This window comes from Polaromonas sp. P3_B1 (assembly GCF_056402935.1).
The window spans coordinates 1-111,904 of the sequence record NZ_JBFUGK010000009.1; the positions used below are offsets into that span (position 1 = coordinate 1).

Genomic DNA, 111,904 nt, shown 5'->3' on the forward strand with positions numbered 1-111,904 from the left:
CCCATGGGCCTGCGTGTGATTCGCAAGGTTGAAGCCATCGTGCGCGAGGAAATGAACCGCGCCGGCGCCGTGGAGATGACCATGCCCGTGATCCAGCCGGCCGAGCTCTGGCAGGAAACCGGCCGCTTTGAAAAAATGGGCCCCGAGCTGCTGCGCATCAAGGACCGCCACGGCCGCGACTTCGTGGTCCAGCCGACCAGCGAAGAAGTCGTCACCGACGTGATGCGCCAGGACATCAAGAGCTACAAGCAGCTGCCCAAGAACCTGTACCAGATCCAGACCAAATTCCGCGACGAACGCCGGCCGCGCTTTGGCCTGATGCGCGGACGCGAGTTCATCATGAAGGACGCCTACAGCTTCGACCGCGACCAGGCCGGCGCCAAGGCCAGCTACCAGGCCATGGCGGCGGCGTACCGCAAGATTTTCGACCGCTTCGGCCTGAGCTACCGCGCGGTGGCCGCCGACAGCGGCGCCATAGGCGGCGACCTGAGCGAGGAATTCCAGGTGATCGCCGCGACGGGCGAAGACGCCATCGTCTACTGCCCCGGCAGCGACTACGCCGCCAACATGGAAAAAGCCGAGGCGCTGCCGCCCCAGGGCGCGCGCAAGCCGGCATCGAAGGCCATGGCCAAAACACCGACACCCGGCAAGGCCACCTGCGCCGCCGTGGCCGAACTGTTGGGCATCCCGCTGGACACCACCGTCAAATCACTGGTGCTGGCCACCGACGAACTCGACGATGCGGGCAAGGTCGTCAAATCACAGGTCTGGCTGCTGCTGCTGCGCGGCGACCACGAAATGAATGAAGTCAAGGTCGGCAAGGTGCCGGGCCTGGCGGATTTCCGCTTCGCGACCCTGCCCGAGATTGAAGAGCATTTCGGCTGCAAGCCGGGCTACCTCGGCCCGTTGAACATGCTCAAACCGGTCAAGCTGGTGGTGGACCGCGAAGCCGCCGCGCTGGCCGACTGGGTATGCGGCGCCAACGAAGTCGACTTTCACTTCACCGGCGTCAACTGGGGCCGCGACCTGCCCGAACCCGAACTGGTGGTCGACCTCCGCAACGTGGTGGCGGGCGACCCATCGCCGGACGGCAAAGGCGCGCTGGCGATTGAGCGGGGCATCGAAATCGGCCACGTTTTCTACCTCGGCACCAAATACAGCCGGGCCATGAACGCCACCTTCCTGGGCGAGAACGGCAAACCGCAATTCATGGAGATGGGTTGCTACGGCATCGGCATCACACGCCTGCCGGCTGCGGCGATTGAACAGAACCACGACGAGCGCGGCATCATCTGGCCCGACGCCATCGCTCCCTTTACCGTCGTGCTGTGCCCCATCAGCCCTGACCGCTTCCCTGAGGTCGACGCGGCTGCCAACAAACTCTACGGCGAGTTGCTCGCGGCCGGCGTGGACGTGATCCTGGACGACCGGGGCGAGCGGCCCGGCGCCATGTTTGCCGACTGGGAACTGATAGGCGTGCCGCATCGCGTTACCATCGGCGACCGCGGCCTCAAGGACGGCCAGCTCGAATACCAGCACCGCCGCGATGCAGCTTCCAGCAAGATTGACGCAGCAACCGCCTTCGACTTTCTCAAGGGAAAGCTGGCGCTTTGACGCTTCCATGGTTCCCGTGCGTTCATTGACCATGTCCGCATCCAGCACCGTACCGGCAAAGGCGCAAGGACTCTCCCGGCGAAGTTGCCTGCAGGCCCTGCCGATTGCGCTCAGCCCGTTGCTGATGGCACAGCAGGCGCATGCCGGTGCGCAGGTCGAAGAACCGCTGGTTGATTCTGTGCGCACAGCACTCAGTTCGGCCGTCGCCAACCAGGCGCCTCCCGTTCCGGAATTCAAAGACACGGAGAGCCGGCTGGCTTACCTGCGCTGGCTGGGCGCCATGGGCGATCGCCTCAAAAAGAAAAAGCCGGAATTCCAGGTTCGCAAGGAATTTTTGCAAACCGTCTGGTATGAAAGCAAACGCGCCGGCCTGGACACCACGCTGGTGCTGGGCCTGATCCAGGTCGAGAGCAACTTCCGCAAGTTCGCGGTCAGCAACGTGGGAGCGCGCGGCTACATGCAGGTCATGCCCTTCTGGACGCGCGTGATCGGGGACGGTGACCCCGGCAAGCTCTTCCACATGCAGACCAACCTGCGCTTTGGCTGCGTGATTTTGCGCCACTACCTGGACAGGGAACGCGGCGATCTCTTCATGGGCCTGGGACGTTACAACGGCTCACGCGGGAAGTCGCCCTACCCCGATGCGGTGCTGGGTGCCAGCAAGAATTGGGTATTTGCCGGCTAAGCGGCCCTGAGGAGGCAGTAAAAAATCAGCAGGGCGCGCCGGCGAAACCGCGCTCCTCGGCAAACCAGGCCAGCACCGGGACCGTGCCCGGCAAGACGGGCTGCACGCTGACCGGCAACGATTGCCAGGCAAAAGACTGGCCTTCATGCATTTGCAGTTCGCCGGTCCACTCGAACACCTTGCAGAAGTTCAGGCGCACCAGCGCATGCGGGTAGTCGACCATCTCGACCTTCCAGGGATGGACCGTGCCTATGGTCACGCCGATTTCTTCCTGCAGTTCGCGGCGCAGCGCGGCTTCGACGCTTTCGCCCTGCTCCAGCTTGCCGCCCGGAAATTCCCAGTAGCCTTCGTAGACCTTGCCGGGCGGGCGGGATGTCAGCAGGAAATCGCCGTCAGGGCGGACCAGCACGCCCACCGCGACATCGACCACCTTGCGGTCCGCGCCGCCCTCGCGCGGCCGTTCACCGTCGGCGACCAGCACGCTCATGTCGAGTGGTCTGGGGCCTGGTCGGCCTGCTCAGGCGACGCAGCGGCGGCAGCGCCCGGCCGCTCGTAGGCCGCAATGGGCGCCGCCGCCACAGGCCGGCTGGCCGTGTCGCGGCCGGCGTAGTCGCGGGCAAACTGGTAGGCCACGCGGCCGCTGCGCGAACCGCGCTCCAGCGCCCAAACCAAGGACGCCGGTTTTGCCGCGGCAATCGCATCCTGGCCCACGCCGAAGGACGACAACCACTGCGCGACGATGGTCAGGTATTCGTCCTGGCTGAAAGGGTAAAAACTGACCCAGAGGCCGAAGCGTTCGGACAGCGAAATCTTCTCTTCGACCACCTCCCCGGGATGCACCTCGCCATCGTCCCCGTGGGTATAGGTAAGGTTCTCCGTCATGTACTCGGGCAGCAGGTGGCGCCGGTTGCTGGTGGCGTAGATCAGCACATTGGGCGTGGCCGCCGCGACCGAACCATCCAGGATGGACTTGAGGGCCTTGTAGCCCGGCTCGCCCTCCTCAAAGCTCAGGTCGTCACAAAAGACGATGAATTTCTCGGGCAGGCCGGACACCACGTCGACGATGTCCGGCAGGTCGGTCAGGTCGGCCTTGTCGACTTCAATCAGGCGCAGGCCGCGCGACGCATATTCGTTCAGGCAAGCCTTGATCAGCGAGGACTTGCCGGTGCCGCGCGCGCCCGTCAGCAGCACGTTGTTGGCGGGCTTGCCCAGCACGAACTGCTCTGTGTTGCGCCTGATCTTCTCCTTCTGGTCCTCGATTTCCTTGAGGTCGCCCAGGCGCATGTTGCCGATGTGCCGCACCGGCTCCAGCGAGCCGTGACCGGAGCTGCGCTTGCGGTAGCGGTAGGCGATCGAAGCGGTCCAGTCCGGCGCGGCTAACGGCTGCGGCAGCACGGATTCGATCCGCGCCATCAGGGATTCGACGCGGGCGATCAGGCGCTCAAACTGCTCGTTCATGCAAGGCTCAGCTTCTGTAGTCGGCGTTGATCTTGACGTAGTCGTAGGAGAAATCGCAGGTCCAGACGGTGTCGCTTGCCGTGCCGCGGCCCAGGACCACGCGCACCGTGATCTCGCTTTGTTTCATCACGCGCTGGCCGTCGGCTTCAACGTAGCCGGGATGGCGGCCGCCGTTCTTGGCCACCAGCACCTCATCGAGGTACAAGTCGATTTTGGTCTGGTCCAGGTCATCGATGCCGGCATAACCGACGGCCGCGAGAATACGGCCGAGGTTGGGGTCGCTGGCGAAGAAGGCGGTTTTCACCAGCGGCGAATGGGCGATCGCGTAAGCCACCTTGCGGCATTCCTCGCCGGTCTTGCCACCTTCGACCTGGATGGTCATGAACTTGGTGGCGCCTTCGCCGTCGCGCACGATGGCCTGCGCCAGTTGCCGGGCGATATCCATCATGGCGGCGCGCAAAGCCTTGCCGTCGGCACTGTCCAGCGAGGTCACGGGCGCGTGAGCGGCCTTGTTGGTGGCGACCACCACAAAGGAGTCGTTGGTCGAGGTGTCGCCGTCCACCGTCACACGATTGAACGAACCCTCAGCCAGCTCCCTGGCCAGTTGGGCCATGAGCGGCTGGGCCACGCAGGCATCGGTCGCCATGAAACCCAGCATGGTGGCCATATTCGGCCGTATCATGCCGGCGCCCTTGCTGATGCCGGTGATGGTGACTTCAGCGCCCGCGATCTTGATGCGTTTGGAAAACGCCTTGGCTACGGTGTCGGTGGTCATGATGGCTTCGGCCGCATTGCCCCAGTTGTTTTCCTTCGCGTCGGCCAGCGCGGCCGGCAGGCCCGCCGCAATGCGGTCGTTGGGCAGCGGCTCCATGATCACGCCGGTGGAAAAGGGCAGGACCTGCTCGGGCGCGAGTTCCAGCAGGCGGGCCAGCGCGATGCAAGTGGCGTGCGCGCGGCTCAGGCCGTCGTCGCCGGTGCCGGCATTGGCATTGCCGGTGTTGATGACCATGGCACGTATGCCCGCCGTCATGCCGCCGTTTTTCGCGAGGTGTTCGCGGCAGATCTGCACGGGCGCCGCGCAAAAGCGGTTCTGCGTGAAGACCGCCCCTACCGACGCGCCCTCGTCGAGCAATAGCACGGACAGGTCCTTGCGATTGGCCTTGCGTATGCCCGCTTCAGTGATGCCCCAGCGCACGCCGGGAACAGGGTGGAGGTCCGCGGCGGGCGTGGCGACCAGATTGACGGGCATGTGTTGACTCCGGAAAACCAGTGGGGGGGCTTGGAAAACGTTCAGTTCGGGCCGGCGCTCAATTCAACTGGCCGTGGCAGTTCTTGTATTTTTTACCCGAGCCGCAAGGGCACGGGTCGTTGCGGCCCACGCGGGGCACGTCGCCGACCGGCACGGCCGGTGCGCGGCGCTGGGACTCCTCATCCACCGTCGTTTCCACGCCGCCGGTTTCGGTGGGCGCCGTGTAGGTGACGTTGGCGATGTTTTCAGCGCGGCTTTCCATTTCCTCGGCCGCCTGTTCGAGCTGTTCGCCCGACTGGATCTTGACCGTCATCAGGACCTTGGTAACTTCGTTCTTCACGCTGTCGAGGAGCTGGCCGAAGAGTTCGAAAGCCTCGCGCTTGTATTCCTGCTTGGGCTGCTTCTGGGCATAGCCACGCAGGTGTATGCCCTGACGCAGGTAGTCGAGGGCGCTCAAGTGCTCGCGCCAATGGCTGTCGATGCTCTGCAGCAGGACCACGCGCTCGAACTGCGTAAAGTTTTCCTCGCCGATTTTTTCAACCTTGTCGGCGAAGGCGGCGTTGGCGGCCGCGATGACCTTCTCGACCACTTCTTCATCGGTGATGGCCGTGGCGGCTTCCACTTCCTTGCGCAGCGGCAGTTCAATCTGCCATTCTTCACGCAACACGTTTTCAAGGCTTGCGATGTCCCACTGCTCTTCAACGCTTTCAGCGGGCACATACTGCCGCGCCAGGTCGGTGAAACAACCTTCGCGCAGCGAGGCGATCTGCGCCTGCAGGCTGGCGGCGTCCATGATGTCGTTTCGCTGCTGGTAGATCACCTTGCGCTGGTCGTTGGCGACGTCGTCGTATTCGAGCAGCTGTTTGCGGATGTCGAAGTTGCGCGCCTCGACCTTGCGCTGGGCCGATTCGATGCTGCGGGTCACAATGCCCGCCTCGATTGCCTCGCCGTCGGGCATCTTGAGCCGCTCCATGATGGCCTTGACGCGGTCGCCCGCGAAGATGCGCATCAGCGGGTCATCCAGGCTCAGGTAAAAGCGCGACGAACCGGGGTCGCCCTGGCGACCGGAACGACCGCGCAGCTGGTTGTCGATACGGCGCGATTCGTGGCGCTCGGTCGCGATGATGCGCAAGCCGCCCAATCCGGTGACCTGTTCATGTTCCTGCTTCCATACCGCGCGCAGGCGGGCGATTTCCGCCTCTTTCGCGGCGGCATCCAGTGCCTCGTCGGCTTCAATGGCTTCGATCAGCTTTTCAACATTGCCGCCCAGCACGATGTCCGTGCCGCGGCCGGCCATGTTGGTGGCGATGGTGATCATCTTCGGACGCCCCGCCTGGGCGATGATGTCGGCTTCGCGGGCATGCTGCTTGGCGTTGAGCACCTGGTGCGGCAGGTTTTCCTTGACCAGCAGCTGGTCGATGATTTCGGAATTTTCGATGGAGGTCGTGCCGACCAGCACGGGTTGGCCGCGCTCGTAGCATTCGCGGATGTCCTTGATGGCGGCTTCGTATTTTTCGCGCGTCGTTTTGTAGACGCGGTCGAGCTGGTCGTCGCGGCGGCTCACGCGATTGGGCGGGATCACCGTGGTTTCGAGGCCGTAAATCTCCTGGAACTCGTAAGCCTCGGTGTCGGCGGTTCCGGTCATGCCGGACAGCTTGGTATAGAGGCGGAAATAGTTCTGGAAGGTGATGGAGGCCAGGGTCTGGTTCTCGGCCTGGATCTGCACGCCTTCCTTGGCTTCGACGGCCTGGTGCAATCCATCGCTCCAGCGCCGGCCCGACATGAGGCGGCCGGTGAACTCATCAACGATCACGACTTCACCGTCCTGCACCACGTAATGCTGGTCGCGGTGGTACAGGAGGTTGGCACGCAGCGCCGCATACAGGTGATGCATCAGCGAAATGTTGGCCGGGTCGTACAGCGTGGCGCCCTCGGGGATCAGGCCCAGGTTGAACAGCAGGCGCTCGGCGTTCTCATGGCCTTGCTCGGTCAGGAACACCTGGTGGCTCTTCTCGTCGATGGTGAAGTCGCCGGGCTTGGTCACACCTTCGCCGGTGCGCGGGTCGGCCTCGCCCTCCTGGCGCGTCAGCATGGGGACGACCTTGTTCATCGCCAGGTACATCTCAGTGTGGTCTTCGGCCTGGCCGCTGATGATGAGCGGCGTGCGCGCTTCGTCGATCAGGATGGAGTCCACCTCGTCGACGATCGCGTAGTTCAGGCCGCGCTGCACGCGGTCCGCCACTTCGTAGACCATGTTGTCGCGCAGGTAGTCGAAACCGTATTCGTTGTTGGTGCCGTAGGTGATGTCGGAGCCGTAGGCCGCCTGCTTTTCCTCGCGCGACATATTGGGCAGGTTGATGCCCACCGTCAGGCCCAGGAAGTTGTAGAGCTTGCCCATCCAGCGCGCGTCGCGGCTGGCCAGGTAGTCGTTGACCGTCACCACGTGCACGCCCTTGCCGGTCAAGGCATTGAGGTACACCGGCAGCGTAGCCGTCAGGGTCTTGCCCTCACCCGTGCGCATTTCGGAGATCTTGCCGTTGTGCAACGACATGCCGCCCAGCATCTGCACGTCGAAGTGGCGCATCTTCATGACGCGCTTGCTGCCTTCCCGAACCACCGCGAATGCCTCGGGAAGAATCGCATCGAGTTCTTCGCCCGCAGCTACCCGGTCCTTGAACTCCTGGGTTTTGGCGCGAAGCTGGTCGTCGTCGAGCTTCTCGTACTGGGTCTCCAGCGCATTGATGCGTTCTACGGTTTTGCGGTAAGTTTTGAGCAGCCTGTCGTTGCGGCTGCCGAAAATTTTGGTCAGGATGTTGGAAGCCATAAATGCGAGGCCGCCTTGACCGCTCCCCATGAGCTGGCAATGCGGCCGAAATCCCTTATTGAGTACGGAACCTAGGTGTGGGCGCCATCAGTGAGTTCAACTGGGCCCAAACTTCTGATTTTAGCGCTGCGAAGGGGGCAGCATGGCTGTCCGGGATAAAACCGTCATCGGGTGCCAAAAGCCATGCACAGGCATGGCAGTTTCACCCGCTCAGTGAGGGCGTGGCGGTTGCGGGGCCTGCGAAGGCGTGGCAGCCGGAGGTCGCGCGCCTGCGGAGGCCACCATGGGCCCAGGCAGCTTTTGCCCTGCGGTCAGGAACTTCTGCGGATCCTGGAAAACGCCCTGGACCAGCACCTCAAAATGCAGGTGTGGACCTGTCGACCGGCCTGTGGTGCCGACTTCCGCGATCTTCTGCCCGCGCTTGACCAGGTCGCCCTTTTTGACCAGCACGCGTGAGGCGTGGGCATAACGCGTGACGAGTTCATTGCCGTGATCGACTTCCACCATATTGCCGTAAGCCGGGTGGTATTCCTGCGTGACGACAACGCCGCCCGCTGCGGCCAGGATGGCCGTGCCCGGTTCGGACGGAAAATCGAGCCCGGTGTGCAGCGCTGAACGGCCGTTCAACGGGTCTATACGCCAGCCGAAAGGCGAGCCGAGGTTGCCCCCGGCGACAGGCTCCTGCGTAGGAACCATCATTTTCTTGATCTTCTGGTCAAACAGGCGCGACTCCATCACGGTCATGAGGTCGACACGCTGGTCGGTGAGTTTATCCAGGTCCGCCAGAGTGGCCTGCAACTCTTGCATCGTGAGTGAGGGGCCCGCCACCAGCGCACCACCGCGGCCGGGCGTGACCTTGATGTCGTTGGGATTGACGCCTGCAAGGCCCGATACCCGCTCGCCGAGTGCTTCAAGCTGCATCATCTTGGCCTGCATTTCGCCGACCCGCTTGGCCATCACGTCGAGGTTTTCTCGCATGAACCGGTCACGCTGGTCGAATTCATCCTTGACCATCAGCTTGACCAGCGAGCCTACGACCGGCCAGCCTTCGCGAGCGCCCTTGAGAAACACCCAGTGGTAGAGGCCTGCCGCTACAAGCATGAGCGCCAGTGCGGCGACAAAGCCCGCAAGAACCAGTTTTGTCCCGCTTAAGTAAATGGCCCGGCTTTTCGCCAGCCACGCATCCGTGATAATCAAATGCACTTGTCTACCTCTTTAAAAGCTCGCGCTCATCAGGCCGCGCACCGTACATCATGACTTCCGACCGGCGCCTTCCGCAGGCGCTCTCTGCTTACCAGGCCGCCGGGAATTCCCCCTCCCTGGCGCGGTTGACCGAACTTGTCCGGGAGTCCAGCGACAGACTCAAGGCCATTGAATCGCTGCTGCCCGAAGCACTGCGCCCGGCGGTTCAGGCTGGGCCTATCGACGGCGAAACCTGGTGCCTGCTGGTCAGCGGCAACGCAGCGGCCGCCAAAATCCGGCAACTACTCCCCTTGATCCAAGCCCGCCTTATAGGCAAGGGTTGGAAGGTTACCTCAATCCGCCTCAAAATTCTAATAAGCAAAAAGTAATAGCCAGCACCACCAATAACGGCAAGAGGGCATAAAGATAACGCCTTGCCTGCTGGTTCGCTACGAAATTGGTAGCGTATGGTACCCATGTTGCATGGGGAAGGCAAGGATTGAGGAAATGGTGCCGCTTGTCGGAATCGAACTGACGACCTACCGCTTACAAGGCGGTTGCTCTACCAACTGAGCTAAAGCGGCACGGGGGTATTTTACTTGACCCGTTTCAGCGAAGGCCGCGCACGCGGCGGCTTGGGTGGCTCGGGGCTATCCGGGCCGCCGTCTTCCGCATCGGACGCAGCGCTGTCGGGCACCAGCTGCATGATCTTGCCCTCGGGCCCATCCGCCGCGCTGTGCTGCACCGGCGCGGAAGCTGGCGACGCCGCAGCGACCGTGGGGCCGGCGTCGATTCCCTCTTCCGAAACGGGCACCGGACCCGCGGCTGCGGGGGCCGCCATGGGGAATGCCATGCCTTGGCCGTTTTCACGCGCGTAGATGGCGATCACATGGCTGATAGGCACCATGATCTCCCGGGCGCTGCCGGCAAAACGGGCCTTGAACTCGATGAAATCATTGCCCAGCTTGAGCGACGAGGTCGCATCAAAGCTGATGTTGAGCACGATCTCATTGTTTTTCACATACTCGCGCGGCACCTGCACGGAGTCATCCACCGAAACGGCCACATAAGGCGTGAAACCGTTGTCGGTGCACCATTCATAGAGCGCCCTTATCAGATAGGGTCGCGTCGACGTGGCATCCAGGGCGTTCATGAATTCAGCCAAGCTGCTTGTCCGGGAAATCGAATCCGTGGATTATTTCCGCATCACTTTTTCGGATGGCGTCAGTGCTTCAATGTAAGCCGGACGCGAAAAAATGCGTTCAGCGTACTTGAGCAGCGGGGCGGCATTCTTCGACAAATCGATGTCGTAGTAATCCAGGCGCCACAGCAAGGGAGCGATCGCCACGTCCAGCATGGAGAAGTTGTCGCCCAGCATGAACTTGTTCTTCAGGAAGATGGGCGCAAGCTGCGTCAGCCGGTCGCGGATGTGCGAGCGGGCCTTTTCCAGGGCCTTTTCGTTGCCCTTGGACGCGCGCGATTCGAGCGTGCTGACGTGGACGAACAGCTCTTTTTCGAAGTTCAGCAAAAAGAGGCGGACGCGAGCGCGATCAACCGGGTCGCCGGGCATCAGTTGCGGATGCGGAAAGCGCTCGTCGATGTATTCGTTGATGATGTTCGACTCATACAGGATCAGGTCGCGCTCGACCAGGATGGGCACCTGGCCGTAGGGATTCATCACGTTGATGTCTTCGGGCTTGTTGTACAGATCGACGTCGCGGATTTCGAAGTCCATGCCTTTTTCAAACAGCACAAAGCGGCAGCGGTGCGAGAAGGGGCAGGTCGTGCCTGAATAAAGGACCATCATGGTGCGGAACTCCTAAATGCAAAGGAGTGGATACATCTAAAAAGCATCCACTCCAGAAGGTGCCGGGAGCCAGGTCCCGGCGAGAAAATTACTTGACGTCTTTCCAGAACGCCGCATTCAGGCGCCAGGCGACGAAGGTCAAGCCGAGAAGGAAAATCAGCACCCAGACGCCGACGCGAATGCGGGTGTTCTGGGCCGGCTCGCCCATCCACTGCAGGTAACCCACGAGGTCACCCATGGCTTGGTCATATTGCAGCGGCGTCATGGTGCCGGGAGTGATTTGCTTCCAGCCCTTGAAGACCGGGACTTTGTGGCCGTGCTCTTCCTTGTAATCGTACTGAGGCTCGCGCGCGCCCTGCAGTTCCCACAGCACATGAGGCATTGCCACGCTCGGAAAGGCCAGGTTGTTCCAGCCCGTCGCCTTGGTTTCGTCGCGGTAGTAAGTGCGCAGGTAGGTGTAGAGGTAATCGGCGCCGGTGCCGCCGTGGCCGGCACGCGAGCGTGCGATCACGGTCAGGTCGGGAGGATTGCCGCCGAACCATTCCTTGGCCTGTTTCGGGTCAATCGCGGCTTTCATGGTGTCGCCCACTTTTTCAGTGGTGAACAGCAGGTTGTCCTTGATTTCCTTGTCGGTCAGGCCGATGTCTTTCAGGCGGTTGAAGCGCATGAAAGAAGCGGAGTGGCAGTTCAGGCAATAGTTGACGAACAGCTTGGCGCCGTTYTGCAGGGAGCCCAGGTCGTTGGTCCGGTCGGGGGCTTTATCCCAGGCAATGCCGCCTTCGGAGGCCTGTGCGCCGGCCGCCAGGCCAAAGGCGGTGATCAGGGCAAAAATAAATTTTTTCATCGTTTTTATCTCCAACTCTCAGTGACCGTGGAAAACAGGACGGTCCGGCGGTGTTTTGGGGGTGCCGACACGGCTCCACCACGGCATCAGGATGAAGAAGCCAAAGTAAAACAGCGTGCCGACCTGGGAGACGCGCTCACCGACAGGCGACGGCGGCTGAACACCGAGGTAGCCCAGCACCAGGAAGTTGATGACAAAAATGCCGTAGAGGTATTTGTGCCAGTCTGGACGATAGCGGATCGACTTGACCGGGCTGTGATCGAGCCAGGGCAGGAAGAACAGGATCACCACGGCACCGCCCATCACGACCACACCCCAGAACTTGGCGTCGATGGACAGCAACAGGGCCGAGCCCACGACGGCTGCGCCGACGATGACCGCCTTCAGCACCACCGGCATGCGGAATTTCACGACGCTGAAACCGGCCGCAACGACCACGCAGGCGATCAGCGCATAAAGCATCTCGCTGGTGATGGCGCGCAGCATGGAGTAGTAAGGCGTGAAGTACCAGACCGGGGCGATGTGCGCCGGCGTCTTCAGCGGATCGGCCGGGATAAAGTTGTTGTATTCGAGGAAATAGCCGCCGAACTCGGGAGCGAAGAAGATGATCGCCGAGAAGATCATCAGGAAGACGCTCACGCCGAAAATGTCGTGCACCGTGTAATACGGATGGAAGGGGATGCCGTCCAGCGGGTGGCCCTGCGCGTCCTTGGGCGCATTCGGACCCTTGATTTCGACGCCGTCGGGGTTGTTGGAGCCGACTTCATGCAGCGCGATGATGTGCGCTGCCACCAGGCCCAGCAGCACCAGCGGCACGGCGATCACGTGGAACGCGAAGAAGCGGTTCAGGGTGGCATCGCCCACCACGTAGTCACCGCGGATCAGCAGCGCCAGGTCCGGGCCGATAAAAGGAATCGCGGCGAACAGGTTGACGATCACCTGGGCGCCCCAGTAGCTCATCTGGCCCCACGGCAGCAGGTAGCCCATGAAGGCCTCGGCCATCAGGCACAGGAAAATGGCGCAGCCGAAAATCCAGACCAGCTCGCGTGGCTTGCGGTAGCTGCCGTAGAGCAGGCCGCGAAACATGTGCAGGTAGACCACCACGAAGAAGGCGGAAGCGCCYGTCGAGTGCATGTAGCGGATCAGCCAGCCCCAGGGCACGTCGCGCATGATGTACTCAACCGAGCCGAATGCCAGGGCGGCATCAGGCTTGTAGTTCATCGTCAGGAAAATGCCGGTCACGATCTGGATGACCAGCACCAGCATGGCCAGCGAGCCGAAGATGTACCAGAAGTTGAAGTTCTTCGGAGCGTAGTACTCGCTCATGTGCTCCTTGTAGAGCTTGCTGGCGGGAAACCGGTTGTCGACCCAGTTCATCGCCTTTGCGGCGAGCGGGGCATCGGGGGAAATTTCTTTGAATTCAGCCATAACTGATCCTGGTTCGGTGGGGTTCTTTGGCAAGCGCCGGATACGCGCGTCTAGGTTTCGGCGTGTATCTGGCGCTGGCTACAGGGTCTTGTGAAGGAGCTTGGAAATGAAGCGCCTTCAGGCCTTCTTGTCTTCACCAATCAGCAACCGGGTGTCTGACAGGTACATATGCGGAGGAACTTCGAGGTTGTCCGGTGCGGGCTTGTTCTTGTAGACGCGGCCGGCCATGTCGAAGGTCGAGCCATGGCAGGGGCACAGGAAGCCGCCGGCCCAGTTGTCGGGCAGCGAAGGCTGGGCGCCGGGCTGGAACTTGTCGGAAGGCGAGCAACCCAGGTGCGAGCAAATACCAACCACCACCAGCGTTTCAGGCTTGATGGAGCGGTTTTCGTTGCGGGCATAAACGGGGGTCAGTTCGTCGGGCTTGCGCTCGGACTTGGGGTCGGCCAGCAAGGCATCGACCTTGGGGAGCTCGGCGAGCTGCGCGGGCGTGCGCTTGATGATCCAGACCGGCTTGCCGCGCCATTCCACCGTGATTTTTTCACCGGGCTTGACGTCGGAAATATCGACTTCGACGGCGGCGCCGGCGGCTTTGGCTTTTTCGGAGGGCTGGAACGTGCTGACAAAGGGAACAGCGGTGGCGATGGCGCCTGCGCCGCCCACCGCACAGGTGGTCACCAGCCAGTTTCTTTTATCTTTGTCTACGGGAGCGCCGTGGGGCGCGCCATTCACGCTTGCTTCGCTTGCTTGGGTCATGAGAGTCCTTCAAGAACTGGCTTGAAATAGGCATAGTGGGGTCAACCCGCGATTGTAGCGGAGCGCGATATCGTTTTTCAAGGCGAGGGGCCGCATCCCGGTGGCCCGGGCCATCCCCAAGGCCGGGAGTTTGCCTGTTTTTTGAGCACAGGCCGGATTGCACATACTTTGTTTCAAGCCGGGCCCGCGCGCGGGCCGCAGCGGCAGGCCCAGCCTTGATAATGTTTTGTCCAAAACAAGAGGAGAAACTTCATGGGAATGGTGCAGGAATTCAAGGAATTTGCCGTCAAGGGCAACGTGATCGACCTGGCCGTCGGCGTGATCATCGGCGCGGCCTTCGGCAAGATCGTGGACTCGGTCGTCAGCGACCTGATCCTTCCCCTGGTCGGCGCCCTCTTCGGCAAGCTGGATTTTTCCAACCTCTTTGTGGTGCTGGGGACAGTGCCGCCCGGCACGGCCACCACGCTGGACGCGCTGAAGAAGGCGGGCGTGCCGGTCTTCGCCTACGGCAACTTCATCACCGTCGCTGTCAACTTCATCATCCTGGCCTTCATCATTTTCCTGATGGTCAAGCAGATCAACCGGCTCAAGCGCGACCAGCCGGCGCCCGCTCCCGCCGCACCGCCTGAAGACATTGCGCTGCTGCGCGAGATACGCGACAGCCTCAAGAAATAAGCACCCCCCTGTTGCCCGCTCACTTCGTGTAGCGGGCCTCTCCCCTGCAGGGGACGGCGCCTGGCGGCTGGCAAAGCCAGACCGCGGCCCCCGCTTGCAAACGCATGGTCGATTGCTATCTAATTAATAGCAGCCAGGGCCGATTTCGCTTAAATTCTCGCGCCCTTCACCGCGCCGCAAGCCTGCGCGCCATGCGCACGGCGGCCAGCAGGCTGGACGCGTCGGCGCGCCCGCTGCCTGCGATGTCGAAGGCCGTCCCGTGATCGGGGCTGGTGCGTACCAGCGGCAAGCCCAGCGTGACGTTGACGCCCTGCTCCACCCCCAGGTACTTGACCGGAATCAGCCCCTGGTCGTGGTACATCGCGACCACCACATCAAATTCACCGCGCTTGCCAATAGCCTCGCGGGCCCGCATGAACACGGTATCGGGTGCGAAGGGGCCGCTCACATCCAGGCCCTCGGCGCGTGCCGCGGCGATGGCCGGGGCGATGATGGTCTGCTCTTCGCTGCCGAACAGCCCGCCTTCGCCGGCATGGGGATTGAGCCCCGCCACAGCGATGCGCGGCGCACGCCCCAGGGCTGCGCCCACGGCATCGTGCGTGATGCGCAGGGTTTGCCGCACATTGCCCACGGTGACGGCCTCGATGGCCAGCCTGAGCGACATGTGAATGCTGACCAGCACCGTGCGCAACTCGTCATTGGCCAGCATCATGCGCACCGGCACCTCGCTCACAGGCTTGCCCAGAAAAGCGGCCGCCTCGGCCTGCAACATTTCGGTGTGGCCCGGAAACGCCGCCGCCCAGCCGCCAGCCGCTGCCAGGGCCTCCTTGTGGATGGGCGCGGTGACCAGCGCCGCGGCCTCATCGGCCAGCACGCGGCGCGCCGCCCAGACGATGCAGTCGGCCGCGGCCTGGCCGGCCACGCCGCTGACCTCTCCATAAGGCACCAGGCCCGGCAGCGCGCATTGCTGCAGCACCGGAATGCACTGCGGGGGCACGCCGTGCAGCCCGGCCAGGCTGGCCAGTTGCGCCACCGGCAATGCCAGCGGGGAAGCCACCAGCGCGGCAGCGCGGCGCAAAGTGGCCACATCCCCCACCACGGCGCAGCCGGCCAGCTCGGCCGGCGCCTCGCAAAAAGCCTTGGCGATGATTTCCGGCCCTATGCCGGCCGCATCGCCCATGGTGATGAGCAGCGGCTTAGCCACGGAGCTCCTCTCGCGGCGTGGGGACAATTTCCAGGGGGACAGTGCATTTCGCGGGCGGACGGACCATAATCGCGAAAAAATGGGTAGGCCTGCGGTCGGCATAAGACCGCGACAGGCCAAAAAACACGAGGGGTTCGGGCAGATGCATTCTTGCGGTATTTTGGCGCAAACCACAGCGCAGCGGCCGGCAGGCCCTTGCACAGCGCTGAGCCGGCCATGAATGCAGCCGCCTATCCCCTGATGTCCGGGGCCGAGATGATGCTCTGGAGCGCGTCCGCCGGCGCGCTCGGCCTGGTGGTCCTGCTGGCCCTGGCCGACGCCCTTTACAGCCGCACGCGCGCCGCCTCGCAAACGCTGGCTTACCTGGCCCTGTGCTGGGCAGTCGTCCTGCTGCTGAGCGGGCTGCCGGGCGCCCTCTGGCCGGTCGCGCACGACGAGCTGGCCACGGCGCAACTCCTCGTCGGGCCGCTGTGTGCAGCCATGGGCAGCTACGGCGCCAGCAAATGGCTGTCGGCCCACCAACGCGACCACGTGATGAAAGTCAGCCTGCTGGCAATGACCGTGGTGTGCCTGGCCGGCATGCCGCTGTGCCTGGTGCTCGCCCCTGAATGGCGCCTGCCGGTTTCGGGGGCGCTGGCGATTGCCAACCTGTCCGTGGTGCTCTGGCTTTCGGTGCGCGCCACGCAGCTGGGCGACAGGATGGCCTGGGGCCTGGCCCTGGGTTGCCTGCTGACCCTGCCGGCGCAAATCGGCCTCTACGGACTGGCACTGAACACCAGCCGGCCGCCGCTGCTGCTGCAGGCCGGCGTGGCTCTGGCGGCCCTGCTGAGTGTGGTCATCACCGCGGCGATGCTGTGGCTGCGCAACCACCAGACCCGGCAAATGATGGATGGCGAGGTCTCGCGCCGCGACCCCATCACCCAGCTTTACGACGGCGTGGCCATGATCCAGAAGATCATCCGGGCGCAGAGCCGCCGCCAGCGCACGCGGCGCGACGGCGCCCTGATGGCCGTGCTGCTGTTTGAGCCGGAGCGCCTGGTGCCCTTGATCGGCCAGGCCGGCCTCAACGACCTCTACATCCAGCTGGCGCGACGCATGCAGCGCCACACCGGGACCGTCAATCCGGCCGGCCGCTACTACGACCGCTGTTTTATGGTGCTGCTGGAGACCATGCATTCACCGCGCTGGATACGCACGCTGGGCCTGCGTGTGGCCTCCAGCCTGCGCCGTCCCCTGGACTTGCGTTCGCTGGACGGGCGCCGCATACGGATTTCACCCGACATCGCGGTCGGCATTGTTCACCTGTCGGCGGCGGGCAAGGACGTGGACCAGTTGCTGCACGAAGCACAGTCGGTGGCGCAGGCCGCGCGCGCAATGCGCTCCCGCGCGGCCTTGCTGGACCCGGAGAGCCGCACCGCCGTTCCGGTCGAGCATGCCGACCTGGGCTCCAACTGGGGAGCCCTGCGTAACGCGGTGCCGGCCACGCCTTCACGGCCCAAGTCCTCGTCCAAACCAGCCAAAAACGCCGCCAAAGCCCCCCGGACGGCCCGGCCGCGCCACAAGCCGGCTTAGACAGGCTCAAGCCGGGTTGTCGATATCGATGAACTCGTGGGCCAGGCCCAGTTGCGCCGCGACCTGCCCCGCCACGGCCGGCGCGCCATAACGCTCCGATGCATGGTGGCCGCAGGCGATAAAGGCCACACCCATTTCGCGCGCGTAATGGGCTTGCGGCTCGGAAATCTCACCCGTGATAAAGGCATCCGCGCCCGCTGCGATCGCGGCCTCAAAGTAGCCCTGCGCGCCACCCGTGCACCAAGCGATGTTGTGGATGGCTTTTTGGGAGGGCCCAGCCTGGACCACAGGCCGCTTCAACACCTGCTGCACATGCGCAGCCAGGGCGGCGGCGTCGGCAAACCGGCCGCCGTCGCTTCGGCCGCCGATAAAGCCCAGATCCTGCTCGCCAAAGCGTGCGCTCGCAGCCAGGCCCAGTTGCAGGCCCAGCTGCGCGTTGTTGCCGAGTTCGGGATGCGCATCCAGCGGCAGGTGGTAGGCAAAGAGGTTGATGTCCTGCGCCAGCAGCAGTGCCAGGCGCTGCTTCATCCAGCCCGTGACGCGGCCGTCCTGGCCGCGCCAGAACAGGCCGTGGTGCACAAAGATGGCGTCGGCTCGCGCGGCCACCGCCGCCTCGATCAGCGCCAGGCTGGCCGTGACGCCGGAAACGATTTTGCGAACCTCGGGCCGGCCCTCGACCTGCAGGCCGTTGGGGCCGTAGTCCTTGAAGCGCGCGGGCTGCAAAAGCGCGTCAAAGGCCTGCAGCAAGTCCTGTCGGGTGGTGCTCATGCCCCCATTGTCTCAGGGCGTTCAGCTTTTCTCGATACCCAGCAGCGCGTCTTTCAGCATGAAGTCGGCCGGTGCGGCGCCCAGCCAGATGCCCAGCACCATCCGGAAGAACTCCGCGTCGCCGACCGGCGCGCCCTGGAGCTGCTCAACGATGAAAAAGCTGGTTCCTTTGCCCGGCACAAACTCCATCGCGAAGGAGTCGCCGGGCATCAGCTTGCTGCGACCCGAGAAGATGTCGATCAGCCGGTTGCTTGACACCGAATGGCGGCTCACCGCATCGCGGGTGGAGTTGTCGGCCATGCCGCGCAGAAAGAGACGGCCGAGGTCGGTGCCCGAGACCTCCCGCAGCGCCACGAAAGACAGGCGGATGGGCGTGCCCAGCTTCATCGCCTCGTCGGCCGACGTCACCTTGCGGCTGGTGTACATGGCCATGTCGTAGACCTGGAAGATCGCCTTGAAGCGCGTGCCGGCGCCGTTGAGCTGCAGCGCAGTACCCTGCACCACCAGGCTCGCCGGGAATTTCGTCGTGGTGGGTGCGGCCAGGGCCGGCGCCGCCAGCCCCGCCGAACCCGCCGCCATTGCGGCCGCGCCGCGCGCGAGCCAGGCCCGCCTTGAGTACTGATGCATGATTGTCGCCTCCGTTATGGTTGTGAATCCCCGGGCGGCTTGAAGCCCCCGAAAACATGGTACCGGAGCAAAGCGGCATGCTTCCTTACAGCGGCCCGGGACCCAAAGCGATAAACTTCAACACCCGGCCGCGCCCCACCCAGCCAGCGCCGCAGGGTCTCACCCTAGTGGTTTTTCCTCATTCCGCCGCGCACACCGCCATCCATCGCTTCATGAAACGTACCTGGCTTCTCTTTTCCCAAACGGTGACCGTCCTGCTGGCGGCGTACTTTGTGGTGGCCACACTCAAGCCGCAATGGCTGGACCGCGGCAACACGCCCGGTGTCTCGGTGATCGAAGCGCCGGCCGGCAGTGCGCCGCGCAGCCCGGGAGCCGCCGGCGGTTTTGCCTCGGCAGCCAAAACGGCGTCCGCAGCCGTCGTCAGCATCAACACGAGCAAGGCCGCGGCCAGGAACCCGCATGCCGAAGACCCCTGGTTCAAGTTCTTCTTCGGCGACCAGAGCCCGAACGAGCCGCAGGGCGGCCTGGGCAGCGGCGTCATCATCAGCGCCAGCGGCTACATCCTGACCAACAACCATGTCGTCGAGGGCGCCGACGACATCGAAGTCATTCTCAACGACACGCGCAAGGCCAAGGCCCAGGTCATAGGCACGGATCCCGACACCGACCTCGCCATCCTCAAGATCGACCTGGACAAGCTTCCGGTCATCGTGCTGGGCAATTCCGACGCACTGCAGGTGGGCGACCCCGTGCTGGCCATCGGCAACCCCTTCGGCGTGGGCCAGACCGTCACCGGGGGCATCGTCAGCGCACTGGGGCGAAACCAGCTGGGCATCAATACTTTTGAAAACTTCATCCAGACCGACGCGGCCATCAACCCCGGCAATTCGGGCGGCGCGCTGGTCGACGTGAACGGCCACCTCATGGGCATCAACACCGCGATCTACTCGCGCTCGGGCGGCTCCATGGGCATAGGCTTCGCCATTCCGGTGTCCACCGCCAAGCAGGTGCTCGACGGCATCGTGAAGGACGGTCAGGTAACGCGCGGCTGGATAGGTGTGGAGCCGCAGGACCTCAACCCTGAACTGGCCGAGACCTTTGGCCTCAAGCCCGCGGCGGCCAGCGACGGCGGCGTCATCATCACCGGTGTGCTGCAAAACGGCCCGGCCGCGCAAGCCGGCATACAACCCGGCGACGTGATCACCGCGGTGGACGGCAAGAGCGTGCGCAACGTGAGCCAGCTGCTAACCGCCGTGGCGGCCCTCAAGCCCGGCACTCCCACACCGCTGACGGTGCTGCGCAAGGACAAACAAACCGAAATTGCCGTCACGCCCGGCAAGCGCCAGCGGCCCAAGGTGCAGCAGCGCTAGGAATCAGGCAGCCGAGGCTCAGGGCTTGGCCGCTTCGGCCTCGCTGTCGTCTTCAGGCTTTTTGGTGTGCTTGACGAACAGCTGCGCGGCGACGATGCCCACCTCATAGAGCCCGCCGACCACGCCCAGCAACATGATCATGGAACCCGCATCAGGCGGCGTCACCAATGCGGTGCCGACGGCCGCGGCCACCCAGAAGTAACCGCGGTATTCGCGTAGCTGGGCCACGCTGAGTACACCCATGCGCACCAGCAGGATCACCGCGATGGGCACCTCAAAGGCCAGCCCGAAGGCCAGGAACATGCCGAGCACAAAACTCAGGTATTCCTCGATGTCCGGCGTGGCGATGATGGACTTGGGCGCAAAACTCTGGATGAAGTGGAAGACCTGGCCGAACACGACGAAATAACAGAAAGCCACGCCGACAAAAAACAGCACGGTGCTCGAAATCACCAGCGGCATGACGAGTTTTTTCTCGTGCGAATAAAGGCCGGGCGCGACAAAGGCCCACACCTGGTAAAGCACCACCGGCAGCGCGATCATGAAGGCCGCCATGAACAAAATCTTGATCGGCACCACAAAGGGGGTGATCACGCTGATGGCGATCAGTTTGGAGCCCTCGGGCAGGGTTGCCACCAGCGGCGCGGCCATCAGGTCATACAGGGCACTGGCCCCCGGATAAAAGGCCAGCACGGCCGCCGCGACGCCAATGGCGATCACCGCCCTGATCATCCGGTCGCGCAGCTCCATGAGATGCTGCACAAAAGGCTGCTCGGTACCCGCGAGTTCGTCGGGCTTGTCGGTATTGGGATCGCTCATGACGGAAGTTTGCGCTGTATGGATGGCGCCGGGAAGTGCGCAAGGAACAAAAGCAAAAGATCAGCAGGAAAGCTCAAGACAGGCGGCCCGGCTGCGGGCGGAACCGCGCCACACGCGCCGCGCCCGACTGCGCGCGGGTGCGCACGCCGGTACGGGCCTTGTACCACTGGGGCGTCGCACCTTGTTTGAGGCGCCACTTCTTTTTCGGGTGCTTATATTCGGGGAAGATTTCCATGCCGGGAAGGCCGGCTGAAGAGGAGGAATCGCCCGTAGCCTCGGCCCAGGATTTTTCAAAATCGCTGGCGTTGGTCTGGATGGAGTTCTCGACATCCCGGGCCGCGCCCTCGACGGTTTCCTTCATCTTCTTGAGTTCATCCAGTTCCATGGAGCGGTTGACCTCGTTTTTGACGTCTGCCACATAGCGCTGCGCCTTGCCCAGCAGCGTGCCCACGGTGCGTGCCACGCGCGGCAATTTTTCCGGACCGATGACGATCAGCGCCACGGCGCCTATCAGCGCCATTTTGGAAATGCCGAGATCAATCACGGGGTGTCAGGCCGGATCAGGATTTTTGGCGGGCTTCGACGTCGATCGTCGTCTTGTCCGAAGCTTGAGCGTTCGTGACACTGGCGGGCGGCACCGGAGTTTCGGCGGGAGGCTGGTTGCCGTCCTTCATGCCGTCCTTGAAGCCCTTGACCGCGCCGCCGAGGTCGCTGCCCATGTTTTTGAGCTTTTTGGTGCCGAAAACCATCACCACGATCAACAGCACGATCAACCAGTGCCAAATGGAAAGTCCACCCATGATTTACTCCTAGTCTGGAATTGAGATGTGTAAGTGCAGGTAAATGCGGAATTGCCGGTTTACACGGAACTGGCTTGATTCTAAAGGCCCGGCCTGCCAGGACACGAATTACACACATTGGCCTACCGGGTTAGTGTGCCAGCGCGGCCCGGGGTTCCCTGTGGCTCTTAACCCTTCAACCAGGGACGCGGACCGCCGATCACGTGGAAATGCAAGTGGTGCACCTCCTGCCCGCCCTCCGCGCCGGTGTTGGTCACGATGCGGTAACCGCCGGCCGGGTAGGGGTTGCAGCCCTGCTCCATCGCCAGCTTGGGGGCCAGCACCATCATGCGGCCCATCAGCGCCGCATGTTCGGGCCCCACCTGCGCCATGGACGGGATATGGTCCTTGGGGATGATCAAAAAATGCACGGGTGCCCAGGGGTTGATGTCGTGGAAGGCGAACAATTCGTCGTCTTCATACACCTTGCGGCTGGGAATGGCGCCCGCGGCGATTTTGCAGAAAATGCAGTTGTCTGAGTGGCTCATGGCTTGGTCGGTTTGAAAGGGCTCAAGTCGGGCGGTGGCTGTTGAAGCGCATCCAGCCCCGCACGCAGCGGTACAAGTACCAGATCCACACGACGCCATAGGCAATGAAGCCCGGCAGCACCAACAGCAGCCACAGTGGCGACAGCAGCACCAGCCAGCCCAGCGTCCACCAGAAGGTGCGGATCATGTAGTTGTGGTGGTCGATGTACAGCGCATCGGACTCGTCGGCACGGCGTATGTAGTTGACGATCACGGCGATCACCGCGAACACGCCGCCGCTGAACCAGGCCAGCGTATGCAGGCCATACAACACATGCATCACAAGGCGGTCGTTGGGGTTCTTGACCTCGAATTCGGCCAGATCGGTTTCCATGGGGGGTTCAGGTTCCTGTCACAGTGAAATCAAAATGAAAATCGGCGGCCGGGGCGCTCACGGTTTTTCGGCCGCGTCGCGGTGCTGGGCTTTGCGCAGCGCTTTTTCCTCGATGCCGCTGGTGCCTTCCCGGCGCTCCAGCTCGGCAATCACCTCGGCCGGGCTGAGCCCGTAGTGTGCCAGCGCGATCAGGCTGTGAAACCACAGGTCGGCGACCTCCCCGACCAGCTTGCCTTTAAGCTCGGCCGTCGCACCGCCCTGGGCCAGCGCGCAATCGATGTCCTTGGCGGCCATCACGGTTTCGGTGGCTTCCTCGCCGATCTTTTTCAGGAAGGCGTCGGGGCCCTTGTGCAGCAGCCGCGCCACATAGCTTTTTTCAGGGTCGCCGCCGTTGGCCGCCTTGCGGCTTTCGATGACCTGCGCCAGGCGCTGGAGGGAATCATTCGTGCTCATGTTTGCCCGGAGTCTGTTTGTACATGGTGGTCGGGTCTTTCAGGACCGGCTCGGTCACCACCCACTGGCCGTCTTTATACACACTGAAAAAGCAGCTATGGCGACCGGTGTGGCAGGCGATGCCCGGCGTGTGGCCGAGCTGCGTCACCTTGAGCAAGATCACATCGTTGTCGCAGTCCAGGCGAATTTCATGCACCGTTTGCTGGTTTCCCGATTCCTCGCCCTTGTGCCACAGACGCCCGCGCGAGCGGCTGTAGTAGACCGCCTGACCCAGCTCGGCGGTTTTTTGCAGCGCCTCACGATTCATCCAGGCAAACATGAGCACATCGCCGCTGGAGGCTTCCTGTGCAATGACCGGGATCAGGCCCTTGTCGTCCCAGCTAACGTCGTCTAACCAGTTCATGGGCATATTGTGAGAGATTTGGGCATTACAGCCGATTGCAACATAAAACCAGCAGGGTAAGGCGCGATGGCGCGCCGTGCGTGAGTCCTGCGGGCCTTACGTCAACCTCATGGGTATGCCGCGCGCTGCCATATGCTGCTTGGCCTGCTGCACCGTGTATTCGCCGTAATGGAAGATGCTGGCCGCCAGCACCGCGTCAGCGCCGCCCGTCTGCACGCCGTCGGCCAGGTGCTCCAGGTTACCGACACCGCCCGAAGCGATCACCGGCACGCTGACGGCGTCGCTCACCGCGCGGGTCAGGGCCAGGTCAAAGCCCGATTTGGTGCCGTCTCGGTCCATGCTGGTCAGCAAGATCTCGCCGGCGCCGCGCCGCGCCATCTCGGTGGCCCAGGCCACAGCGTCCATACCGGTGTTTTTGCGACCGCCGTGGCTGTAGACATCCCAGCCAGGACCGCGCGTTTTGGCGTCTTCCTCGCTGCGGCGCTTGGCATCTATCGCCACCACGATGCACTGCGAGCCGTATTTGGCCGATGCGTCTTCAATCACCTGCGGATTGGCGATGGCGGCCGAATTAAAGCTGGTTTTGTCGGCGCCTGAATTGAGCAGACGGCGCACATCTTCGACGGTGCGCACGCCGCCGCCCACCGTCAGCGGAATAAAAACCTGGGAGGCCACCGCCTCGATAATGGGCAGGATCAGGTCGCGCCCGTCGCTGGTGGCGGTGATGTCGAGGAAGGTGAGTTCATCGGCGCCCTGCTCGTTGTAGCGCGCGGCGATTTCCACCGGGTCGCCCGCGTCGCGCAGCTGGGTGAAGTTGACGCCTTTGACCACGCGGCCACCGGTGACGTCCAAGCAGGGGATTATTCTTTTGGCGAGCATTTGGATTCAGTGGATCTGACGATGGTTGAAGATGCCTCTAGGAGTGCCCAGAAATCCGATTGTCGGGATGCAGGGCAAGGCGCCCGGAGCACAGGAACCGGAATGCACTTGCGGTGCATGAGGATTCCGAGCACCGCGCAACGCCGCCATGCGCCCGAAAATCGGATTTATGGGCGCTCCTAGCCGTTGAGCTCGTCGGCGCGGGCTTGCGCCTTTTCGAAATCCAGGTCGCCGCTGTAAATCGAGCGGCCGCAGATCACGCCTTCCACGCCTTCCTCCTCTACTTCGCACAGCTTTTCGATGTCGGCCATGTTCGACAGGCCGCCGGAGGCGATCACGGGAATGGTCAGGGCCTGGGCCAGCTTGACGGTGGCGTCGATGTTGATGCCGGTCAGCATGCCGTCGCGGCCTATGTCGGTGTAGATGATGGATTCGACGCCGTAGTCCTGGAACTTCTTGCCCAGGTCGATGACCTCGTGGCCGGTCATCTTGCTCCAGCCGTCGGTGGCGACCTTGCCGTCCTTGGCGTCCAGGCCGACGATGATGTGGCCGCCGAAGGCCGTGCAGGCGTCCTGCAGGAAACCCGGGTTCTTCACAGCGGCCGTGCCGATGATGACGTAGCGCAGGCCGGCGTCCAGGTAGCGCTCAATCGTGTCCAGGTCGCGGATGCCGCCGCCAAGTTGCACGTCGATTTCGCTGCCGACTTCCGCCAGGATCTGCTTGATGGCCTGCTCGTTCTTGGGCTTGCCCGCGAAAGCGCCATTCAGGTCCACCAGGTGCAGGCGGCGCGCGCCCTTGTCGACCCAACTGCGCGCCATGGCGGCCGGGTCTTCACTGAAGATGGTGGATTGATCCATGTCGCCCTGTTTGAGGCGAACGCAGTGACCGTCTTTCAGGTCAATCGCGGGGATGAGTAGCATGTGGCGGTAAAAAAGACGGTAAAAAAAGAAATCGGATGGTCAGGGTAACAAAAACTCCAGCGTCCCGGTACCGGGTCTGACCCAAGTCGGATATTGGGTGCTACGGGTTCCAGTGCAGGAAGTTGCGGTACAGGGCCAGTCCGTGCTCGGCGCTTTTTTCGGGGTGGAACTGGGTGGCAAAAATATTATCGCGTGCAATCGCCGCTGCAAAGCGCGCACCGTATTCCGCTTCGCCGGCAGTGTGGCGTGCGTCCGACGGGCGGGCATAAAAGCTGTGCACGAAATAAAAGTAAGCACCGTCGGGCACGCCGCCCCAGACTGGATGAGCCTTGGCCGTGCCCGCACCATTTTGGTAGACCTGGTTCCAGCCCATCTGCGGCACCTTGTAGCGGCTGCCGTCGGGCTGCGTCCTGCCCGCCAGCTCGAACCTGACGACCTCGCCGGGAATCAGCCCCAAGCCGTCGGTGCCGGCCCCGCCGTCGCCGGGCTGGCCTTCGTCGCTGTGGCTCAGCAGCATCTGCATGCCCACGCAGACGCCGAACAGCGGCTTGTGGGCCGCCGCGTGCAGCACCGACTCCAGCATGCCGGAATCGGCCAGCTCGCGCATGCAGTCGGCAATCGCGCCCTGTCCGGGCAGCACGATGCGCTCGGCGCTCATGACGTCCTCGGCCTTGGAAGTGACCACCACCTCAAAGCCGCTGCCCGAGGCCACGTGACGCACGGCCTGCGACACGGAATGCAGGTTGCCCATGCCGTAGTCGACCACGGCCACTGTTTTGGGTTTTGCCATCAGGGATTCAAGAAGGGTTGACTGTGAATTTAAGGGCTGCCGGCGCCCATTTGTAGGGGGTAAAGCCAAAAATGGAGATGGAATCCCGCACGGCGGCTGTGAGGACTGGCTTAAAGCGAGCCCTTGGTCGAGGGGATCACACCGGCCGCGCGCGGGTCTATCTCCAGCGCCATGCGCAGCGCGCGGGCGAAGGCCTTGAACACGGTCTCTGCCTGGTGATGGGCGTTTTCACCCTTGAGGTTGTCGATGTGCAGGGTCACGAAAGCGTGGTTCACAAAACCCTGGAAAAACTCGTAAGCCAGCTGGCTGTCAAAGGTGCCTATCATGCCGCTCTTGAAGGGCACGTGCATCTCCAGGCCCGGGCGGCCCGAAAAATCGACCACCACACGCGACAGCGCCTCGTCCAGCGGCACATAGGCGTGGCCGTAGCGGCGCAGGCCCTTTTTGTCGCCCACGGCCTTGGCCACCGCCTGGCCCAGCGTGATGCCCACGTCCTCGACCGTGTGGTGGCCGTCAATGTGCAAGTCCCCTTTGGCCTGGATGTCCAGGTCGATCAGTCCATGGCGGGCGATCTGGTCCAGCATGTGGTCGAAAAAGCCTATGCCCGTGGACAGGTTGGCCCTGCCGGTGCCGTCGAGGTTGAGCTTGACGGTGATCTGGGTTTCGGCGGTGTTGCGCGAAACCTCGGCGGTTCTCGGTGCAGAAGGAGCGAGGGTGGGGGTAGTCATAGGGATTTTTCAAGCGCCGCCAGCATTTGCGCGTTCTCGTCCGCGGTGCCGACCGTCAGGCGCAAACAATTGGCCAGCAATGGATGCATTTTAGAAACGTTTTTGACCAGCACCTTGTGGGATTTCATGCCCTCAAAGGTTTTGGCCGCATCGGGCACGCGCACCAGGATCATGTTGGCATCGCTTTTCCAGGCTTTGACGCCCTTGGCCGCCATACCGGCCAGCGCGTCCATCAGCACGGCGCGCTGGGCCACCAGCTCGTTTGCCTGGGCGGCGAATTCGTCCTGGTGCTCCAGCGCGAACAGCGCGCACTCGTAGTTGAGCACACTGATGTTGTAGGGCGGGCGCACCTTGTCGACCTCGGCGATCAGAGCCTTGGGGCCCATCATGTAGCCGAGGCGCACGCCGGCCAGGCCGAACTTGCTCAGGGTGCGCATCAGCAGCACGTGGCCGTGCCCGGCGATGCGGTCTATATAGCTTTTGCTTGAAAACGGCTGGTAGGCCTCGTCCATCACCACCAGCCCGGGCGCCGCCTCGATGATTTTTTCGATCACCGCGTCGTCCCACAGGTTGGCCGTGGGGTTGTTGGGATAGGCCAGGTAGATGATGGAAGGCTGGTGCTCTTTGATCGCGGCCAGCATGGCGGCTTCGTCGAGTTCAAAGTCGGCCGTCAGCGGCACGCCGATAAATTTGAGGCCCTGCAGCTGCGCGCTCATGGCGTACATCACAAAACCCGGCAGCGGCGCCAGGATGGAGCCGCCCTCCACGTCGCAGGCCATGGCCAGCAGCGAGATCAGCTCGTCCGAGCCGTTGCCCAGCATGATGTCGAAGCCTTCGGGCATACGCGCGTAGTCGGCCAGTGAGCGGCGCAGCTCGTTGACCCGGCCGTCGGGATAACGGTTCAGCGCCAACGCGCCCAGGCGCTGGCCCAGCTTGGCCTGCAGCGCCATGGGCAGGCGGTGCGGGTTCTCCATGGCATCGAGCTTGACCATGCCGGCCGAGTCCTGGATGGCGTAGGCGTGCATGGACTGCACATCCTGGCGTATCAGTTTCTTGAGTTTGCTGTCCAGTGAAGGGGCAGGCAGGGTCATGCAAGGGTCTCCAACAGTTCGATGCCGGTTTTAAAAGGATTGATCACCTGGACACCACCGTAGTGCTGCTCATGCGCCAGGTCTTCGCTGAGCAGGTAACGGCAGGCCAGATGCTGGGCCGCGGCCACAACCAGGCAATCCCTGTAATGCAGGCCGTAGCGGCTTTCCACCGCCCAGGCGGATTCGACGGTCGCGTGGTCGGTTTGCCAGGGCTGCCAGAGCTCGTAGCGACGCACTTCGGCGCGCGCATCGCCGGCCGGCATGGGCGGCTGGATCTTGCGCGTAGCCAGCAGGTAGAACTCATTGAGCACCTGGGTGCTGGTGCGGCCCAGCCCGCGCCGCCACAGCACGGTCAGCCAGGCCAGGGCGGCCTGCTGTTTAGCCCGGTCGGCGCCGTCTTCGCTGTGAAGCAGGATGCTGGCGTCCACAAAAACGCCGGTGGATGCCTCGCTCATGCGCCGCGCTCGTCCAACTCAAGGCGCGTGGGATAAGGCTGTCCGTTGGATACCCACAGCCTGTCCTTGTTTTGCCAGTCATGCAGGGCGCGCTGGTAGGCGTCTGTGCGCTGCATCTTCTCAGCCAGCATCTCGCCCACCAGGCGCGAGACGCTGGTATTGCGCCGCGCCGCCTCGATGCGCACCCATTCCAGGGCCGCATCGTCCACGGTGATGGTCACGTTCTTCATAGCCTGAAGTTTACACGAATTTCGTGTTGCACGAAATTCGTGTAATTTGAGGCCTTATTTCAGCCGCATCTCGGCCGCACGCGCATGCGCCTGCAGGCCTTCGCCATAAGCCAGTTCGGCGGCAATCTTCCCCAGCACTTGGGCGCCGGCTTCGCTGACCTCGATCAGGCTGGAGCGTTTCTGGAAATCGTAGACACCCAGCGGGCTCGAAAAGCGCGCGGTGCCGCTGGTGGGCAGCACGTGGTTGGGACCGGCGCAGTAATCGCCCAGCGATTCGCTGGTGTAGGCGCCCAGGAAGATGGCGCCGGCGTGCCTGAGCAGCGGCTCCCACTTGTGCGGCTCGCGGCTGGAGACTTCCAGATGTTCGGGCGCGATGCGGTTGCTGATTTCGCAGGCTTCTTCCATGCTGCGCGTGTGGATCAGCGCGCCGCGGCCAGTGAGGGACTTGGCGATGATCTCGGCGCGCGGCATTTCGAGCAGCAGGCGGTCAATCGCGGCTTGCACCTGGTCGAGGTAGGCGGCGTCGGGGCACAGCAAAATGCTTTGCGCGAGTTCGTCGTGCTCGGCCTGGCTGAACAGATCCATGGCCACCCAATCGGCTGGCGTGCTGCCATCGGCCAGCACGAGGATTTCCGACGGGCCGGCGATCATGTCGATGCCCACCGTGCCGAAGACGCGTTTCTTGGCGCTGGCGACATAGGCATTGCCGGGACCGGTGATCTTGTCGACCTTGGGCACGGTCTGCGTACCGTAGGCCAGCGCGGCCACAGCTTGCGCGCCGCCGATCGTGAAGGCGCGGGTCACGCCGGCCACATAGGCGGCGGCCAGCACCAGGGCGTTTTTCTCGCCCTTGGGCGTGGGCACGACCATGATGATTTCGCCGACGCCGGCCACATGGGCGGGGATGGCGTTCATCAGCACCGACGACGGGTAGGCCGCCTTGCCGCCGGGCACATAGATGCCGACGCGGTCCAGCGGCGTGACCTTCTGGCCGAGCAGGGTACCGTCTTCGTCGCGGTAGCTCCAGCTTTCGCCGCTGGCCTTCTTCTGGGCCTCGTGGTAGCTGCGCACGCGGCGCGCGGCGGCTTCGAGCGCATCGCGTTGGGCCGCGGGAATGGTGTCAAACGCGGCCTTCAATTCGGCCTGCGTGAGCTCAAGTTCGCCCATGGCGGCAACGTTGAGCCTGTCAAAGCGTGCCGTGTATTCGAGCACCGCCGCATCGCCGCGCTGCTGCACATCGGCCAGGATGTCGGCCACGCGCTGCTCGATCGCCGCGTCGGTGTCGGCGGACCAGTGCAGGCGCGCCTTGAATTCGGCCTCGAAGGTGGCGGAAACCGTGGATAGGCGGGCGGGCGCGGCGGTCAGTTTCATGGCTCAGGATTTTCGCGAGGAGGCCGTGGCGGCCGAAAGGGCATCTATCAATTGGCGTATGGGCGCCTGCTTGAGCTTGAGCGCGGTCTGGTTGACCACCAGGTGCGAGCTGATGTCCATGATGCGCTCGACTTCGACCAGGTGGTTGGCCCTGAGCGTGCTGCCGGTGGATACCAGGTCGACGATGGCGTCGGCCAGACCGGTGAGCGGCGCCAGTTCCATGCTGCCGTAGAGCTTGATCAGGTCAACGTGCACGCCCTTGGTGGCAAAGAAGTCGCGCGCGATCGCCACGTATTTGGTGGCGACTTTGAGGCGCGAGCCCTGGCGCACGGCCGCGGCGTAGTCAAAGCCTTCGCGCACGGCCACGCTGATGCGGCACTTGGCGATCTGCAAATCAAGCGGCTGGTACAGGCCCTGGCTGCCGGATTCGAGCAGGGTGTCCTTGCCGACCACACCGAGGTCGGCGCCGCCGTACTGCACATAGGTGGGCACATCGGTGGCGCGCACCAGCACCACGCGCACGCCGGGCTGGTTGGTGTCCAGGATCAGCTTGCGGGATTTTTCGGGATCGTCCAGCACCTCGATGCCGGCTGTTTTCAGCAGCGGCAGGATGTCGTCGAAGATGCGGCCTTTGGAGAGTGCGAGCGTGATCATGCTTTCACCCGCTCGATATCGGCGCCGATTCCGCGCAGCTTGGCTTCCATCTGGTCGTAGCCGCGGTCCAGGTGGTAGATGCGGTCCACCAGGGTTTCGCCTTCGGCCACCAGGCCGGCGATGACCAGGCTGGCGGAGGCACGCAGGTCGGTTGCCATGACGGTGGCACCGGAGAGCTTTTCGACGCCTTCCATGACGGCGATCTTGCCGTCGATCTGGATCTTGGCGCCCAGGCGCACCATCTCGTTGACGTGCATGAAGCGGTTCTCAAAAATCGTCTCGGTCACCGTGCTGCTGCCCAGCGCGATGGCATTGAGCGCCATGAACTGGGCCTGCATGTCGGTCGGGAAACCGGGGTACTCGGTGGTGCGGAAGGACTGCGCCTTCATACGGCCGCTGGCCTGGATGCGGATAAAACCTTCGCCTGCCGTCACGGTCGCGCCGGCTTCGCGCAACTTGTCAATCACGGCGTCGAGGTGGTCGGCGCGGCCGTGCTTCAAAACGACGTCACCGCCAGCGGCCGCTACCGCGCACAGAAAGGTGCCGGTTTCGATGCGGTCAGCCACCACCTGGTGGGTGCACCCGTACAGGCGCTCCACACCCTGGATACGGATGCGGCGCGTGCCGTGGCCTTCAATCTTCGCGCCCATCTTGATGAGCATTTCGGCCAGGTCGCCGATCTCGGGCTCCTGCGCGGCGTTTTCCAGGATGGTCTCACCTTCGGCCAGGCTGGCGGCCATCAGGAAGTTTTCGGTGCCGGTGACGGTGACCATGTCGGTGGTGATGCTGGCGCCCTTCAGGCGTTTCTGCCCGGCTGGCAGCTTGGCGATCATGTAGCCGTGTTCGACCACGATCTCGGCGCCCATGGCCTGCAGTCCCTTGATGTGCTGGTCCACAGGGCGCGAGCCGATGGCGCAACCGCCCGGCAGCGACACCGTGGCTTCGCCGAAGCGCGCCAACAGCGGCCCCAGGGCCAGCACGGAGGCGCGCATGGTCTTGACCAGTTCATAGGGCGCCTCGGGCGAGCTCAGCGGCCCGGCGTTGATACGCACCGTGCCGTCGTCGCCACGCTCGGCTTCCACACCCATGTTGCGGATCAGCTTGAGCATGGTGGCCACGTCCTGCAGGCGCGGCACGTTGCGCAGCGTCACCTCGTCGGCCGTCAGCAGCGCAGCGCAAAGCTCGGGCAGCGCGGCATTCTTGGCGCCGGAAATTTCGACCGTGCCGGCCAGCGGCTTGCCGCCCTTGATGAGTAATTTGTCCATGTTCTTTTCAGTTCGCGTTGCCGTTGTTGGTGTTGGCCCATTCGGTGGGCGTGTAGGTTTTCATCGACAGCGCATGCACCTCGTCGGTCTGCATGCGGCCGCCCAGCGTGGCGTAGACCTTCTGGTGGCGCTGGATCAGGCGCTGGCCTTCAAAGGCGCTGGACACCACAGTGGCATACCAGTGCCGGCCGTCACCCGACAGCTCGATGTGCTCGCAGGGCAGGCCCGCGGCGATGATGGATTGCAGTTCTTCGCTGGTCATGTCTAGTGTCTTATTTTGTAGCCGGTGCGCAGCAGGTTGACGGCCACGGCGCTGACGGCCAGCAAGGCCGTCGCGACAATGCCCAGGCTCAGCCAGGGTGAGACGTCGCTGACGCCGAAAAAGCCGTAACGGAAACCGTCGATCATGTAGAAGAAGGGGTTCAGGTGGCTGACCTTCTGCCAGAAGGGCGGCAGCGAGTGAATCGAATAAAACACGCCGCTCAGGAAAGTCATGGGCATGATGACGAAGTTCTGGAAGGCCGCCATCTGGTCGAACTTCTCGGACCACAGCCCGGCGATCACACCCAGCGCGCCCAGCATGGCGGCGCCCAGCACCGCGAACAGCACGATCCACAGCGGCGCCACAAAAGCCGGCTGGCCGAAAAACACGGTGACGGCGAACACGCCCACACCGACCAGCAGGCCGCGCGCGACCGAGGAGCCCACATAGGCGAAAAACCAGTGCCAGTGCGACAGCGGCGTGAGCAGCACAAACACCAGGCTGCCCATGATCTTGCTCTGGATCAGCGAAGAGGAGCTGTTGGCGAAAGCGTTCTGCAGCACGCTCATCATCACCAGGCCGGGCACCAGGAAAGCGGTGTAGCTGACCTGGTTGTAAACCTTCACCTGGTCTTGCAGCACGTGGCCGAAGATCAGCATGTAGAGCACGGCGGTCAGCACCGGTGCGCCCACGGTCTGGAAGCCTACCTTCCAGAAGCGCAGGGTTTCCTTGTAGAGCAGTGTTTGCCAGCCGGTCATGTTGCTACTTTCGCGAGATCTACCGCCACGGCCGCAGTGTCGTCAGCCGGTTTTTTGTTCATGACGTCCAGAAAGACGTCTTCCAGGTCGGCCTTGCGGATTTCCACGTCCTCGGCCACCAGGCCCGCCTCGCGGATTGCCGCGAGGTATTGCTCGATCTCATGGGCGTTGTGCGCAGGGAACTGCACGATGCGGCCGGTGATGCGGGCCTGCACGGCCAGGTGCGCGGGCAGCTCGCTGTCGATCTTGAAGCGCAGCACATTGGACGACGCCGCCTTGAGCAACTCGGAGGTTTGCGCCAGCGCCACCACCCGCCCCTGCTTGAGCATGGCGATGCGGCTGCACAGCGCCTCGGCTTCTTCGAGGTAGTGCGTGGTCAGCAACACGGTGCTGCCTTGCTTGTTGAGTTTGGCGATGAATTGCCAGAGGGTCTGGCGCAGTTCCACGTCGACGCCGGCGGTGGGTTCGTCCAGCACGATGACCTGCGGCTTGTGCACCAGGGCCTGCGCCACCAGCACGCGGCGTTTCATGCCGCCCGAGAGCTGGCGCATGTTGGCGTTGGCCTTGTCGGCCAGGCCCAGGTTCAACAGCAACTCGTCGATCCAGTCGTCGTTGTGCTTGATGCCGAAATAGCCGGACTGGATGCGCAGCGCCTCGCGCACCGAGAAAAAGGGATCAAACACCAGCTCCTGCGGCACCACGCCGAGCTTGCGCCGGGCGCTGGCGTAGTCGCCCAGCACGTCGCTGCCGTGCACCTTGACGGTACCGCTGCTGGCACGCGACAGGCCGGCCAGTATGCTGATGAGGGAGGTTTTTCCAGCGCCGTTGGGACCCAGCAAGCCAAAAAATTCGCCCTGCTGGATATCGAAACTGACGTCGTCAAGCGCCTTGACGACCGGGCCCGTTTGATTTCGCGAGGAGGAGTAGGTTTTGGAGACGGACTGGAATGAGATCGCTGGCATGAGCCCGCCATTTTAAGGGCGGATGCCGTTTTGGCCGGGCCCAGCCGTGGAATGCCCCGTACGGGCCACTTCAGGCTGCGGCGGCCGGAATCAGTTCCGCCACGCCGTACAGGCCCGCGAGCTGGCGCAGGCGGGGCGGCAGGCCCGCGATAGCGAAATCCTTGCCGGCGGCGAGCGCTTCACGCCGGCAGTCCAGCAGCACGGCTAAAGCAGAGGAGTCAAATTCCTTGAGCGCGCCGGCGTCTACCACCACCCCGGCCGGCTGGGACTGCACGGCCTGCTTGAGGCCAAGGGCAAAGCCTGCGGCCTCGGCATGCGTAAGGATGGGAGGTAGCGTCAGCACCGGCAAGTCGCCTATTCGCCTGCTCAGGACTTCTTGGCGACGCCGCCGTTGGACTGGTTGCGCTGCACCAGGGAGGCAATCAGGCCGTCAACACCTTTGGTGCTGATTTCCTGGGCGAACTGAGTGCGGTAGGTTTCCACCAGCCACACGCCCAATACGTTGAGGTCGTAAATCTTCCAGCCCGTGGGAGTTTTTTCCATGCGGTAGTCAAGCTGGACGGGCTCGCCGCGGCCCAGGACTTCCGTACGCACTACGACCTCGGTGTCGGCAGCCTCCGCACGCAGCGGCTTGACGTTGACGGTCTGGTCGCTGACTTGGGCCAAAGCGCCGGAATAGGTGCGGATCAACAGGGTCTTGAACTCGTCCTGCAGCTTCTTTTGCTGCTCGGGCGTGGCCTGGCGCCAGTTGCGGCCGACGGCGGCGGCCGTCATGCGCGTGAAGTTCACGTTAGGCATGATCTTGCTGTCGACCAGCGCCAGCACTTTGGTGAGGTCGCCGGCTTTGACGGCTTTGTCGGTCTTGATGTTGTCCAGCACTTCGGCCGACACGCGTTTGATCAAGGCGTCGGGCGCCTCATCGGCGGCGCGCACAAACGGCGTGACACCCAGCAAGGCGAGGCTGAGGGTGGCGGTCAACAAATGGCCAAGGGTTCTGCGTTTCATGATGTTCCTTCGTGTCGAAACAGAGGGCCCAGTGCTGCGGGCATCGGAACTGATGCATGGCGCGCTGAAAACCGGTGTTTCAAGGGTATTTTGCGGGATGGTTTCCGGACTGGGGATGAAGTTATGCGGCAGTCTTGTAAATATTGGCACTGCCAGGCCTTCACAAGAGCGGGTTTGCCCCTGCAAAAGCCTGTTTCAACTGCTTACTTGGTTGCCGGCGCAGCTGCGGGCTTAGGCTGCGCGCCTTCAGGCAGATCAAAGCGTTCTTCCTTTTCCACGGGCGCATTGCCGATCAGGCTGTTGCGGCGCTGCTGATAGATCTCGCGGGTAAAGCTGTATTTGTCCAGCGCCGCCTGGTCCAGCACGTCGCCGGCGCCCAGCAGGTTGGCACGGACATTGACCGCGCGCAGCGTCGTCAGGGAATTGCGGACACGGACATTGCTGGCCTGTGTGACCGCGTCCATCTGGGAGTCCACCAGCAAGCCGGCGGTATCGCGCACCGAAGAGGAGCCCAGCACAGGCAGCACCAGGTAAGGACCCGAGCCCACACCCCAAACACCCAGGGTCTGTCCGAAGTCTTCCGAATGCTTCGGAATCTTCATTTCAGTGGCCACGTCAAAAATGCCGCCCAAACCCCAGAGGGTGTTGGTGGTGACGCGGAACAGGCTGTCAGCGGCTGCCTCGCCCTTGCCCTGCAGCAGGTTGTTGACCGTAGCCCAGACATCGGAAATGTTGCCGAAGAAGCTGGTGACACCGGTACGCACGGGCTGGGGCGTGACGTCGCGGTAGGCGGTAGCCACCGGTTTGAGGACGGCACGGTCCAGGCCTTCGTTGAAGCCGAACATCGCCCGGTTAAACGGTTCCAGCGGGTCACCCGGAGTGGCTCCGGGCCCGGTTGCGCATCCCTGAAGCAGCGCCACTGCGAGAACGGCACCGGCCCACCCTGCTGATTTTTTCATCGTATTGCTTCTCATTTTTTTTCTGTCGTCGCTGGTGGCGGCGCAGACCCTGATCCGGAACTGCTGTCCGCCGCTTTACTGTATAAAAACTGGCTGATCAGATTCTCGAGCACCACGGCGGATTGGGTATTTTTGATCACGTCCCCCGCAGCGAAATTTTTCTCGTCCCCGCCGGCCTCCACGCCGATGTATTGCTCGCCGAGCAGGCCGCTGGTCAAAATCTTCAGCGAGCTGTCCTTGGGGAAAACATAACGGCTTTCCATGGCCAGGCTCACGCTGGCCTGGTAGGACTTGTCGTCGAAAGTGATATTTTCAACCCGCCCGACCACCACGCCGGCGCTTTTGACCGCGGCACGCGGTTTCAGCCCGCCAATGTTGTCGAATTTCGCCGTGATCTTGTAAGAAGTATCGAAATTCAGTGAGAGAAGGTTAGCGGACTTCAGCGCCAGGAACAGGATGGCTACGCCCCCAATCAGGACAAACAGGCCAACCCAGAGATCATTTTTGGAACGTTGCATTGTTTTCTTTCAGTGGCCCCGCAAGACGGACCGGCTTGCACCGGTGGCTTGAGCCTTGCGCCATCCCTTGAAGGCAGACACTGGAATGGCGGATTTTCTCATGGACAAATTAAAAATGTTTGAAGGCGGTTATGCGGCCATACGTCTAGAGGCTGAACATGGACGCGGTCAGCAGGAAATCCAGCCCCAGCACGGCCAGCGAAGCCACCACCACGGTGCGCGTGGTGGCGCGTGAAACGCCCTCGGGCGTGGGCTGGGCTTCAAATCCCTGGTAAAGGGCGACGAAAGTAACAGTCACGCCGAACACAAAACTCTTGATGATGCCGTTGCCCACGTCGCGCCAGACGTCCACGCCCGATTGCATCTGGCTCCAGAAGGAGCCGGCGTCTATGCCTATCATGACCACGCCGACCAGCCAGCCGCCCAGGATGCCCACGGCGCTGAACACCGCGGCCAGCAGGGGCATGGCGATGATGCCGCCCCAAAAGCGCGGCGCCAGGATGCGTCGCACCGGGTCCACCGCCATCATTTCCATCGCCGACAACTGCTCGCCGGCCTTCATCAGGCCGATTTCGGCCGTCAGGGCCGTGCCGGCGCGGCCGGCGAACAGCAGCGCCGTGACCACCGGCCCGAGCTCGCGCACCAGGCTGAGCGCCACCAGCAGGCCCAGCGCTTCCGCCGAACCGTAGCGCTGCAGCGTGTAGTAACCCTGCAGGCCCAGCACAAAACCCACAAAGAGGCCGGACACCGCGATGATGGCCAGCGAATAGTTGCCCAGAAAGAAGATCTGGTCGCGCACCAGGCCGAAGCGGGCCAGGGCCGGGCCGGCCATGGCCACCAGGCGTGACATCAGCCGCGCGGCGTAGCCCATGTCGGCCAGTTGCCTGCGCACCGCAAAACCGAGGTCGGACACCAGACCAAGGGGGCTGTAGCGGCTCATGTGCGCTCCTTTTTGGCCGCATCGGCATGGCCGAAGTCGGCCTCCACGTCCGGTCCGGGGTAATGGAACTTCACGGGGCCTTCGCTCTCTGCGTTGACGAACTGGTGCACCAGCGGGTCGGTGGAGCGCCTGACTTCGTCGGGCGTGCCCTGGGCCGCGATGCTGCCGTTGGCCAGGATGATGACCTTGTCGGCGATGCGGAAGGTTTCCTCGAGGTCGTGCGAGACCACGATGCTGGTGATACCCAGGGTGTCGTTGAGCTGGCGTATGAGCTGCGCGGCGGTCCCCAGCGAGATAGGGTCCAGCCCGGAGAAAGGCTCGTCGTACATGATGAGTTCGGGGTCCAGCACGATGGCGCGCGCCAGCGCCACGCGCCTGGCCATGCCGCCCGAAATTTCACTGGGCATCAGGTCGCGCGCGCCACGCAGGCCCACGGCGTTGAGCTTCATCAGCACGATGTCGCGGATCAGGCGCTCATTGAGCGCGGTGTGCTCGCGCAGCGGAAAGGCCACGTTGTCGAACACGCTCAGGTCGGTGAACAGTGCACCGAACTGGAACAGCATGCCCATGCGCCTGCGTGCGGCGTAGAGCTCTTCCTGCACCAGCCGGCCGACGTCCTTGCCGTCAAACAGGACGGCGCCACTGGTGGCCTTTTGCTGCCCGCCTATGAGGCGCAGCACGGTCGTCTTGCCGCCACCCGAGGCCCCCATCAGCGCGGTGACCTTGCCGCGCGGCACGGACAGGCTGACCTTGTCCAGAATCACGCGGTCGCCCGCGGAACCCGGGTAGGAGAAGGTCACATCCTTGAATTCAACCAGTGATGAAGCGGGGGTGTCGGCCATGGAGGAAGAAAAGGCCGGCGAGCGCGCCAGCGAGCTAGGGAATTCCCCTAATGATACGGGGTTTGGCCCCGCCTCATTCCGGGAAGTAATACCAGCCGGTAATACCGTGGGGTCTCCACCCCCTCCCCTGGCGATCTGCCGCCGCACCCCAAGCGCAGCTTGGGGCGGCTTACAAAGGCGCGGCGCTTAGCGGGGCAAGTCGCTGTAACCCATCAAAAACTCGTCGACGGCACGCGCGGCCTGGCGGCCTTCGCGAATCGCCCATACCACCAGGCTCTGGCCGCGGCGGATATCGCCGGCGGCAAACACCTTGGGCACATTGGTGGCATAGCCGCCCGTGAAATCCGTGCTGGCCTTGGCGTTGCCGCGGTTGTCTTTTTCGACACCGAAAGCTTCCAGCACGGAAGCCACCGGCGAGACAAAGCCCATGGCCAGCAGCACCAGGTCGGCCTTGAGGGTCTGCTCGGAGCCGGGCACCTCGACCATCTTGCCGTCTTTCCACTCGACGCGAACCGTCTTCAGGCCGGTGACCTTGCCTTTTTCACCGATCAGCTCCTTGGTGGAGATGGCGAACTCGCGCTCGCAGCCTTCCTCATGCGAGGAAGAGGTGCGCAGCTTGATGGGCCAGTAAGGCCAGGTCAGGGGGCGGTTTTCTTCTTCGGGTGGCTGGGGCATCAACTCAAACTGGGTGACGCTGACGGCGCCATGGCGGTTGCTGGTGCCCACGCAGTCGGAACCGGTGTCGCCGCCGCCGATCACGATGACGTGCTTGCCATCAGCGCGCAACTGGCCCTTGACCTTGTCGCCGGCATTGACTTTGTTTTGCTGGGGCAAAAATTCCATCGCGAAATGCACACCGTCCAGGTCGCGGCCAGGCACGGGCAGGTCGCGCGACTGCTCGGCGCCGCCGGTCAGGATCACAGCGTCAAAATCTTTTTGCAGCTGCTCGGGGCTGATGCTTTCCTTGGCCCAGTTGGTGACTTTAGAGTCCTTGGGCAAGGCGCCGACCATCACGCCGGTGCGGAAGATCACGCCCTCGGCTTTCATCTGCTCGACGCGGCGGTCAATGTGGCCTTTTTCCATTTTGAAGTCGGGAATGCCGTAGCGCAGCAGGCCGCCAATGCGGTCGTTCTTCTCGAACAGGGTGACCTCGTGGCCGGCGCGCGCCAGCTGCTGGGCCGCGGCCATGCCGGCGGGGCCGGAGCCAACGACGGCGACCTTCTTGCCGGTCTTGTGTTTGGGCATCACGGGCTTGACCCAGCCTTCGGACCAGGCGCGGTCGATGATGGCGTGCTCGATGGACTTGATGCCGACGGCATCGTCGTTGACGTTCAGCGTGCAGGCGGCTTCACAGGGCGCCGGGCAGATGCGGCCGGTGAACTCGGGGAAGTTGTTGGTGCTGTGCAGCGTGTCGATGGCGTTTTTCCAGTCGGCGCGAAACACCATGTCGTTGAAGTCGGGAATGATGTTGTTGACCGGGCAGCCGTTGTTGCAAAACGGCGTGCCGCAGTCCATGCAGCGGGCGGCCTGCTTGTTGGCCTGCGCGTCGTCCAGCCCGATGACAAATTCGCGGTAGTTCTTCAGGCGCTCCGGCACGGGCTTGTAGCCCTCTTCGATGCGCTCGTATTCCATGAAGCCGGTGATTTTTCCCATGATGAGGTCCTGTGCGATTCTTTTTAAGCTTTTCCGGCTGCCGGCCCGTCCCCATAAGGCGAGGGCGCTGGCAGTTCCGGTTTTATTGCATGCGTGGGGTGAGGCGGCCTATTTGGCGGCCACCGCTTCCTGGTTGGTGGCGACCTGGGCCCGGGTGGTCTCTGTCGCTGCCTCCAGCCGGCGCTCCTTGCGCTCGATCAGGGCCCGCTTGTACTCGTTCGGGAAGACCTTCACGAACTTCAGGCGCGACTCGCTCCAGTTGTCCAGCAGTTCGCGCGCGCGCTTGCTGCCGGTCCAGCGGTTGTGGTCCTGCAGCAGGCGCTTGAGCAGTTCCTCATCGCTTTCGCCCGCGTGCCAGTCGGCCTTGTCATGGGTGTGCTGTTCAGCCGTGGTGACGATGCGGTCCATGGAAACCATGGAGGTGTTGCAGCGCGTGGCGAACAAGCCGTCTTCGTCGTACACGTAGGCCACGCCGCCGCTCATGCCTGCGGCGAAGTTACGGCCTGTCTTGCCCAGCACCGCGACCGTGCCGCCCGTCATGTATTCGCAGCCGTGGTCGCCCGTGCCTTCAACGACCGCCGTGGCACCCGACAGGCGCACGGCAAAACGCTCACCGGCCACGCCGCTGAAGAAAGCCTCGCCGGTGGTCGCGCCGTAGAGCACGGTGTTGCCGACGATGGTGTTCTTCACCGCGTCGCCGCGGAAATCAATGCTGGGGCGCACCACGATGCGGCCGCCGGACAGGCCCTTGCCGGTGTAGTCGTTGGCGTCGCCTATCAGGTACATGGTGATGCCCTTGGCCAGGAAGGCGCCGAAAGACTGGCCGCCCGTGCCCTCGAGCTGGATACGCAGGGTATCGTCGGGCAAGCCTTGCGGATGGTGGCGCGTCAGCTCGCCCGACAGCATGGCGCCGACGGTGCGGTTGACGTTGCGCGCGACTTCGATGAACTGGACTTTTTCGCCCTTTTCAATCGCGGCCTTGGATTTTTCGATCAGGCGCACGTCCAGCGCTTTTGCCAGCGCATGGTCCTGCTCCATGACGTGCAGGCGCGGCACGTCGGCGGGCACATTGGGCTGGTAGAACAAACGGCTGAAATCCAGGCCGCTGGCTTTCCAGTGTTCAATACCTTTTTGCGTGTCCAGCAGGTCGGCGCGGCCGATGAGCTCGTCGAACTTGCGCACGCCGAGCTGCGCCATGAGCTGGCGAGCCTCTTCGGCGACGAAGAAGAAGTAGTTGACGACATGCTCGGGCTTGCCGCTGAATTTCTGGCGCAGCACCGGGTCCTGCGTGGCCACGCCGACCGGGCAGGTGTTGAGGTGGCATTTGCGCATCATGATGCAGCCCTCAACCACCAGCGGTGCGGTGGCGAAGCCGAACTCGTCGGCGCCCAGCAACGCGCCGATGATGACGTCGCGGCCGGTTTTCATCTGGCCGTCGGCCTGCACGCGGATGCGGCCGCGCAGGCGGTTGAGCACCAGGGTCTGCTGGGTTTCGGCCAGGCCGATTTCCCAGGGCGATCCTGCATGCTTGATGGACGACCAGGGCGAAGCGCCCGTGCCGCCGTCATGGCCGGCGATCACCACGTGGTCGGACTTGGCCTTGGCCACGCCGGCCGCGATGGTGCCGACCCCGACTTCGCTGACCAGCTTGACGCTGATGCTGGCGCGCGGGTTGACGTTCTTCAGGTCGTGGATCAGCTGGGCCAGATCCTCGATCGAATAGATGTCGTGGTGCGGCGGCGGCGAGATCAAACCGACGCCCGGCACCGAGTAGCGCAACTGGCCGATGTATTCGCTGACCTTGCCGCCGGGCAGCTGGCCGCCCTCGCCGGGCTTGGCGCCCTGGGCCATCTTGATCTGGATCTGGTCGGCCGACACCAGGTATTCGGCCGTGACGCCGAAGCGGCCCGAGGCCACCTGCTTGATGCGCGAGCGCAGCGAGTCGCCGTCCTGCAAAGGCAGGTCGACCTCGACCTGTTTCGGGCCGATCACGCTTTTCAGCGTCTCGCCCTTTTTGATCGGGATGCCCTTGAGCTCTTGCCGGTAACGGTTCGGGTCTTCACCGCCCTCGCCCGTGTTGCTCTTGCCGCCTATGCGGTTCATGGCCACGGCCAGGGTGGCGTGGGCCTCGGTGCTGATGGAGCCCAGCGACATGGCGCCGGTGGCGAAGCGCTTGACGATTTCCTTGGCCGGCTCGACCTCGTCAATCGGAATCGCCTTGGAAGGGTCGATCTTGAACTCGAACAGGCCGCGCAGCGTCATGTGGCGGCGGTTCTGGTCGTTGATCAGCTGGGCGTATTCCTTGTAGGTGTTCCAGTTGTTGGAACGCGTGGAATGCTGCAGCTTGGCGATCGCGTCGGGCGTCCACATATGGTCTTCGCCGCGCACGCGCCAGGCGTACTCGCCGCCGGCGTCCAGCATGTTGGCCAGCACCGGATCGTTGCCAAAGGCGGCGCGGTGCATGCGCAGCGCTTCCTCGGCGATCTCGAACACGCCCATGCCCTCGACCTGGCTGGCGGTGCCGGTGAAGAACTTGGCCACGGTGTCGCGGTTCAGGCCTATGGCCTCGAACAGCTGGGCGCCGCAGTAGCTCATATAAGTGGACACGCCCATCTTGGACATGATCTTGGACAGGCCCTTGCCGATGGCCTTGGTGTAGTTGTAGACGGCCTTGTCGGTGCTGAGGTCGCCCGGCAGGCCTTTGGACAGTTCGGCCAGGGTTTCCATCGCGAGGTAGGGATGCACGGCTTCAGCACCGTAGCCGGCCAGCACGGCGAAGTGATGCACCTCACGGGCAGAGCCGGTTTCCACCACCAGGCCGGCTGTCGTGCGCAGGCCTTCTTTCACCAGGTGCTGGTGGATGGCGGACAGGGCCAGCAGGGCCGGAATGGCAACCTGCGTGGCGGTGATGCCGCGGTCGCTGACGATCAGGATGTTTTTGCCGTCCTTGATCGCGTCAACCGCCTCGGCGCACAGCGAGGCCAGCTTGGCCTCGACACCTTCGTGGCCCCAGGCCAGCGGGTAGGTGATGTCCAGGGTGTAGCTCTTGAACTTGCCCTGGGTGTGCGCCTCGATGTCGCGCAGCTTTTGCATGTCGGCCACGTTGAGCACAGGCTGGCTGACTTCCAGCCGCATGGGCGGGTTGACCTGGTTGATGTCCAGCAGGTTGGGCTTGGGGCCGATGAAGGACACCAGCGACATCACGATGGCTTCGCGTATCGGGTCGATGGGCGGGTTGGTCACCTGCGCAAACAGCTGCTTGAAGTAGTTGTAGAGCGGCTTGTCCTTGTTGGACAGCACGGCCAGCGGGCTGTCGTTGCCCATGGAGCCGGTGGCTTCCTCGCCGTTGGCGGCCATGGGGGACATCAGGAACTTGATGTCCTCCTGGGTATAGCCGAAGGCCTGCTGGCGGTCCAGCAGCGGGATGTCGGAGACAGGCGCGGCGGCCGCGGCGGGTTTGGCCGTTTTCGCGGTTTTGCCGGCCACGTCGTCGAGCTTGATGCGCAGGTTCTCGATCCACTGCTTGTAGGGCTTGCTGTGCGCCAGCGTGGCCTTGATTTCCTCGTCATCGACCATGCGGCCCTGTTCCAGGTCGATCAGGAACATTTTGCCGGGCTGCAAACGCCATTTGCGCACGATCTTGTGCTCGGGGATGGGCAGCACGCCCGATTCCGAGGCCATGATGACCAGGTCGTCGTCGGTCACGCAGTAGCGCGAGGGACGCAGGCCGTTGCGGTCCAGCGTGGCGCCGATCTGGCGGCCGTCGGTGAAGACGATGGAGGCCGGGCCGTCCCAGGGTTCCAGCATGGCAGCGTGGTATTCATAAAAGGCCTTGCGGCGCTCATCCATGGTGGTGTGCTGTTCCCAGGGTTCGGGAATCATCATCATCACGGCCTGGCTGATCGGGTAGCCAGCCATGGTCAGCAGTTCCAGGCAGTTGTCAAAAGTGGCGGTGTCGGATTGGCTAGCGAAGCTGATCGGGTAGAGCTTTTGCAGGTCGGCGCCCAGCACCGGCGAGGACATCACACCTTCGCGTGCCTTCATCCAGTTGTAGTTGCCCTTGACGGTGTTGATCTCGCCGTTATGCGCGACATAGCGGTAGGGGTGGGCCAGCGGCCACTCGGGGAAGGTGTTGGTGGAAAAGCGTTGGTGTACCAGGCCCAGAGCCGAGACGCAGCGCGTGTCGGTCAGGTCGCGGTAGTAAGTACCCACCTGGTCGGCCAGCAGCAGGCCTTTGTAGACCACCGTGCGGCTGGACATGCTGGGCACGTAATACTCTTTGCTGTGTGTCAGGCGCAGGTTCTGGATGGCGGCGCTGGCGGTCTTGCRGATCACATACAGCTTGCGTTCCAGCGCGTCCTGCACGATCACGTCATTGCCGCGGCCGATAAAGATCTGGCGCAGGATGGGTTCTTTTTCGCGCACGGTGGGCGACATGGGCATGTCGCGGTTGACCGGCACGTCGCGCCAGCCCAACAGCACCTGGCCTTCGGCCTTTACGGCGCGCTCCAGGGCCTGCTCGCAAGCCAGGCGCGAGGCATGCTCTTTGGGCAGGAAGACCATGCCCACGCCGTATTCGCCCGGTGGCGGCAACTGGACGCCCTGCGCGGCCATTTCTTCGCGGTACAGCGCGTCGGGCAGCTGAATCAGGATGCCGGCGCCGTCGCCCATGAGCTTGTCAGCACCCACTGCGCCACGGTGGTCAAGGTTTTCGAGGATCTTGAGGCCTTGCTGGACGATGGCGTGGCTTTTGTGCCCCTTGATATGCGCCACAAAACCGACGCCGCAGGCATCGTGTTCGTTCGCACCGGAGTACAAACCGTTTTCTTCAAAATGCTTGATTTCAGCAGCCGTGGTCATGGCAATTCCTCGTCGGGGTGGGATGGGGGCGTTGAAACGCTACCCGTAAAGGGCCACGCAACGCACCCACCCGCAGTTTCATAATTTTTCGCAGGGAATCGGGAGCATAGTGCAGCGCAACAACAATGCCAAGAAGTTTAAATAGGGTCAGATTCGAATTAAATATCGATAAATTTAATCAACATTTAATTGGGGACATATTATATTTGAACGTAAAAAGCCTAAAACGGCAGCGTTCAAGCGGATGGCAAATCTTCTTTGGGTGCCATGGCCGGTCGCCCGGCCTGGTTTTTCGTCACGCGGCGCTCTGTGCGCTTTTGCAGCTCGGCCAGGAAATCGCTCCCGCCCAATGCCCAGCCGCTCAAGGCCGAACGGGTCAGCAGGTCTTGCTGCTCCGGTGTGATGCCGGCACGCACCAATGAGGCGTAGGCCGCTTCGCGGGCAAAGGGGGTGTTGCCCAGCGCCCAGACAAGGGGATGTGGCGTCAGCAGGCTGTCGACGCGCAAACCCGCGTAGTGCCCGTGGCTGGACCAGGGATAGTCTCTGGCCTCGGCCGCCAGCCCCGCGCGGACCGGGTTCAGGTCCATATAGGCCATGCAGGCCAGCAGGTAGCGCTCCGCCTCGATCACGGTGGCGCGGTAACGCCCTTCCCACAGGGTGCCGGAACGCCCCTGGCTGTCGTTGAAATAGCGCACGTAACGCCTTCCGGCGGCCTGCATCATTTGCGGCAGGCCGTCCGCCGTGCCGGGCGTGGCCAGCAGGTGGAAGTGGTTGTCCATCAGCACGTAGGCATGCAGGGCAACACCGAATTTGCGCGCGCTTTCGTCAAGAAGCCGCAGCAGCATCTGGTGATCGGCAGCCGAGGAAAAAACGGCTTGACGGTTATTACCGCGCTGGACGATGTGATGGGGGTAACCGGGAAGCGTCAGACGGGGAAGGCGGGCCATGGAATGCAATACCTGGAGTTTGCACCATGATATTGGAACCTGACCCTAATTCTCGACACCCCCTCGCCTCTCTCAAGAAGCATGGGAGCCGCTGTCGCTCAGCGGACGACTTTGCCGTCTGGCGTGATGGTGACAAGGTCGATTGCACGCACCGACTCGTATTTCTTGGCACGCAGATTCACGCGGAAACCGCCCACGTCGTAATCCGTCATGGATTCAAACGCCTTTTGCAGGCCGGCACGGTCAGGCTTGCCGCTGCCCGCCGCGCTGCGGCGCACGCCTTCAGCGAAAGTTTTGGCGGCGATGTAGCCTTCCACGCTCTCATAGCTGGGCGTCTGGTCGGTCTGGTTCAGCACGTCGAGGTATTCCTTGATGATCGGCATGCCGGTGCTGCGTGGCGACGGCACGACCTGGGAAATCACGACACCGCCGATTTCCTTGCCCAGGGCGCTGAAAAGCGGATCGATACCCACCACGGAAAAATTCAGGAACTGCCCGCCATAGCCGGCCTGGCGCATCTTCCGGATAAAAGCCGCCGATGAATTGAACAGGCTGACCTGGATGACGGCCTGGGGCTGCACTTTCATCAGGGCGGCCACGGCGGCGTCGACCTTGTCGCTGTTGACCGGCGACAGGACGCTGCCGACGATGGCTGGCCGCTTCAGGTCGATCAAAGCCTGGTTGACGGCCGCGAGGCCACCACGGCCCATGGCGTCGTCTTCGGCAAACACCGCGATGCGATCCTGGTTCAGCGTCGCGCAGTGGCGGGCGATCTTGTAGGCTTCATCGGCCAGCGCGGGGCGCACATGGAACACGTTGCTCAGCGAAGGATCATGCAATGCATCAGAAGCGGCAAAAGGTGCAAAGAACAAGGTGTTGGACGCTTTGGCCGCGGCGAAAGCAGCGTCGCAACTGGCGGTACCCGTGAAGCCGAAAAGCGCGTCGACGTCCTCGTCAATCAGGTGCTTGGCGTTGGCTGCGGCCTTGGCCGGGGCGTAGCCGTCATCAAGCGCCTTGACTTCGATCTTGTAGCCGCCCGCTCCGCTCTTGGAATTGATCGCGTCGAAATAGATCTTGGCGCCATTGAGATACGCCAGGCCGATCTGGTCGGCCGCGCCGGTCAGCGGCACCGATTGCCCCACGACGATTTTGCGCGCGGCCTTGCCTTGCGCCCACAGAGCAGGACTTGCGACCCCAGCGCCCGCCGACACACCACCGAAAACAAACTGACGCCGATTGAAGCTCATGACAACACCTTTGGAAACGGGAATAGCCAAAGCAGGTTTAATGCCTGCCCCTTAGCATGCGCTCACTGTTCCGAAAATATGTCACAAAGTGTGCGCAAAGACTGAGCGTAAACCGTACGGACCGAAAAAGACACAGGAGAAAATGCCGACACGTCATAAGCCTATGCGCCGTCCGCGCCTGGCCTGCAGCAATGCGCGGTGTGCGCCTGGAACGCTAGCCCTGCATCGCTCGCGAAGCCAGCAAGCGGTGCAGCTGTACCGCCAGGACCAACCCCAGAGCCGAACTGGCTGCCGTGACCCAGCCTGTCCATTGCCAGCCCCCTGCCACGGCGGCAACCCAGGCCACCAGCGGCGGGCCGGCGAACTGGCCGAGCGCGGACCATTGCTGCATCCACCCCACGGTAGTCGACACCGTGTCAGCGCTGGGCGCCAGCCGGATGGCCAGGCTGAACAGAGTGGCGGGAACCAGGCCGCCCACCATCGAAAAACCCAGGATCGCGGCGTATTGCAGCCCGGGGGATACCGGACCCGAGAACGCCATCAAAGCACCACCCGCCATCGCGAGAAAACCCGCACCCAGCAAGACCAAGGGCGGCATGCCGCGACCCAGCAAGCGCCCAGCCGCAACGTTGCCGGCGATGTTGACGGCCGCGGCAAGCGCCGTCAGCGGCCCGGCCCAGCTACCGGCCACACCGGCCTGGGCATAGATGGACGGCAGAAAGCCCACCACTGCAAGCCACTGCCCCGAGTACATCGCAAAAGCCATGGCCATGAGCCAGGCGGCGCGCGAACGCAAGGTCACCCCGATGAGCCGGCCGCTGCGAGGCCGCCCGACGGGAGCCGCCGACCCCGATGGCTCTGCCGGGACGCGCCACACGAGCAAAACAGCCAGCGCCGCAGCCAGCGCGGCCAACAGCCACCACAGGATGCGCCATCCCCACTGCGGCCCACCCCAAGCGATCACAAAAGGCCCGGCCAGCAAAGCCAGCGAAGCCCCCAAGGGCATATAGGCGCCCCACATCCCCAGCATGCCGCTGAGTTTTTCCGGCGCGACCAAGCGTCGCACCAAAGCCGGCGCCGGCAGCACCACCCACAAAAACCCAAGGCCTTCCAGCGCGCGCGTCGCCAGCAGGGCGTGAACACCGGGCGCCATGGCACCCAATGCGCTGGACGATGCCAGTACCCACAGGCCGGCGACCATGCTTCGCTTGAGCCCTACGCGTTGCACGGCCAGGCCGGTCACCAAGCCGAGCGTCATCCCGGCGAGTTGCACCAGCGAAAGCAAAAACCCGGCTTGAACCAGCGAAACGCCCAGCACCTGCCCCAGAACCGGCAAGGCGGGCGGCAGCTTGCCGACATGCAGCGCGGCCACCACGCCGGCCGCGATCACGAACCACGCGGCTCGAACGCCAGCGGCGCTCCCGGGTTTGGGCTCGGGTTCAGTCACACGCTGCGTAGACGAGAGGGTGCGACTCAGGCCGCGAAGGCGGCCCGCCCCTTCAGGCGCTCATGCTCTTTGGCGGCGAAACGGTCCGTCATGCCGGCAATGTAGTCGGCCACCACCCGCTCAGGCTTGGCGCCTGCAGAGTGCGGCGCGTCGACGCCGTCAAAACGATCGCTATGGGCCTGCGGCATCTGGGCGGGGTCGGCCATATAGGCCTCGAACAGATCGCGCACCACCTGCTTTGCGGCTTGCGTGGTTTCAACCACCTTGGGATGGCGGTAGAGGTTTTGCAGCAGGAAGCGCTTGAGCGACGCGGACTGCCGCGCCATCTCCGGCGTGAAGCAGACCAACGCCGGGTGCTGGCGCACTTCATCGGCATTCGCGGGGGCCGCCTTGTGCACGGCGGCCCATGTCGCGTCCATCACGTTGTAGACCTGGGCGCTGAGCATGCGGCGTATGGTTTCAAACAGCAGCCTGCGGCCTTGCACACCCGGATGGGCCAGCCGCGTTTCACGGCAGTACTGGCTGAAGAGCTCGACGTCCTCCAACTGCTCCAGCGTCAGCAGGCCCGAACGCACACCGTCGTCGATGTCATGCGCGTTGTAGGCGATCTCGTCGGCAAGGTTGGCGAGCTGGGCTTCCAGGCTGGGCTGTTGCCAGCGCGGGCCGCCGGCCGGCTGGTCCACAAAACGGCGCGCCACGCCGTCCGGTTCGCGCGATTCGATACGGCGCGCATTGCGCTTTGAGCAATGCTTGAGGATGCCCTCGCGTGTCTCGAAACTGAGGTTCAGGCCGTTGTAGGCGGGGTAGCGTTCTTCCAGCGTATCGACCACGCGCAAGCTCTGCAGGTTGTGCTCGAAGCCGGCGCTTTCAGGGTGGCCGTCTTTGAGGCAGGCGTTCAGGGCATCCTGTCCGGCATGGCCGAAGGGGGTGTGGCCGAGGTCGTGCGCCAGCGCGATGGCTTCCACAAGATCTTCATTGAGCTGAAGCGTGCGGGCGATGGAGCGCCCCAGCTGCGCCACTTCCAGCGAATGGGTCAGGCGGGTGCGGAACAGGTCGCCTTCGTGATTCAGGAAAACCTGGGTCTTGTAGACCAGCCGGCGAAAAGCTGTGGAATGCACGATGCGGTCGCGGTCGCGCTGGAAGTCGGAGCGCGTGGGTGCGGCCGGCTCGGTATAGCGGCGGCCCCGCGACAGCGCGGGGTCACAGGCATAGGGCGCCAAGGTCATGTTCAGACACTCCAGGACATCAAGCTACGCGCAGCACAGATCGATCACACCGCGCACCAACGCGTCGGGCGCACTGCGAAGCGCCGCTTTGCCTGGGCCGTCGATCACGATAAAACGTATCTCGCCGGCCTCGGACTTTTTGTCCACGCGCATCAGTTCCAGGTAGCGCCCGGCATTGTCATCGGCGGACAGCACCGGCGCCTTGACCGGAAGCCCGGCTCGTTTGATCAGCCGCGTCAGCCGCTCGACAAAAGACATGTCCACCAGACCCAGGCGTTCGGACAGGTGCGCCGCCATCACCATGCCGCAACCCACGCCTTCACCGTGCAGCCATTCACCATAACCCAGGCCGGATTCAATCGCGTGGCCGAAAGTGTGGCCGAAATTCAGGATGGCCCGCAAGCCGGCTTCGCGCTCGTCCTGGCCGACAACCCAGGCCTTGATTTCACAGCTGCGTTTGATCGCATGTGCCATGGCATTGGGCTGCCTGGCGAGCAGGCCCTCGAGATTGGCCTCTATCCATTCGAGGAAGTCCATATCCGCAATCGGCCCGTATTTGATGATCTCGGCCAGGCCCGCACTCAACTCGCGCGGCGGCAAGGTTGCAAGGGCGCCCAGGTCGCAAACCACCAGCAAAGGCTGGTAGAACGCACCGATCATGTTCTTGCCCAGAGGGTGGTTGATCGCCGTCTTGCCGCCCACCGAAGAATCCACCTGCGCCAGCAGAGTCGTTGGCACCTGCACAAAAGGAACGCCGCGCATATAGCTGGCGGCGGCAAAGCCGGTCATGTCGCCCACCACCCCACCGCCCAGCGCGAACATCACGGTTTTGCGGTCGCAGCCGTTTTCAAGCAAGGCGTCGAAAATCAGCTGCAGCGTTGGCCAGTCCTTGTGGGCTTCGCCGTCGGGCAAGGCGACCAGCAACACCTTGCCATAACGTTGCCGCAACGCCGTGATCAGCCGCTCCGCATACAGGGGGGCCACCGTGGTGTTCGACACCACGAGCGCGGTGGCGGCTTTCGGAAGCTCCTGGTAGGTCAGCGCATTGCCCAGCAGGCCGTCGCCAATGTCGATTGAGTAACTGCGCTCGCCCAGATCGATCTGGACCCGCGCCGCCGCGGAGGAGGATTTTGCGTGCATAAGTGGGAGTGTAGAGGCACTGCGCCACTCTGGCCCGGCGACCGTCCCGCCGCGCGCGATCAGGGCGACGGCAGCAATCCGGCCAGCTCCAGCTGCATGAAGATCATGTTGACGAGGGTGGACACTGAAGGACGGCCGGTCTCGATGACGAAGTGAGCGGTTTCCCGGTACAGCGGGTCGCGGGCGGCATAGAGGTCCCTGAGCCTGGCCAGCGGATCGGCAACCTGAAGCAGCGGCCGGTTCTGGTCGTGCCGCAGGCGGCGAAATACCTCTTCCGGGATGGAATGCAAATACACCACCTGCGCGCGCTCACGAAGGTGCTGGCGATTGGCAGGACGCAGCACGGTACCGCCGCCGCTGGACAGCACGCAGGACTGGCCCTGAGTGAGCTCATCGATGACCTGCTGCTCGATGTCCCGGAAGGCGTTCTCGCCCTCCCGCTCGAAAAACTCACGGATGGAGCAGGCGATGCGCTGCTCGATCACCTGATCCGAATCAATGAAGCGAAGACCTATCTTGCGGGCCAGGTGCCGCCCGACAGTGGACTTTCCCGAACCCGGCAGGCCCACGCAGGCGATTCTCAACGGGTTTGCATTCAATGGAGTCTGGAGGCTTCGCCCCGGGATGCGTGAATAGAGGATGGATGAAATGGGCCGGTACACAAACGCGACAGGCCCCAAAGGGCCCGCCGTTACCTGCATTTTCCCACCAAACCGGCCCCGCCTCGCGGCGCTGCCGGCCCCGCCGGCTCAGCGCAGCGCCGAGCCGTTGGTCAGCATCCTGGGGGTGATGAACACCAGCAGTTCAGACTTGGTGGCCGAGCGCGTCTTCTGCTTGAAGAGGTTGCCGACACCGGGCAGGTCGCCCAGGAACGGAACCTTGGTTTCGTTGTCGCGGTCGTTCTGCTCAAAAATACCGCCAATCACCACGGTCCCGCCGTTTTCCACCAGAACCTGGGTCTGGATGTGTTTGGTGTCGATCGCGAAGCCGTTGGCGGTTTCGCGACCCACGCTGTCCTTGTTCACGTCCACGTTCAGGATGATGTTGCCTTCAGGCGTGATCTGCGGCGTGACCTCGAGCTTCAGGTTGGCTTTGCGAAAGCTGATGGCGGTGGCACCGCTGGAAGTCGCCTGCTGGTAAGGGAGTTCCGTGCCCTGCTCAATCAGCGCCTTCACCTGGTCGGCCGTGACGATACGTGGACTGGAGACGATCTTGGACTTGCCGTCGGCTTCAGACGCCGAAATTTCAAGATTCAACAGACGAGTCATTGACGAGTTGAAAAGCGACACGGCAAAGGTGGCAGCCGGGAAGCCATTCTGGCCAACAGCCGGCATACTCAAGAAATCGCCTGCATTGGTGCCCACATTGCCGCCGAGTGACGGTGCCGTACCCGCTGGAACATTGGGCGCTATATAGGTATTGCCGACCATGATGTTGTTGGTGGTATTAAACGGGCGACCACCGAGTCGGACACCAAGGGATTTCCCAAACGAGTCCGAAGCCTCAACAATGCGCGCTTCAATCAACACTTGGCGAACCGCCACGTCCAGCTTGGTGATCAAGCCCTGTACCTGCTCCAGCTTCGAGGGAATGTCGGTCACAAACAGCTGGTTGGTGCGAGGTTCGGCAATGACGCTGCCGCGCTGGGACAGGATACGGGCACTCGCCGGACCGCTGCCGCCGGCGGTGATTTGCACCGCGAGGTCCGCAGCCTTGGCATAGTTGATCTGGAAGGACTGGGTACGAACGGGTTCAAGGCTCTGGATGGCATTGCGCGATTCGAGGTCGAGCTTGTCCTTGGCAGCCAGTTCATCCTTGGGCGCGATGACCAGCACGTTGCCGTTTTTGCGCATGCCGAGACCTTTGGACTGGAGAATGATGTCCAGCGCCTGGTCCCAAGGCACATCCTTCAGCCTCAGCGTGACGCTACCCGTCACGGAGTCGGAGGTGACGATGTTGAAGTTGGTGAAGTCGGCGATCACCTGCAGCAGGGACCGGATTTCAATGTTCTGGAAATTCAGCGACAGTTTTTCACCGGTGAAGCCCTGGCCTTGCGTCAATTTGGTCGGATCGACCTTCAACGGGCGGACCTCCAGCACGAACTGGTTGTCGCTTTGGTAGGCGCTGTGCTCCCACGCACCTTTGGGCTCCACCACCATCCGGACCTTGTCACCGGTCTGGAAGGTCGTGACGGTCTGCACCGGTGTGCCGAAGTCGGCCACATCCAGCTTGCGGCGCAGGCCTTCGGGCAAGGTCGTCTTCAGGAATTCCACCACCAGGGTCTGCCCCTGCTGGCGTATGTCAACGCCCACCTCATTGTTGGACAGGCCCACGACGATGCGTCCGGCGCTGTCGGTCCCACGGCGGAAATCCACATCCTTGAGCGGGAGGACATCGCGATTGCGGCTTTCGGCAAATACCGGCGCCGGGGCGGGCGACGCCGCCGCGCTGGCGACGGCCGTGGAGTCCAAAGTGATCACCAGCGATTTACCCTGGATTTCGGCTTTGTACGTCGAGGGCGCCTTGAGATTCAGCACCACGCGGGTCCGCTCGCCGGCCTGCACCACGTTGGCCGAACGCAGGTTTCCCAGATTCATGTCCACAGTGGACCGTCCCATGGCGTTGCTGACACCGGGGAAGTCCAGGGCGATGCGCGCGGGCGCCTGAATACTGAAGCCCGTGGGAACGGCGGCCAAAGGCTCAGCCATGTCGATGCGGATGATTTCAGTGCCGCCCTGAACGGAACCTGTCACCGACTGGATTGCGTTTTGCGCCTGCGCGGTTGCCGGCAGCGCTGCCACCAGCATCGACAGGGCCATGCCGAACGAAGCGCTGCGCAACACACGTTCAAGCAAACGCTTCAGGCCGCCTCCCGTACCTTCTGCTTCCAATGCCCATGTCTGCTTGTTCATTTTGATCCCTCTAATAGCTGTAAAGTCGCCGTCCGCTCAATCCATTCACCTGCAGCGTCTTGCACGATCTCGCGCAAGGAAAGGCTTGTTTCGCCCACTTGCGTGATACGGCCGTAGTTCTGCCCAAGGTAGTTGCCGACCCGAACCTGGTAGATCAGGTTGTCGACCTTGACCAAGGCCACCGGCTGGCCCATCTTGACCAGGCTCCCGACCATGAAGGTCGCGTCCAGCGGGAACGCTTCCAGGGGCTCCTTGCGCCGGCTCAATTCCGGTGCGATCAGCGCCGCGTTCGCCGTCGCCTGGCTGGACTCGCGTTTGAGCGCCTGCGTCAATTTCTGGTTGCTGAAAGGCTCGATGGCGCCTTCCTGGTTATAGGCCTGGGGCGAAAACTTGGTTGGCTCCGGCAGCGGATCGACTTTGGGCCGGGTTGCATTTCGCTGCTCCGTCATCCATTGCTGCAATTCCTCCTGTTCGGAGGAGCCGCAACCGGCCAGGGTCAGCAGCGTCAGCGCCAGGCTGCCTGTCAGCACATAGTTGTTAAGCCTCATTTTTTGGCTCCCGGGGCGCTCTTGCGCTGCAGGGCCACTTCCTCGGGATCGAGGTAGCGGAATGTCTTGGCCGTGGTGTCCATAACGAGGCTGCCGTCTTTGGCCGGTACCAGGCTCAGGTTGTTCAAGGTCACGATTCGGGAGAGATTGGCGATGTCCGCCGCGAAGGCGCCGATGTCGTGGTAACGGCCCGTGACGCGCACTGCGATGGGCAGCTCGGCGTAATACTCTTTAACACTCACTTGCCCCGGCCGGAACAGTTCGAACTGCAGGCTGCGGCCCAGGCCGGCCTGGTTGATATCGGACAGCAAGGCGTCCATTTCAGCCTTGCTTGGGAGCTGCTTTTCCAGCTGGGTCACATATTGCTGCACTTGCTCGCGCTGCTTTTTCAGGGCGTCAAGATTCACCGCCTGGACCAGCTTCTTTTTGTAGTCTTCCCGGAGCTGGACTTCCTTGGCCTGCTCAGCCGTCAGTTCCTCATCCGAGGAACTCAGCCAGACAAACCACAGGGCGACCACCACGAGGACCGTGACGCCGACGCAAAGAAGATAACGCGGAAGCGCCGGCCAGGAAGGCGGGTCATTGGGATCAAGCCCGGAGAACTGCGCCTTCAGGCTATTTTGGATCGCCGAAAAATCGACGTTGATTTTTGGAGTTTTTGCCATGATCTTCAACCTGCTTCAGGCTTTGGCCGGGATCGCCGCAGTTGCCGGCGCAGCACCAGGGGCCGACGCGGGCGCCTTGGGCGCGGTGGCGCGCTGGAGCCCGACACGCATGGAAAAATTGGAAACGCGCCGCTGGTCGCGCGGCGTCAATGCCACCGTGCTGGCCGTGATTTCGACCAACTCCGGCCGGGTCAGCCAGGGGCTGTTGTTGGCCAGGTTGCGCAGCAGTTCGGACACGCGCTCGTTGGACTGGGCCACGCCGGTGATGAATACCGTCTGGTTGTCCTGCCTCATGCTGTTGATGTACACGCCGTCAGGCAGCTGCTTGACCAGTTCGCTGAGCAGATAAACCGGCAGGTTGCGGTTGCCTTGCAGGTCTTCCACCGCGTTCTGGCGCGCCCTCAGCGCGGCGATTTCCGCCTGCAAGGTGGAAATCTCCTTGATTTGATTTTCAAGGCGCGTGATTTCGGTTTTCAGAAAGTTGTTCTTGCTGCGCTGGTTTTCAATCTGGGCGAGGTACCAGGAGTACACGGCGCCGCAAATCAGGCCGCCCACCAGGGCCGCCACGCCAAGCGTTGCAAAAAAGGTTTCGCGCCTGCGCTTGCGCGCGGCTTCCCGGTGCGGGAGCAGATTGACCAGAATCACTGCAGGAACCTCCGCAAAGCCAGACCGCAGGAGGTCAGGTATGACGATGCCTCACGGCGCATTTTTTTCTCCCGCACGCCCTCGCCAAGCTCCATTCCCTCGAAGGGATTGGCCAGGAGGCAGGCGAACGAGGTCTGCTGCGTGACGGAGTCGGTCAGCCCAGGCAGGGCGGACGACCCGCCGGCCAGCATGACGTAGTCCACTTTGTTGTGCGGGGTGCTGGTAAAGAAGAATTGCAGGGCGCGGCCGATTTCCTGGGCCATGCTTTCCACAAACGGTTTCAGGACGCCTGAGCCGTAGTCTTCGGGCAAATCGCCGCTTCGCTTCTTGCTCTCGGCTTCTTCAGGCGAAAACCCGTATTGGCGCACGATCAATTGCGTCAGCTGCGCACCGCCAAAGGCCTGGTCGCGCTCGTACAGCACTTCGTCGTTCTTGATGACCTGCATGCTGGTGGTCAAAGCGCCCACCTCGAACAGGGCGACCATGGTGTCCACCCCCTTGTTGGGCAGATTCTCGATCAGGCGGGCGGTTGCCAGGCGTGAGGCGTAGGACTCCACATCGACAACGATGGGTTTGAGGCCCGCGGCTTCCGCCAGGCCTTCCCGGTCCTGGACCTTTTCCTTGCGCGAAGCGGCAATCAGCACCTCAACGTCGCCGCTGGAGGTAGCGCTGGGGCCCACCACGCAGAAGTCAAGGCTGACTTCATCCAGGGAGAAGGGAATATATTGGTTGGCTTCGGATTCGACCTGGGTTTCCAGTTCGGCGTCCGTCATGCCGCCAGGGAGAATGATTTTTTTGGTGATGACCGCCGAAGCAGGCAGCGCCATGGCAACGTTTTTGGTGCGGGTTCCGCTCTTTTTGACCAGGCGGCGCACGGCATCGGCAACTTCGTCGAATTTCTCGACATTGCCGTCCGTGATCCAGCCGCGTTCCAGGGGCTCGATCGCGCAGCGATCCAGCACCAGGTTACCGGCCTTGTCACGGCTCAACTCCACCAGCTTGACGCTGGACGAACTGATATCCAAACCCAACAAAGCGGGTTCTTGGCGGTTGAATAACGACCCCAGAGAGATCAAGGCAGTCCCCAAATGACGGCTAATATGTAGCCCTGCATACTTAAGAAATCACTTGAATAGTAGCAGTAAGCTCTTTGTGCAGTAAGGATTTTTCCTGTTCTGCGCATCCAGAACGTTGTCAAAAGCCGACGCTTGTAACTGAGTGCAAGCGACTCAGTTCCGGCAAAACGGTGTCTGCAAACGTAAAAGTGTGACGTTTCGCAACCACCCCGATACGCCCCGGTTTCCAGGATTTTTATAATAGTGACGCGACTTTACGATTGCCTACATGCCCTCCACGCCCACCCCTCCTGATTCAAACTCCGGCCCGTCCACGTCAAGCTCTCCAGGCAAGTCCTGGCTGCCGCGCTGGCTGGTCAAGTTCCTTTTGTGGAGCACCGGCCTGTTGCTGGCAGGCGTCGTCAGCGTCCTGCTGTTTGTGGCCGTGGCCCTGTCAGTCGCCTATCCCAACCTGCCCGACATTTCCGACCTGGTGGACTACCGGCCCAAGCTGCCGCTGCGTGTTTATTCCGCCGACGGGGTGGTGATCGGCGAGTTCGGCGAAGAACGGCGCAGCCTCACCCCCATCCAGGACATCCCCCAGGTCATGAAGGACGCGGTACTTGCGATTGAAGACGCGCGCTTTTTCTCCCACGGCGGTGTGGACTACCTGGGCGTGATCCGCGCCGGTTTCGCCAACGTAGGCCGCGCCAAGAGCCAGGGCGCCTCCACCATCACCATGCAGGTGGCCCGCAATGTGTACCTCTCGGCGGAAAAAAGCTACACCCGCAAGATCTATGAAATCCTGCTGACCTTCAAGCTGGAGCATCTGATGACCAAGGACCAGATCCTTGAGATTTATATGAACCAGATCTTCCTGGGCAACCGGGCCTATGGCTTTGCCGCCGCTTCGGAGGCCTATTTCGGCAAGCCGCTCAAGAACATCACGATCTCCGAGGCGGCCATGCTGGCCGGCCTGCCCAAGGCGCCGTCGGCCTACAACCCCATCATCAACCCCAAGCGCGCCCGCGCCCGCCAGCTCTACATCATTGAGCGCATGGAGGAAAACGGCTTTATCACGGCAGAACAGGCCAAAGCCGCCAAAGAAGAGCCGCTGAAGGTCAAAACCGGTCCCGACGCCGGCCGGGTGCATGCCGAGTACGTGGCCGAAACCGTGCGCCAGCTGGTTTACAACCAGTACGGCGACGAGACCTACACCCGCGGCCTGAACGTCTACACCACCTTGCGCGCCACCGACCAGACCGTGGCCTACAAGGCGCTGCGCAAAGGCATCATGGATTACGAGCGCCGCCAGATTTACCGCGGGCCCGAAAAATTCATAGACCTGCCCGCCAACCCGCAGGAAACGGAAGACGCCATCGACGACGCACTGACCGACAACCCCGACAACGGCGACGTGATGTCGGCCGTGGTGCTGGAGGCCAACCCCAAGCGCATCCTGGCCATGCGTCAGAACAGCGAAACCGTCGAAATCACCGGCGACGGCCTCAAACCCGCGCAGTCCGGCCTCGCCGACAAGGCCGGCCCCAACATCAAGATACGCCGCGGCGCCCTGATCCGCGTGGCGAAAACGCCGAAAAACACCTGGGAAATCACCCAGCTGCCTGAGGTCGAGGGCGCATTCGTGGCGCTGGACCCGCGCGACGGCTCCATACGCGCGCTGGTGGGCGGTTTTGACTTTGAGAAAAACAAGTTCAACCACGTGACCCAGGCCTGGCGCCAGCCCGGCTCCAGCTTCAAGCCCTTTATCTACTCGGCCGCGCTGGAAAAAGGCTTTACCCCCGCCACCGTGGTCAACGACGCCCCCCTGTTCTTCGACGCGGGTGTAACCGGCGGCCAGCCCTGGGAGCCGAAGAACTACGACGGCAATTTCGAAGGCCCGATGAGCCTGCGGACCGGCCTGAAGAAATCCAAGAACATGATTTCCATCCGCATCCTGCAGGCCATTGGCGCACCCTACGCCCAGGACTGGATCACCCACTTCGGCTTTGAAGCAGAGAAACACCCTGCCTACCTGACCATGGCGCTGGGCGCCGGCTCGGTCACCCCCATGCAGATGGTGACGGCCTATTCGGTGTTCGCCAACGGTGGCTACCGTGTCAATCCCTACCTGGTCACCAAGATAACCGACCAGCGCGGCAAGGTCCTGCTGGAAACCAAGCCCCCCGCGCTGGATGAATCGGCCCGCGGCATTGAGGCACGCAATGCCTTCATCATGGACAGCTTGCTGCAGGAAGTGGCGCGCTCAGGTACGGCGGCCAAGGCGCAAGCCACGCTCAAGCGGCCCGATCTCTTCGGCAAGACCGGCACGACCAACGACTCCATAGACACCTGGTTTGTGGGTTTCCAGCCTACGCTGGCTGCAGCGGTCTGGATGGGTTACGACACCCCCAAGAAGCTGGGCGACCGTGAAACCGGCGGCGGCCTCAGCCTTCCGATCTGGATCAATTACATGGAATACGCCCTCAAAGGCGTGCCGGTCACGGAATACCCGCCGCCGGAAGGTGTCGTCAATGTCGGAGGCGAGTGGTACTACAGCGAATACGCAAGGGGCTCAGGCGTCAGCACCGTAGGCGTCCAGCAGGATCCGGCGGCGGCCAACTCCGGCCAGGCGGCCAGCGCGGCTGCATCAGGAGGCGCGATCCAGGTTCTTCCACCCTCGGATGAGAAAAAGCGCATCCTGGACCTGTTCAAAAACTGAGCGGGTCGGCGCACCGATCAATAAAAACGGCCCATAGGGGCCGTTTTTATTTGCGCTGCCTCTGCGGGAAAGTCAGTCCTGCATCTTGAACACCAGCGGCTGTCCGGCCTGTTCGCTCGCATAGCGCGACAAGCCGGCGAAGAATTCGCTCGAATCCTTGGTATCGGCCCAACGGCCATTGCTGTATTTATAGTGAAAGCCGCCGGCTTTGGCCGCCATCCAGATTTCCTGCAGGGGCTTTTGCAGGTTGATGATGATCTGGCTGCGGTTGGCAAAAGTCAGCGTGATCATGCCGCCAGTCCGCTGGTTGTCGATGTCCGCATCGGTTTCGTCGTTGATCCGGTCGCAGGCCGCTTCCACCGCCTGGAGCGCGCGCTCGGCCAGATCCTGGTATTCAAGGTCCGTCATTACAATCCCGTCATGGTTTCTTCAGTTCAAATTTTAGGCCGCAGCCGCAATCCCGCCTTTCGGCATGGCCTTGCCGCGATTGTGGCCGCCTCCGCCCTGTTGGCGGGTTGCGGGCAGAAAGGCCCGCTGTATCTCCCGGTGCCGCCGAGGGTCCCGGTTGCAGCACCTGCGCTGTCCACCCCGCCCGCCACCACCCTTCCCGAGGCACCAGCCGCCGCCACGCCGGCCCTGCCGGCTTCCGCCGCCCGCTAAGCAACCGTCATCCACCCGCTTTGACAAGCTCCAGGCCGGCCCCGGCCTGAACCTTCAAATCCAAGGCGGCGGCTGAAAGACACCTTGAATCGGCCATGGCGCCAAAGCCGGGCGCTCCTTAAGATACCTCGAACCCTCACAGTCACTCCATCCCATGACCCGCCCACTTCTCCCTGGCCATCCGCATTTCGCCTACCGCGAGAGCGAACTTTTTGTTGAAGACCTCAGCCTGCGCGAGCTCGCCGCCGCGCACGGCACGCCGCTCTTTGTGTATTCCAAGGCCGCGATGCTGTCGGCACTGGCCGCCTACCAGCGCGGTTTTGCGGGTCGCGATGCGCAAATCTGCTACGCCATGAAGGCCAATTCATCCCTGGGCGTGCTGCAGGTGTTCGCCCGCGCAGGCTGCGGCTTTGACATCGTCTCGGGCGGCGAGCTGGACCGCGTGCTGGCCGCGGGCGGCGAAGCCGGCAAGATCATTTTTTCGGGTGTAGGCAAAACCCGCGCCGAGATGCGCAAAGCACTGGCCGCCGGCATAGGCTGCTTCAACGTCGAAAGCGAGGCCGAACTGGAGGTGCTGTCGGAGGTGGCCCTGGCGCAGGGCCTGCGCGCACCCGTCAGCATCCGCGTCAACCCCAACGTCGATCCCAAGACGCACCCCTATATTTCCACGGGCCTGAAGGACAACAAGTTCGGCGTGGCGCATGAAGAGGCGCTGCGCATCTACCGGCATGCGGCTTCGCTCAAGGGGCTGCGGGTGGTCGGCATCGACTGCCACATCGGCTCGCAAATCACCGAGGCCACGCCCTACCTCGACGCCATGGACCGGGTGCTGGACCTGGTGGCCGCCATCGAAGCCGCCGACATCACGCTGGAACACATCGACTTCGGCGGAGGCCTCGGCATCAACTACAACAACGACACCCCGCCCGAGGCCGACGCCTTGTGGCAGCAGCTGCTGGCCAGGCTGGACGCGCGTGGCTACGGCGGCAAAAAGCTCATGATCGAGCCCGGCCGTTCGCTGGTCGGCAATGCGGGTGTGTGCCTGGCCGAGGTGCTCTACGTCAAGCCCGGCGAGCACAAGAATTTCTGCATCATCGATGCGGCCATGAACGACCTGCCGCGCCCCGCGATGTACCAGGCTTTCCACGCGATCGTGCCCCTGTCGGCCACTGCTACCCGAAGCGCGTCCGAAATGACCTATGACGTAGTCGGGCCGGTCTGCGAAAGCGGCGACTGGATAGGCCGCGACCGCAAGCTTGCAGTGGTGGCGGGCGACCAGTTGGCCGTGATGTCGGCGGGCGCGTATTGCATGAGCATGGCCAGCAACTACAACACGCGCGGCCGCGCCGCCGAAGTGCTGGTGGACGGCGGCCAGGCGCACCTCATTCGCCGGCGGGAAAACGCGGAAGACCAGATGCGGCAGGAGCAACTGGTAGGCGGCAGCTGAAAGAGCCCTGAAGGCTGCCGCTAGGACAGCTTGCCGCGAACGCCGTAAGCGGGCTGCGGCTTCTTTTTCCTGAGGAACTGCTGCACACGCCAGCCCAGCAGCACCGCGATGATCGCGGCGTAGACAAACACCTCGGCGAAATTGTTCTTGCCCGCGCGCATCCAGAAGAAGTGCAGCAACCCCAGGCCGGCGATGAGATAAACCAGCTTGTGCAACCACTGCCAGCGCTTGGCGCCCATGGCCTTGATGGCGGCGTTAAACGAGGTAGCCGCCAGCGGCGTCAGCAGCACAAAAGCCGTAAACCCCACCAGGATGAATGGCCGCTTGGCGATGTCCTTGGCGATGTCGGCAAAGTCAAAGCCCATGTCAAACCAGCTGTAGCTCAGCAGGTGAACGACCACATAGAAGTACGCAAACAGCCCCAGCATGCGCCGAAAGCGTGCCAACGCCGGCGTGCCGCTGATGACCCGAAGCGGCGTGACCGCCAGCACGATGCAGATAAAACGCAGCGTCCAGTCGCCGGTGGCACGTATCAGCGCCTCGGCGGGGTTGGCCCCAAGCTGGTTGGTGAAAGCGCCGTAGAACAGCCAGGCAAATGGCAGCAGGCAGATGATGAACAGCACCGGTTTGGCTGCGGGGTGCAGCAACCACTTCTGCGTTGCCGCTTTAAGCGTGGCCATCAGAAGTTCTTCTTGAGGTCCATGCCCGCGTAGAGCTGGCCCACCTGGGCTTCATAGCCGTTGAACATCAGGGTCTTGCGCTTCTTGGCGAACAGGCCGTCCTCGCCGATACGGCGTTCGGTGGCCTGGCTCCAGCGCGGGTGATCCACCTCGGGGTTCACATTCGAATAAAAGCCGTACTCCTGCGCCGCGGCCTTGTTCCAGGCCGTGCGCGGCTCCTTGTCGGTGAAGCGAATCTTGACGATGCTCTTGCCGCTCTTGAAGCCGTACTTCCAGGGCAGCACCATGCGCACCGGCGCGCCATTCTGGTTGGGCAGCACTTCGCCGTACATACCGAAAGCCAGCAGTGCCAGCGGGTGCATGGCTTCGTCCAGGCGAAGGGCTTCCACATACGGCCAGTCCAGCACGCGCGAACCCACAAAAGGCATGGTTTTGGGATCGGCCAGGGTGATGAACTCGACGTACTTCGCGTTGCCCAGCGGCTCGACCTTCTTGATGAGTTCGGACAGCGAATAGCCGACCCAGGGAATCACCATGGACCAGCCTTCCACGCAGCGCAGGCGGTAAATGCGCTCTTCCTGCGGGGCCAGCTTGATCAGGTCTTCGAGTGTGAAGGTCTTGGGCTGCTTGACCAGGCCTTCAACGGCCACCGACCAGGGCTTGGTCACCAGCGTGTGGGCGTTTTTGGCGGGATCGGACTTGTCGGTGCCGAACTCGTAGTAGTTGTTATAAGTGCTGGCGTCTTTGTAGTCGGTGACCTTCTCCATGGTCACCGCACCGGCCACCACCGATTTGCCGCCGGGCAGAGCCGCGAGTTTGCCGGGTTTTTGCACCGTCTGCGCCATCGCCTGGCGCCCCGCCCAGCCGGCCATGGCCGCGCCCGCGGCACCCGTGGCCATCAGCTTGATCAGGTCGCGGCGGCCGTGGTAAATGCCCTGCGGCGTGATCTCGCTGGGAACAGGGTGGTCGAAACCGCTGGCGTGGGTTTTGATGAGCATGGAGGCGTCCTTGATAAATCCGTTATGGCTTAGTCTGAATACGCGTCAGGTTCTTACACGGATTCAGCCGGGGTAGAGCCTGTTTACGCTCTAAGCAAAGACCCCCGGCCGGCTACAAGGTTCCGTAGCTGTGCAGGCCCGAGAGGAACATGTTGACGCCCAGGAAGGCAAACGAGGTGACCGCCAGCCCCACCAGGGCCCACCAGGCGGCGACCGTGCCGCGCAGGCCCTTCATGAGCCGCATGTGCAGCCAGGCCGCGTAGTTGAGCCAGACGATCAGCGCCCAGGTCTCCTTGGGATCCCAGCTCCAGTAGCCGCCCCAGGCCTCGGCGGCCCAGAGGGCACCCAGCACCGTGGCGATGGTGAAGAAGGCAAAGCCGACGGCAATCGCCTTGTACATCACGTCGTCCAGCACCTCAAAGCTGGGCAGGCGCGCCGCGATGCGCTTGCGGCCCAGCAGGATGCCGGCGGCGATCAGCCCCGATACCGCGAGGTAGCCGACCCAGTAGTAGCTGCCGCCCACTTCGGCCGGCGACTTGCTGCGAAACACGATGGGCACAAAACACAGCACCACGCCCAGTAGCCACAGCGGCGTGAGCCGGTACCACTGCTTTTCATCGGCTTGCTGCTTGATCAGGTAAGACAGCGACACCATGGCGGCCAGCGAGAACATGCCATAGCCGATGAAGTTGGCCGGCACATGCAGCTTCATCCACCAGCTCTTGAGGGCGGGCACCAGCGGCTGGATCTCATGGGCTTCGCGCACCACGGTGTACCAGAGCAAAAAGCCGACCGCGGCGCTGACCACCAGCATCACGAAAGCGCCGAGCGCGCGGGTGTTGTACTGCGATTCAAAGTAGAGGTAGAAGGCCGCCGTCATCCAGCAAAACAGCACGAAGACTTCATACAGGTTGCTCACGGGAATGTGGCCGACGTCGGCGCCTATCAGGTAGCTCTCATACCAGCGCACCAGCGTGCCGATCAGCGCCATGCCGACGGCAACCCAGGCGATTTTGGAACCCAGCGACTCCAGCGTGCCGCTCTGGCCCTTGGCGAACATCCCCAGCCAGTAAAAAATCGTGCTCATGAAAAACAGCACACTCATCCACAGGATCGCCGACTGACTGGAAAGAAAGTACTTGAGCCAGAACACCTGATCGGCCCGCGCGAGATCACCCTGGTAAGACGCAATGCCCAGCAGCGCGAAGACGCTCACCACCACCATGAGCACCCGCAGCGGCCGCCAGAACCAGCCCATCGCGATGGCGGCCGGAATGGCGGCCAGCAGGATGCCTTTTTCATAGACGTCCATGAAAGCGCCGTAGCGCGCGAAGGCGTAAAGAAAGCCGCCGGCGACCAGCGCGGCGAACACCCAGTCCAGCACGTTGCGCCGGGCGAAATAGCCTTCGTTGAGACTGAGCGTGCTGTCGCCGCCGGCCTTCAGCGTGGTGGTGTTCACCGCCGTGGTGTTGATGGTGGAGGTATTCATAAGGGCGCCTGCAACAGTTTCGTTTTCAACATCTCGAACTCCTTGTCGCCATCCATCGTTTTGCGGTTGGTGGACAAGGCCATGGTGGCCTGGCTGCTTACAGCTGATTCTGGCATTGAACCCGCGGCATTGCCAGCCTCGCCCCGGCCGCCCGGCGCCAGCCAGACCCAGACGCGGCGCTCGCGCACGTAGAGCATGGCGAACACGCCCAGGATGAGCAAGGCGCAGCCCAGATAAACAACGGTCTTGCCCGGCGCACGCGCCACCTGGAACACGCTGGCCTGGACCTGGGTGAACTCCTTGAGCTCAAACGCCATGGGCGCGGGATAGAAATGCGCGTCCGACAGGCTGAGCACCATTTGCGACATGAAGGCAAGGGTTTTTTCGTCCTGCGCCATGGGCTTGAGCCCCGCCTGCTCCCTCGTCATCTGGGCCAGTTCGAACAGCGCGCCGTTGAGAATGCGGACCAGCACTTCGCCGGCACGGTTGCGCTCGGCCTCGGGGACATTGGCTTCCATGAAATCCGAAATCGCCTGAAGGCCGGCCGTGGTTTTGCCATCGCCGTTGGCGGCACCAGTCCCGCTTCCGGCAAACAGCGCCAGCGCGCGCGAGGCCGAGGCGGCCAGCTGTTGCGCCAATTCAGGCCGGTCGCGGCCTATGGCCTGGCTGGCATAGCGCTTGACGGCCAGTTCGCGTTGGGCGGGGTCGGCCAGCGCGGCGCGTAACCGCAAAAAAGTCTCCATGCCGCCTTCCGCATCCACAGGGATGCGGAGGTACTGGAAAGGAGCCGAGGGTGTCTCGCGCACGCCCAGCAGGTAGACCGCCGGGCTGTTTTCGCCAGGATCGGTCTTGACCGGCAGCATGTAGTTGTGGAATTCGCGGGCCTGGCCGGCTGCGTCGCGCAGCTTGTAGCTCACGCTGGGGCCGACGTTGCGAAGCTCTTTTTGCGTGACCGTCTTGTTCGCCGCGCCCAGGCGCGAATCGATAGCCTGGTGCAAATCGACCTTGCGCACATCGGCGCCCGATCCCATGTTGCCGCCCGCGGCGAAGTTTTCGACGTTGATGACGCGCAGCGCGGTGTACTCGAGCGTGAGCTTTTCAGCGCCCTCGCCTTTGCCATTGCTCAGGCTGCTGGTGCCGCCAATCGTGCCCTGGATTTCAAATGGTTTGGTGGCCGCCGCCATGGGGATGGCCTTGAGCGTGACGCTGGAGCCGCCGTCATCAAAGCTCGATTGATAAATTTCGATGCCCCTGTGGCGCGCCGGATGGTTGACCTCTACGCGCGCCGGGATTTTCTCGCCGGTTTCCTTGTCGTGGATGATGATGTCGCTGGCAAACAGCTTGGGCATGCCGGTCGAGTAGTACTCGACGATGAATTTTTTCAGCTCGATGGAAAACGGCAGTTCCTGCAACAGCACGCCGCCGGGCTGATTCAGGATGGCGGTGCTGGACTGCGTGCCTTCGGACACCAGCAGGTTGGCGCGGAAAGTCGGGTTGCTGTCGCTCAGCCGGTACTGGAGCGGCACGTCGGCGATGAGGCCGCCGCCTGTATAAATGGATTTCCCATTGAGCCACATTTGCGCGCGCACGATCATGTCGCCGTCCAGCAAGCCGCCCACACACACCAGCACGATGGCGCTGTGCGCCGCGATGTAACCCAGCTTGTTGGCCGCGCCCTTCTTGGCCGCCACCATCCAGCCGCCGCCTTCGGGTGTCTGGCGCTGTTGCAGTTTGACCTTCCAGCCGCTTTGCACCAGGGTCTGGCCGATACGGCGCGCGGCCGATTCAGGCGCCTCTGCCAGTGCGGCCTCGGCGCGGTGGCCGAAGGCCTTGAGGCTTTGCTCGCGGACGTTTTCCTTGAGCTGGTTCAGGTCCGCCAGGATTTTCGGCGTGTTGCGCGCGATGCACAGCGAAGTCGAAATGACCAGAAAAGCCAGGATCAGCAGGAACCACCAGGCGCTGTAGACGGTGTTCAGGCTCAGCAGGCTGAAGGCCTGCGCCCAGAACGGGCCGAACTGGTTCACGTAGTTGACCAGCGGCTCCGCCTGCTTGAGCACCGTGCCGATGATGGACGCGATGCAGATGACCGTCAGCAGCGAAATGGAGAACCGCATGGACGACAGCAGCTCCACCGACGCCCGCAAGCTGCGGGAGCCCCAATTGACTTTCATACCCTGGGTGGAAACTGTCATGCTTGAAATGGAATCGGGAGCGGCGAGTACTGCAACCCCGAAGTAGCGAAACAAAATGAAAGCGGTGGATTCGTGCCCAGGGCAAGGCGCAAGCCGTAGCGAAGGCTGGACGCCTTCGCAAGGATTGCAACGCCGCCATGGGTGCGAAGACGCGCTTTCATGTTTCGATACTTTGGGGTTGCAGTACTAATGGCAGCCGGAAAAGGGAAAAAGAAAAAGGCGGGCTTTCATCAGAAAGACCCGCCTTGGTGTGATTGGTTTTAGCGGCTTGGGTTCAACAATACTGCAGCCAGCCTGCGTGTATTTTCAGCGAAAAGCCCGCATCGCAGCAGGCCCCGGCTCAGCGCAGGCCGGCAATGTAGTCGGCCAGGGCGCGGATTTCGCGGTCGTTGAGCTTGGCGGCGACCTGGGTCATGGGGACGCTGTTCTTGCGGCCGCCGTCACGGAAAGCCGTCAGTTGCGTCACGGTGTAGTCGGCATGCTGGCCGCTCAGGCGCGGGTATTGGGAAGGAATGCCGGCGCCGGTCGGGCTGTGGCAACCCGCACAGGCGGCGATCTGGCGATCCTGCACGCCGCCGCGATAAATGCGCTCACCGAGGGCGACCAGTTCCTTGTCCTTCGCAAAACCGGCCTTGGCTTTTTGCGAGGTGACCCAGTAGGCGATGTTTTTCATGTCGTCATCGGAGAGTGCCGAGGCGAAGCCCTGCATGATGGGGCTCTTGCGCTTGCCCGCCTTGAACTCCTGCAGTTGCTTGACGAGGTATTCAGGGTGCTGCTGCGCCAGCTTGGGGTTGGCGGGAACGCCGGAATTGCCGTCGGCACCGTGGCAGCTCGCGCACACGGCGCCGAAGCTGGCACCACCCTTGACCAGGTCGGGCTTGGCAACCTTGGCCGGGGCCGCTGCGGCGGCCGGGGCGGCAGCGTCGTGCGCGGGTGCGGCTTCGCCGGCGGCGAAGGACGATACGGCGGGCACGGCCAGCAAAGCGGCCAGGAGGGAAGTAACGAACAGCTTCATATCGGGGGTTTTAATTGGTTGGCGCACAAAACGTATAACTTTCTGATTTTACAATGGCTTCAGGGCACCCCCGATTATTCGGGGTCTTGCCGCGGCAAGCCACCAGGGCCCTCCTGCCGGCTCATGGCCTCCCAGGCCCCGCCCACTGGGGCTTTGGCCCCATTTACGCATGCCGCCGGCATGCAAACGACCTTCAGGGACCGCCCGACCATGACCTCCGCACCGCCGCCCAAAACAGCTCCCGCAGCATCGGACACCCCCGATCCCAAAATCGCCATGGGCTGGCTGCACACGGCCAAATTCCTGACCACCGCGCCCGAACTCAAGCACCTGCCGCGCGTCGACGTGCCTGAAATCGCCTTCGTGGGCCGCTCCAATGCGGGCAAATCCACCTGCATCAATACCCTGACGCAGCAGCACCGGCTGGCTTTTGCCTCGAAAACGCCCGGCCGTACGCAAAGCATCAACCTGTTCAGCCTGGGCAAGCAGGGCGTTATGGACGCGGTGCTGGCCGACCTGCCGGGCTACGGCTATGCGGCCGTGCCCAAGGAAGCCAAATACCGCTGGCAGCAGGTGATGGGCAATTATTTGCAGACGCGCGACAACCTCAAGGCCGTGGTGCTGCTGTGCGACCCGCGCCTGGGCCTGACCGAACTCGACGAAATCCTGCTCGACGTGATCCGTCCCCGCGTCGAGGAGGGCCTGAAGTTCCTGGTGCTGCTGACCAAGTCCGACAAGCTCAACAAGGCCGAGGCGGCCAGGGCGCTGTCCATTGTGCGACTGCAGGCCGGCGGCGGAGACGTCAAACTCTTTTCTTCCCTGAAGCGCCGCGGCGTCGAGGAAGTCGCCCAGCACCTGTGGGACTGGGCCCATCCGGCTGAAAGGCCGGCCAGGCCCGCCAAGGCCGCGCCCGAAGACTTGCCAGAGATCAACGATTGAGGCCGCCGGCGCTTTTCGCATCGACACAAAAGCGTAGCGCCCATGATTGAAACCAGTTTGCAGGCCCTGCCCCACGGCATCACCCTGTCGTGCCGCGCCAGGGGCGAAAAAGGCCGGCCGGTACTGATGTTTTTGCACGGCTTTCCCGAAGCCGCATTTGTCTGGGACGGCCTGCTCGAGCACTTTGCCCGGCCTGAAAACGGCGGTTATCGCTGCATCGCGCCCAACCTGCGCGGCTTTGAACACTCCAGCGCACCCACGGAGGCCGCCGCCTACCGGCCCAAACACCTGGTGCAGGACATCGCCGCGCTGATCGCGCTTGAGGGCGGTCAACTGGAATGCCTTGTTGCCCACGACTGGGGCGGCGCCGTGGCCTGGAACCTGGCGGCCGGCCACCCGGCCTTGATGAAAAAACTGGCCGTCATCAACTCACCGCATCCCGGCACTTTCTTGCGGGAATTGCAGCACTCGCCGCAACAACAGGCCGCCAGCGCCTATATGAATTTCCTGATCCGTCCCGACGCCGAAGCGGGGCTCGCCGAGGACGACTTTCGCCGCCTCTGGGAGTTTTTCACCAACATGGGTGCCGTCGACGGCCCGCATGCCTGGCTTACCGATGCGCTGCGCGAGCAGTACCGCAGCATCTGGCGGCAGGGACTGACCGGGCCCTGCAACTACTACCGCGCCTCTCCGCTGCGCCCTCCCCGGCCGGGCCCGCCGCATAACGATCCGGCCGCGGCGGCCGTGACGATTCCGCGCGAGATGCTGGAAGTCCATTTGCCGACGCTGGTGCTATGGGCCATGAACGACTCCGCGCTGCCGGCTGCCCTGCTGGAGGGGCTGGACGACTATGTGCCGCAAATGACATTGCGGCGCATCGAAGGCGCAACCCACTGGATAGTCCACGAACAGCCGATGCTCGTGGCGGCGTATCTGCGGGAGTTTTTGCGCTAGCGGCTTTGGCGCAGGGCGCGCCCCATTCAATACAGCGAAGGATCGCCTTCAGGCCGGGTCTTGAAGCGCTTGTGCACCCAGTAGTACTGCGCCGGCATGGCTTCGATGTAGTCGCTCAGCCGCGCGTTCATGAGCGCGGTGTCGGCCACCGGATCTTCGCTGGGGTAATTTGCCCAGGCCGGGAGCACCTGCACCTCGTAGCCGGTGGCGGTGATGCGCGGCAGCAGGGGTAGCACCTTGGCACGGCCCAGCCTGGCGAAACGCGAGAGCGAAGGAACCGTGGCGGTCGGCACGCCGAAAAAGGGCACAAACACCGAGTCGTCGGGGCCGAAATCCATGTCGGGCAGCAAATACAGCGGCTGGCCCTCACGCAGCGCCGCGACGATGGGCTTGACGCCGGCCGCACGGCCGAACAGCCGCAGGTTGCCGAAGCGACGGCGCCCGCGCAGTATCCAGCGGTCCACCAGCTTGTTGGACTGGTCGGTGTAAATCGTGGTGGATGGCCGCGGCATTTGCAGCGCCACCGCGGTCCAGGCCGCATCCAGGCCCACAAAATGCGGCAAAAAAATCACCGTGGGCGCGTTGCCCGCGAGCTCTTCAATGGCGCCGGTCAGGTGCACGCGGCGCTGCACCCAGGCCTTGGGCGCATGCCACAGCCATGCGCGGTCCAGCCAGGCCTGGGCGAAATACACAAAGGTCTGCACATTCAGCCGGCGCCGTTCATCCGCGGAAAGCGCCGGAAAGCACAGAGCCAGGTTGGTATCTACCACGCGCCGGCGGGCACCGACCACGGCATACAGCACCCAGCCAAGCAGCACGCCCAGCGCACGCGTCCACGAAAGCGGCACCAGGGCCAGCAATTGCATAAAGAGAATGCCGCCGCGGGTTACGAGCCGGCTGGCCATCTGGCGGGCGGTCTTCAAAGCGGGGCTTCCTTGCGTGGTGTCTTGTAGCGTGCGTAGCCCCACAGGTACTGGCCGGGCTGGCTCAGCACGATGGCTTCAATCGCGCGATTGATCTGCGTCACGGCCTGCAGCAGTTCGGCGCGTGGCTTGCCGGCGTCGTCGGGCTCAACCCCCTGGACCGCCGGCCATATCTTGAGGAAGTAGCCACTGCCATGCGGCAGGCGCTCGCAGCTTACCGGCAACAGCACGGCCCCGCTTTGCAGCGCCAGCCGCGCCGCCAGGGTCATGGTGTAAGCCGGCTTGCCGAAGAACGGGGCCCAGACCCCCAAGCCCTCCGGCGGCACCTGGTCGGTCAGCAAGGCCACGGCGTGGTTGGCTTTCAGGGTTTTGTGCATGAGGCGGATGCCGCTCAGCGATGCCGGAACAACGGTGAGTTGAGGGCGGTCGCGCGCCAGCCGCTCCAGCCGCGCCAGCCAGGCCTTGCGCGCGGGGCGGTAGATGGCGGTGATGGGCCCGTAGAGTTCGGCAAGCGCCTGAGGGCCCAGTTCAAAACTGCCGCAATGCGGGCCGAAAAAAATCACGCCGCGGCCCTGGGCGAATGCCTGCTCCGCGTTGGCCTGGCCTTCCACGCGCACATTGCCCAGGCAAGACTCCGCAGCGGGTCGCATCCACAACTTGGGCAGCTCGGCGATAAAACGGCCGGCCTCGGCGATCGCCGGGCGTGCCAGCTCGAACGGCAGGCCGGCCTGCGCCACATGCGCGCGGAACTGCGCGCGGTAGCGCGGGCTCAGCGCCCAGACCAGCCAGCCCAGCCCGGCGCCCAGCGCGTGCAGGGCGGCCAGCGGCCAGAGGGCGAAGAATCGGAACAACCAGGGCATTGATCGGGCAAAAAGTGACGGAGTAAAAGGGGTATTGAAGGGCCGGTCCGGCCAAAAAAAGGCCGTCATATAATGGGCGCTGTCGCCGAGTTACTGAACAACTTGCAGGGCGACATTAAACCAAACTGCTAAAGCGTTCGCCGAAGCACCCCAGCCGGCAACGCGCCGACAAACTTTATGGAGTGTACGCAATGGCGAACGATTTTCTCTTTACTTCCGAATCCGTCTCCGAAGGCCATCCCGACAAGGTCGCCGACCAGATTTCCGACGCGATTCTCGATGCCATCTTCAAGCAGGACCCCCGCAGCCGCGTCGCAGCCGAGACCCTGACCAACACCGGCCTGGTCGTGCTGGCCGGTGAGATCACCACCAACGCCCACGTCGACTACATCCAGGTCGCGCGCGACACCATCAAGCGCATCGGCTACGACAACACCGAATACGGCATCGACTACAAGGGCTGCGCCGTCATGGTCTGCTATGACAAGCAGTCCAACGACATCGCCCAGGGCGTGGACCACGCATCCGACGATCACCTGAACATCGGCGCCGGCGACCAGGGCCTGATGTTCGGCTACGCCTGCGACGAAACGCCCGACCTGATGCCCGCGCCGATTTACTACGCGCACCGCCTCGTCGAGCGCCAGGCCCAGCTGCGCAAGGACGGCCGGCTGCCTTTCCTGCGACCCGACGCGAAAAGCCAGGTCACCATGCGCTACGTGGACGGCAAGCCGCACAGCATCGACACCGTGGTGCTGTCCACCCAGCACAGCCCCGACCAGAGCGAAACCGCCAACAAGATGAAGGCATCGTTCAACGAAGCCATCATCGAGGAAATCATCAAGCCGGTGCTGCCCAAGGGTATGCTGACCAAAGACACCCGCTACCTGATCAACCCGACCGGCCGTTTCGTCATCGGCGGCCCGCAAGGCGACTGCGGCCTGACCGGCCGCAAGATCATCGTCGACACCTACGGCGGCGCCTGCCCGCACGGCGGCGGCGCTTTCAGCGGCAAGGACCCCAGCAAGGTGGACCGTTCGGCCGCCTACGCCGCCCGCTACGTCGCCAAGAACATCGTGGCGGCCGGCCTGGCCCGCCAGTGCCAGATCCAGGTGGCGTACGCCATCGGTGTGGCCAAGCCCATGAATGTGACGATCTATACCGAAGGCACGGGCGTGATCTCCGACGAAAAGCTCTCGGCCCTGGTCAACGAACACTTCGACCTGCGCCCCAAGGGCATCATCCAGATGCTGGACCTGCTGCGCCCCATCTACGAAAAGACGGCAGCCTACGGCCACTTCGGCCGCGACGAGCCAGAATTCACGTGGGAGAAGACAGACAAGGCAGCGGCGCTCCGCGCAGCTGCGGGCCTGTAAGGCCCCCGCGCGAAGCGCGCTTGTCTGACTTTCAGCGCAGGCTAACTTCGCGCAGCGAAGTTAAGGGCTGAAAGCCCGCGCCGGAGCTAAAAGACGGACAAGGCCGCTGCACGGCGGCAAGGCGCGGCGTCCTACGCCGCAGCCTGCAAAATGACAGCAATATAGAGCCACCTCCGGGTGGCTTTTTTCATGCTTTGACTCAATAGAGGCCTGCGCCCGGCCGGTGGCGCCATTTCAGGAATTCCAGGAAAGCTCCCATGCGAAGCACCCCCCACAAAATGGCCGTCAACGTCGCCTGCGCCTTGATCGCCGTGCTCACGCTGATCGGCATCAGCGAGCTGTCGTATGACAAATCCCGGGCCGCGATGGACGAGCTCGCGCAAGCCCATCTCACACGCAGCCATGTCCAGCGGCTGCTGCGTGACGTGCTCGACGCGGAGACCGGGCAGCGCGGCTACCTGTTGACGGGCGACACCATGTACCTGGAGCCCTATAAAGCCGCCATCGCGGACATCGGCCAGACACAGGACCAGTTGCGCGAGCTGCTCGCCTCGCGGGGGGACCAGACGGGCACACTGGCATTGCTGGGGCGGACGGTGCAGCGCAAGCTGGCCGAAATGGATTTGTCCATCCGCATGAAAAACGAGGGTAAAGACGACGCCTGGCGTTTTGTGCTGACCACCGAGGTGGGCAAGGAGCAAATGGACGTCATACGCGACAGCGCCGGCAAGCTCATCGAGGAAACCAACCAGGACACCGCCAGCGGTTACGCGGAAGTGCGGCGCTCCCTGCTGCTGGCGCGCATGGGAATTACCTTCGTGGCGACCATTGCTTTTGCGGCCTTCTGGCTGTATTTGCGCCAGACCGCCGCGTTGGAGCAGGCCGGGCAGCGCCAGCAATCGGCCTTGCAGGCCGAGCGCGACCGGCTCAACGTCCAGGTCAGGGAGCGCACCAGCCGCCTGACCGAACTGGCGACCCACCTGCAGCAGGTCCGGGAACAGGAAAGAGAACATCTGGCGCGCGAGCTTCATGACGAGCTCGGCGCGCTGCTGACGGCAGCCAAGCTGGACATCACACGCATCAAAGCCAAACTGTCAGGCGACAACGGCGACCTCCCCGCCCGCATCGAGCACCTGATTGAAACGCTCAACAGCGGCATCGCCCTGAAGCGGCGCATTATTGAAGACCTGCGTCCGTCCTCCCTGTCCAATTTCGGGCTGGTGCCGGCCCTGGAGATCCTGACGCGTGAGTTCGCGCAGCGTTCGGGCTTGAGCATCGTCACCAACCTTGAGCCGGCGGATCTGGACGACACCATACAGCTCACCGTCTACAGGCTGGTCCAGGAGGCCCTGACCAATATCGCCCGGTATGCGCAGGCGCAGAACGTGGAAATCACGCTGCTGAGCTACAAGGATTACGTCATCGTCACCGTGCACGACGACGGCCGGGGTTTCGATCCACGCACCGTGAGGGCTTCGAGCCACGGCCTGCAGGGCATGCGCCATCGGGTGGAGGCCTCGGGCGGCCACCTGGACATCAACACCACCCACGGCACGACTATCTCGGCTACTCTGCCGCTGGTGGTGCGGCGGAGTGCGGCGGCCCATGTGGCGGGCGGTGTGAATGAAACCTCGCCTCAGCCGCGCGTGTAAGGCGTCTTGCCGATATGCCGGGTATTACCCAGTTCTTCGGAGGGCTCGTTGTCGGCTTTGGGTTCGGCAATGGTCTTGTTCGTGCCCTCCCTGCCGAATTCATCGGAGAGGTTTTTGCCGGGCTTGCCCACGGGCTTTTTCGGGCCGCCGCCATGGCGACTTGGCGGCTGCGCACTGGTTTTTGCGTTCATCTCCCTCTCCTTCTTTGCTCACGGATCGACGGAACCCGCGTAAATCCATCAAGTGACAAAACTGCTGCCGGCCGCGCCGGGCCCGGCTGCGCCTGCTTGCGGCCCCGAGGGCGGCTTGGGCAGGCCGAAATGCTTGCCGGACACCGGAAACGGCCAGGGATGGCGGGAGCGGACCGGTTCAATCACCGGCTCACGTGCCGGGCGCATGGCGCGGCTATCCTGCGCTTCCTCGCGTGGAAAACTGTCTAGAAACATCTTGCTAGCCCGTTGGGGCTCGGAGTGGATGAACTTCGACTTTAGGGGCCGGCATGGGTGACAAGCCGTCAGCGGGAGAGGAATTCCGTGTAGGACAAGCTCGAATCGGCCCCCAGCACCCATCCTGGCATCTCAGCCCGAAAGGCAGGACATCAGCCTGTCGTAATCGACCGGCTTGACCAGGTGGTGGTCAAACCCCGCCAGGCTGGCGCGGGTTTTGTCGGTCGACTGGCCCCATCCGGTGACGGCGATGAGAATGACTTTTTCATTCCCCGGCTGCTGGCGTATCAGACGCGCCGCGTCGTAGCCGTTCATGCCGGGCATGCCGATGTCCATGACCACCACGTCCGGCCGGTCGGCCCCGGCGGCGGCCACGGCGGCGACGCCGTCGTAGGCCGTGGTGACGGTGAACCCGTCCATGCCGAGCAAGGCCTCCAGTGTGTTGGCCGCGTCCACGTTGTCGTCCACCACGAGGATTTTTTTGGTGCCGGCGGGTGGGGCGGCGACCTCGGCTTGCGGGGGCGGCTCAGGCTGCTCGCCCTCCAGCACCACCGGCAATGCCAGTACGAACTCGCTGCCGCGGCCCAGGCCTTCACTGGTCGCCCGCAGAGTTCCGCCGTGCATCTCGGCGAACTGCCTGGCCAGGCTCAGGCCTATGCCCAGGCCAGTGGGCGCTTCGCCGGGTACGGGCGTCTGGGCGAACAGGTCGAAGATTCTCCCGAGCGAGGCCGCTTCCAGCCCTACGCCGTTGTCCTTCACGCGGAAAGTCACCACCGGCCCCGCGACGTCCGCACGCAGCACGATATGCCCGCCAGCGGGCGTGAATTTGGCGGCATTGACCAGCAGGTTGGCCACGCTTTGCACGAGGCGCGCATGGTCGGCGTCCAGGACATGGACGCCATCCGGCTCCAGCACCTCCAGCCTGTGCCGCTTGCTCTCCATGGCGGAGCCGGAAATCTCCACCGCGTGGTTGATCACCGACTGCAGCGTGATCCGCCCTTTTTTGAGCATCACCTTGCCGCTGGTGATGCGGGCCACGTCCAGCAGGTCGTCCACCAGCCGCGTCAGGTGAGCGACCTGGCGGTCCACCACATTGCGCAGTTGCGTCACCTGGCCCGAATCCGGGTGCAGGTGCTTGAGGATGCCCATGGAGGTGCGGATCGGCGCGAGCGGGTTGCGCAGTTCATGCGCCAGCGTGGCGAGGAACTCGTCCTTGCGCTTGTCGGCGTCGCGCACCTGGTACTGCCTTTCACGAGCGCGCACGGCCGAGCGCGTGGCCGTGATCAGCGCGATGGTGCGCACCGGCCGCTCCACCAGCGTCACGTTGCCCAGGTGCTCCACGGCCCGCTGCACGTCCAGCGAATCGGCACCGCTGCGGGTCAGCAGCAGGATGGGAATGTCCGACCAGGTGGGCTGCGAGGCCACATAATCCGCCAGCGGCCGCATGGCCGCGCCGCTGACGACCTCCTCGACCAGCAGCAGGGCGCCGGCACCCAGCGGCAGTTGCCGCATGAGTTCCTCACTGGTCGGGCAAACGATGCTGTGGATGCCCACGGACTGCAGCACTCTGGCGGTCAGCGCCGCATCCCGCCCGGTGGGCGCGCAAATGACGATACGCCGCTCCACTACTTCGCTGCGCGGGAGGCGCCCAGTTCAGGATCACTGCCGGTGTAGACGGGCACCCCCGTGAGGATGCCGCGGAAACCGCGCAGCGGCGCGCCCACGTGGATGCCGCCGCGGGACATGGAAAACTCGCGGATGGTGCGCTCGTGCAGGCTGCCTCGCTTTTTAAATACCGAGACGGCCTGCTTGACCTCGCCGTCGTGCTCGAAGTAACGCAGCATCAGCACGTTGTCCGCCAGGTAGCTGGCGTCCACCGTGGTAGACATCTGGCCGCCCAGCATGCCCTGCTGCACGCCCACCAGGATGGTCACGACACCGCGCTGGCCCAGATAGGTCAGCAACTCGTGCAAATGCGTGGTCAGGAAGCGCTCGTCCGGCATGGCGTTAAGGTAGCCGTTGATGCTGTCGATGACGACGATCTTGCAGCCGCGGTCGGCGGCCTGGCACACCACCGTGGAAAATTCGCCAGGCGACAACTCGGCGGGATCGATCTGCTGAATCGTCAGCATGCCGCTCTCGTAGGGTTGGCGAATGTCCATGCCCAGGCCGTCCGCGCGGTTCAGCAAGTTGTTGGCGGCTTCCTCGAACAGGAACATGGCGCTGCTCTGCCCACGCTTGGCGGCCGCCGTGACGAACTGTGCCGCCAGCGAGGACTTGCCGGTGCCAGGGGGGCCGGCGATCAGGGTGCTGGTGCCCTCCTCCAGGCCGCCGCCCAGCAGTGTGTCGAGCTCGGGCAGGCCGCTATTCAGTTGCACGCGTTTTCCCATCACGCGCGACTCTGCCGCCACCAGGCGCGGGTACACGCACAGGCCCCCGTACTGGATGTCGTAGTCGTGCAGGCCGCCGCGAAAGGCGATGCCGCGGTACTTCACCACGCGCACGCGGCGGCGCTCGGCGCCGTAGTCTTTCACCGACTGGTCCAGCGTGATCACGCCGTGGGCGATGCTGCGCACCTGAAGGTCTATGCCGGCGGCCGTGCGGTCGTCCAGCAGCATCACCGTGCAGGAGCGGCTGGCAAAAAACTGCTTGAGCGCCAGCACCTGGCGGCGGTAGCGCAAGGGGGTGTCGGCCAGCAGCTGCAACTCGGACAGGGAATCGATGACCACGCGGGTCGGCTTCTGTTTTTCGATCACCGACAGGATCATCTGCGTGGTCGTGCCCATTTCCACCTCCGACGGGTGGAACATGGTGTATTCGGCCTCCGGCATCAGCAGGTTCTCGGAAGGCAGCACTTCGTGGATATGGATGCCGTCCAGCGCCCAGCCGTGGGATTCGGCTACGCCGGCGAGCTCCGCGGCGGTTTCGGCCAGCGTGATGTAGACAACGGACTCGCCGCGCTTGGCGCCGTCCACCAGGAACTGCAGGCCGGTGGTGGTCTTGCCGGTGCCCGGCTCGCCTTCGATCAGGTAGATGCGGTCCTTGATAAGGCCCCCTCCCAGGATGTTGTCCAGGCCGGGGATGCCGGTTGATAGAAAAATCTTGTCGGACGGTTTTTGAAGCGTCATGATTACGAACTCTTAATGCGGTTGTGAAAGCCTGCCGGCCTGACACGCACAATCCGCAACACCCCGTTAAAGAACGAAGCGGCTTGTAACACCCGAATAAATAGTAGCCAGAGGACCCCTGAATCGCGGGTTTTCGGCAGCGGTGTTGTGCGTAGGACCAGACGCCATCCCGTTGTCAGCCGTCGTTTGAGCCACTATTCACGCGGGGAAGGGTCCGGGCGTCGAATGGCCGACTGAGCCTTGGCCCATGACGCGACGCGAAAAGTACCAAAACCTGAGCTTTCGGCCCCGGCGCCTTGAAAACCGGCCCAATTGCCCCTATGATTAGCACTCGATGGTATTGAGTGCTAACAAAGCCTTATCAATCCACCAAAGTTAACAAGCACTCACTTTTACGTGTGTGTTTTTTGATTCCCAAAACCCAGTGTTCTCAAACAAGGAGCTCTCATGAAACTTCGTCCTTTGCACGACCGCGTGATCGTCAAACGCGTGGAAAACGAAACCAAAACCGCTTCCGGCATCGTCATCCCCGACAGCGCCGCTGAAAAGCCTGATCAAGGCGAAGTGCTGGCCGTTGGCCCAGGCAAGAAGAACGACAAGGGCGAACTGAGCCCCGTGGGCGTGAAAGTGGGCGACCGCGTGCTGTTCGGCAAATACAGCGGCCAGACCGTCAAGGTCGATGGCGACGAACTGCTCGTCATGAAAGAAGAAGATTTGTTTGCAGTGGTCGAGAAATAAATCTCCGCCGCACCAAACCCTTAATTAACTGAATCTGGAGAATTAAACATGGCAGCAAAAGACGTCATTTTCGGCGGCGAAGCCCGCGCACGTATGGTCGAGGGTGTGAACATCCTGGCCAACGCCGTCAAGGTAACCCTGGGCCCCAAAGGCCGTAACGTGGTTCTGGAACGCTCCTTCGGCGCCCCCACGGTGACCAAGGACGGTGTGTCCGTCGCCAAGGAAATCGAACTGAAGGACAAGCTGCAGAACATGGGCGCGCAGATGGTCAAGGAAGTCGCTTCCAAGACCTCCGACAACGCCGGCGACGGCACCACCACCGCCACCGTTCTGGCCCAGGCCATCGTCCGCGAAGGCATGAAGTACGTTGCCGCCGGCATGAACCCCATGGATCTGAAGCGCGGTATCGACAAGGCCGTGCTGGCCCTGACTGAAGAGCTCAAGAAGGCCTCCAAGCCCACCACCACCTCCAAAGAAATCGCCCAGGTCGGCTCGATTTCCGCCAACTCCGACGAATCCATCGGCAAGATCATTGCTGACGCAATGGACAAGGTCGGCAAGGAAGGCGTGATCACCGTGGAAGACGGCAAGTCCCTGCAGAACGAACTTGACGTCGTCGAAGGCATGCAGTTCGACCGCGGCTACCTCTCCCCCTACTTCATCAACAACCCTGAAAAGCAGTCCGCACTGCTGGACAACCCCTTCGTTCTGCTCTACGACAAGAAGATCAGCAACATCCGTGACCTGCTGCCCACCCTGGAGCAAGTCGCCAAGGCCGGCCGTCCGCTGCTGATCATCGCCGAAGAAGTCGAGGGCGAAGCCCTGGCTACGCTGGTGGTCAACACCCTGCGCGGCATCCTGAAGGTTGTGGCTGTGAAGGCCCCCGGCTTCGGCGACCGCCGCAAGGCCATGCTGGAAGACATCGCCGTCCTGACCGGCGGCAAGGTCATCGCTGAAGAAGTCGGCATGTCGCTCGAAAAAGTGACGCTGGCCGACCTCGGCCAGGCCAAGCGCATCGAAGTGGGCAAGGAAAACACCATCATCATCGACGGCGCCGGCGCCGCTGCCGACATCGAAGCACGCGTCAAGCAAGTGCGTGTCCAGATCGAAGAAGCGACCAGCGACTACGACCGTGAAAAGCTGCAAGAGCGCGTGGCCAAGCTGGCCGGCGGTGTTGCCGTGATCAAGGTCGGCGCTGCCACCGAAGTCGAAATGAAGGAAAAGAAGGCCCGCGTGGAAGACGCGCTGCACGCCACCCGCGCAGCCGTGGAAGAAGGCATTGTGGCCGGCGGCGGCGTGGCTTTGCTGCGTGCCAAGCAGGCTGCCGGCGTCATCAAGGGCGACAACGCCGACCAGGAAGCCGGTATCAAGCTGGTGCTGCGCGCCATTGAAGCCCCCCTGCGCGAAATCGTTTACAACGCAGGCGGCGAAGCCTCTGTGGTGGTCAACGCGGTTCTCGGCGGCAAGGGCAACTACGGCTTCAATGCGGCCAACGACACCTACGGCGACATGATCGAAATGGGTATCCTGGATCCCACCAAGGTCACCCGCACCGCGCTGCAGAACGCCGCTTCCGTGGCATCGCTGATGCTGACGACCGAAGCCATGGTGGCCGAGTCTCCAAAGGACGACGCAGCTGCCGGCGGCGGCATGCCTGGCGGCATGGGTGGCATGGGCGGCATGGGCGACATGGGCATGTAATGCCTGCCTGAGCACCTGCTCCATGAAAAAGGGCCGCATCAGCGGCCCTTTTTTTATGCTTGTTTTTTCTATTGCTCGCCGGCTGGGTAGGCGCCCCCCGACGTTTTCTTCATAGCACTACAGCAGCAGACCGATCAGCAGCAGCCGGTCTTGTCGATGTCATGCAGGCGGCGCGCACCCACCGCGATTCCCGGCAGCAGCATTGCCGGGGCGGCGACGCCGTGCAGGACTACCGCGGCGCCCCGAGGGACCGGCACGGCGGCCGGTTTGGCCGGCCAAAAGCGCATTGCGCGCATCCGTACAAACCTTGTACGAAGAACGTTTTCAATCGATAAAACCCGTTGCGTCTGCGCTTCATCGCCCGGACAAAACCCCTATGCAGGCCTGCGCGCACCGGCGCTTGCGGCTACCATGACCATTGACATCGATCCCCTGGATGAACCTCCAACAGCTTAAAACAGTCACCCAGCCACATCACCGGACTCGCCCCATGACGCTTTCCAGACACCACCTGATCGCCGCGGCCATCATGGCCTCGTCTACCCTCCCCGTTTTTGCGCAGCAGGCAGGCACCTGGTCCCTGTCGGCCGGCGTCACCCGGATCAAGCCTTCTGTGGACAGCGGTACGCTCAGCGGCAACATACCGAATGTGCGTGTGGGGGTCAGCAACGATACGCGGGTGACGGGCGCGGTGAACTACATGGCGACCGACCATCTCAACCTGCACCTGCCGCTGGGGCTTGGTTTCCGGCATGACGTCACCGGCGACGGTGTGCTGGCGGGCTTCGGCAAGGTGGCCGAAACCAAGGCCCTGCCCATCACGCTGATAGGCCAGTACCGCTTCTTCGAGGCCGACGCCCGGTTTCGGCCCTACCTGGGCGCAGGCCTGTCGTATGTGCGCTTTTACAAGGAGCAGGGAAGCGCGCTGCTGACCGCGCTGACCAACCCCGGCGGCCCGCCCACCGGCGTGTCCTTCAAGTCCAAGCTGGCCCCGTCTTTCCAGCTGGGCGCCGTCTACAACCTCAATGACAAATGGTTTGTGGAAGGCAGCTACACCAAGACCCTGCTGAAAACCCGCGGCACCCTGAGCACGGGCCAGACGATTGATGTGGTGCTGGATCCGAACTGCTTCACCTTGCAGCTGGGGTACAAGTTCTGATTCCGCAACTACAACCCAAGGCAAGGCGCGCATGGGATGCACGCTCCTCGTCAAGGGCGTGAGACTCTGTTAAACCGCAGCTGGGAAGTGGGGCACTACTCGTCCCCCCGCGCGAGAGCGGCGCGAACGGCGTGCAGCGTCGGCGGATCAGCACCTTCGCGAGTGCAATTAAGCGCGGCGGCCATGACGGCGAAGCGCATGACTTCGCGCCATGCGCTGTCGCCCAGTTCGGCGAGCTGGGCAGGGTGCTCAACACCCTGCGCCAACAACGAGACCGAGAGTCCGGCCGTAAAAGTGTCGCCCGCGCCAATGGTGTCGACCACCTCGACACGGGGCGCCGGCACGGCAAGCGCCTCGTGCCCCGCTCGCCAGAGCGTGGCGCCGCCGGCACCCCGCGTGACGATCACCGCAATCGCACCGGCTTGCAGGCAATCCGCGGCCAAGGCACCGGCAGGCCGGCCAGGCGCCAGCAGCTCCGCGTCCTCGTCACTGAGCTTGACCAGGTCCGCCATCGCGACCCAGGCCATGGCGCGCGCGCGGTAGGCCGCCATATCGGGAATCAGGCTGGACCGCACGTTGGGATCGAAAACGATCACGCGGCGCCCGGCGTTGGCCGCCATCAGGGCGGTGATGCGCGTGGCGGCAGGTTCCTGCAAGAGTGAGATGGAGCCAAAGTGAAGAAAGCGGCATTCCGCCGGCAACTGCGGCAAGGGCGCGGGCGCCCAGGTGGCGTCGGCGCTGCCCTGCGTGTAGAAGGCATAGCGGTTGGTACTGGGGCTGCGCTCGACGAAGGCCAGGGTTGACGGCGCGTCGCTGCGCAAGATGAAACGGGTGTCTACACCGTTTCGCTCCAAAAATCGCATCAGGCGTTCGCCGAACAAGTCGGTCGACAGCTGCGTGAGGAAACCGGTGGGCTCGCCAAGGCGCGCACAGGCGACGGCCGTGTTGAGCGGCGAGCCCCCCTCGTGTCCCAGGAACGCCAGCGTACCGGCTTCGCTGGCGGTGAAATCGATCAGGGCCTCGCCCGTGAGTGCAATGCGCATGCTGGATTCTCTGTCAATCCAAGGCCGGACCGGCGTCAAGGCGCGGGCCGGCCGCGGCGCTATTTGCGTGCGACGGCCGTGGCCGGCACCAGCGTGAGCGGCCCGTAGAAGGCCTGCAGCTGACCTTCATTTTTTTCGCCTTCGGTGAAAACCGCGAAGCTCAGCAAGGCGCCCGGGTCTTCCCCAAAGGCCCGGCGGTAGTCGGCCCGGATATCACGCTCGTAGCTGAGCCACTCGTTGTAGCCATGGTCGCCTGAGTCAACGACGATTTTGCGTATGCGATCTGTGCGTTCATTGACGAGGACTTCGCCGGGCTGGCTGACTCGCGACCACGAGTAAACCAGCGTTGCGAACGGCATCTCTTCGCCGGTCAGCAAGCGGCTCAACTCCGACAGCAAAGAGTTTTTCATCGACAGCCGTGAGCGGTCTCCTTCGAAGGCGAGCACCACCCGCACCGGTACATCCTCAAGCTGCGGCAGCTTCAGGTTGGCGCCCGCCCCCGCGTTCGGCACGTTCCAGGAAAAGCGCACGAGGCCGAGTTGCTCGGGTTCAATACGGTGGCGGTGGCGCAGGATGCTGCCGGAGGAATCGACCTTGGCGAGCACCGCGTCACGGCCGTCGTGGCGCACGTAGCTATAGCTGGCCGGCTGCTTGCCGGGCACCCGGAATATCTCCCACTTCAGGTCGTCCGGCTTGAGCTCTCCCGCTTTAGGCGGCGCCGACATCTGGGCCCAGGCCGTGCCGGTCACCCCTTCCGCCAGGCCTACGGTGCCGCCCTGGCTGGCTGGCTCTTCGGTATCCGAATCTTCATCCGCCGTTGGGCGCGTTGCGCAGCCGGTGGCCAGAGCAAGTGCGAGGAGCGCGGCGGCGAGCACTAAAAAACGGGAAAAAACACGGGAAGGAAGAGCGGGTGCAACCATGATGCAAAGTCGTCAAAAAATCGGTGAAGCGGCAAGTTGACCACGCATGCGCACGGTCCCGCAATGGAAAAAACGCACGGCTTTGCGCAAATTAACCGGTAATTTTGCGCAGCAGGCCGGCCGTTGAGCCGTCAAGCCCGGAGACATCCCCGCTTCGCAGGCGGGGCTCAATGTCTTTGGCCAGGACTTTCCCGAGCTCGACCCCCCACTGGTCGAAGCTGTTGATGCCCCAGATCGCGCCACTGACAAACACGCGGTGTTCCTGCAACGCAACCAGGGCGCCAAGGCTGGCGGGCGTGAGCCGCTCCAGCAGCAAAAAAGTGCTGGGCCGATTGCCGGGGAAATGCTTGTGGCCGCCGTTGTCTTCCTTGCCTTGCATGAGCGCCTGCGCTTGCGCCAGCACATTGGCCAGCAGCGTGGCATGGTGGCCCGGCAGGCTGTGGCCGGCCTGCTTGACGGCCACAAATTCGACGGGAACCACCGAACTGCCCTGGTGCAGCATCTGGAAGTAGGCATGCTGGCCGTTGGTGCCGGGCTCGCCCCACAGAACGGGTGACGTGGCGAAAGGCAGCGCTTGGCCCTCTGCGTCGACTCGCTTGCCGTTGCTTTCCATTTCAAGCTGCTGCAAATAGGCCGGCAGGCGTCGCAAGGCGCTGCTGTAGGGCGCGATGCTGCGGCTGCTGAAGCCGTAAAAATTGCGGTACCAGACGTCGAGCAAACCCAGCCGCGCCGGCAGGTTGCGCGCCAGCGGGGCCGTGCGGAAATGCTCGTCCATGGCATGCGCCCCGGCCAGCAGTTCGCGGAAACCCGCCGCGCCTATGGCGATGGCAATCGGCAAGCCTATGGCGGACCACAGCGAATATCGCCCACCCACCCAGTCCCAAAAGCCAAAAGTGGTTTTGATGCCGAAAGCATTCGCCGCCGCGACATGGGTCGTGAGCGCCGCGAAGTGCCGCGCGACGTCCCTACCGCCCTGCGACTCAAACCAGCGCCTGGCCGAATGCGCGTTGGTCATGGTCTCGGTGGTGGTGAAGGTCTTGGACGCGACCAGGAACAGCGTGCTTTGCGGCTTCAGGCCCTGCAGCACGCCTGCCAATTCACCGCCGTCGACATTGGAGACAAAGTGAAAGCGCTTGCCGGGTATGGCGAATTCGGCCAGCGCCAATACCGCCATCTGCGGGCCGAGGTCGGAGCCGCCTATGCCGATGTTGACGACGTCGGTGATGGCGGGATCGGCGCGCAATTGCTCGGCGTAGGCCAGCATGGCGTCCAGCGTCTCATGCACCCGCGCGAGATCGCCGCTCATGCCTGCGGCTGCCGGGTTCCGCAACAAAAAATGCATCACGGCGCGTTGCTCGGTGCCGTTGATCAGTTCGCCGGCAAACATGGCATCGCGGTGCTGCTCAAGCCGGCATTGCGCGGCCAGTTCCAGAAGCAGCGCTTCGCTACCGCCATCGATCAGGTTTTTGGAGAGGTCGGCAAAGACGTGCGGGGCCTGCTGGCTGAAATGCGCAAAGCGCTCCCCATCGGCCGCGAAAGCCTGGCGCAGGTCGAAGGACTTCCCATGGGCGTCAAAGCGGGCCTGCAGCGCCGACCAGGCGGGCGCACGGTCGCAGCGGGGTCTGGACTGCACGGCCATGCTCAGGCCGCCAGCATCAGTTGCTCGAGCTTCACGGCATCGGCCGCGAATGCGCGTATGCCCTCGGCGAGCTTCTCGGTGGCCATGGCGTCTTCGTTGAGCGCATAACGGAAACCAGCCTCGTCATAGTTGACGGCGGGCAGGTCCAGCGCGGCGGCGGCCTTGGCATCAAGAGCGCGCGACAGCGGCGCATCGGAGGCCGCGAGCTGCCCGAGCAACTCGGGGCTGATGGTCAGCAGGTCGCAACCGGCCAGCGCGGTGATCTGGCCCACATTGCGAAAGCTCGCGCCCATGACCTCGGTGGCGATGCCGAAGTGTTTGTAGTGGTTGTAAATCTCGCGCACGGATTTGACGCCCGGGTCGTTGGCGCCGGCCATCGCGGCTTCGTCCCAGGCCGCGCCCGCGGATTTTTTGTACCAGTCGTAAATGCGCCCGACAAAGGGCGAAATCAGCTGCACCTTGGCCTGGCCGCAGGCCACGGCCTGTGCGAAGGAAAACAGCAGTGTGAGGTTGGTGTGGATGCCGCGCTGCTCCAATTTTTCCGCCGCCTGTATGCCTTCCCAGGTGGCGGCGACCTTGATCAGCACACGGTCTATGTGAATGCCTTCGGCCTGGTAAAGCTCGACGATGCGCTCGCCACGTGTGTAGGTGGCATTGGCGTCAAAGCTGAGGCGGGCGTCGACCTCGGTGGAAACGCGGCCGGGGATGATGGACAGGATTTCGCAGCCGAAGCGCACGAGCAGGCGGTCCATGACTTCGTCGAGGGCGCGCCCCTTGAAGCGCGCCACGGTGTCCTTGAGCAGGGGCTGGTAGTCGGCCTTTTGCACGGCCTTGAGGATCAGCGAGGGGTTGGTGGTTGCGTCCTGCGGCTTGAACTGCCCCAGTTGCTTGAAGTCGCCGGTGTCGGCAACGACGGTGGTGAACTGTTTGAGGGCGTCAAGTTTGGTCATGGCGGGGATGCTGGGAAAAACGCAAAGTGGCCTGGATGAAACATCCGCGATGCGCCTGGCGGCGTGGATCGCGCGGGTTCAGGGTCGAGTTACCATTATGCCAATAGAATATGAAACTTAATTACCAAGACACTTTTTTACCATGAGTTTTGACCTTATCCTCTTCGGCGGCACCGGCGACCTGGTGTGGCGCAAGATCATGCCGGCGCTGTTCCAGGCCTTTCGCCACGGCTCCTTGCCGGAAGGCGGACGCATCGTGGGGGTGGCGCGTGACGACCTGTCCGATGACCAGTACCGCGCGCTGATCAAATCGCGGTTCGACAACGTCGAGCTCGCCAAACGCCCCAGTGAAGAAGAGTTCTCGCGCTTTGCCGCAATGCTGGCTTATCTGCGCATGGACCTGTCCAACCCGGCCGATTACGCCGCGCTGGCCGCCAAGCTGCAGCAACGCCCCGCCGATGTGGTGGTCATGTATGTGGCTACGGCGCCCAGCCTGTTCACCACGGTCTGCGAGCAGATCGCCGCTGCCGGCCTGAACGGCCCGCAAACCCGCGTGGTGCTGGAAAAACCACTGGGCCATGACCTGGCCTCCAACCGCGCCATCAACAAGACGGTACGCAGCGTGCTCAGCGAGCAGCAGATCTTTCGCATTGACCATTACCTGGGCAAGCCTTCGGTGCAGAACCTGTTCGCGCTGCGCTTCGGCAATTCGCTGTTCGAGCCGCTGTGGCGCCGCGAAACCATTGCCAACATCCAGATCACGATCGCCGAGGACCTGGGCGTAGAAAAGCGCGGCGCCTTTTACGACAGCACAGGCGCGCTGCGCGACATGGTGCAGAACCATGCGCTGCAGCTGCTGTGCGCCATCGGCATGGAGCCGCCGATCAATTCGCATGCCGACGCCATCCGCGACGAAAAGCTCAAGGTGCTGCGCTCGCTCAAGGCCTGGACGCCTGAAACGCTGAGCCAGCACGTGGTGCGCGGCCAGTACGCGGCCGGCAACATCGACGGCGAGGCCGTGCCCGGCTACCGCGACGAAAAAGGTGTGCCTCCGGACAGCCGGACCGAAACCTTTGTCGCGCTGCGCACCGAAATCGCCAACTGGCGCTGGGCCGGTGTTCCGTTTTACATACGCACCGGCAAGCGCCTGGCCGGCCGCGATGCGCATATCGAAGTCAACTTCCGGCCGGCGCCGCACGCGATTTTCAAGAGTTCCACGGCAGGCTCCAACGTAGCCAACCGGCTGGTCATCAATCTCCAGCCCAAGGACGGGCTGGAGCTGCATCTGCTGGCCCAGGGCGCCGACCAGCGCTCCAGCAACGGCCACAGCCGCGGGACCCCTTCGCTGGCGCCGGTGCAGCTGGACCTGGATTTCGACAAGCGCTTCGGCTCCGAACGCGTGGGCGCCTATGAGCGGCTGTTGCTGGACGTGATCGACGGGCGGCTCAACCTGTTTGTGCGCAGCGACGAACAGGAAGAGGCCTGGCGCTGGGTGGAGCCCATCCTTGACAGCTGGAGCAACGATTCCGGCGCACCGCGGCCCTACGCCGCCGGTAGCTGGGGGCCGAGTGCCTCAAGCGCGATGATCGCCCGCGACGGCTACTGTTGGTCGGAAGAATGTTAGCCCCCACGCTCCCCACTGCGTGTGGTTCGCTGCCCCCCGAGGGGGCCGCTGCGCCTGCGGCCCGGCAAAGCCGGTTCCGCGGCCCCTTCTGGCTGGTAGAGATGCCAGGCCTCGTTGGAGACATGCTCTGTGCTTGATCGAATTAAAGCTTCGTTACCTTCACTCGCCCCCGCCGAGCAACGCGTGGGCCGCCTGGTGCTGAGCGACCCTCGGGCCTTTGCCAACCTGCCCATCACCGAGCTGGCCAGCCGCTCGCATGTGAGCAAACCCACCGTGGTGCGCTTTTGCCGCAGCATGGGTTACGACGGCCTGTCGGACTTCAAGCTCAAGCTGGCGGGCAGTGTGAGTGAGGGCGTACCCTTCATCCACCGCAGCGTGGACGCCGACGATAAGACCGCCGACGTGATGGTCAAAGTGATAGACAACACCGTGGCGGCGTTTTTGAAATACCGCAATGACGCAAGTTCTGTGGCCGTGGAAAGGGCCGCCGACGCGCTGCTGGCGACCTACAACACCGGCCGGCGCATCGAGTTTTTCGGCGTGGGCAACTCAGGCATCGTGGCGCAGGATGCGCAGCACAAGTTCTTTCGCCTGGGTATCACCAGCATTGCCTACAGCGACGGCCACATGCAGGTCATGAGCGCCTCGCTGCTGGGCCCGGGCGACTGCGTGGTGGTGATTTCGAATTCGGGCCGCACGCGCGACCTGATGGACGCTTGCGACATCGCGCGCAAAAACGGCGCCACCACCATCGTCATTACCGTCACTGGTTCACCGCTGGCCGCAGCCGGCAACATCCACCTGGCGGCCGACCATCCCGAAGGTTATGACCGCTACAGCCCCATGGTGTCGCGCCTCATGCACCTGATGATCATCGACATCCTGGCGACCTGCGTGGCACTGCGCATAGGCAGCAAGCTGCAGCCGGTGCTCAAGGAAATGAAAAACAATTTGCGCAACAAGCGCTACGCCTGAGAACAGCTGATGGCGCGGCGCGCCGGACCTCAGGCCATCGGCAGCGAGCGCTCCACAATGCCCGCGAACAGGGCCGAGCCCAGTGGCAGCACGCTGTCGTTGAAGTCGTAGCAGCTGTTGTGCAGAAAGCGGCTGCCCACTCCGCCCGTGGTGCCGCCCTTGCCGTCGGGCAGTTGTTCGCCCTGGCCGAGGCGCAGGTAAGCGCCCGGCTTGACGCGCAGCATGAAGGAAAAATCCTCCGACCCCATGCTGGGTTCGAGGTTGCTCACCACGTTTTCCGCGCCGACGAGCTGGTCCGCCACAGCGGTGGCCAGCGCGTATTCGGCCGGTGAATTGATGGTGGCCGGGTAGATGCGTTCGTACTTCACGGTGGCGGTGGCGCCGAAGCCCTGGGCCACGGCCGCGCACAACTCCTTGAGGCGGCGCTCAACCAGGTCCTGCACCTCGGGCTTGAAGGTGCGTACGGTACCCACCAGCAAGGCCGTTTCGGGCACCACGCTCATGGCGCCCAGGTCGCCCGCCTGGACGGCGCAGATGCTGATCACGGCGTTGTCCATGGCCTTGACGTTGCGCGACACAATGCCTTGCACCGCGGTGATGATGTGAGCGGCCACCAGCACTGGATCCACTGTCAGGTAGGCATGCGCGCCGTGGCCACCCTTGCCGGTCACCTCAATGGTGATGCGGTCGGCCGCAGCCATCATGGGGCCGGGGTTGATGCCTATGGTGCCAGGCCGCATTGCGGGCCAGTTGTGCATGGCGTAGATCGCCTGCACAGGGAAGCGCTCGAACAGGCCATCCTTGATCATGGCGTCGGCCCCGCCGCGGCCCTCTTCCGCCGGCTGGAACACCAGCACGGCGTCGCCGGCGAAGTTGCGTGTCTCGGCCAGGTAGCGAGCCGCCCCCACCAACATGGTGGTATGGCCGTCGTGTCCGCAACCGTGCATCAAGCCGGTCTTGGAAGACTTCCAGCCGAACTCATTGTGCTCGGTCATGGGTAGCGCATCCATGTCGGCGCGCAGGCCCACCATCGGTCTTGCACCTGCCTTGGCGGTCTGCTGTCCCTTGATGACGGCCACCACACCGGTTTTGCCGATGCCGGTATGCACCTCATCGACGCCGCACAATTTGAGCGCATGCACAACGCGGCTGGAAGTGTAGACCTCTTCAAAACCGAGCTCGGGGTGGGCATGCAGGTCACGACGGAAAGCTGTCAGTTCAGGGTGGTACTGCACGATCTGCGCGAAGGCACGGCCGCTGGCGCGCAATTGGGGTGGTCGGTCGGAGCCGTCTGCACTGTCTGCGCTGTCAATCACAGCAGATGGGAGGGAGGAGGCAGCTGTAAGGCTTGGAAGGGTGGCCGGAGCGCGCATGTCAGAGTGGTCCCGAGTTCAGCACAATTTAAATATTAGTCTTGAAGGGATGGCGGAGCAAACACAGGGCTTTGCGAAAGCCTGGCCGATGCGGCGCTCATGGCGGGGACCGCTGCGGGAAGCAGGGGCTTGTTCACGAGGCTGACGGGACCATACCAGGCACTGGTTTTTTGCCGGGTGTTGTCGCTGTCGGTCATGATGGCGATGCCGACCAGCGCGCCCGGCGCTTCGCCGAAAGCTTTTTCATAGTCGGCACGAATGTCGCGCTCATAGTCAAGCCAGCGGTCCAGCCGCGCGGGCCCGGATTCAATCACCACCTTGCGAATGCGATCGGTACGGGTATTGATCAGCACGCTTTCGGGTGCGCTGTGGTTGCCCCACACATACATGAGGGTCGCATAGGGCATAGGCTCACCCGTCAACGCCAATGCCAACTCCGACAGCATGGCGTTTTTGGCGGAAAACTTCGAGCGGTCGCCTTCAAAAGCCAGCACCACGCGCACGGGTGAATCGTCGCCGTCGCGCTGCGTCATGTCGGCGCCGGCGATCATCCTGGGTACTTTCCAGGAAAAACTCAATTTGCCCAGCTCCGAAGGTTCAACGCGGAGATACTGCCGCAACATGCTGGCGGCGCTGTCCGATTCGCCCAGAACCGCATCGCGCCCGTCCAACCGCACGGCGCGATAGCGTGTGGATTTTTTGCCCGGAAATGCGCAGTGTTGCCATTTGACGGTATCTGGGATCGACGAAGAGCTTGCGCTCGAACTTGCAGGCGAAGCCGATGTCCATTGCACGTCCTGGCCGGTTGCGGGCGCGCTTGTTTCTATCCCCGCACAGGCTGCCAGCAGCGACAGGCAGGTGGCGGCGACGAATGTACGCAACGCTGTCAAAGAAAAATGATGGGGCAATGTGTGCATGAAGAAGATAGCGAGCATTCGCATCAACAGGCCGGGCTTAACGCCTTCGCGCGCATGCGGGAAACAAGGAAGCCAATAACTCAACGCGGCGCGTGCGGAAAGGTTTCAGTTGTCTACAAGATTTTTTGCATAAAAAAAGCCGCCTCGGGTTTCCCCGGGGCGGCTTTTAGATTCTCATAAGAAACTGGCGTTAAGCCAGCTTCAAATTAGAACGTGTGGCGAATGCCAGCTGCGTACGTGGTGGTACGGGTGATGCTGCTGGTAGGAGCGATCGCCATCGTGTTGCTAGCCACGTTCGAGTAGTTCTTCGTGCTGACGGCACCCGTGTACAGGGTGGTACGCTTGCTCAAAGAGTACAGAGCCTGGACGCCCCAGCCAGTGCTGGAACCCAGATCGTCACCCTTGGAGCGTGCATAGCCAGCGCTCAGGGTCGTTGCGCCCAGAGGCACTGCAACGCTCAGGCTGTACTCTTTTTGTGCTGCCAGTTCGTGGGCAGCAGTTGCAACGCCATTTGCACCGAAGGTGGTGATGACGTCCTTGAACTTGGCGCGGTTGGCACCGAAGCCGACCTTGGCAACGCCGAAGTCATAAGAAACGTTCAGCAGCGTGTTGGTCAGAGCAGGCTTGGTCGTGGCGGTGCGAGCTGCACCTTCGGACTGGTAGCCGCCGGAAACAACCAGAGGGCCGTTTGCGTACTTCAGGTTGGCAGAAACCGTGTTGCTTGCGCTGACAGCTGCAGTCTTGTCTTCGCCGAAGGCGTACATGAACGAGCCGGTGAAGCCGCCGAAGTTAGGCGAAACGTACTTGACGCTGTTGTTGAAGCGGGTGTTGAAACCAACCCAGGTCACGTGAGCGCCAGAGCCGGTGCCGTTGTGGTTCAGCAGAACAGCGTTGCCAGCCAGGGTACCGATAGCAGCAGCTTGAGCGGTGCTGAAGCCGTTGTTGGTGTTGGAAGGATCGAACAGGGTAGCGCCCATCATGGCGTGGTCAGCAGACACGTCATCGTAGGAGCTGGAGTTACGACCGATGGTCACGGTACCGAAGCCGCTGGAGATACCAACGTTGGCACGACGACCGAACAGCAGGCCACCTTGAGCGGAGGAACCAGCGTCGATGTTGAAACCGCTTTCGAGGTTACCGATGACAGCCATGCCGCCGCCGACGTCTTCGCTGAAGCGAATGCCCCAACGCGAACCGTTCAGGCCGCCGGAGTCGATTTTGGCCTGGCTCAGGCCGGAGATTGCGGCGCCGCTGACCTGGTTGGTCTTGTAGCTACCGATGTTTGCGTCGAGCAGACCATAGATGGTCACGGTCGACTGAGCTTGTGCTGCACCAGCCATCGCGCCGAGTGCGGCCAAAGCGATAAGGGTCTTTTTCATTGAGAGTTTCTCCAAGGTTAAACATAGGGCTCCGGCACGGGGACCAATTCGGACTTGCGTCTTCATGGCTCCACCAGAGACCCGGGCCAACCCCCTTTCGGGAAGTTGGCTCTATTGCACCAGACTGGCCTCCAATTCGCAAAGGAATGCCCGAAAAAACAGTCAACCCGTTGTGCTCAAACCACAAACAAAGGGCGGAGAGTGGAAAAGAAACAACGCCCGCCCCAACCCGCGATTCCGGCTCGTAAAAACCCGGTTTTGGCTGATATTCGCCCGGCCAATGAAAAAAGCCGCTTCCGGGAAGCGGCTTTCCACGCAACCCCGCGCAAAGGCGGGGCTGGAACTCAGGCCAAAACCGGATCAGAACGTGTGGCGAATGCCGACGCCGTAGGTGCTGGTCTTGCGCTCAGTCGCGCCGCCGGTTTCCTTGCCGGTCTGAATGCCAGCGTACAGGTTCGAACGCTTGGACAAGGCATACAGGGCAGCCACGCCATAGCCGGTGCGCTTCAGGTCGGGAGCCCCGGCCAGCAAGGTGCTCTTGGAGCGTGCATAGCCGCCGGACAGCGTCAGGGCGCTGGTGACAGGGAAATCCAGGCCGATCTGGTATTCCTTCGTCTTGTCTGCCGCCACGCCGGTGATTGGGGTGGTGCCGTTCTTCACGTTGCCGTAAGCGCCCAGCAGCTTGACGACGCCGAAGTCATAGGAACCGTTCAACTGCGTGTACTTGACGGCGGTAGCGGCGGAAGTGGCTTTCTCGCTCTGGTAAGCCAGGGAAGCGCCGATAGGGCCGTTCGCGTAAGCGACGTTCATGCTGATGATTTTGCCGGCGCCGACAGCGGCCGTCTTGTTCTCACCGAAGCTGTACATACCGGCAGCGGAGAAGCCGCCGAAGTTGGGGGTCTCGTAGTAAATCGAGTTGCCGGGACGGTCGGAGTAGTTGTTGCTGGCCCAGACGCTGGTGGAAGGCGCGAACAGCAGCGAGTCGAAGCCGGCAGCGCCAGAACCCTTGACCATGTCGTACGGGGTCCACATCTTGCCGAGCTTCAGTTCACCGAAGCCGCCGGACAAGCCAACCCACGACTGACGACCGAAGATCGCGGTGGAGGTCGCGCCGGTGTAGGGGTTGGTGTAGTTGTTGGCCGCGCCGGTGCTGGGGTCAAAGCCGGCTTCCAGCAGGAAGTTGGCTTTCAGGCCGCCGCCGAGGTCTTCAGAGCCCTTCAGGCCGAAACGGCTGGTCTGCAGGCCGCCGCCGCTACCGGAAAAAGGGTGTGGAACGTTCACGCCGGTGCGGCTGAGGTTGTTGTCCTTGACGGTACCGACCCATGCGTCCACGAGGCCGTAGATGGTCACGGTGGACTGCGCAGATGCCACGCCGGAAACGGCCAGCACTGCCAGTGCAACTAGGCTTTTCTTCATCATTAAAAATCTCCAAAAAGGTGGAAAACACATAAACACATGATTGCGAACATTTAAAGGGCTTTTCTGACTACCCCAGGTCGATTTAAATCGATCTGTCACAAATCACACAAAGCCCTTGTCGCTCCATTAGCAACTTTCACGCCCGATTGTTGGTGCCTCGCGACACATCAGGCCTTGCGCCTGCTACGGGAGCATCACTTCGGCCACGTATGCCTTTTGATGCGGCGCAAACACACCAAAATGGCGCTTTTTCCGCCGGATGCATCGTTTTGGTGAAACGTGCCGAATTCCGTGTGCTTCGTTGCGCCATGTCAATTGAATCGACAACGCGGCAATGATTTTGCTGATGAAGTTGGCAGGATGGGAAGCCGGAATGTGGCTCACTTACCACGCGCTGTGCAAAATAGAGGCCCAGCCCTAAGACAGGCTCACGCATCACCCGCAGGGGCTTCCCGCCTGCCCGCGCCAAGGCGCTAGAGCCGCCGCGCCAGAGGGAAAGGACGGGAAATGAGGGGCGCGCCCGCTGTTTTTTCGGACTTTGCACCGGCGGCAAAAACATCGGGTTTTCCCCTGTCGCGAAAGTGATACCCCCCGTAATGGCACTCTTTACGGCTCAGGGCATCACCATTAATCTTGCCTTCACAAAGACAGCCCGCAGGGTAAGACGGGCGTCAAAACTTCCGCCATTTCACCGCTTTTTAAATACAACTCCTGGAGACTCCATGAAAAAACTGACCCTCGTTGCAACTGCGATCATGGGACTTCTGTCCACCTCGGCCGCCATGGCGCAAAGCACCGTGACCGTCTACGGCATTCTTGATGCGGGCTACAACCACGTTAGCGGCCTGCGCCAAGGCTCCGTAAGCACCATCGCCAGCGGCATCATGGAAGGTTCACGTTTCGGCCTCCGCGGCTCGGAAGACATCGGCGGCGGCTACAAGGCCATCTTCACCCTTGAAAACCGCCTGGAACTCGACACCGGTTCCGTCCAGAACCGCCCAAACTCCGGCACTCAAATGCCTGACCGCGTCTCCACCTCGGTGGCGGCCAGTTTGACGGGTGTTCCCATCCCCGTCGCAACCCGCGACGCGTTGATTACCGGCGTGAACACCACGCTCGCCACCGGCGGATTCGGCGTGAACCTGGCCAACAACCTGTTTGACCGCCAGGCTTATGTCGGCCTGGTGACCCCCTTCGGCGCCTTTACGGTCGGTCGCCAATACACGCCCGGCTACCTGGTGGCTGCACAGTTTGATGCATCGCAGACCCAGTCCAGTCTGGCTGCCGGCCAGGTCGCCAGCCTGCCCGCCGCATTCGACATCCGCCTGAGCAACACGCTGCAGTACGCGATCCAGACCGGCGGCCTCACCGCCTTGCTGATGTACGGCGCAGGCGAAGTCGCCGGCAGCAATTCCGCAAGCAGGTTCTGGGGTGGCATGGCCACTTACAAGGGCGACGGTTTCTCCGTGGGCTACGGCCATAACGGCAAGAACAATGAGTTGGGCCAAAAATCCCTGACCAATGACCTCATCGGCGCCACAGTCGACATCGGTCCCGGCACCCTGTACGGCGAGTACGCCACCATCAAGGACGACAACCCAAGCGGCATCTCCACGATTGCATCTTCGGTCACGACCTCCACGGGCAGCGCGGTTATCGGCGCGGCATTCCAGAACGCCTACAACGCGGCTTTCCGCCAGGATGCACGCCTGATGCACATCGGCTACCGCCTCACCACCGGCCCACACACCTGGGTTGTGGCTTTCAACCGCCTGGATGACAAGCGCACGGTGAATGCCGATACCGACTCCTACGGTTTCACTTACACCTACGCACTGTCCAAGCGCACCAACCTGAATGCCGTGTTGACCCGTTTCAACAACAAAGGCCAGGGCCAGGTTGCCCCAGGCGGCAACGGCTTCCTCGGCGGCGTGACCTCGGCAGCCGGCGTCGGCTCCACCAACATCGCCCTGGGCATTCGCCACACGTTCTAACCAGGACCTCTGCCCGGCTTCAAACCGGGCCGTTCATGCAAAAAGCCTCCTCACGGGGGCTTTTTTCATGGGCGTTCCCACGGAGCAGTCCCGGCGCTAACATGAGGCCATGACCACCCCGCTCGACACCGCGCTGAATGCCGCCGACGGCGCACTGCGCACCCTTTTCGCCACCCCACGCGCCAGCCGCGCCTGCCCTACTGTGCCCGGTGAAAAAACCGAGCTGGCGTTGCAGGACAAGGCCTTGTCAGGCGCACTGATGCGAGTCAACCATGTAGGAGAGGTCTGCGCGCAGGCCCTGTATGCAGCCCAGGCGCTGGGCACGCGCGACCCGGAACTGCGCGAGCACTTCCTGCAAGCCAGCCGCGAGGAAGGCGACCACCTGGCCTGGACCAAGGCCCGGCTGGACGAACTGGGCGCGCGCCCTTCCCTTCTCAATCCTCTCTGGTACGCCGGCGCCTTCGGCCTGGGGCTGGTCGCGAGCCGGCTGGGTGACCGCCTGAGCCTGGGTTTTGTGGTTGAAACGGAGCGCCAGGTCGAAGCCCATCTGGCCGGCCACCTGGAGCGCTTGCCCCAGGGCGACCATGAATCGCGCGCCATCGTGGCGCAGATGAAAGACGACGAGGCCTTGCATGCGCGAGAGGCCGAACAGGCCGGCGCCCTGCAGTTGCCTGAGCCGGTCAAGGCGCTGATGCGCTCGGCGGCGCGCGTCATGACGACGACGGCGCATTACCTTTAACGCCGCAGGCCGGGTCTTATCCGGCTTTTAAACCTCCAGCACCTCGAAGCTGGTGGTGATGTCCGCGGTCTTTGCCAGCATGATGGTGGCCGAGCAGTACTTGTCGTGGCTCATGGCGACGGCGCGCTCCACCGCGCTGGCGGACAAGCCCTTGCCCGTCACGACGAAGTGCATGTGGATCCTGGTGAACACCTTGGGGTCCACGGGCGCCCTTTCGGCGCTCAGTTTGACGGAGCAACCGCGCACATCCTGCCGGCCGCGTTTGAGAATCAACACCACGTCGTAGGCCGTGCAACCGCCGGTGCCGGCCAGCACCGTCTCCATGGGCCGGGGCGCGAGGTTGGCGCCGCCGTTTTCAGGTTTGTCCGCATCGGGCGCGCCGTCCATCACCAGGGTATGGCCGCTACCGGTTTCTGCGAGGAAGCTCATGTTGGACCGTGACCCCGTATTTGCGCTGTTGCCCGTCCAGCTCACCGTGCATTCCATAAACTCCACTCCTTATGCATAAAATTTATAACTGAAACCGTGAAATATGTGGAGTTTGTGCCACAAGATATTGTGCAGCGCAACATCGCTCCGCTATACTGAAATCATCGCACCAATACAGATGGCCCTCGGGGCCCAAGGTATTTTGTGCACTGGTTGTCTCCTCCACCTCCTCTAAGGGTGGATTTACAGGCCCAGACCGCAAGGTCTGGGCCTTTTTTCTTGGGGACGCTGCTTCGGTGCCACGCGTTTTCTCGCCCCACTATGATGTCAGGCTGCGAGAAAAACATGCCCACCCCTAACAAATCCGCCACTTCCGCCCCCAAAACAGCCCCGTCGGCCAAGCCCGGCAAGCCACTCAGCCCCGCTGATTACCTGAAAAAAATTCTCACGGCGCGGGTCTACGACGTGGCTGTGGAATCCAATCTCGAGCCCGCCAAAAATCTCGGCCTGCGCCTGAAAAACACCGTACTGCTCAAGCGTGAAGACCAGCAACCGGTGTTCAGCTTCAAGCTGCGCGGCGCCTACAACAAGATGGCCCACCTGAGCCCGGCGCAGCTCAAGAAGGGCGTGATTTGCGCCTCGGCCGGCAACCATGCGCAGGGCGTGGCCCTCAGCGCGCAAAAGCTGGGCACGCGCGCCGTGATCGTCATGCCCACCACCACGCCGCAGCTCAAGGTCGACGCGGTCCGGGCCTGGGGTGGCGAGGTCGTGCTGCACGGCGACAGCTATTCGGACGCCTACGGCCACGCCGTGGTGCTCGAGAAAAAACACGGGCTGACTTTTGTCCACCCCTTCGACGATCCGGACGTCATCGCCGGCCAGGGCACGATCGCGATGGAAATCCTCATGCAGCTGCAAAGCCTGGGCTCCAGCCGCCTCGACGCCGTGTTCGTGGCCATCGGCGGCGGAGGGCTGATCTCCGGCGTGGCCAACTACATCAAGGCCGTGCGGCCCGAGATCAAGGTCATAGGCGTGCAGACCAACGACTCCGACGCCATGCTGCAATCGGTCGACGCGAAAAAACGCGTCACCCTGAGCGACGTCGGCCTCTTTGCCGACGGCACGGCCGTCAAGCTGGTGGGCGAGGAAACTTTCCGCATCAGCCGCGAGCTGGTCGATGAATTCATCACCGTCGACACCGACGCGGTCTGCGCTGCCATCAAGGATGTGTTTGTCGACACGCGCAGCATCGTCGAGCCCTCGGGCGCGATGGCGGTGGCCGCCGTCAAGCAGTACGTGGCCAAACACAAGACCAAGGGCGAGACCTACGCCGCGATTTTGTGCGGCGCCAACATGAACTTCGACCGCCTGCGCTTTGTCGCCGAGCGCGCCGAGGTCGGCGAAGAGCGCGAAGCCCTGTTCGCCGTGACGATTCCCGAAGAGCGCGGAAGCTTCCGCCGCTTTTGCGAAGTCATCGGCGAGCTGCCCGGCGGCCCGCGCAGCGTGACCGAGTTCAACTACCGCATCAACGACGACGCCAAGGCCCATGTCTTCGTCGGCCTGACCACCTCGGCCAAGGGCGAAAGCGCAAAGATCGCCGCGAATTTCTCGCGCCACGGCTTCAAGACCCTGGATCTCACGCACGACGAGCTCGCCAAGGAGCACATACGCCACATGGTGGGCGGGCACAGCGCGCTGTCCAAGGACGAACGCCTGCTGCGCTTCATCTTCCCCGAGCGGCCCGGCGCGCTGATGAAGTTTCTCTCCAGCATGCGGCCGGGCTGGAACATCAGCCTCTTTCACTACCGCAACCAGGGCGCCGACTACGGCCGCATCCTGGTGGGCCTGCAGGTGCCCAAGGCCGACAACAAAGCCTTCAAGGAGTTCCTCGACACTCTGGGCTATCCCCATGTCGAGGAAACCGCCAACCCGGTTTACCGGCTCTTCCTGCAAAGCTAGGCGCCGCCATGAACGCACAAGGCACACCACCGGCAAGGCCTGCCCAGGCCAACACCTCGGTGTGCCCGCGCTGCGGCGCCGGCCTGCGCTGCGGCATGGTGGCGGGAGACGCAGAATGCTGGTGCGTCAAGCTGCCGCACATCATGCCCGTGCCCTCAGAACGAATCCCTCAACCGGAGGGTAGCGCGCCGTCGTGCTTCTGCCCTGCCTGCCTCAAGCAAATCACCGATGAACGCGCCCGACTTTCCCACTCTGCTTCTTCCCGCGATTGAACCCACTGCCGACGCCTCGCTAGAGGCCAGGCTGCGGCACAAGATTGCCCACAAGACCAAGCCGCTGGGCGCATTGGGCCGCCTTGAGGACTTGGCGCTGCAGCTGGGCCTTATCCAGCGCAGCGACACCATCGCGCTGCGCGAGCCGCAGATGGTGGTGTTCGCGGCCGACCACGGCATCGCCGCCGAAGGCGTTTCCGCCTATCCGCAGGCCGTCACCGTGCAGATGGTCGGCAATATGCTGGCCGGCGGCGCCGCCATCAATGTCTTTGCGCGCCAGCACGGTTTTGCCCTGCGGGTGGTGGACGCCGGCGTCGCGGCCGAACTCGCGCCGCACCCACAGCTGCTGCCGCGCAAGATCGCGCACGGCACGCGCAACAGCCGCCACGAACCCGCCATGACGGTAGCGCAGGCGCGCGCCGCCCTGCAGGCCGGCATGGACATCGTGGGCGAGCTGCCCGGCAATGTGGTTGCCTTCGGCGAGATGGGCATTGCCAACACCTCGGCCGCCGCCCTGCTGTTCGCGCGCATGGCGGGCGTCGGCATCCATGACGCCACGGGCCGCGGCACCGGGCTTGACGACGCCCAGCTCGCCCACAAACGCCAGGTGCTGGCGGATGTCCTGGCTTGCCACGCCGGCGCCACCGACCCTCTTGCCGCACTGGCCGCCCTGGGCGGCTTTGAAATCGCCATGATGGCCGGCGCCATGTTGCAAGCCGCGAGCGAGCGCCGCGTCGTGCTGGTCGACGGCTTCATCGCCGGCGCGGCCGCGCTGGTGGCCCGGTCCCTGGCGCCCGCCGCGCAGGACTACATGGTGTTTTGCCACCGCGGGGACGAGCACGGCCACCGCCTGCTGCTGGACCACCTGCAGGCCAGCCCGCTGCTGGACCTGGGCTTGCGCCTGGGCGAAGGTACGGGCGCGCTGCTGGCCTGGCCTCTGCTGCAGTCGGCCGCGAATTTCCTCAGGGAAATGGCCAGCTTCGAATCCGCCGGCGTGAGCGGCCGGGAAGACGCGTAGAAAACACAAGGGGCAGCACATGACCGCCATCGCCCAGTTTGTCCGCGAGTACCTGCTCGCCGTCCAGTTCTTCACGCGCATCCCCGTCACCGGGCGGCTGGCCGAATGGGTGGGCTACAGCCCCGAACTGCTGCGCGCCAGCGCGGGCCACTTCCCGGGTGTCGGCATCCTGGCCGGCGCCTTCGCCGCGGCCGCGTACGCCCTGATGCAGGCCATGCTGCCCGACACCAGCTTCACACCACTGGTGGCTGCGGCGCTGTCCACCGCCGCCACCGTGCTGCTGACCGGCGGCTTTCACGAAGACGGCCTGGCCGACACGGCCGACGGCCTGGGTGGYGGCCACGACCGGGAGCACGCGCTGCAGATCATGAAAGACTCGCGCATAGGGGCTTTCGGCGCCATGGCGCTGGTGCTGGCCCTGCTTGCCAAAATCTCCCTGCTGGCCATACTTGGTTCGGTCGAAGGCGCCCCCACCGGCTGGGAAGAAGCCCCCTTTGCGAGCTGGTACATCTGCGCCGCGCTGTGGACAGGCCATGTGGTTTCGCGCGGCCTGCCGCTGCTGCTGATTTACCTGCTGCCCCATGTGGGCGATACGGCCGCCTCCAAGTCCAAGCCGCTGGCTGACCAGATTGCGCCGGGTGCGCTGCTGGTCGGTTTTGCCTGGTGTTTTGTGGCGCTGGCGCTGGCCGCCCTGGCGCTCGACGCCTTGAACCTCATCGTCGCCTGCAGTTTTGCCGTCATTGCCCTGCTGTGGATGGGCCGGCTCTTCAAGCGCCGGCTGCAGGGTTTTACCGGCGACTGCCTGGGGGCCACCCAGCAGGTCTGCGAGATCGCTTTTTATTTCGGCTTGGCCATCAGCCTGTGACCCCTATCCGTAGCAAGCCATGAAACTCTGGCTGGCCCGGCACGCAAAGCCGCTGGTTGACGCCGGCATCTGCTACGGCAGGCACGATGCAGCGGCCGACGCGGCAGCCACCGCCGGATGCGCGCAAGCGCTGGCAAAGCTGCTGCCCGCCAGCACGCGCGTCGCCCACTCCCCTTTGCAGCGATGCGCGCAGCTTGCGCAAGCCTTGTCCGAACTGCGGCCCGACCTGGCCTTCACCAGCGACCCCAGGCTGCAGGAGATGAATTTCGGTGCCTGGGAAGGCCGGCGCTGGAACGACATCGCGCCCGCCGAACTGCAAGCCTGGACAGACGGCTTTGCCGACTACCCCGTGGGCGGCAGCGGTGAAAGCACCAGTCAGATCATGGCCCGCGTGGCTTCGGCCTTTGACGACCTGCAGGGCCAGCCCGACACGCTGTGGATCACCCACGCCGGTGTCATACGCGCTGCGGAACTGATTGCGCGCGGTGTGCGTCAGATCGTCAGGGCCGATGAGTGGCCTGTTGAAGCCCCCTCCTACGGGCAATGGTGCACACTCGAGTTACAAACCCCCTCCTGAAACCCAGACAAGGCACACAAAAATGGCAGCAACCCTGGATGGTCAGCTCGTGGTGGCGATTTCGTCGCGCGCGCTGTTTGATTTTGAGGAAGAAAACCAGGTCTTTGAAAGCGGCATGACAGCCGCGCCGCCGCCCGGTGTCAAAAAAGACGCGGCCTACATGAAGCTGCAGCTCGAACGCCTGGATGTGCCGGCCAAGCCCGGCGTGGCTTTCTCGCTGGTCAAAAAACTGCTGGCCTTCAACGACGCGCCCGAAAGTGCCGGCGAGGCCGCCAGCCCGGCGGCGCCCGCGCAGCGCGTGGAAGTTGTGATCCTCTCGCGCAACGACCCGGTCTCGGGCATGCGCGTGTTTCGCTCGGCCCAGCATTACGGCCTCAAGATTGAGCGCGGCACCTTCAACCGCGGCGAGGCGCCCTGGCGCTACCTCAAGCCGCTGCACGCCAACCTGTTTTTGTCGGCCCACCTGAGCGACGTGCGCGACGCGCTGGCCGCGGGCGTGCCGGCCGCGCAGGTCTACCCGCATTCGGTGCGCGCCAGCGACGCCCATCCCAACGAAGTGCGCATCGCCTTTGACGGCGACGCGGTGCTGTTCTCGGACGAAGCCGAGCGCGTGTTCCAGGCCCAGGGCCTGTCCGCCTTCCAGCAGCACGAGCGCGACAAGGCTTCCCAGCCGCTGCTGGCCGGCCCCTTCAAGCCCCTGCTTGAAGCGCTGCACCGGCTGCAGCAGGTCGGCACCTCACACATGCGCATACGCACCGCGCTGGTCACCGCGCGCAGTGCCCCGGCGCACGAGCGCGCCATCCGCACGCTGATGGAATGGAACATCGAGGTCGACGAGGCCATGTTCCTGGGCGGCCTGGCCAAGGGCGAGTTCCTGCGCGAATTCGAGCCCGACTTCTTCTTTGATGACCAGACCGGCCACGTGAATTCCGCCGCCCAGCATGTGCCCTCGGGCCATGTGGCCAGCGGTGTGTCCAACCAGATTTCCTGAATTTCGAACAACAAAGAACACCCGCCATGAACCAGACGCCCCCTTCCGGCCTGCTTGCCAAGTTCAGCGCTTTCAGACAATTCTGTGCAAGGGTCTGGGCGCTTTCAGCGCCCTACTTCCGGTCGGAAGAAAAATGGAAGGCGCGCGGCCTGCTGCTGGCCATCGTCTTGTTGAACCTCGGAGTGGTCTACATGGCCGTGCAGTTCAATGACTGGTACCGCGTGTTTTACGACGCGCTTCAGAACAAGGACCAACCCGTTTTCTGGCAGCAACTGGGGCGCTTTACCTACCTGGCCTTCGGCGCCATCATCATTGCGGTTTACAAGTTCTACCTCACGCAGCTGCTTGAAATGCGTTGGCGTTCCTGGATGACGCGGGACTACCTCAGCCGCTGGCTCTCCAACCGGGCTTTCTACAAAATGGAGCTGGCCCGGTATGCGTCCACCGGCAAGGACAAGGAGTCCGTCGCCAACACCAGTCCGGACAACCCCGACCAGCGGATCCAGGAGGACCTGAATCTCTATACGCACTACACCATCTCCCTCAGCATGGGCCTGCTCAATGCCGTGGTCACGCTGGTCAGTTTTGTCGGCATCCTCTGGACCCTGTCGGGTCCTTTTGCTTTCACGCTGGGCGGCGGCAGCTATGTCATCCCGGGCTATATGGTCTGGGCCGCGGTCGCCTATTGCCTGGTCGGCAGCGTGCTGACCCATTACATCGGCAAACCCCAGATCAAGCTCAGCTTTCTGCAACAACGTTATGAAGCCAATTTTCGCCATCACATGGTGCGTGTGCGCGAATACAGCGAAGCCATCGCGCTGGACCGTGGCGAAGCTGTGGAACGCGGCCAGCTTGACGGCCGGTTTTCCACCGTGCTCGCCAACTACCTGAACCTGATACGCGCGCAGAAGCGCTTGATCTGGTTCACCAGTTTTTTCGGCCAGGCCGCCGTCATCTTCCCTTTCTTCGTGGCAGCGCCGCGTTTTTTCAGCGGCGCCATCCAGCTTGGTGAATTGATCCAGATTTCCTCGGCCTTCGGCAAGGTCCAGGACTCGCTCAGCTGGTTTATCGACAACTACAGCAGCCCGCCGGGCACCCCGGGTTTTGCGGGCTGGATCGCCACCACCGACCGCCTGACCAGCTTTGAAGACAGCATGCTGGCGCAGACACAAGCCAACGCGGCATTGCTGACGACCCATTCGGCAGCACTCGATTCGCAGGACCTGAACCTTGCTCTGCCCACAGGCGCCGTCATTCTTGCAAAGACATCACTTCACGTCGGCGAGGGAGACCATGTTCTATTGAAAGGCTCCTCCGGCAGCGGCAAGTCCACGCTATTCCGCGCCTTCGCGGGCATCTGGCCTTTTGCCAGCGGCAGCATCGCACGGCCCGACGATGCGATGTTCATCCCGCAACATCCCTATTTCCCGAATGGTCCACTGCGGGACGCGTTGGCCTATCCGGAGCCCGCGGCCAGCTACAGCGACGAAGCCCTGAAGCAGGCGCTTGACGACGCTCTGCTGCCGCAACTCTCGAGCCGCCTTGATGAGGAAGATGCCTGGAGCCAGAAGCTCTCGGGCGGCGAACAGCAACGCCTGGCGATTGCTCGTGTGCTGTTGAAAAAGCCCCGCTGGATCTTTGCCGATGAGGCGACGAGCGCGCTGGACGACGTGGCCGAAAAGACGCTTTACGAAAAACTGCTCGCCCACGTCAGGTCGGTGAACGGGGGCATCGTGTCAATCGCGCACAGACCCACTGCCGCGGCCTTTCACAACAAGCTCTGGGAATTCGAAAAGCAGCCGGACGGATCGCCCGCGCTGTACCGCCTCCAGCAAAGTAACGTCCAGGAAGCCCGCTGAATGCCCGAAGAAGCCAGCCCGGCCCCAACGCCGCCCAGCGCCGCCGACCTCTCCGCCTGGGCGCCCATCAGGCGCCCGGTGTTCCGCATGCTGTGGAGTACCTGGCTGGTCGCCAATATCTGCATGTGGATGAACGACGTGGCGGCCGCCTGGATGATGACCTCCATGACCACCTCGCCGATCTGGGTGGCGCTGGTGCAGTCGGCCTCCACTTTGCCGGTGTTCTTGCTGGGCCTGCCCAGCGGCGCGCTGGCCGACATCCTGGACAGGCGGCGCTATTTCATCATGACGCAGTTCTGGGTGGCCGTGGTGGCCACGCTGCTTTCCATCACCGTGATCTCGGGCGTGATGACGCCGCCACTGCTGCTGGCCCTCACCTTCGCCAACGGCGTGGGCCTGGCGATGCGCTGGCCGGTGTTCGCGGCCATCGTGCCTGAACTCGTGCCGCGCGTGCAACTGCCCGCCGCGCTGGCGCTCAACGGCGTGTCCATGAACGCCTCGCGCATCGTCGGCCCGCTGGTGGCCGGCGCGCTGATCGCCGGCGCCGGCACCGAATACGTCTTTGTGCTCAACGCCGTGCTGTCGGTGATCTCGGGTTTTGTCATCATGCGCTGGCGGCGCGACCACGCGCCCAGCCCGCTGGGGCGCGAGCGCCTGGTCAGCGCCATGCGGGTGGGCCTGCAGTTCGTCAGCCAGTCGGCGCGCCTGCGCTCGGTGCTGCTGCGCATCGCCATCTTCTTTTTCCACTCCACCGCGCTGCTGGCGTTGCTGCCGCTGGTGGCCCGCGGCCTGCACGGTGGCGATGCCGGCACCTTCACCTTGCTGCTGGCCTCCATGGGAACGGGCGCCATCGTGGCCGCGCTCAACCTGCCGCGGCTGCGCCAGATGATGCCGCGCGACGTGCTGGTGATGCGCTCCACCATGCTGCAGTCAGTCTCCATGGCCGTCATGGCGTTTGCGCCCAACGCCTGGGTCGCGGTGCCGGCCATGGTGCTCAACGGCATGGCCTGGATCACCTGCGCCAATTCGCTCAGCGTATCGGCCCAACTGGCGCTGCCCGACTGGGTGCGCGCCCGCGGCATGTCCATGTACCAGATGGCCATCATGGGCGCCAGCGCCGCCGGCGCCGCGCTGTGGGGCCATGTGTCCACCCTGAGCAGCGTCTCCACCGGCCTGCTGGTCGCCGCCGCCAGCGGCACGGTGGTGATGCTGGTGGCGCAGCGCCTGGTGTCCGACCTCAGCATCGAGGAGGACATGACGCCCTCGCGCCAGTTCAAGGCGCCCGTGGCCGAAGAGCCGCCCGGCGTGGGCAATGTGGTGGTGACGATCGAATACCTGATAGACCCGGCGCGCGCCGACGACTTCCGCGCGCTGATGCAGGAAAGCCGCCGCAGCCGGTTGCGCCAGGGCGCGCTGGAATGGGAACTGCTGCGCGACGTGAACAAGCCGGGACGCTTTGTCGAGCAGATCGTCGACGAATCATGGACCGAGCACCTGCGCCGCTTCGACCGCGTCACCGCGAGCGATGTGGTGTTGCGGGAGCGCAAGCTGGCGTTTCACCTAGGCGATGAGCCGCCCGTGGTGACGCGCTGCGTGGTGGAGAGCCTCGTTCGGACCTAGGCGGGTGTTACTCCTTCCCCCTCTGGGGGAAGGTAGGGATGGGGGCTCTTTGATGTGGCAGAGGTGGTCATGGTTCGCACGCCGCAGGCCCCCATCCCCGCCTTCCCCCAGCGGGGGAAGGCGCAAGAAACTCAGGCTCCTGCCGAATACCGTTCGAACCCCCGTGCCCGCAATTCGCAGGCCGGGCAAGTCCCGCAGCCATAACCCCACACATGCCGGTGCACCCGGTCACCCAGGTAGCAGGTGTGGGTGTGCTCCACGATCAGCTTCACCAGCGCCTCGCCGCCTTGCGGCTGGCCTGACTTTTCTCCGATGTCGTGCGCCAGCCGCCAGGTGTCGGCCTTGTCTATCCACATCAGCGGGGTTTCGATCAGGAAACGCTTGTCCATGCCCAGCGACAGCGCCAGCTGCATGGCCTTGATGGTGTCGTCGCGGCAATCGGGGTAGCCCGAAAAATCGGTTTCGCAGACACCGGTGACCAGCACCTGCAGGTCGCGCCGGTAGGCCAACGCCGCCGCCAGCGTGAGGAACAGCAGGTTGCGCCCCGGCACAAAGGTGTTGGGCAGGCCCGAGCTTTCCATCTTGAAGGCCACGTCGCGGGTCAGCGAGGTGTCGCTGACCTGGCCCAGCACCGCCAGGTCCAGCAAATGGTCTTCACCGAGCTTGTGGGCCCACTGTGGAAACTGGTTCTTGATTTCGCGCAGTACATTGAGGCGCGCCTCCAGCTCCACCTTGTGGCGCTGGCCGTAATCGAAAGCCACGGTTTCGACGCGTTCGTATTTGGACAGCGCCAGGGCCAGGCAGGTGGTGGAATCCTGCCCGCCGGAGAACAACACGAGTGCGGAAGTGTGCATGGCAGTCGCCTCCTTGCCTTAAATCAGCTTTCGTTTCGCCAGGCTTTGCATCAGCGCCGAGATGCCAAAGGTCCACGGCGCGGCCTTGTCAGATGTGGTGACGCGGTTGACCAGGCTGCCGAGCTGCGGCGTGGCCACCGTCACCACGTCGCCCACCACATGGGTAAAGCCCTGGCCGGGACCGTGGCGGTCCTGCGTGGGCGCGAACATGGTGCCCAGGAAGAGCATGAAACCGTCGGGGTACTGGTGGTTGGCGCCTATGGCCTGGGCCACCAGGTCCAGCGGGTCGCGGCTGATCTTGCTCAGCGAGCTGCCGCCCTTCATCTCAAACCCCTCGGGGCCGGTCACCGTCATGTTCAGGTCGCTGCGGCGCACGTGCGCTATGTTGAACTTGTCGTCGAACAGGCGGATGAAGGGGCCGATGGCGCAGGAGGCGTTGTTGTCCTTGGCCTTGCCCAGCAGCAAGGCGCTGCGGCCTTCGAAGTCGCGCAGGTTGACGTCATTGCCCAGCGCGGCACCCACCGTCTCGCCGCGCGAATTGACGGCCAGCACGATCTCGGGCTCGGGGTTGTTCCAGTGGCTGTGCGGGTGTATGCCCACTTCGGCGCCCGTGCCCACCGCGCTCAGCGGCTGGCTCTTGGTGAAGATCTCGGCGTCGGGGCCTATGCCGACTTCCAGGTACTGCGACCACACGCCCTGGGCGATCAGCACTTCCTTGAGTTTGTCCGCCTCGGGCGACCCGGGCTTGATGCTGCTGAGGTTGTCGCCGATCACGCCGACCACGGCCTTGCGCACCGCCTCGGCCTTGCTGGCATCGCCGCGCGCCTGCTCTTCGATCACACGCTCCAGCATGGAGGCCACAAAAGTCACACCCGCCGCCTTGAGCGCCTGCAGGTCGCAGGGCGCCAGCAGCCAGGGCAATGCGGGCTTGCGCGCATCGACCGCGGAATTGACCAGCACCTCGGCCGTGCCCGCCAGGCGCGGCAGCGAGGGCGCGGCGGCGCGCACGGCCTTGGCCACACCGGGCAACTCCAGCAGCTGGCTGGCCGTGGCGGCCACGCTGGACAGGTCGAACACGGACTCGGGCGTGACCAGTGCCAGCACCGGCCCCATGCCCTCCACCCACACGCGCCCGACCAGCAGGGCGTCGGCGGCATCAACAGGCAGGGCGGAAGCAAGGCTCAGGGAGTTTTTCATGATGAGGAATGGGTTGCTGGATGAAACAGTGCGCCAAAAATCGGCTCAGGCCGCCAATACTACAGGGGTCGGGCCGCCGCCGGCGCCGCTACACTGAAATGCCCACTCGCCTTCGCAGGCAGCCCCACCTTCTTCCCGACACCCATGCCACTCACCCCCGAACAGATCACGCAAGCCGCCACGGAACTGGCCGCCCGGCGAAACAGCGCCAAGCCCGGCCCTCGCCTGCCCGAAAGCTGCCGCCCGCTGGAACTCGAAGACGCCTGGCAGGTGCAGTTGGCCGTCATGCGCAGCCTGGGCCAGGTAGTGGGCGGCTGGAAGGCCTCGCCACCCAGCCCTGGCAAACTGGTGGTGGCGCCGATTTACCAGCCTGCCATCAGCCGCGCCGCGGTGTGCAGCGTGGCGTTTCCAGCGGACAGGGACCTGGGCAGCGTCAAGGTCGAGCCGGAGCTGGCCTTTGTGCTGGCGAAGGATTTGCCCGCGCGCGAGCAGCCTTATACCGAGGCCGACATCGACGCGGCCGTGGGCAGCGTGCATGCCGCGCTCGAGATCTGCGCCAGCCGCTATGCCGATCCCACAGGTTTACCCTTTCCCGAGATGCTGGCCGACGGCCTGGTCAACAACGGCCTGTGGCTGGGGCCTGAGCTGGCAGCACCTGAAGCCGCGGCTTTTGAACTGCGCTGGCAGGCCGGCGACCAGCCCACCCAAAGCGCCGAGGCCAGGCACCCCAACGGCAACCCGCGCGCACCGCTCTACTGGCTCGCAAATTTCCTGCGCGAGCGCGGCCTGGGCCTGAAGGCCGGCCAGGCGGTCATCACCGGTTCTTATGCCGGCGTGCTCACGGTGCCGGCCGGCCAGCCCCTAAAATTTGACTACGCGGGGCTGGCCCGTTTTGAGCTGGAATTTCGCAGGGGCTAAACGCTTCCCCGCGAAGCACCGCGTATATAGGGCGAGAAATGGCCGGTGATGACGCCGCGCCTTGCTAAGCTGGCGGCTTACTCTTTTTCCAGAGGAGACAGTCCATGCAAGCCCTTCACCACCAGCAGTTCCTCAAACTCCACCAGGCCGGCAGCCTGCTGCTGTTGCCCAATGCCTGGGATGCCGCCAGTGCGAAGCTTTTTGAAGCCGCGGGCGCCAGCGCCGTCGCGACCAGCAGCGCCTCCCTGGCCTGGGCCTGCGGTTATGCCGACGGCGGCGCGCTGCCGCCTGAAGAACTGCTGCACGCCGTCGCCAACATCACGCGCGTGCTGAAAGTGCCGCTGACCGTGGACATGGAAGACGGCTACAGCGCCGACCCGGCCGAAGTGGGCCGGCTGGCCGCCGAACTCGCGGGCAAGGGCGCTGTGGGCATCAATCTCGAAGACGGCAGCGACGCGCCCGAGTTGCTGGCGGGCAAGATAGGCGCGATACGCGCCGCGCTCAAGGGCACACCGCTGTTCATCAATGCCCGCACCGACGTCTATCTGCGCCGGCTCAAGGTCCAGGGCAGCCCGGCCCAGGCCAGTGTTGAACGCCTCCAGCTCTACCGGGCGGCCGGTGCCGACGGTGCTTTTGTGCCCGGCCTGACGGCCCTGCCCGAGGTGCAGGAAATCAGCGCGGCCGTCAACATGCCGCTGAATGTGATGGCCATGCCCGGGCTGCCGGCGATTGCCGCGCTGCAGGCGGCGGGCGTTCGGCGCCTCAGCGTGGGGCCGGCCCCTTTTCAAGTGGCTTATGAACATGCCAAAACCAGTGTCGAAGCCTTGCTCAGGCAAGACCTGTCGCCACTGCTGGGTGCCAAGCTGGATTATTCGGCGATGAACGCCTTGCTGGCCGACGGCCACTGATTCCAGCCGCCACACCGCCGCCATCGCCTGAATCCGCCGGGGTTCAGGCGATTTTTCATTTATTTTTTCTCTTTTTTGGAGGCAGGCGTCACAAACGGCAAAGCTGGATCGTCAATACGGTGTGACACCCAGTTTTAGACTTTTTTAAAGGAAACCACCATGACTGCCACCACCGCTACCACCGCCAACACCGCCCCCGTCCGTATCGACCTCGCCATTCCCGAGGTCTTCCCCGCCCTGCTCAAGGTCAGCGAAACCATAGGCGCCCAGGGCCTGGATAAAAAGCTGCACCACCTGATCCACCTGCGCGCCTCACAAATCAACGGCTGCGCCTTCTGCGTGAAGATGCACCTGCGCGAAGCGCGTGAAGACGGCGAAACCCAGGACAGGCTGGACCGCCTCGTCGTCTGGGCCCATGTGAACGACTTCAGCGAAGCCGAGAAAGCCGCACTGGCCTGGACCGAAGCGCTGACTTTGCTCGACCACAAGACCGACTACGCCAGCCTGCGCGGCCGCCTGCGCCAGTCGTTCAGCGACAAGGAAATCGGCGCGCTGACGGCTACCATTGGCATGATCAACCTCTGGAACCGCATCCAGGTCTCGGCACACTGAGCGAAGCTAAGGCGCACCATGAGCACCATCGACCCGACCGCCGTGTTTGAAGAAAGGCGCAGGCATTTGTTCGGCCTGGCCTACCGCATCCTCGGTTCACGGGCCGATGCCGAAGACGCCGTGCAGGACGTGTTCATCAAATGGCTGGCGGCCGACCACGCAAGCATCGCGACGCCGGCCGCCTGGCTCACCACCCTCTGCACGCGGCATTGCATAGACATGCTGCGCGACGCCCAGCGCAGCCGGGTCGACTATGTCGGCACCTGGCTGCCCGAACCGATCCAGACCAGCACCGACGAAACGCCCGAAACGCATGCGCTGCTGGCCTCATCCCTGAGCATGGCTTTTTTGCTGCTGCTGGAGCGGCTCACGCCCAAGGAGCGCGCCGCCTACCTGCTCTACGAGATTTTTGACACGCCCTACCCGCAGATCGCCGAGATGCTGGACATGGAAGAGGCCGCCTGCCGCAAGCTGGTGTCGCGCGCCAGCGTCAACATCGCCCAGGGCAAGGTGCGGCACGTGACGCCGCCCCAGGTGCAGGACGGCCTGCTCAACGCCTTTCGCGAAGCCATCACTGCGGGCAGCACCGAGGCGCTCGCCAATCTGCTTTCGGACGACATCGCCGTCTGCGCCGACAGCGGCGGCAAGGTCAGCTCCATCGAAGGCGTTTTTCAGGGCAAGGGCAGCGTGCTCACCCTCATCAGCACCCAGCTGGCGCGCTACTGGGCCGCCTACGAATGGCTGCCCTGCGAGATCAACGGCGGCCACGCCATCCAGCTGCGCGCGAACAACGGCGAGATCGCCGCGGCCATCACCTTTGCCTACAACGAAGAAGGCAAGGCCACCAACATCTACATCATGCGCAACCCCGACAAGCTCGACGGCCTTGCTTTCGGGCCTGAAGCGCTGGCATGAGCCGCGCACCCACAGGCTGGGCGGCCCTGCTGACCGGCGTCAACGCCGTGCGCACGCTGGCGCTGGTGGGCGGCGTGGCCCTGCATGCCATCAACCTCTACATAGGCACGACCATCCTGCCGTCCGTGGTGCGCGACATCGGCGGCTTGGAGTACTACGCCTGGAACACCGCGCTCTTTGTGGTGGCCTCCATCATCAGCGCCGCGATGGCAACGCAGGTGCTGGGCAGGCTCGGGCCACGCTTTGCGTATGTGCTCGGCGCCGCGATCTTCGCCGCAGGCTCACTGGCCTGCGCGCTGGCGCCCTCCATGCCCGTCATGCTGGCCGGGCGCGTGGTGCAGGGCTTTGGCGGCGGCCTGCTGCTGGCCCTGCCCTACGCCATGATTCGCCTGCTGTATGAGGAAGCCCTGTGGTCCCGGGCCATAGGCCTGCTGTCGGGCATGTGGGGTG

109 protein-coding genes and 1 tRNA gene (1 of these 110 cut by a window edge) are annotated in these 111,904 nt (G+C 63.4%); 33 read left to right on the forward strand and 77 right to left on the reverse strand.

Annotated elements, in window-relative coordinates; translation table 11 throughout:
• Both AC1DXS_RS07070 and AC1DXS_RS07075 read left to right on the forward strand, forming a co-directional pair.
• A partial coding sequence (locus tag AC1DXS_RS07070; RefSeq protein WP_477736814.1) for a proline--tRNA ligase occupies window positions 1-1,614 on the forward strand: 1,614 nt, incomplete at its 5' end.
• Window positions 1,615-1,645: 31 nt separating this feature from the next.
• Window positions 1,646-2,299: a lytic transglycosylase domain-containing protein gene (locus AC1DXS_RS07075; RefSeq protein WP_477736815.1), complete on the forward strand. Its 654-nt coding sequence runs from the start codon at window positions 1,646-1,648 to the stop codon at window positions 2,297-2,299.
• A 25-nt stretch (window positions 2,300-2,324) separates the two neighbouring features.
• On the opposite strand, the gene AC1DXS_RS07080 is transcribed toward AC1DXS_RS07075, so the two are convergent.
• The 5 genes from AC1DXS_RS07080 to AC1DXS_RS07100 form a co-directional block, all read right to left on the reverse strand.
• Window positions 2,325-2,786: an NUDIX domain-containing protein gene (locus AC1DXS_RS07080; RefSeq protein ID WP_477736816.1), complete on the reverse strand. Its 462-nt coding sequence runs from the start codon at window positions 2,784-2,786 to the stop codon at window positions 2,325-2,327.
• The gene (locus AC1DXS_RS07085; RefSeq protein WP_477736817.1) at window positions 2,783-3,757 is read right to left on the reverse strand and encodes an ATP-binding protein; all 975 of its coding nucleotides are present in this window, start codon (window positions 3,755-3,757) and stop codon (window positions 2,783-2,785) included. The genes AC1DXS_RS07080 and AC1DXS_RS07085 overlap by 4 nt, the downstream gene beginning before the upstream one ends.
• A gap of 7 nt (window positions 3,758-3,764) precedes the next feature.
• Entirely contained in the window at window positions 3,765-5,006 is a 1,242-nt protein-coding gene (gene argJ, locus AC1DXS_RS07090) for a bifunctional glutamate N-acetyltransferase/amino-acid acetyltransferase ArgJ (RefSeq protein WP_477736818.1), read from the reverse strand.
• Between the two features lie 58 nt (window positions 5,007-5,064).
• A complete protein-coding gene (gene secA / locus AC1DXS_RS07095) occupies window positions 5,065-7,830 on the reverse strand; it encodes a preprotein translocase subunit SecA (RefSeq protein ID WP_477736819.1) in 2,766 nt (921 codons plus the stop codon).
• 210 nt (window positions 7,831-8,040) lie between these two features.
• The gene (locus AC1DXS_RS07100; protein ID WP_477736820.1) at window positions 8,041-9,033 is read right to left on the reverse strand and encodes a M23 family metallopeptidase; all 993 of its coding nucleotides are present in this window, start codon (window positions 9,031-9,033) and stop codon (window positions 8,041-8,043) included.
• Between the two features lie 50 nt (window positions 9,034-9,083).
• Between AC1DXS_RS07100 and AC1DXS_RS07105 the strand changes: the two genes are divergently transcribed.
• The gene (locus AC1DXS_RS07105) at window positions 9,084-9,401 is read left to right on the forward strand and encodes a hypothetical protein (RefSeq protein ID WP_007868072.1); all 318 of its coding nucleotides are present in this window, start codon (window positions 9,084-9,086) and stop codon (window positions 9,399-9,401) included.
• A gap of 119 nt (window positions 9,402-9,520) precedes the next feature.
• Here the strand turns inward: AC1DXS_RS07105 and AC1DXS_RS07110 are convergent.
• The 6 genes from AC1DXS_RS07110 to petA all read right to left on the reverse strand — a co-directional run bounded on the left by AC1DXS_RS07110 (window position 9,521) and on the right by petA (window position 13,844).
• Window positions 9,521-9,596, reverse strand: a tRNA-Thr gene (locus AC1DXS_RS07110).
• Window positions 9,597-9,607: 11 nt separating this feature from the next.
• Window positions 9,608-10,165: a ClpXP protease specificity-enhancing factor gene (locus AC1DXS_RS07115; RefSeq protein ID WP_477736821.1), complete on the reverse strand. Its 558-nt coding sequence runs from the start codon at window positions 10,163-10,165 to the stop codon at window positions 9,608-9,610.
• 42 nt (window positions 10,166-10,207) lie between these two features.
• On the reverse strand, window positions 10,208-10,819 hold the full coding sequence (locus tag AC1DXS_RS07120) for a glutathione S-transferase N-terminal domain-containing protein (RefSeq protein WP_007868077.1): 612 nt from the start codon (window positions 10,817-10,819) through the stop codon (window positions 10,208-10,210).
• A gap of 88 nt (window positions 10,820-10,907) precedes the next feature.
• On the reverse strand, window positions 10,908-11,663 hold the full coding sequence (locus AC1DXS_RS07125) for a cytochrome c1 (protein WP_477736822.1): 756 nt from the start codon (window positions 11,661-11,663) through the stop codon (window positions 10,908-10,910).
• Window positions 11,664-11,681: 18 nt separating this feature from the next.
• Window positions 11,682-13,091, reverse strand: a complete 1,410-nt coding sequence (locus AC1DXS_RS07130; RefSeq protein WP_477736823.1) for a cytochrome b — start codon at window positions 13,089-13,091, stop codon at window positions 11,682-11,684.
• A 117-nt stretch (window positions 13,092-13,208) separates the two neighbouring features.
• Window positions 13,209-13,844, reverse strand: a complete 636-nt coding sequence (gene petA / locus AC1DXS_RS07135; protein WP_477661075.1) for a ubiquinol-cytochrome c reductase iron-sulfur subunit — start codon at window positions 13,842-13,844, stop codon at window positions 13,209-13,211.
• 252 nt (window positions 13,845-14,096) lie between these two features.
• Here petA and mscL point away from each other — a divergent pair, with 252 nt between their 5' ends.
• Complete coding sequence (gene mscL / locus AC1DXS_RS07140) at window positions 14,097-14,519, forward strand: large conductance mechanosensitive channel protein MscL (protein WP_477736824.1); 423 nt, start codon at window positions 14,097-14,099, stop codon at window positions 14,517-14,519.
• Window positions 14,520-14,685: 166 nt separating this feature from the next.
• On the opposite strand, the gene pdxA is transcribed toward mscL, so the two are convergent.
• Window positions 14,686-15,723, reverse strand: coding sequence for a 4-hydroxythreonine-4-phosphate dehydrogenase PdxA (gene pdxA / locus AC1DXS_RS07145; RefSeq protein WP_477736825.1), 1,038 nt, complete (start codon window positions 15,721-15,723; stop codon window positions 14,686-14,688).
• Window positions 15,724-15,939: 216 nt separating this feature from the next.
• Here pdxA and AC1DXS_RS07150 point away from each other — a divergent pair, with 216 nt between their 5' ends.
• Window positions 15,940-17,295 carry a diguanylate cyclase domain-containing protein gene (locus tag AC1DXS_RS07150; protein WP_477736826.1) on the forward strand — a complete coding sequence of 452 codons (1,356 nt, stop codon included), beginning with the start codon at window positions 15,940-15,942 and terminating at the stop codon, window positions 17,293-17,295.
• A gap of 6 nt (window positions 17,296-17,301) precedes the next feature.
• On the opposite strand, the gene AC1DXS_RS07155 is transcribed toward AC1DXS_RS07150, so the two are convergent.
• Both AC1DXS_RS07155 and AC1DXS_RS07160 read right to left on the reverse strand, forming a co-directional pair.
• A complete protein-coding gene (locus AC1DXS_RS07155) occupies window positions 17,302-18,063 on the reverse strand; it encodes a Nif3-like dinuclear metal center hexameric protein (protein ID WP_477736827.1) in 762 nt (253 codons plus the stop codon).
• A gap of 21 nt (window positions 18,064-18,084) precedes the next feature.
• On the reverse strand, window positions 18,085-18,690 hold the full coding sequence (locus AC1DXS_RS07160; RefSeq protein ID WP_477736828.1) for a chalcone isomerase family protein: 606 nt from the start codon (window positions 18,688-18,690) through the stop codon (window positions 18,085-18,087).
• A 212-nt stretch (window positions 18,691-18,902) separates the two neighbouring features.
• On the opposite strand from AC1DXS_RS07160, the gene AC1DXS_RS07165 reads away from it, so the two are divergent.
• The gene (locus tag AC1DXS_RS07165) at window positions 18,903-20,060 is read left to right on the forward strand and encodes a S1C family serine protease (protein WP_477736829.1); all 1,158 of its coding nucleotides are present in this window, start codon (window positions 18,903-18,905) and stop codon (window positions 20,058-20,060) included.
• An 18-nt stretch (window positions 20,061-20,078) separates the two neighbouring features.
• Here AC1DXS_RS07165 and tatC read toward each other — a convergent pair whose 3' ends face one another.
• From tatC to AC1DXS_RS07360, 39 genes are all read right to left on the reverse strand, one after another.
• Complete coding sequence (gene tatC / locus AC1DXS_RS07170; protein ID WP_477736830.1) at window positions 20,079-20,879, reverse strand: twin-arginine translocase subunit TatC; 801 nt, start codon at window positions 20,877-20,879, stop codon at window positions 20,079-20,081.
• 73 nt (window positions 20,880-20,952) lie between these two features.
• Window positions 20,953-21,423, reverse strand: a complete 471-nt coding sequence (gene tatB / locus AC1DXS_RS07175) for a Sec-independent protein translocase protein TatB (RefSeq protein ID WP_477736831.1) — start codon at window positions 21,421-21,423, stop codon at window positions 20,953-20,955.
• Between the two features lie 16 nt (window positions 21,424-21,439).
• On the reverse strand, window positions 21,440-21,679 hold the full coding sequence (gene tatA, locus AC1DXS_RS07180) for a Sec-independent protein translocase subunit TatA (RefSeq protein ID WP_477736832.1): 240 nt from the start codon (window positions 21,677-21,679) through the stop codon (window positions 21,440-21,442).
• A 167-nt stretch (window positions 21,680-21,846) separates the two neighbouring features.
• Window positions 21,847-22,206: a histidine triad nucleotide-binding protein gene (locus AC1DXS_RS07185; RefSeq protein WP_477736833.1), complete on the reverse strand. Its 360-nt coding sequence runs from the start codon at window positions 22,204-22,206 to the stop codon at window positions 21,847-21,849.
• A gap of 22 nt (window positions 22,207-22,228) precedes the next feature.
• Window positions 22,229-22,579 (reverse strand): DUF4870 family protein, encoded by a 351-nt coding sequence (locus AC1DXS_RS07190; protein WP_477736834.1) that lies wholly within the window; start codon window positions 22,577-22,579, stop codon window positions 22,229-22,231.
• Between the two features lie 57 nt (window positions 22,580-22,636).
• Entirely contained in the window at window positions 22,637-23,032 is a 396-nt protein-coding gene (locus AC1DXS_RS07195) for a phosphoribosyl-ATP diphosphatase (protein WP_477736835.1), read from the reverse strand.
• Window positions 23,019-23,441: a phosphoribosyl-AMP cyclohydrolase gene (gene hisI, locus AC1DXS_RS07200; protein ID WP_477736836.1), complete on the reverse strand. Its 423-nt coding sequence runs from the start codon at window positions 23,439-23,441 to the stop codon at window positions 23,019-23,021. Before hisI ends, AC1DXS_RS07195 begins: the two co-directional genes overlap by 14 nt.
• Window positions 23,442-23,531: 90 nt before the next feature.
• Entirely contained in the window at window positions 23,532-24,314 is a 783-nt protein-coding gene (hisF, locus tag AC1DXS_RS07205; protein WP_477736837.1) for an imidazole glycerol phosphate synthase subunit HisF, read from the reverse strand.
• A 179-nt stretch (window positions 24,315-24,493) separates the two neighbouring features.
• Window positions 24,494-25,234 carry a 1-(5-phosphoribosyl)-5-[(5-phosphoribosylamino)methylideneamino]imidazole-4-carboxamide isomerase gene (gene hisA / locus AC1DXS_RS07210; protein ID WP_477736838.1) on the reverse strand — a complete coding sequence of 247 codons (741 nt, stop codon included), beginning with the start codon at window positions 25,232-25,234 and terminating at the stop codon, window positions 24,494-24,496.
• A 100-nt stretch (window positions 25,235-25,334) separates the two neighbouring features.
• Complete coding sequence (gene hisH, locus AC1DXS_RS07215) at window positions 25,335-26,024, reverse strand: imidazole glycerol phosphate synthase subunit HisH (RefSeq protein ID WP_477736839.1); 690 nt, start codon at window positions 26,022-26,024, stop codon at window positions 25,335-25,337.
• A 110-nt stretch (window positions 26,025-26,134) separates the two neighbouring features.
• Window positions 26,135-26,752: an imidazoleglycerol-phosphate dehydratase HisB gene (gene hisB, locus AC1DXS_RS07220; RefSeq protein ID WP_477736840.1), complete on the reverse strand. Its 618-nt coding sequence runs from the start codon at window positions 26,750-26,752 to the stop codon at window positions 26,135-26,137.
• Window positions 26,749-27,843 (reverse strand): histidinol-phosphate transaminase, encoded by a 1,095-nt coding sequence (gene hisC, locus AC1DXS_RS07225; protein WP_477736841.1) that lies wholly within the window; start codon window positions 27,841-27,843, stop codon window positions 26,749-26,751. Before hisC ends, hisB begins: the two co-directional genes overlap by 4 nt.
• Window positions 27,840-28,298 (reverse strand): PIN domain-containing protein, encoded by a 459-nt coding sequence (locus tag AC1DXS_RS07230; protein ID WP_477736842.1) that lies wholly within the window; start codon window positions 28,296-28,298, stop codon window positions 27,840-27,842. Before AC1DXS_RS07230 ends, hisC begins: the two co-directional genes overlap by 4 nt.
• Window positions 28,295-28,528: a hypothetical protein gene (locus AC1DXS_RS07235; RefSeq protein ID WP_007868133.1), complete on the reverse strand. Its 234-nt coding sequence runs from the start codon at window positions 28,526-28,528 to the stop codon at window positions 28,295-28,297. The genes AC1DXS_RS07230 and AC1DXS_RS07235 overlap by 4 nt, the downstream gene beginning before the upstream one ends.
• A 54-nt stretch (window positions 28,529-28,582) precedes the next feature.
• Window positions 28,583-29,899, reverse strand: coding sequence for a histidinol dehydrogenase (gene hisD, locus AC1DXS_RS07240; protein WP_477736843.1), 1,317 nt, complete (start codon window positions 29,897-29,899; stop codon window positions 28,583-28,585).
• A gap of 3 nt (window positions 29,900-29,902) precedes the next feature.
• Window positions 29,903-30,553, reverse strand: a complete 651-nt coding sequence (hisG, locus tag AC1DXS_RS07245) for an ATP phosphoribosyltransferase (protein WP_477736844.1) — start codon at window positions 30,551-30,553, stop codon at window positions 29,903-29,905.
• Complete coding sequence (gene murA / locus AC1DXS_RS07250) at window positions 30,550-31,818, reverse strand: UDP-N-acetylglucosamine 1-carboxyvinyltransferase (protein WP_477736845.1); 1,269 nt, start codon at window positions 31,816-31,818, stop codon at window positions 30,550-30,552. The genes hisG and murA overlap by 4 nt, the downstream gene beginning before the upstream one ends.
• A 7-nt stretch (window positions 31,819-31,825) precedes the next feature.
• A complete protein-coding gene (locus tag AC1DXS_RS07255) occupies window positions 31,826-32,080 on the reverse strand; it encodes a BolA family protein (RefSeq protein WP_007868148.1) in 255 nt (84 codons plus the stop codon).
• 2 nt (window positions 32,081-32,082) lie between these two features.
• Entirely contained in the window at window positions 32,083-32,838 is a 756-nt protein-coding gene (locus AC1DXS_RS07260) for an ABC transporter permease (RefSeq protein ID WP_007868150.1), read from the reverse strand.
• On the reverse strand, window positions 32,835-33,800 hold the full coding sequence (locus tag AC1DXS_RS07265; RefSeq protein WP_477736846.1) for an ABC transporter ATP-binding protein: 966 nt from the start codon (window positions 33,798-33,800) through the stop codon (window positions 32,835-32,837). The genes AC1DXS_RS07260 and AC1DXS_RS07265 overlap by 4 nt, the downstream gene beginning before the upstream one ends.
• 70 nt (window positions 33,801-33,870) lie before the next feature.
• Entirely contained in the window at window positions 33,871-34,149 is a 279-nt protein-coding gene (locus AC1DXS_RS07270; protein ID WP_477736847.1) for an STAS domain-containing protein, read from the reverse strand.
• A gap of 17 nt (window positions 34,150-34,166) precedes the next feature.
• On the reverse strand, window positions 34,167-34,805 hold the full coding sequence (locus AC1DXS_RS07275) for an MlaC/ttg2D family ABC transporter substrate-binding protein (RefSeq protein ID WP_477736848.1): 639 nt from the start codon (window positions 34,803-34,805) through the stop codon (window positions 34,167-34,169).
• A 203-nt stretch (window positions 34,806-35,008) separates the two neighbouring features.
• Window positions 35,009-35,779: an MlaA family lipoprotein gene (locus AC1DXS_RS07280; protein WP_477736849.1), complete on the reverse strand. Its 771-nt coding sequence runs from the start codon at window positions 35,777-35,779 to the stop codon at window positions 35,009-35,011.
• Complete coding sequence (gene mlaD / locus AC1DXS_RS07285; RefSeq protein WP_477736850.1) at window positions 35,776-36,282, reverse strand: outer membrane lipid asymmetry maintenance protein MlaD; 507 nt, start codon at window positions 36,280-36,282, stop codon at window positions 35,776-35,778. The genes AC1DXS_RS07280 and mlaD overlap by 4 nt, the downstream gene beginning before the upstream one ends.
• Window positions 36,283-36,427: 145 nt before the next feature.
• Window positions 36,428-37,222: a lipid asymmetry maintenance ABC transporter permease subunit MlaE gene (gene mlaE, locus AC1DXS_RS07290; RefSeq protein ID WP_477736851.1), complete on the reverse strand. Its 795-nt coding sequence runs from the start codon at window positions 37,220-37,222 to the stop codon at window positions 36,428-36,430.
• Window positions 37,219-38,064 (reverse strand): ABC transporter ATP-binding protein, encoded by an 846-nt coding sequence (locus AC1DXS_RS07295; protein ID WP_477736852.1) that lies wholly within the window; start codon window positions 38,062-38,064, stop codon window positions 37,219-37,221. The genes mlaE and AC1DXS_RS07295 overlap by 4 nt, the downstream gene beginning before the upstream one ends.
• A 186-nt stretch (window positions 38,065-38,250) precedes the next feature.
• Window positions 38,251-39,717, reverse strand: coding sequence for a glutamate synthase subunit beta (locus AC1DXS_RS07300; protein WP_477736853.1), 1,467 nt, complete (start codon window positions 39,715-39,717; stop codon window positions 38,251-38,253).
• A gap of 108 nt (window positions 39,718-39,825) precedes the next feature.
• The gene (locus AC1DXS_RS07305; protein WP_477736854.1) at window positions 39,826-44,577 is read right to left on the reverse strand and encodes a glutamate synthase-related protein; all 4,752 of its coding nucleotides are present in this window, start codon (window positions 44,575-44,577) and stop codon (window positions 39,826-39,828) included.
• Window positions 44,578-44,813: 236 nt separating this feature from the next.
• Window positions 44,814-45,524, reverse strand: coding sequence for a transposase (locus AC1DXS_RS07310; protein ID WP_477736855.1), 711 nt, complete (start codon window positions 45,522-45,524; stop codon window positions 44,814-44,816).
• A 98-nt stretch (window positions 45,525-45,622) separates the two neighbouring features.
• The gene (locus AC1DXS_RS07315; RefSeq protein WP_477736856.1) at window positions 45,623-46,771 is read right to left on the reverse strand and encodes an ABC transporter substrate-binding protein; all 1,149 of its coding nucleotides are present in this window, start codon (window positions 46,769-46,771) and stop codon (window positions 45,623-45,625) included.
• Window positions 46,772-46,985: 214 nt separating this feature from the next.
• A complete protein-coding gene (locus AC1DXS_RS07320) occupies window positions 46,986-48,218 on the reverse strand; it encodes an MFS transporter (RefSeq protein WP_477736857.1) in 1,233 nt (410 codons plus the stop codon).
• Window positions 48,219-48,244: 26 nt separating this feature from the next.
• Complete coding sequence (locus tag AC1DXS_RS07325; RefSeq protein ID WP_477736858.1) at window positions 48,245-49,444, reverse strand: deoxyguanosinetriphosphate triphosphohydrolase; 1,200 nt, start codon at window positions 49,442-49,444, stop codon at window positions 48,245-48,247.
• 24 nt (window positions 49,445-49,468) lie between these two features.
• Entirely contained in the window at window positions 49,469-50,584 is a 1,116-nt protein-coding gene (gene aroB / locus AC1DXS_RS07330) for a 3-dehydroquinate synthase (protein ID WP_477736859.1), read from the reverse strand.
• Between the two features lie 59 nt (window positions 50,585-50,643).
• Entirely contained in the window at window positions 50,644-51,168 is a 525-nt protein-coding gene (locus AC1DXS_RS07335; protein WP_477736860.1) for a shikimate kinase, read from the reverse strand.
• A 165-nt stretch (window positions 51,169-51,333) separates the two neighbouring features.
• Window positions 51,334-53,496, reverse strand: coding sequence for a type IV pilus secretin PilQ (locus AC1DXS_RS07340; protein ID WP_477736861.1), 2,163 nt, complete (start codon window positions 53,494-53,496; stop codon window positions 51,334-51,336).
• The gene (locus tag AC1DXS_RS07345; RefSeq protein ID WP_477736862.1) at window positions 53,493-54,044 is read right to left on the reverse strand and encodes a pilus assembly protein PilP; all 552 of its coding nucleotides are present in this window, start codon (window positions 54,042-54,044) and stop codon (window positions 53,493-53,495) included. Before AC1DXS_RS07345 ends, AC1DXS_RS07340 begins: the two co-directional genes overlap by 4 nt.
• Window positions 54,041-54,709, reverse strand: coding sequence for a type IV pilus inner membrane component PilO (locus AC1DXS_RS07350; RefSeq protein WP_477736863.1), 669 nt, complete (start codon window positions 54,707-54,709; stop codon window positions 54,041-54,043). Before AC1DXS_RS07350 ends, AC1DXS_RS07345 begins: the two co-directional genes overlap by 4 nt.
• Before the next feature lie 15 nt (window positions 54,710-54,724).
• Window positions 54,725-55,354 (reverse strand): PilN domain-containing protein, encoded by a 630-nt coding sequence (locus AC1DXS_RS07355; protein WP_477736864.1) that lies wholly within the window; start codon window positions 55,352-55,354, stop codon window positions 54,725-54,727.
• Window positions 55,351-56,430 carry a pilus assembly protein PilM gene (locus tag AC1DXS_RS07360; RefSeq protein WP_477736865.1) on the reverse strand — a complete coding sequence of 360 codons (1,080 nt, stop codon included), beginning with the start codon at window positions 56,428-56,430 and terminating at the stop codon, window positions 55,351-55,353. The genes AC1DXS_RS07355 and AC1DXS_RS07360 overlap by 4 nt, the downstream gene beginning before the upstream one ends.
• Window positions 56,431-56,698: 268 nt before the next feature.
• Here AC1DXS_RS07360 and AC1DXS_RS07365 point away from each other — a divergent pair, with 268 nt between their 5' ends.
• Window positions 56,699-59,131, forward strand: a complete 2,433-nt coding sequence (locus AC1DXS_RS07365) for a penicillin-binding protein 1A (protein WP_477736866.1) — start codon at window positions 56,699-56,701, stop codon at window positions 59,129-59,131.
• Between the two features lie 72 nt (window positions 59,132-59,203).
• On the opposite strand, the gene cyaY is transcribed toward AC1DXS_RS07365, so the two are convergent.
• Window positions 59,204-59,539 (reverse strand): iron donor protein CyaY, encoded by a 336-nt coding sequence (gene cyaY / locus AC1DXS_RS07370; protein WP_477736867.1) that lies wholly within the window; start codon window positions 59,537-59,539, stop codon window positions 59,204-59,206.
• A gap of 12 nt (window positions 59,540-59,551) precedes the next feature.
• On the opposite strand from cyaY, the gene lptM reads away from it, so the two are divergent.
• Together lptM and lysA are read left to right on the forward strand one after the other, a co-directional pair.
• Window positions 59,552-59,791, forward strand: coding sequence for an LPS translocon maturation chaperone LptM (lptM, locus tag AC1DXS_RS07375; protein WP_477736868.1), 240 nt, complete (start codon window positions 59,552-59,554; stop codon window positions 59,789-59,791).
• Between the two features lie 154 nt (window positions 59,792-59,945).
• Window positions 59,946-61,238 carry a diaminopimelate decarboxylase gene (gene lysA, locus AC1DXS_RS07380; protein ID WP_477736869.1) on the forward strand — a complete coding sequence of 431 codons (1,293 nt, stop codon included), beginning with the start codon at window positions 59,946-59,948 and terminating at the stop codon, window positions 61,236-61,238.
• A gap of 20 nt (window positions 61,239-61,258) precedes the next feature.
• Here lysA and AC1DXS_RS07385 read toward each other — a convergent pair whose 3' ends face one another.
• The 5 genes from AC1DXS_RS07385 to AC1DXS_RS07405 all read right to left on the reverse strand — a co-directional run bounded on the left by AC1DXS_RS07385 (window position 61,259) and on the right by AC1DXS_RS07405 (window position 67,612).
• Complete coding sequence (locus tag AC1DXS_RS07385; RefSeq protein ID WP_477736870.1) at window positions 61,259-61,918, reverse strand: protein-methionine-sulfoxide reductase heme-binding subunit MsrQ; 660 nt, start codon at window positions 61,916-61,918, stop codon at window positions 61,259-61,261.
• The gene (msrP, locus tag AC1DXS_RS07390; protein ID WP_477736871.1) at window positions 61,918-62,916 is read right to left on the reverse strand and encodes a protein-methionine-sulfoxide reductase catalytic subunit MsrP; all 999 of its coding nucleotides are present in this window, start codon (window positions 62,914-62,916) and stop codon (window positions 61,918-61,920) included. The genes AC1DXS_RS07385 and msrP overlap by 1 nt, the downstream gene beginning before the upstream one ends.
• Before the next feature lie 112 nt (window positions 62,917-63,028).
• Window positions 63,029-64,405 (reverse strand): c-type cytochrome biogenesis protein CcsB, encoded by a 1,377-nt coding sequence (ccsB, locus tag AC1DXS_RS07395; protein WP_477736872.1) that lies wholly within the window; start codon window positions 64,403-64,405, stop codon window positions 63,029-63,031.
• Window positions 64,402-66,597, reverse strand: a complete 2,196-nt coding sequence (locus AC1DXS_RS07400) for a cytochrome c biogenesis protein ResB (protein WP_477736873.1) — start codon at window positions 66,595-66,597, stop codon at window positions 64,402-64,404. The genes ccsB and AC1DXS_RS07400 overlap by 4 nt, the downstream gene beginning before the upstream one ends.
• Window positions 66,598-66,937: 340 nt before the next feature.
• Window positions 66,938-67,612: a c-type cytochrome gene (locus tag AC1DXS_RS07405; protein ID WP_477736874.1), complete on the reverse strand. Its 675-nt coding sequence runs from the start codon at window positions 67,610-67,612 to the stop codon at window positions 66,938-66,940.
• A 210-nt stretch (window positions 67,613-67,822) separates the two neighbouring features.
• Between AC1DXS_RS07405 and yihA the strand changes: the two genes are divergently transcribed.
• Together yihA and AC1DXS_RS07415 are read left to right on the forward strand one after the other, a co-directional pair.
• Entirely contained in the window at window positions 67,823-68,551 is a 729-nt protein-coding gene (gene yihA / locus AC1DXS_RS07410; protein ID WP_477736875.1) for a ribosome biogenesis GTP-binding protein YihA/YsxC, read from the forward strand.
• A 42-nt stretch (window positions 68,552-68,593) separates the two neighbouring features.
• Window positions 68,594-69,505 (forward strand): alpha/beta fold hydrolase, encoded by a 912-nt coding sequence (locus tag AC1DXS_RS07415; protein WP_477736876.1) that lies wholly within the window; start codon window positions 68,594-68,596, stop codon window positions 69,503-69,505.
• 26 nt (window positions 69,506-69,531) lie between these two features.
• On the opposite strand, the gene AC1DXS_RS07420 is transcribed toward AC1DXS_RS07415, so the two are convergent.
• Window positions 69,532-70,428, reverse strand: a complete 897-nt coding sequence (locus AC1DXS_RS07420; protein ID WP_477736877.1) for a lysophospholipid acyltransferase family protein — start codon at window positions 70,426-70,428, stop codon at window positions 69,532-69,534.
• On the reverse strand, window positions 70,425-71,288 hold the full coding sequence (locus AC1DXS_RS07425) for a lysophospholipid acyltransferase family protein (protein ID WP_477736878.1): 864 nt from the start codon (window positions 71,286-71,288) through the stop codon (window positions 70,425-70,427). Before AC1DXS_RS07425 ends, AC1DXS_RS07420 begins: the two co-directional genes overlap by 4 nt.
• Window positions 71,289-71,479: 191 nt before the next feature.
• Between AC1DXS_RS07425 and metK the strand changes: the two genes are divergently transcribed.
• Both metK and AC1DXS_RS07435 read left to right on the forward strand, forming a co-directional pair.
• Complete coding sequence (metK, locus tag AC1DXS_RS07430; RefSeq protein WP_477736879.1) at window positions 71,480-72,664, forward strand: methionine adenosyltransferase; 1,185 nt, start codon at window positions 71,480-71,482, stop codon at window positions 72,662-72,664.
• 257 nt (window positions 72,665-72,921) lie between these two features.
• Window positions 72,922-74,316, forward strand: coding sequence for a CHASE3 domain-containing protein (locus tag AC1DXS_RS07435; RefSeq protein ID WP_477736880.1), 1,395 nt, complete (start codon window positions 72,922-72,924; stop codon window positions 74,314-74,316).
• On the opposite strand, the gene AC1DXS_RS07440 is transcribed toward AC1DXS_RS07435, so the two are convergent.
• The 4 genes from AC1DXS_RS07440 to AC1DXS_RS07455 all read right to left on the reverse strand — a co-directional run bounded on the left by AC1DXS_RS07440 (window position 74,301) and on the right by AC1DXS_RS07455 (window position 77,890).
• On the reverse strand, window positions 74,301-74,507 hold the full coding sequence (locus tag AC1DXS_RS07440) for a hypothetical protein (RefSeq protein ID WP_477736881.1): 207 nt from the start codon (window positions 74,505-74,507) through the stop codon (window positions 74,301-74,303). The genes AC1DXS_RS07435 and AC1DXS_RS07440 overlap by 16 nt on opposite strands.
• A 48-nt stretch (window positions 74,508-74,555) precedes the next feature.
• On the reverse strand, window positions 74,556-74,762 hold the full coding sequence (locus AC1DXS_RS07445; protein WP_477736882.1) for a hypothetical protein: 207 nt from the start codon (window positions 74,760-74,762) through the stop codon (window positions 74,556-74,558).
• A 132-nt stretch (window positions 74,763-74,894) separates the two neighbouring features.
• Entirely contained in the window at window positions 74,895-76,388 is a 1,494-nt protein-coding gene (locus AC1DXS_RS07450; protein WP_477736883.1) for a hybrid sensor histidine kinase/response regulator, read from the reverse strand.
• The gene (locus AC1DXS_RS07455) at window positions 76,388-77,890 is read right to left on the reverse strand and encodes an ATPase domain-containing protein (RefSeq protein ID WP_477736884.1); all 1,503 of its coding nucleotides are present in this window, start codon (window positions 77,888-77,890) and stop codon (window positions 76,388-76,390) included. The genes AC1DXS_RS07450 and AC1DXS_RS07455 overlap by 1 nt, the downstream gene beginning before the upstream one ends.
• A gap of 447 nt (window positions 77,891-78,337) precedes the next feature.
• Here AC1DXS_RS07455 and AC1DXS_RS07460 point away from each other — a divergent pair, with 447 nt between their 5' ends.
• Together AC1DXS_RS07460 and groL are read left to right on the forward strand one after the other, a co-directional pair.
• A complete protein-coding gene (locus tag AC1DXS_RS07460) occupies window positions 78,338-78,628 on the forward strand; it encodes a co-chaperone GroES (RefSeq protein WP_007872916.1) in 291 nt (96 codons plus the stop codon).
• Window positions 78,629-78,676: 48 nt separating this feature from the next.
• A complete protein-coding gene (gene groL / locus AC1DXS_RS07465; RefSeq protein WP_477736885.1) occupies window positions 78,677-80,329 on the forward strand; it encodes a chaperonin GroEL in 1,653 nt (550 codons plus the stop codon).
• 134 nt (window positions 80,330-80,463) lie between these two features.
• Here groL and AC1DXS_RS07470 read toward each other — a convergent pair whose 3' ends face one another.
• A complete protein-coding gene (locus AC1DXS_RS07470) occupies window positions 80,464-80,616 on the reverse strand; it encodes a DUF805 domain-containing protein (RefSeq protein ID WP_477736886.1) in 153 nt (50 codons plus the stop codon).
• Window positions 80,617-80,819: 203 nt separating this feature from the next.
• On the opposite strand from AC1DXS_RS07470, the gene AC1DXS_RS07475 reads away from it, so the two are divergent.
• The gene (locus tag AC1DXS_RS07475; protein ID WP_477736887.1) at window positions 80,820-81,488 is read left to right on the forward strand and encodes an OmpW/AlkL family protein; all 669 of its coding nucleotides are present in this window, start codon (window positions 80,820-80,822) and stop codon (window positions 81,486-81,488) included.
• 95 nt (window positions 81,489-81,583) lie between these two features.
• Here AC1DXS_RS07475 and AC1DXS_RS07480 read toward each other — a convergent pair whose 3' ends face one another.
• The 4 genes from AC1DXS_RS07480 to tal all read right to left on the reverse strand — a co-directional run bounded on the left by AC1DXS_RS07480 (window position 81,584) and on the right by tal (window position 86,040).
• A complete protein-coding gene (locus AC1DXS_RS07480) occupies window positions 81,584-82,531 on the reverse strand; it encodes a carbohydrate kinase family protein (RefSeq protein WP_477736888.1) in 948 nt (315 codons plus the stop codon).
• Between the two features lie 59 nt (window positions 82,532-82,590).
• Window positions 82,591-83,451 (reverse strand): DUF3047 domain-containing protein, encoded by an 861-nt coding sequence (locus AC1DXS_RS07485; protein WP_477736889.1) that lies wholly within the window; start codon window positions 83,449-83,451, stop codon window positions 82,591-82,593.
• A 91-nt stretch (window positions 83,452-83,542) separates the two neighbouring features.
• Entirely contained in the window at window positions 83,543-85,090 is a 1,548-nt protein-coding gene (gene pgi, locus AC1DXS_RS07490) for a glucose-6-phosphate isomerase (RefSeq protein WP_477736890.1), read from the reverse strand.
• A gap of 2 nt (window positions 85,091-85,092) precedes the next feature.
• Entirely contained in the window at window positions 85,093-86,040 is a 948-nt protein-coding gene (tal, locus tag AC1DXS_RS07495) for a transaldolase (protein ID WP_477736891.1), read from the reverse strand.
• 142 nt (window positions 86,041-86,182) lie between these two features.
• On the opposite strand from tal, the gene zwf reads away from it, so the two are divergent.
• Complete coding sequence (zwf, locus tag AC1DXS_RS07500) at window positions 86,183-87,664, forward strand: glucose-6-phosphate dehydrogenase (RefSeq protein ID WP_477736892.1); 1,482 nt, start codon at window positions 86,183-86,185, stop codon at window positions 87,662-87,664.
• Between the two features lie 129 nt (window positions 87,665-87,793).
• Window positions 87,794-88,639, forward strand: coding sequence for a MurR/RpiR family transcriptional regulator (locus AC1DXS_RS07505; RefSeq protein WP_477736893.1), 846 nt, complete (start codon window positions 87,794-87,796; stop codon window positions 88,637-88,639).
• Between the two features lie 29 nt (window positions 88,640-88,668).
• Here AC1DXS_RS07505 and AC1DXS_RS07510 read toward each other — a convergent pair whose 3' ends face one another.
• The 4 genes from AC1DXS_RS07510 to AC1DXS_RS07525 all read right to left on the reverse strand — a co-directional run bounded on the left by AC1DXS_RS07510 (window position 88,669) and on the right by AC1DXS_RS07525 (window position 93,727).
• Window positions 88,669-90,012: a M20 aminoacylase family protein gene (locus AC1DXS_RS07510; protein ID WP_477736894.1), complete on the reverse strand. Its 1,344-nt coding sequence runs from the start codon at window positions 90,010-90,012 to the stop codon at window positions 88,669-88,671.
• Between the two features lie 35 nt (window positions 90,013-90,047).
• Window positions 90,048-90,893, reverse strand: coding sequence for a DUF3047 domain-containing protein (locus tag AC1DXS_RS07515; protein ID WP_477736895.1), 846 nt, complete (start codon window positions 90,891-90,893; stop codon window positions 90,048-90,050).
• A gap of 242 nt (window positions 90,894-91,135) precedes the next feature.
• Entirely contained in the window at window positions 91,136-92,308 is a 1,173-nt protein-coding gene (locus AC1DXS_RS07520; RefSeq protein ID WP_477736896.1) for a porin, read from the reverse strand.
• Window positions 92,309-92,668: 360 nt separating this feature from the next.
• Window positions 92,669-93,727 carry a porin gene (locus AC1DXS_RS07525; RefSeq protein WP_477736897.1) on the reverse strand — a complete coding sequence of 353 codons (1,059 nt, stop codon included), beginning with the start codon at window positions 93,725-93,727 and terminating at the stop codon, window positions 92,669-92,671.
• Window positions 93,728-94,449: 722 nt separating this feature from the next.
• Between AC1DXS_RS07525 and AC1DXS_RS07530 the strand changes: the two genes are divergently transcribed.
• Window positions 94,450-95,721 carry a porin gene (locus AC1DXS_RS07530; RefSeq protein ID WP_477736898.1) on the forward strand — a complete coding sequence of 424 codons (1,272 nt, stop codon included), beginning with the start codon at window positions 94,450-94,452 and terminating at the stop codon, window positions 95,719-95,721.
• A 109-nt stretch (window positions 95,722-95,830) separates the two neighbouring features.
• A complete protein-coding gene (gene coq7 / locus AC1DXS_RS07535) occupies window positions 95,831-96,460 on the forward strand; it encodes a 2-polyprenyl-3-methyl-6-methoxy-1,4-benzoquinone monooxygenase (protein WP_477736899.1) in 630 nt (209 codons plus the stop codon).
• 27 nt (window positions 96,461-96,487) lie between these two features.
• Here the strand turns inward: coq7 and AC1DXS_RS07540 are convergent, their stop codons facing one another.
• The gene (locus AC1DXS_RS07540) at window positions 96,488-96,946 is read right to left on the reverse strand and encodes an OsmC family protein (protein ID WP_477736900.1); all 459 of its coding nucleotides are present in this window, start codon (window positions 96,944-96,946) and stop codon (window positions 96,488-96,490) included.
• Between the two features lie 288 nt (window positions 96,947-97,234).
• On the opposite strand from AC1DXS_RS07540, the gene ilvA reads away from it, so the two are divergent.
• From ilvA to AC1DXS_RS07580, 8 genes are read left to right on the forward strand one after another with little or no spacing between them, the layout of a single operon-like run.
• Window positions 97,235-98,848 carry a threonine ammonia-lyase, biosynthetic gene (ilvA, locus tag AC1DXS_RS07545; RefSeq protein WP_477736901.1) on the forward strand — a complete coding sequence of 538 codons (1,614 nt, stop codon included), beginning with the start codon at window positions 97,235-97,237 and terminating at the stop codon, window positions 98,846-98,848.
• 8 nt (window positions 98,849-98,856) lie between these two features.
• Complete coding sequence (locus AC1DXS_RS07550) at window positions 98,857-99,120, forward strand: cysteine-rich CWC family protein (protein WP_477736902.1); 264 nt, start codon at window positions 98,857-98,859, stop codon at window positions 99,118-99,120.
• Window positions 99,077-100,138: a nicotinate-nucleotide--dimethylbenzimidazole phosphoribosyltransferase gene (gene cobT, locus AC1DXS_RS07555; protein ID WP_477736903.1), complete on the forward strand. Its 1,062-nt coding sequence runs from the start codon at window positions 99,077-99,079 to the stop codon at window positions 100,136-100,138. The genes AC1DXS_RS07550 and cobT overlap by 44 nt, the downstream gene beginning before the upstream one ends.
• 19 nt (window positions 100,139-100,157) lie before the next feature.
• Complete coding sequence (locus AC1DXS_RS07560; protein WP_477736904.1) at window positions 100,158-101,003, forward strand: adenosylcobinamide-GDP ribazoletransferase; 846 nt, start codon at window positions 100,158-100,160, stop codon at window positions 101,001-101,003.
• Between the two features lie 19 nt (window positions 101,004-101,022).
• Window positions 101,023-101,580 (forward strand): histidine phosphatase family protein, encoded by a 558-nt coding sequence (locus AC1DXS_RS07565; protein ID WP_477736905.1) that lies wholly within the window; start codon window positions 101,023-101,025, stop codon window positions 101,578-101,580.
• Between the two features lie 22 nt (window positions 101,581-101,602).
• Window positions 101,603-102,571, forward strand: a complete 969-nt coding sequence (locus AC1DXS_RS07570) for a 5'-nucleotidase (RefSeq protein WP_477736906.1) — start codon at window positions 101,603-101,605, stop codon at window positions 102,569-102,571.
• 26 nt (window positions 102,572-102,597) lie between these two features.
• On the forward strand, window positions 102,598-104,430 hold the full coding sequence (locus AC1DXS_RS07575) for an ABC transporter ATP-binding protein/permease (protein WP_477736907.1): 1,833 nt from the start codon (window positions 102,598-102,600) through the stop codon (window positions 104,428-104,430).
• On the forward strand, window positions 104,431-106,050 hold the full coding sequence (locus tag AC1DXS_RS07580; protein WP_477736908.1) for an MFS transporter: 1,620 nt from the start codon (window positions 104,431-104,433) through the stop codon (window positions 106,048-106,050). It abuts the gene before it with no gap.
• Between the two features lie 131 nt (window positions 106,051-106,181).
• Here AC1DXS_RS07580 and queC read toward each other — a convergent pair whose 3' ends face one another.
• The gene (gene queC, locus AC1DXS_RS07585) at window positions 106,182-106,904 is read right to left on the reverse strand and encodes a 7-cyano-7-deazaguanine synthase QueC (RefSeq protein ID WP_477736909.1); all 723 of its coding nucleotides are present in this window, start codon (window positions 106,902-106,904) and stop codon (window positions 106,182-106,184) included.
• 18 nt (window positions 106,905-106,922) lie between these two features.
• The gene (locus AC1DXS_RS07590) at window positions 106,923-108,101 is read right to left on the reverse strand and encodes a fumarylacetoacetate hydrolase family protein (RefSeq protein ID WP_477736910.1); all 1,179 of its coding nucleotides are present in this window, start codon (window positions 108,099-108,101) and stop codon (window positions 106,923-106,925) included.
• Window positions 108,102-108,245: 144 nt separating this feature from the next.
• Between AC1DXS_RS07590 and AC1DXS_RS07595 the strand changes: the two genes are divergently transcribed.
• The 5 genes from AC1DXS_RS07595 to AC1DXS_RS07615 form a co-directional block, all read left to right on the forward strand.
• Window positions 108,246-109,019, forward strand: a complete 774-nt coding sequence (locus AC1DXS_RS07595) for a 2-keto-4-pentenoate hydratase (protein ID WP_477736911.1) — start codon at window positions 108,246-108,248, stop codon at window positions 109,017-109,019.
• 104 nt (window positions 109,020-109,123) lie between these two features.
• Complete coding sequence (locus tag AC1DXS_RS07600) at window positions 109,124-109,927, forward strand: isocitrate lyase/PEP mutase family protein (protein WP_477736912.1); 804 nt, start codon at window positions 109,124-109,126, stop codon at window positions 109,925-109,927.
• 159 nt (window positions 109,928-110,086) lie between these two features.
• On the forward strand, window positions 110,087-110,539 hold the full coding sequence (locus tag AC1DXS_RS07605; protein ID WP_477736913.1) for a carboxymuconolactone decarboxylase family protein: 453 nt from the start codon (window positions 110,087-110,089) through the stop codon (window positions 110,537-110,539).
• 18 nt (window positions 110,540-110,557) lie between these two features.
• Window positions 110,558-111,454, forward strand: a complete 897-nt coding sequence (locus AC1DXS_RS07610) for a sigma-70 family RNA polymerase sigma factor (protein WP_477736914.1) — start codon at window positions 110,558-110,560, stop codon at window positions 111,452-111,454.
• On the forward strand, window positions 111,451-111,904 hold the beginning of the coding sequence (locus tag AC1DXS_RS07615; RefSeq protein ID WP_477736915.1) for an MFS transporter. The gene runs 983 nt beyond the window's last position; 454 of the gene's 1,437 nt are visible here — the first part of the coding sequence; the start codon lies at window positions 111,451-111,453; the stop codon falls past the right edge of the window. The genes AC1DXS_RS07610 and AC1DXS_RS07615 overlap by 4 nt, the downstream gene beginning before the upstream one ends.

Bases quoted from the DNA above. Each gene is read 5' to 3' on its own strand.
- AC1DXS_RS07075 (WP_477736815.1), top strand. From the start codon at position 1,646: ATGTCCGCATCCAGCACCGTACCGGCAAAGGCGCAAGGACTCTCCCGG.
- AC1DXS_RS07080 (WP_477736816.1), bottom strand. From the start codon at position 2,786: ATGAGCGTGCTGGTCGCCGACGGTGAACGGCCGCGCGAGGGCGGCGCG.
- AC1DXS_RS07085 (WP_477736817.1), bottom strand. From the start codon at position 3,757: ATGAACGAGCAGTTTGAGCGCCTGATCGCCCGCGTCGAATCCCTGATG.
- argJ (WP_477736818.1), bottom strand. From the start codon at position 5,006: ATGCCCGTCAATCTGGTCGCCACGCCCGCCGCGGACCTCCACCCTGTT.
- secA (WP_477736819.1), bottom strand. From the start codon at position 7,830: ATGGCTTCCAACATCCTGACCAAAATTTTCGGCAGCCGCAACGACAGG.
- AC1DXS_RS07105 (WP_007868072.1), top strand. From the start codon at position 9,084: ATGACTTCCGACCGGCGCCTTCCGCAGGCGCTCTCTGCTTACCAGGCC.
- AC1DXS_RS07115 (WP_477736821.1), bottom strand. From the start codon at position 10,165: ATGAACGCCCTGGATGCCACGTCGACGCGACCCTATCTGATAAGGGCG.
- AC1DXS_RS07120 (WP_007868077.1), bottom strand. From the start codon at position 10,819: ATGATGGTCCTTTATTCAGGCACGACCTGCCCCTTCTCGCACCGCTGC.
- petA (WP_477661075.1), bottom strand. From the start codon at position 13,844: ATGACCCAAGCAAGCGAAGCAAGCGTGAATGGCGCGCCCCACGGCGCT.
- mscL (WP_477736824.1), top strand. From the start codon at position 14,097: ATGGGAATGGTGCAGGAATTCAAGGAATTTGCCGTCAAGGGCAACGTG.
- AC1DXS_RS07150 (WP_477736826.1), top strand. From the start codon at position 15,940: ATGAATGCAGCCGCCTATCCCCTGATGTCCGGGGCCGAGATGATGCTC.
- AC1DXS_RS07155 (WP_477736827.1), bottom strand. From the start codon at position 18,063: ATGAGCACCACCCGACAGGACTTGCTGCAGGCCTTTGACGCGCTTTTG.
- AC1DXS_RS07160 (WP_477736828.1), bottom strand. From the start codon at position 18,690: ATGCATCAGTACTCAAGGCGGGCCTGGCTCGCGCGCGGCGCGGCCGCA.
- AC1DXS_RS07165 (WP_477736829.1), top strand. From the start codon at position 18,903: ATGAAACGTACCTGGCTTCTCTTTTCCCAAACGGTGACCGTCCTGCTG.
- tatC (WP_477736830.1), bottom strand. From the start codon at position 20,879: ATGAGCGATCCCAATACCGACAAGCCCGACGAACTCGCGGGTACCGAG.
- tatA (WP_477736832.1), bottom strand. From the start codon at position 21,679: ATGGGTGGACTTTCCATTTGGCACTGGTTGATCGTGCTGTTGATCGTG.
- AC1DXS_RS07185 (WP_477736833.1), bottom strand. From the start codon at position 22,206: ATGAGCCACTCAGACAACTGCATTTTCTGCAAAATCGCCGCGGGCGCC.
- AC1DXS_RS07190 (WP_477736834.1), bottom strand. From the start codon at position 22,579: ATGGAAACCGATCTGGCCGAATTCGAGGTCAAGAACCCCAACGACCGC.
- AC1DXS_RS07195 (WP_477736835.1), bottom strand. From the start codon at position 23,032: ATGAGCACGAATGATTCCCTCCAGCGCCTGGCGCAGGTCATCGAAAGC.
- hisI (WP_477736836.1), bottom strand. From the start codon at position 23,441: ATGCCCATGAACTGGTTAGACGACGTTAGCTGGGACGACAAGGGCCTG.
- hisF (WP_477736837.1), bottom strand. From the start codon at position 24,314: ATGCTCGCCAAAAGAATAATCCCCTGCTTGGACGTCACCGGTGGCCGC.
- hisA (WP_477736838.1), bottom strand. From the start codon at position 25,234: ATGCTACTCATCCCCGCGATTGACCTGAAAGACGGTCACTGCGTTCGC.
- hisH (WP_477736839.1), bottom strand. From the start codon at position 26,024: ATGGCAAAACCCAAAACAGTGGCCGTGGTCGACTACGGCATGGGCAAC.
- hisB (WP_477736840.1), bottom strand. From the start codon at position 26,752: ATGACTACCCCCACCCTCGCTCCTTCTGCACCGAGAACCGCCGAGGTT.
- hisC (WP_477736841.1), bottom strand. From the start codon at position 27,843: ATGACCCTGCCTGCCCCTTCACTGGACAGCAAACTCAAGAAACTGATA.
- AC1DXS_RS07230 (WP_477736842.1), bottom strand. From the start codon at position 28,298: ATGAGCGAGGCATCCACCGGCGTTTTTGTGGACGCCAGCATCCTGCTT.
- AC1DXS_RS07235 (WP_007868133.1), bottom strand. From the start codon at position 28,528: ATGAAGAACGTGACCATCACCGTGGACGATGCGGCCCTGGAATGGGTG.
- hisD (WP_477736843.1), bottom strand. From the start codon at position 29,899: ATGAAACTGACCGCCGCGCCCGCCCGCCTATCCACGGTTTCCGCCACC.
- hisG (WP_477736844.1), bottom strand. From the start codon at position 30,553: ATGATCACGCTCGCACTCTCCAAAGGCCGCATCTTCGACGACATCCTG.
- murA (WP_477736845.1), bottom strand. From the start codon at position 31,818: ATGGACAAATTACTCATCAAGGGCGGCAAGCCGCTGGCCGGCACGGTC.
- AC1DXS_RS07255 (WP_007868148.1), bottom strand. From the start codon at position 32,080: ATGACCAGCGAAGAACTGCAATCCATCATCGCCGCGGGCCTGCCCTGC.
- AC1DXS_RS07260 (WP_007868150.1), bottom strand. From the start codon at position 32,838: ATGACCGGCTGGCAAACACTGCTCTACAAGGAAACCCTGCGCTTCTGG.
- AC1DXS_RS07265 (WP_477736846.1), bottom strand. From the start codon at position 33,800: ATGCCAGCGATCTCATTCCAGTCCGTCTCCAAAACCTACTCCTCCTCG.
- AC1DXS_RS07275 (WP_477736848.1), bottom strand. From the start codon at position 34,805: ATGAAACGCAGAACCCTTGGCCATTTGTTGACCGCCACCCTCAGCCTC.
- AC1DXS_RS07280 (WP_477736849.1), bottom strand. From the start codon at position 35,779: ATGAGAAGCAATACGATGAAAAAATCAGCAGGGTGGGCCGGTGCCGTT.
- mlaD (WP_477736850.1), bottom strand. From the start codon at position 36,282: ATGCAACGTTCCAAAAATGATCTCTGGGTTGGCCTGTTTGTCCTGATT.
- mlaE (WP_477736851.1), bottom strand. From the start codon at position 37,222: ATGAGCCGCTACAGCCCCCTTGGTCTGGTGTCCGACCTCGGTTTTGCG.
- AC1DXS_RS07295 (WP_477736852.1), bottom strand. From the start codon at position 38,064: ATGGCCGACACCCCCGCTTCATCACTGGTTGAATTCAAGGATGTGACC.
- AC1DXS_RS07300 (WP_477736853.1), bottom strand. From the start codon at position 39,717: ATGGGAAAAATCACCGGCTTCATGGAATACGAGCGCATCGAAGAGGGC.
- AC1DXS_RS07310 (WP_477736855.1), bottom strand. From the start codon at position 45,524: ATGGCCCGCCTTCCCCGTCTGACGCTTCCCGGTTACCCCCATCACATC.
- AC1DXS_RS07315 (WP_477736856.1), bottom strand. From the start codon at position 46,771: ATGAGCTTCAATCGGCGTCAGTTTGTTTTCGGTGGTGTGTCGGCGGGC.
- AC1DXS_RS07325 (WP_477736858.1), bottom strand. From the start codon at position 49,444: ATGACCTTGGCGCCCTATGCCTGTGACCCCGCGCTGTCGCGGGGCCGC.
- aroB (WP_477736859.1), bottom strand. From the start codon at position 50,584: ATGCACGCAAAATCCTCCTCCGCGGCGGCGCGGGTCCAGATCGATCTG.
- AC1DXS_RS07340 (WP_477736861.1), bottom strand. From the start codon at position 53,496: ATGAACAAGCAGACATGGGCATTGGAAGCAGAAGGTACGGGAGGCGGC.
- AC1DXS_RS07345 (WP_477736862.1), bottom strand. From the start codon at position 54,044: ATGAGGCTTAACAACTATGTGCTGACAGGCAGCCTGGCGCTGACGCTG.
- AC1DXS_RS07350 (WP_477736863.1), bottom strand. From the start codon at position 54,709: ATGGCAAAAACTCCAAAAATCAACGTCGATTTTTCGGCGATCCAAAAT.
- AC1DXS_RS07365 (WP_477736866.1), top strand. From the start codon at position 56,699: ATGCCCTCCACGCCCACCCCTCCTGATTCAAACTCCGGCCCGTCCACG.
- cyaY (WP_477736867.1), bottom strand. From the start codon at position 59,539: ATGACGGACCTTGAATACCAGGATCTGGCCGAGCGCGCGCTCCAGGCG.
- lptM (WP_477736868.1), top strand. From the start codon at position 59,552: ATGGTTTCTTCAGTTCAAATTTTAGGCCGCAGCCGCAATCCCGCCTTT.
- lysA (WP_477736869.1), top strand. From the start codon at position 59,946: ATGACCCGCCCACTTCTCCCTGGCCATCCGCATTTCGCCTACCGCGAG.
- AC1DXS_RS07385 (WP_477736870.1), bottom strand. From the start codon at position 61,918: ATGGCCACGCTTAAAGCGGCAACGCAGAAGTGGTTGCTGCACCCCGCA.
- msrP (WP_477736871.1), bottom strand. From the start codon at position 62,916: ATGCTCATCAAAACCCACGCCAGCGGTTTCGACCACCCTGTTCCCAGC.
- ccsB (WP_477736872.1), bottom strand. From the start codon at position 64,405: ATGAATACCTCCACCATCAACACCACGGCGGTGAACACCACCACGCTG.
- AC1DXS_RS07400 (WP_477736873.1), bottom strand. From the start codon at position 66,597: ATGACAGTTTCCACCCAGGGTATGAAAGTCAATTGGGGCTCCCGCAGC.
- AC1DXS_RS07405 (WP_477736874.1), bottom strand. From the start codon at position 67,612: ATGAAGCTGTTCGTTACTTCCCTCCTGGCCGCTTTGCTGGCCGTGCCC.
- yihA (WP_477736875.1), top strand. From the start codon at position 67,823: ATGACCTCCGCACCGCCGCCCAAAACAGCTCCCGCAGCATCGGACACC.
- AC1DXS_RS07415 (WP_477736876.1), top strand. From the start codon at position 68,594: ATGATTGAAACCAGTTTGCAGGCCCTGCCCCACGGCATCACCCTGTCG.
- AC1DXS_RS07425 (WP_477736878.1), bottom strand. From the start codon at position 71,288: ATGCCCTGGTTGTTCCGATTCTTCGCCCTCTGGCCGCTGGCCGCCCTG.
- metK (WP_477736879.1), top strand. From the start codon at position 71,480: ATGGCGAACGATTTTCTCTTTACTTCCGAATCCGTCTCCGAAGGCCAT.
- AC1DXS_RS07435 (WP_477736880.1), top strand. From the start codon at position 72,922: ATGCGAAGCACCCCCCACAAAATGGCCGTCAACGTCGCCTGCGCCTTG.
- AC1DXS_RS07440 (WP_477736881.1), bottom strand. From the start codon at position 74,507: ATGAACGCAAAAACCAGTGCGCAGCCGCCAAGTCGCCATGGCGGCGGC.
- AC1DXS_RS07445 (WP_477736882.1), bottom strand. From the start codon at position 74,762: ATGTTTCTAGACAGTTTTCCACGCGAGGAAGCGCAGGATAGCCGCGCC.
- AC1DXS_RS07455 (WP_477736884.1), bottom strand. From the start codon at position 77,890: ATGACGCTTCAAAAACCGTCCGACAAGATTTTTCTATCAACCGGCATC.
- AC1DXS_RS07460 (WP_007872916.1), top strand. From the start codon at position 78,338: ATGAAACTTCGTCCTTTGCACGACCGCGTGATCGTCAAACGCGTGGAA.
- groL (WP_477736885.1), top strand. From the start codon at position 78,677: ATGGCAGCAAAAGACGTCATTTTCGGCGGCGAAGCCCGCGCACGTATG.
- AC1DXS_RS07470 (WP_477736886.1), bottom strand. From the start codon at position 80,616: ATGCGCTTTTGGCCGGCCAAACCGGCCGCCGTGCCGGTCCCTCGGGGC.
- AC1DXS_RS07475 (WP_477736887.1), top strand. From the start codon at position 80,820: ATGACGCTTTCCAGACACCACCTGATCGCCGCGGCCATCATGGCCTCG.
- AC1DXS_RS07480 (WP_477736888.1), bottom strand. From the start codon at position 82,531: ATGCGCATTGCACTCACGGGCGAGGCCCTGATCGATTTCACCGCCAGC.
- AC1DXS_RS07485 (WP_477736889.1), bottom strand. From the start codon at position 83,451: ATGGTTGCACCCGCTCTTCCTTCCCGTGTTTTTTCCCGTTTTTTAGTG.
- pgi (WP_477736890.1), bottom strand. From the start codon at position 85,090: ATGGCCGTGCAGTCCAGACCCCGCTGCGACCGTGCGCCCGCCTGGTCG.
- tal (WP_477736891.1), bottom strand. From the start codon at position 86,040: ATGACCAAACTTGACGCCCTCAAACAGTTCACCACCGTCGTTGCCGAC.
- zwf (WP_477736892.1), top strand. From the start codon at position 86,183: ATGAGTTTTGACCTTATCCTCTTCGGCGGCACCGGCGACCTGGTGTGG.
- AC1DXS_RS07510 (WP_477736894.1), bottom strand. From the start codon at position 90,012: ATGCGCGCTCCGGCCACCCTTCCAAGCCTTACAGCTGCCTCCTCCCTC.
- AC1DXS_RS07520 (WP_477736896.1), bottom strand. From the start codon at position 92,308: ATGAAAAAGACCCTTATCGCTTTGGCCGCACTCGGCGCGATGGCTGGT.
- AC1DXS_RS07525 (WP_477736897.1), bottom strand. From the start codon at position 93,727: ATGATGAAGAAAAGCCTAGTTGCACTGGCAGTGCTGGCCGTTTCCGGC.
- AC1DXS_RS07530 (WP_477736898.1), top strand. From the start codon at position 94,450: ATGAAAAAACTGACCCTCGTTGCAACTGCGATCATGGGACTTCTGTCC.
- coq7 (WP_477736899.1), top strand. From the start codon at position 95,831: ATGACCACCCCGCTCGACACCGCGCTGAATGCCGCCGACGGCGCACTG.
- AC1DXS_RS07540 (WP_477736900.1), bottom strand. From the start codon at position 96,946: ATGGAATGCACGGTGAGCTGGACGGGCAACAGCGCAAATACGGGGTCA.
- ilvA (WP_477736901.1), top strand. From the start codon at position 97,235: ATGCCCACCCCTAACAAATCCGCCACTTCCGCCCCCAAAACAGCCCCG.
- AC1DXS_RS07550 (WP_477736902.1), top strand. From the start codon at position 98,857: ATGAACGCACAAGGCACACCACCGGCAAGGCCTGCCCAGGCCAACACC.
- cobT (WP_477736903.1), top strand. From the start codon at position 99,077: ATGAACGCGCCCGACTTTCCCACTCTGCTTCTTCCCGCGATTGAACCC.
- AC1DXS_RS07565 (WP_477736905.1), top strand. From the start codon at position 101,023: ATGAAACTCTGGCTGGCCCGGCACGCAAAGCCGCTGGTTGACGCCGGC.
- AC1DXS_RS07570 (WP_477736906.1), top strand. From the start codon at position 101,603: ATGGCAGCAACCCTGGATGGTCAGCTCGTGGTGGCGATTTCGTCGCGC.
- AC1DXS_RS07575 (WP_477736907.1), top strand. From the start codon at position 102,598: ATGAACCAGACGCCCCCTTCCGGCCTGCTTGCCAAGTTCAGCGCTTTC.
- AC1DXS_RS07580 (WP_477736908.1), top strand. From the start codon at position 104,431: ATGCCCGAAGAAGCCAGCCCGGCCCCAACGCCGCCCAGCGCCGCCGAC.
- queC (WP_477736909.1), bottom strand. From the start codon at position 106,904: ATGCACACTTCCGCACTCGTGTTGTTCTCCGGCGGGCAGGATTCCACC.
- AC1DXS_RS07590 (WP_477736910.1), bottom strand. From the start codon at position 108,101: ATGAAAAACTCCCTGAGCCTTGCTTCCGCCCTGCCTGTTGATGCCGCC.
- AC1DXS_RS07595 (WP_477736911.1), top strand. From the start codon at position 108,246: ATGCCACTCACCCCCGAACAGATCACGCAAGCCGCCACGGAACTGGCC.
- AC1DXS_RS07600 (WP_477736912.1), top strand. From the start codon at position 109,124: ATGCAAGCCCTTCACCACCAGCAGTTCCTCAAACTCCACCAGGCCGGC.
- AC1DXS_RS07605 (WP_477736913.1), top strand. From the start codon at position 110,087: ATGACTGCCACCACCGCTACCACCGCCAACACCGCCCCCGTCCGTATC.
- AC1DXS_RS07610 (WP_477736914.1), top strand. From the start codon at position 110,558: ATGAGCACCATCGACCCGACCGCCGTGTTTGAAGAAAGGCGCAGGCAT.